The 112,964-nt window shown below is 71.3% G+C and carries 104 protein-coding genes, 1 tRNA gene and 1 pseudogene (1 of these 106 running past the window's edge); 40 read left to right on the plus strand and 66 right to left on the minus strand.

All coding sequences use genetic code 11. The annotated features are described in order from the left end of the window. The 5 genes from ACTVAJ_RS22215 to ACTVAJ_RS22235 form a co-directional block, all read left to right on the plus strand. The coding region (locus tag ACTVAJ_RS22215; RefSeq protein WP_470390158.1) for an ABC transporter permease subunit at positions 1 to 261 on the plus strand (261 nt) is incomplete at its 5' end. Between the two features lie 14 nt (positions 262 to 275). Continuing rightward, the gene (locus tag ACTVAJ_RS22220) at positions 276 to 1,394 is read left to right on the plus strand and encodes an ABC transporter substrate-binding protein (RefSeq protein ID WP_470390258.1); all 1,119 of its coding nucleotides are present in this window, start codon (positions 276 to 278) and stop codon (positions 1,392 to 1,394) included. Positions 1,395 to 1,425: 31 nt separating this feature from the next. Next, positions 1,426 to 2,523, plus strand: coding sequence for an LLM class flavin-dependent oxidoreductase (locus tag ACTVAJ_RS22225; RefSeq protein ID WP_470390159.1), 1,098 nt, complete (start codon positions 1,426 to 1,428; stop codon positions 2,521 to 2,523). Positions 2,524 to 3,041: 518 nt separating this feature from the next. After that, positions 3,042 to 4,151: an ABC transporter substrate-binding protein gene (locus ACTVAJ_RS22230; RefSeq protein WP_470390160.1), complete on the plus strand. Its 1,110-nt coding sequence runs from the start codon at positions 3,042 to 3,044 to the stop codon at positions 4,149 to 4,151. Positions 4,152 to 4,335: 184 nt separating this feature from the next. Further along, positions 4,336 to 5,841 carry a PucR family transcriptional regulator gene (locus tag ACTVAJ_RS22235; RefSeq protein ID WP_470390161.1) on the plus strand — a complete coding sequence of 502 codons (1,506 nt, stop codon included), beginning with the start codon at positions 4,336 to 4,338 and terminating at the stop codon, positions 5,839 to 5,841. A 118-nt stretch (positions 5,842 to 5,959) separates the two neighbouring features. Here ACTVAJ_RS22235 and ACTVAJ_RS22240 read toward each other — a convergent pair whose 3' ends face one another. After that, positions 5,960 to 6,259 (minus strand): helix-turn-helix domain-containing protein, encoded by a 300-nt coding sequence (locus ACTVAJ_RS22240; RefSeq protein ID WP_470390162.1) that lies wholly within the window; start codon positions 6,257 to 6,259, stop codon positions 5,960 to 5,962. Between the two features lie 315 nt (positions 6,260 to 6,574). Between ACTVAJ_RS22240 and ACTVAJ_RS22245 the strand changes: the two genes are divergently transcribed. Both ACTVAJ_RS22245 and ACTVAJ_RS22250 read left to right on the plus strand, forming a co-directional pair. Further along, positions 6,575 to 6,703, plus strand: coding sequence for a hypothetical protein (locus tag ACTVAJ_RS22245; protein WP_470390163.1), 129 nt, complete (start codon positions 6,575 to 6,577; stop codon positions 6,701 to 6,703). Beyond that, positions 6,700 to 8,217 (plus strand): sodium/proline symporter, encoded by a 1,518-nt coding sequence (locus ACTVAJ_RS22250; RefSeq protein ID WP_470390164.1) that lies wholly within the window; start codon positions 6,700 to 6,702, stop codon positions 8,215 to 8,217. The genes ACTVAJ_RS22245 and ACTVAJ_RS22250 overlap by 4 nt, the downstream gene beginning before the upstream one ends. Before the next feature lie 21 nt (positions 8,218 to 8,238). Here the strand turns inward: ACTVAJ_RS22250 and ACTVAJ_RS22255 are convergent, their stop codons facing one another. Continuing rightward, on the minus strand, positions 8,239 to 9,117 hold the full coding sequence (locus ACTVAJ_RS22255) for an alpha/beta fold hydrolase (protein ID WP_470390165.1): 879 nt from the start codon (positions 9,115 to 9,117) through the stop codon (positions 8,239 to 8,241). A gap of 747 nt (positions 9,118 to 9,864) precedes the next feature. Between ACTVAJ_RS22255 and nhaA the strand changes: the two genes are divergently transcribed. Continuing rightward, entirely contained in the window at positions 9,865 to 11,142 is a 1,278-nt protein-coding gene (gene nhaA, locus ACTVAJ_RS22260) for a Na+/H+ antiporter NhaA (protein ID WP_470390166.1), read from the plus strand. A gap of 122 nt (positions 11,143 to 11,264) precedes the next feature. Here the strand turns inward: nhaA and ACTVAJ_RS22265 are convergent, their stop codons facing one another. Then, entirely contained in the window at positions 11,265 to 11,837 is a 573-nt protein-coding gene (locus tag ACTVAJ_RS22265) for a GNAT family N-acetyltransferase (protein ID WP_470390167.1), read from the minus strand. Positions 11,838 to 11,887: 50 nt separating this feature from the next. Here ACTVAJ_RS22265 and ACTVAJ_RS22270 point away from each other — a divergent pair, with 50 nt between their 5' ends. Next, the gene (locus tag ACTVAJ_RS22270) at positions 11,888 to 12,487 is read left to right on the plus strand and encodes a TetR/AcrR family transcriptional regulator (protein WP_470390168.1); all 600 of its coding nucleotides are present in this window, start codon (positions 11,888 to 11,890) and stop codon (positions 12,485 to 12,487) included. 93 nt (positions 12,488 to 12,580) lie between these two features. Here ACTVAJ_RS22270 and ACTVAJ_RS22275 read toward each other — a convergent pair whose 3' ends face one another. From ACTVAJ_RS22275 to ACTVAJ_RS22300, 6 genes are all read right to left on the minus strand, one after another. Beyond that, positions 12,581 to 13,258 (minus strand): protein-L-isoaspartate O-methyltransferase family protein, encoded by a 678-nt coding sequence (locus ACTVAJ_RS22275; protein WP_470390169.1) that lies wholly within the window; start codon positions 13,256 to 13,258, stop codon positions 12,581 to 12,583. 200 nt (positions 13,259 to 13,458) lie between these two features. After that, on the minus strand, positions 13,459 to 14,544 hold the full coding sequence (locus tag ACTVAJ_RS22280; RefSeq protein WP_470390170.1) for a methyltransferase domain-containing protein: 1,086 nt from the start codon (positions 14,542 to 14,544) through the stop codon (positions 13,459 to 13,461). Next, positions 14,541 to 15,503 (minus strand): MvdC/MvdD family ATP grasp protein, encoded by a 963-nt coding sequence (locus ACTVAJ_RS22285; RefSeq protein ID WP_470390171.1) that lies wholly within the window; start codon positions 15,501 to 15,503, stop codon positions 14,541 to 14,543. The genes ACTVAJ_RS22280 and ACTVAJ_RS22285 overlap by 4 nt, the downstream gene beginning before the upstream one ends. Beyond that, complete coding sequence (locus ACTVAJ_RS22290) at positions 15,503 to 15,757, minus strand: hypothetical protein (protein ID WP_470390172.1); 255 nt, start codon at positions 15,755 to 15,757, stop codon at positions 15,503 to 15,505. Before ACTVAJ_RS22290 ends, ACTVAJ_RS22285 begins: the two co-directional genes overlap by 1 nt. Positions 15,758 to 16,000: 243 nt before the next feature. After that, on the minus strand, positions 16,001 to 16,204 hold the full coding sequence (locus tag ACTVAJ_RS22295; protein ID WP_470390173.1) for a hypothetical protein: 204 nt from the start codon (positions 16,202 to 16,204) through the stop codon (positions 16,001 to 16,003). A 4-nt stretch (positions 16,205 to 16,208) separates the two neighbouring features. Further along, positions 16,209 to 16,412, minus strand: coding sequence for a hypothetical protein (locus tag ACTVAJ_RS22300; RefSeq protein ID WP_470390174.1), 204 nt, complete (start codon positions 16,410 to 16,412; stop codon positions 16,209 to 16,211). Between the two features lie 77 nt (positions 16,413 to 16,489). Between ACTVAJ_RS22300 and ACTVAJ_RS22305 the strand changes: the two genes are divergently transcribed. Further along, positions 16,490 to 17,263 (plus strand): helix-turn-helix domain-containing protein, encoded by a 774-nt coding sequence (locus ACTVAJ_RS22305; RefSeq protein ID WP_470390175.1) that lies wholly within the window; start codon positions 16,490 to 16,492, stop codon positions 17,261 to 17,263. Next, positions 17,260 to 17,427, plus strand: coding sequence for a DUF397 domain-containing protein (locus tag ACTVAJ_RS22310; RefSeq protein ID WP_470390176.1), 168 nt, complete (start codon positions 17,260 to 17,262; stop codon positions 17,425 to 17,427). The genes ACTVAJ_RS22305 and ACTVAJ_RS22310 overlap by 4 nt, the downstream gene beginning before the upstream one ends. A 56-nt stretch (positions 17,428 to 17,483) precedes the next feature. Here the strand turns inward: ACTVAJ_RS22310 and ACTVAJ_RS22315 are convergent, their stop codons facing one another. From ACTVAJ_RS22315 to ACTVAJ_RS22355, 9 genes are all read right to left on the minus strand, one after another. After that, on the minus strand, positions 17,484 to 17,927 hold the full coding sequence (locus ACTVAJ_RS22315) for an ATP-binding protein (protein ID WP_470390177.1): 444 nt from the start codon (positions 17,925 to 17,927) through the stop codon (positions 17,484 to 17,486). After that, complete coding sequence (locus tag ACTVAJ_RS22320; RefSeq protein WP_470390178.1) at positions 17,924 to 18,337, minus strand: hypothetical protein; 414 nt, start codon at positions 18,335 to 18,337, stop codon at positions 17,924 to 17,926. Before ACTVAJ_RS22320 ends, ACTVAJ_RS22315 begins: the two co-directional genes overlap by 4 nt. Before the next feature lie 338 nt (positions 18,338 to 18,675). Beyond that, a complete protein-coding gene (gene atzF, locus ACTVAJ_RS22325; RefSeq protein ID WP_470390179.1) occupies positions 18,676 to 20,373 on the minus strand; it encodes an allophanate hydrolase in 1,698 nt (565 codons plus the stop codon). Continuing rightward, positions 20,373 to 23,993, minus strand: a complete 3,621-nt coding sequence (uca, locus tag ACTVAJ_RS22330) for an urea carboxylase (RefSeq protein WP_470390180.1) — start codon at positions 23,991 to 23,993, stop codon at positions 20,373 to 20,375. The genes atzF and uca overlap by 1 nt, the downstream gene beginning before the upstream one ends. 49 nt (positions 23,994 to 24,042) lie before the next feature. Beyond that, complete coding sequence (locus tag ACTVAJ_RS22335) at positions 24,043 to 24,768, minus strand: GntR family transcriptional regulator (RefSeq protein WP_470390181.1); 726 nt, start codon at positions 24,766 to 24,768, stop codon at positions 24,043 to 24,045. A 206-nt stretch (positions 24,769 to 24,974) separates the two neighbouring features. Next, complete coding sequence (locus ACTVAJ_RS22340) at positions 24,975 to 25,712, minus strand: hypothetical protein (RefSeq protein ID WP_470390182.1); 738 nt, start codon at positions 25,710 to 25,712, stop codon at positions 24,975 to 24,977. 196 nt (positions 25,713 to 25,908) lie between these two features. Next, positions 25,909 to 26,490, minus strand: coding sequence for a dihydrofolate reductase family protein (locus tag ACTVAJ_RS22345; RefSeq protein ID WP_470390183.1), 582 nt, complete (start codon positions 26,488 to 26,490; stop codon positions 25,909 to 25,911). Further along, positions 26,478 to 27,359 carry a metalloregulator ArsR/SmtB family transcription factor gene (locus tag ACTVAJ_RS22350; RefSeq protein WP_470390184.1) on the minus strand — a complete coding sequence of 294 codons (882 nt, stop codon included), beginning with the start codon at positions 27,357 to 27,359 and terminating at the stop codon, positions 26,478 to 26,480. Before ACTVAJ_RS22350 ends, ACTVAJ_RS22345 begins: the two co-directional genes overlap by 13 nt. A gap of 309 nt (positions 27,360 to 27,668) precedes the next feature. After that, the gene (locus tag ACTVAJ_RS22355) at positions 27,669 to 29,249 is read right to left on the minus strand and encodes an SLC13 family permease (protein ID WP_470390185.1); all 1,581 of its coding nucleotides are present in this window, start codon (positions 29,247 to 29,249) and stop codon (positions 27,669 to 27,671) included. Between the two features lie 278 nt (positions 29,250 to 29,527). Here ACTVAJ_RS22355 and ACTVAJ_RS22360 point away from each other — a divergent pair, with 278 nt between their 5' ends. Continuing rightward, the gene (locus ACTVAJ_RS22360) at positions 29,528 to 30,472 is read left to right on the plus strand and encodes a TAXI family TRAP transporter solute-binding subunit (protein ID WP_470390186.1); all 945 of its coding nucleotides are present in this window, start codon (positions 29,528 to 29,530) and stop codon (positions 30,470 to 30,472) included. 15 nt (positions 30,473 to 30,487) lie between these two features. On the opposite strand, the gene ACTVAJ_RS22365 is transcribed toward ACTVAJ_RS22360, so the two are convergent. From ACTVAJ_RS22365 to ACTVAJ_RS22375, 3 genes are all read right to left on the minus strand, one after another. Continuing rightward, entirely contained in the window at positions 30,488 to 31,894 is a 1,407-nt protein-coding gene (locus tag ACTVAJ_RS22365; protein ID WP_470390187.1) for a sensor histidine kinase, read from the minus strand. A 4-nt stretch (positions 31,895 to 31,898) separates the two neighbouring features. Further along, positions 31,899 to 32,567, minus strand: a complete 669-nt coding sequence (locus ACTVAJ_RS22370; RefSeq protein ID WP_470390188.1) for a response regulator — start codon at positions 32,565 to 32,567, stop codon at positions 31,899 to 31,901. A 246-nt stretch (positions 32,568 to 32,813) separates the two neighbouring features. Then, the gene (locus ACTVAJ_RS22375; RefSeq protein WP_470390189.1) at positions 32,814 to 33,593 is read right to left on the minus strand and encodes an NAD(P)H-dependent oxidoreductase; all 780 of its coding nucleotides are present in this window, start codon (positions 33,591 to 33,593) and stop codon (positions 32,814 to 32,816) included. A gap of 138 nt (positions 33,594 to 33,731) precedes the next feature. On the opposite strand from ACTVAJ_RS22375, the gene ACTVAJ_RS22380 reads away from it, so the two are divergent. Next, positions 33,732 to 34,580, plus strand: coding sequence for a helix-turn-helix transcriptional regulator (locus ACTVAJ_RS22380; RefSeq protein WP_470390190.1), 849 nt, complete (start codon positions 33,732 to 33,734; stop codon positions 34,578 to 34,580). 13 nt (positions 34,581 to 34,593) lie between these two features. On the opposite strand, the gene ACTVAJ_RS22385 is transcribed toward ACTVAJ_RS22380, so the two are convergent. From ACTVAJ_RS22385 to ACTVAJ_RS22405, 5 genes are all read right to left on the minus strand, one after another. Further along, positions 34,594 to 35,385, minus strand: coding sequence for an ABC transporter permease (locus ACTVAJ_RS22385; protein ID WP_470390191.1), 792 nt, complete (start codon positions 35,383 to 35,385; stop codon positions 34,594 to 34,596). Then, a complete protein-coding gene (locus ACTVAJ_RS22390) occupies positions 35,382 to 36,347 on the minus strand; it encodes an ATP-binding cassette domain-containing protein (protein ID WP_470390192.1) in 966 nt (321 codons plus the stop codon). The genes ACTVAJ_RS22385 and ACTVAJ_RS22390 overlap by 4 nt, the downstream gene beginning before the upstream one ends. A gap of 22 nt (positions 36,348 to 36,369) precedes the next feature. Further along, entirely contained in the window at positions 36,370 to 37,167 is a 798-nt protein-coding gene (locus tag ACTVAJ_RS22395; RefSeq protein WP_470390193.1) for a DUF4097 family beta strand repeat-containing protein, read from the minus strand. Positions 37,168 to 37,261: 94 nt separating this feature from the next. Further along, complete coding sequence (locus ACTVAJ_RS22400) at positions 37,262 to 37,807, minus strand: toxin-antitoxin system HicB family antitoxin (RefSeq protein WP_470390194.1); 546 nt, start codon at positions 37,805 to 37,807, stop codon at positions 37,262 to 37,264. Between the two features lie 180 nt (positions 37,808 to 37,987). Then, positions 37,988 to 38,413, minus strand: coding sequence for a CBS domain-containing protein (locus tag ACTVAJ_RS22405; RefSeq protein WP_470390195.1), 426 nt, complete (start codon positions 38,411 to 38,413; stop codon positions 37,988 to 37,990). Positions 38,414 to 39,013: 600 nt separating this feature from the next. Here ACTVAJ_RS22405 and ACTVAJ_RS22410 point away from each other — a divergent pair. The 3 genes from ACTVAJ_RS22410 (at position 39,014) to ACTVAJ_RS22420 (ending at position 40,467) form a co-directional block, all read left to right on the plus strand. Further along, the gene (locus ACTVAJ_RS22410; RefSeq protein WP_470390196.1) at positions 39,014 to 39,493 is read left to right on the plus strand and encodes a hypothetical protein; all 480 of its coding nucleotides are present in this window, start codon (positions 39,014 to 39,016) and stop codon (positions 39,491 to 39,493) included. 98 nt (positions 39,494 to 39,591) lie between these two features. Next, positions 39,592 to 39,963: a hypothetical protein gene (locus ACTVAJ_RS22415; RefSeq protein WP_470390197.1), complete on the plus strand. Its 372-nt coding sequence runs from the start codon at positions 39,592 to 39,594 to the stop codon at positions 39,961 to 39,963. A 156-nt stretch (positions 39,964 to 40,119) separates the two neighbouring features. After that, on the plus strand, positions 40,120 to 40,467 hold the full coding sequence (locus ACTVAJ_RS22420; RefSeq protein ID WP_470390198.1) for a VOC family protein: 348 nt from the start codon (positions 40,120 to 40,122) through the stop codon (positions 40,465 to 40,467). A 325-nt stretch (positions 40,468 to 40,792) separates the two neighbouring features. Here the strand turns inward: ACTVAJ_RS22420 and ACTVAJ_RS22425 are convergent, their stop codons facing one another. Then, a complete protein-coding gene (locus ACTVAJ_RS22425; protein WP_470390199.1) occupies positions 40,793 to 41,134 on the minus strand; it encodes a CU044_2847 family protein in 342 nt (113 codons plus the stop codon). A 217-nt stretch (positions 41,135 to 41,351) separates the two neighbouring features. On the opposite strand from ACTVAJ_RS22425, the gene ACTVAJ_RS22430 reads away from it, so the two are divergent. Then, positions 41,352 to 41,549, plus strand: a complete 198-nt coding sequence (locus ACTVAJ_RS22430) for a DUF397 domain-containing protein (RefSeq protein ID WP_470390200.1) — start codon at positions 41,352 to 41,354, stop codon at positions 41,547 to 41,549. Positions 41,550 to 41,579: 30 nt separating this feature from the next. On the opposite strand, the gene fxsT is transcribed toward ACTVAJ_RS22430, so the two are convergent. From fxsT to ACTVAJ_RS22460, 6 genes are all read right to left on the minus strand, one after another. Next, positions 41,580 to 46,169, minus strand: a complete 4,590-nt coding sequence (gene fxsT / locus ACTVAJ_RS22435) for an FxSxx-COOH system tetratricopeptide repeat protein (RefSeq protein WP_470390201.1) — start codon at positions 46,167 to 46,169, stop codon at positions 41,580 to 41,582. Beyond that, positions 46,166 to 47,329 carry an AAA family ATPase gene (locus ACTVAJ_RS22440; RefSeq protein WP_470390202.1) on the minus strand — a complete coding sequence of 388 codons (1,164 nt, stop codon included), beginning with the start codon at positions 47,327 to 47,329 and terminating at the stop codon, positions 46,166 to 46,168. The genes fxsT and ACTVAJ_RS22440 overlap by 4 nt, the downstream gene beginning before the upstream one ends. A gap of 29 nt (positions 47,330 to 47,358) precedes the next feature. Then, positions 47,359 to 48,813 carry a VMAP-C domain-containing protein gene (locus tag ACTVAJ_RS22445; protein WP_470390203.1) on the minus strand — a complete coding sequence of 485 codons (1,455 nt, stop codon included), beginning with the start codon at positions 48,811 to 48,813 and terminating at the stop codon, positions 47,359 to 47,361. Continuing rightward, positions 48,810 to 49,784, minus strand: coding sequence for a S1 family peptidase (locus tag ACTVAJ_RS22450; protein WP_470390204.1), 975 nt, complete (start codon positions 49,782 to 49,784; stop codon positions 48,810 to 48,812). Before ACTVAJ_RS22450 ends, ACTVAJ_RS22445 begins: the two co-directional genes overlap by 4 nt. 365 nt (positions 49,785 to 50,149) lie before the next feature. Next, positions 50,150 to 50,566 carry a DoxX family protein gene (locus ACTVAJ_RS22455; RefSeq protein WP_470390205.1) on the minus strand — a complete coding sequence of 139 codons (417 nt, stop codon included), beginning with the start codon at positions 50,564 to 50,566 and terminating at the stop codon, positions 50,150 to 50,152. Positions 50,567 to 50,767: 201 nt separating this feature from the next. Further along, positions 50,768 to 51,253, minus strand: a complete 486-nt coding sequence (locus tag ACTVAJ_RS22460; RefSeq protein ID WP_470390206.1) for a MarR family winged helix-turn-helix transcriptional regulator — start codon at positions 51,251 to 51,253, stop codon at positions 50,768 to 50,770. A 71-nt stretch (positions 51,254 to 51,324) separates the two neighbouring features. On the opposite strand from ACTVAJ_RS22460, the gene ACTVAJ_RS22465 reads away from it, so the two are divergent. Continuing rightward, positions 51,325 to 52,107 carry a dioxygenase family protein gene (locus ACTVAJ_RS22465; RefSeq protein WP_470390207.1) on the plus strand — a complete coding sequence of 261 codons (783 nt, stop codon included), beginning with the start codon at positions 51,325 to 51,327 and terminating at the stop codon, positions 52,105 to 52,107. A 67-nt stretch (positions 52,108 to 52,174) separates the two neighbouring features. Further along, positions 52,175 to 52,750, plus strand: coding sequence for an NADAR family protein (locus ACTVAJ_RS22470; protein WP_470390208.1), 576 nt, complete (start codon positions 52,175 to 52,177; stop codon positions 52,748 to 52,750). Positions 52,751 to 52,774: 24 nt separating this feature from the next. Here ACTVAJ_RS22470 and ACTVAJ_RS22475 read toward each other — a convergent pair whose 3' ends face one another. After that, positions 52,775 to 55,018, minus strand: a complete 2,244-nt coding sequence (locus ACTVAJ_RS22475; RefSeq protein ID WP_470390209.1) for a protein kinase domain-containing protein — start codon at positions 55,016 to 55,018, stop codon at positions 52,775 to 52,777. Between the two features lie 230 nt (positions 55,019 to 55,248). Here ACTVAJ_RS22475 and ACTVAJ_RS22480 point away from each other — a divergent pair, with 230 nt between their 5' ends. Together ACTVAJ_RS22480 and ACTVAJ_RS22485 are read left to right on the plus strand one after the other, a co-directional pair. Next, positions 55,249 to 55,989, plus strand: a complete 741-nt coding sequence (locus ACTVAJ_RS22480) for an SDR family NAD(P)-dependent oxidoreductase (RefSeq protein ID WP_470390210.1) — start codon at positions 55,249 to 55,251, stop codon at positions 55,987 to 55,989. 381 nt (positions 55,990 to 56,370) lie between these two features. After that, positions 56,371 to 56,613 carry a hypothetical protein gene (locus tag ACTVAJ_RS22485; RefSeq protein ID WP_470390211.1) on the plus strand — a complete coding sequence of 81 codons (243 nt, stop codon included), beginning with the start codon at positions 56,371 to 56,373 and terminating at the stop codon, positions 56,611 to 56,613. Between the two features lie 51 nt (positions 56,614 to 56,664). Here the strand turns inward: ACTVAJ_RS22485 and ACTVAJ_RS22490 are convergent, their stop codons facing one another. Beyond that, positions 56,665 to 57,429: an SDR family NAD(P)-dependent oxidoreductase gene (locus ACTVAJ_RS22490; protein WP_470390212.1), complete on the minus strand. Its 765-nt coding sequence runs from the start codon at positions 57,427 to 57,429 to the stop codon at positions 56,665 to 56,667. 125 nt (positions 57,430 to 57,554) lie between these two features. Here ACTVAJ_RS22490 and ACTVAJ_RS22495 point away from each other — a divergent pair, with 125 nt between their 5' ends. Next, a complete protein-coding gene (locus ACTVAJ_RS22495; protein WP_470390213.1) occupies positions 57,555 to 58,421 on the plus strand; it encodes a helix-turn-helix transcriptional regulator in 867 nt (288 codons plus the stop codon). Positions 58,422 to 58,504: 83 nt separating this feature from the next. Here ACTVAJ_RS22495 and ACTVAJ_RS22500 read toward each other — a convergent pair whose 3' ends face one another. After that, entirely contained in the window at positions 58,505 to 59,806 is a 1,302-nt protein-coding gene (locus tag ACTVAJ_RS22500; RefSeq protein ID WP_470390214.1) for a L,D-transpeptidase, read from the minus strand. A 321-nt stretch (positions 59,807 to 60,127) separates the two neighbouring features. On the opposite strand from ACTVAJ_RS22500, the gene ACTVAJ_RS22505 reads away from it, so the two are divergent. Both ACTVAJ_RS22505 and ACTVAJ_RS22510 read left to right on the plus strand, forming a co-directional pair. Beyond that, the gene (locus tag ACTVAJ_RS22505) at positions 60,128 to 60,451 is read left to right on the plus strand and encodes a DMT family transporter (protein ID WP_470390215.1); all 324 of its coding nucleotides are present in this window, start codon (positions 60,128 to 60,130) and stop codon (positions 60,449 to 60,451) included. A gap of 62 nt (positions 60,452 to 60,513) precedes the next feature. Next, entirely contained in the window at positions 60,514 to 61,125 is a 612-nt protein-coding gene (locus ACTVAJ_RS22510) for a TetR/AcrR family transcriptional regulator (RefSeq protein ID WP_470390216.1), read from the plus strand. Here ACTVAJ_RS22510 and ACTVAJ_RS22515 read toward each other — a convergent pair. Next, positions 61,061 to 61,897: a DUF6597 domain-containing transcriptional factor gene (locus ACTVAJ_RS22515; RefSeq protein ID WP_470390217.1), complete on the minus strand. Its 837-nt coding sequence runs from the start codon at positions 61,895 to 61,897 to the stop codon at positions 61,061 to 61,063. The genes ACTVAJ_RS22510 and ACTVAJ_RS22515 overlap by 65 nt on opposite strands. A 94-nt stretch (positions 61,898 to 61,991) precedes the next feature. Between ACTVAJ_RS22515 and ACTVAJ_RS22520 the strand changes: the two genes are divergently transcribed. Next, positions 61,992 to 62,543 carry a TIGR03086 family metal-binding protein gene (locus tag ACTVAJ_RS22520; protein ID WP_470390218.1) on the plus strand — a complete coding sequence of 184 codons (552 nt, stop codon included), beginning with the start codon at positions 61,992 to 61,994 and terminating at the stop codon, positions 62,541 to 62,543. A gap of 23 nt (positions 62,544 to 62,566) precedes the next feature. On the opposite strand, the gene ACTVAJ_RS22525 is transcribed toward ACTVAJ_RS22520, so the two are convergent. The 6 genes from ACTVAJ_RS22525 to ACTVAJ_RS22550 all read right to left on the minus strand — a co-directional run bounded on the left by ACTVAJ_RS22525 (position 62,567) and on the right by ACTVAJ_RS22550 (position 72,812). After that, positions 62,567 to 64,639, minus strand: coding sequence for an ABC1 kinase family protein (locus ACTVAJ_RS22525; RefSeq protein ID WP_470390219.1), 2,073 nt, complete (start codon positions 64,637 to 64,639; stop codon positions 62,567 to 62,569). A 301-nt stretch (positions 64,640 to 64,940) separates the two neighbouring features. Continuing rightward, positions 64,941 to 66,587 carry a D-alanyl-D-alanine carboxypeptidase/D-alanyl-D-alanine endopeptidase gene (dacB, locus tag ACTVAJ_RS22530; RefSeq protein ID WP_470390220.1) on the minus strand — a complete coding sequence of 549 codons (1,647 nt, stop codon included), beginning with the start codon at positions 66,585 to 66,587 and terminating at the stop codon, positions 64,941 to 64,943. A 332-nt stretch (positions 66,588 to 66,919) separates the two neighbouring features. Further along, the gene (locus ACTVAJ_RS22535) at positions 66,920 to 69,109 is read right to left on the minus strand and encodes an ABC transporter ATP-binding protein (protein WP_470390221.1); all 2,190 of its coding nucleotides are present in this window, start codon (positions 69,107 to 69,109) and stop codon (positions 66,920 to 66,922) included. Further along, positions 69,106 to 70,026, minus strand: coding sequence for an ABC transporter permease (locus ACTVAJ_RS22540; RefSeq protein WP_470390222.1), 921 nt, complete (start codon positions 70,024 to 70,026; stop codon positions 69,106 to 69,108). Before ACTVAJ_RS22540 ends, ACTVAJ_RS22535 begins: the two co-directional genes overlap by 4 nt. Further along, positions 70,019 to 71,029 carry an ABC transporter permease gene (locus ACTVAJ_RS22545; RefSeq protein ID WP_470390223.1) on the minus strand — a complete coding sequence of 337 codons (1,011 nt, stop codon included), beginning with the start codon at positions 71,027 to 71,029 and terminating at the stop codon, positions 70,019 to 70,021. The genes ACTVAJ_RS22540 and ACTVAJ_RS22545 overlap by 8 nt, the downstream gene beginning before the upstream one ends. A gap of 82 nt (positions 71,030 to 71,111) precedes the next feature. Then, the gene (locus tag ACTVAJ_RS22550) at positions 71,112 to 72,812 is read right to left on the minus strand and encodes an ABC transporter family substrate-binding protein (RefSeq protein WP_470390224.1); all 1,701 of its coding nucleotides are present in this window, start codon (positions 72,810 to 72,812) and stop codon (positions 71,112 to 71,114) included. A gap of 670 nt (positions 72,813 to 73,482) precedes the next feature. On the opposite strand from ACTVAJ_RS22550, the gene ACTVAJ_RS22555 reads away from it, so the two are divergent. Further along, positions 73,483 to 73,956, plus strand: coding sequence for a hypothetical protein (locus ACTVAJ_RS22555; protein WP_470390225.1), 474 nt, complete (start codon positions 73,483 to 73,485; stop codon positions 73,954 to 73,956). A 110-nt stretch (positions 73,957 to 74,066) separates the two neighbouring features. Continuing rightward, on the plus strand, positions 74,067 to 74,681 hold the full coding sequence (locus ACTVAJ_RS22560; RefSeq protein ID WP_470390226.1) for a rhomboid family intramembrane serine protease: 615 nt from the start codon (positions 74,067 to 74,069) through the stop codon (positions 74,679 to 74,681). Between the two features lie 138 nt (positions 74,682 to 74,819). Here ACTVAJ_RS22560 and ACTVAJ_RS22565 read toward each other — a convergent pair whose 3' ends face one another. The 4 genes from ACTVAJ_RS22565 to dcd form a co-directional block, all read right to left on the minus strand. After that, a complete protein-coding gene (locus tag ACTVAJ_RS22565) occupies positions 74,820 to 75,746 on the minus strand; it encodes a glycine betaine ABC transporter substrate-binding protein (RefSeq protein WP_470390227.1) in 927 nt (308 codons plus the stop codon). Positions 75,747 to 75,784: 38 nt separating this feature from the next. Beyond that, a complete protein-coding gene (locus ACTVAJ_RS22570; RefSeq protein ID WP_470390228.1) occupies positions 75,785 to 77,020 on the minus strand; it encodes an ABC transporter permease in 1,236 nt (411 codons plus the stop codon). After that, the gene (locus ACTVAJ_RS22575) at positions 77,017 to 78,012 is read right to left on the minus strand and encodes a quaternary amine ABC transporter ATP-binding protein (RefSeq protein ID WP_470390259.1); all 996 of its coding nucleotides are present in this window, start codon (positions 78,010 to 78,012) and stop codon (positions 77,017 to 77,019) included. Before ACTVAJ_RS22575 ends, ACTVAJ_RS22570 begins: the two co-directional genes overlap by 4 nt. A gap of 431 nt (positions 78,013 to 78,443) precedes the next feature. After that, entirely contained in the window at positions 78,444 to 79,034 is a 591-nt protein-coding gene (dcd, locus tag ACTVAJ_RS22580; RefSeq protein WP_470390229.1) for a dCTP deaminase, read from the minus strand. Positions 79,035 to 79,175: 141 nt separating this feature from the next. Here dcd and ACTVAJ_RS22585 point away from each other — a divergent pair. Next, a tRNA-Gly gene (locus ACTVAJ_RS22585) sits at positions 79,176 to 79,246 on the plus strand. A gap of 101 nt (positions 79,247 to 79,347) precedes the next feature. Here ACTVAJ_RS22585 and ACTVAJ_RS22590 read toward each other — a convergent pair. The 6 genes from ACTVAJ_RS22590 to ACTVAJ_RS22615 form a co-directional block, all read right to left on the minus strand. Continuing rightward, positions 79,348 to 80,508 carry a tyrosine-type recombinase/integrase gene (locus ACTVAJ_RS22590; RefSeq protein WP_470390230.1) on the minus strand — a complete coding sequence of 387 codons (1,161 nt, stop codon included), beginning with the start codon at positions 80,506 to 80,508 and terminating at the stop codon, positions 79,348 to 79,350. Further along, on the minus strand, positions 80,508 to 80,732 hold the full coding sequence (locus ACTVAJ_RS22595) for an excisionase family DNA-binding protein (protein ID WP_470390231.1): 225 nt from the start codon (positions 80,730 to 80,732) through the stop codon (positions 80,508 to 80,510). The genes ACTVAJ_RS22590 and ACTVAJ_RS22595 overlap by 1 nt, the downstream gene beginning before the upstream one ends. Next, entirely contained in the window at positions 80,732 to 82,411 is a 1,680-nt protein-coding gene (locus ACTVAJ_RS22600; protein WP_470390232.1) for a replication initiator, read from the minus strand. The genes ACTVAJ_RS22595 and ACTVAJ_RS22600 overlap by 1 nt, the downstream gene beginning before the upstream one ends. Before the next feature lie 471 nt (positions 82,412 to 82,882). Next, on the minus strand, positions 82,883 to 84,313 hold the full coding sequence (locus ACTVAJ_RS22605; RefSeq protein ID WP_470390233.1) for a cell division protein FtsK: 1,431 nt from the start codon (positions 84,311 to 84,313) through the stop codon (positions 82,883 to 82,885). Further along, positions 84,313 to 84,561, minus strand: coding sequence for a hypothetical protein (locus ACTVAJ_RS22610; protein WP_470390234.1), 249 nt, complete (start codon positions 84,559 to 84,561; stop codon positions 84,313 to 84,315). Before ACTVAJ_RS22610 ends, ACTVAJ_RS22605 begins: the two co-directional genes overlap by 1 nt. A gap of 94 nt (positions 84,562 to 84,655) precedes the next feature. Continuing rightward, complete coding sequence (locus ACTVAJ_RS22615) at positions 84,656 to 85,063, minus strand: plasmid replication, integration and excision activator (protein ID WP_470390260.1); 408 nt, start codon at positions 85,061 to 85,063, stop codon at positions 84,656 to 84,658. 288 nt (positions 85,064 to 85,351) lie between these two features. Between ACTVAJ_RS22615 and ACTVAJ_RS22620 the strand changes: the two genes are divergently transcribed. From ACTVAJ_RS22620 to ACTVAJ_RS22635, 4 genes and pseudogenes are all read left to right on the plus strand, one after another. After that, positions 85,352 to 86,089, plus strand: coding sequence for an XRE family transcriptional regulator (locus ACTVAJ_RS22620; RefSeq protein WP_470390235.1), 738 nt, complete (start codon positions 85,352 to 85,354; stop codon positions 86,087 to 86,089). Between the two features lie 16 nt (positions 86,090 to 86,105). Further along, positions 86,106 to 86,594, plus strand: coding sequence for a Clp protease N-terminal domain-containing protein (locus ACTVAJ_RS22625; RefSeq protein ID WP_470390236.1), 489 nt, complete (start codon positions 86,106 to 86,108; stop codon positions 86,592 to 86,594). 2 nt (positions 86,595 to 86,596) lie between these two features. Further along, positions 86,597 to 87,031: pseudogene (locus ACTVAJ_RS22630) on the plus strand (Clp protease N-terminal domain-containing protein); the annotation flags it as partial. 24 nt (positions 87,032 to 87,055) lie between these two features. After that, complete coding sequence (locus tag ACTVAJ_RS22635) at positions 87,056 to 87,529, plus strand: NUDIX hydrolase (protein WP_470390261.1); 474 nt, start codon at positions 87,056 to 87,058, stop codon at positions 87,527 to 87,529. A gap of 2 nt (positions 87,530 to 87,531) precedes the next feature. On the opposite strand, the gene ACTVAJ_RS22640 is transcribed toward ACTVAJ_RS22635, so the two are convergent. The 3 genes from ACTVAJ_RS22640 to ACTVAJ_RS22650 form a co-directional block, all read right to left on the minus strand. Beyond that, complete coding sequence (locus tag ACTVAJ_RS22640) at positions 87,532 to 87,999, minus strand: HD domain-containing protein (protein WP_470390237.1); 468 nt, start codon at positions 87,997 to 87,999, stop codon at positions 87,532 to 87,534. A 94-nt stretch (positions 88,000 to 88,093) separates the two neighbouring features. Further along, positions 88,094 to 88,579, minus strand: coding sequence for a GntR family transcriptional regulator (locus tag ACTVAJ_RS22645; protein ID WP_470390238.1), 486 nt, complete (start codon positions 88,577 to 88,579; stop codon positions 88,094 to 88,096). 212 nt (positions 88,580 to 88,791) lie between these two features. Beyond that, the gene (locus ACTVAJ_RS22650; RefSeq protein WP_470390239.1) at positions 88,792 to 89,070 is read right to left on the minus strand and encodes a hypothetical protein; all 279 of its coding nucleotides are present in this window, start codon (positions 89,068 to 89,070) and stop codon (positions 88,792 to 88,794) included. Positions 89,071 to 89,496: 426 nt separating this feature from the next. Here ACTVAJ_RS22650 and ACTVAJ_RS22655 point away from each other — a divergent pair, with 426 nt between their 5' ends. Continuing rightward, positions 89,497 to 90,231, plus strand: a complete 735-nt coding sequence (locus tag ACTVAJ_RS22655; protein ID WP_470390240.1) for a helix-turn-helix domain-containing protein — start codon at positions 89,497 to 89,499, stop codon at positions 90,229 to 90,231. A gap of 1,517 nt (positions 90,232 to 91,748) precedes the next feature. Here the strand turns inward: ACTVAJ_RS22655 and ACTVAJ_RS22660 are convergent. Together ACTVAJ_RS22660 and ACTVAJ_RS22665 are read right to left on the minus strand one after the other, a co-directional pair. Beyond that, positions 91,749 to 92,099, minus strand: a complete 351-nt coding sequence (locus tag ACTVAJ_RS22660; protein ID WP_470390241.1) for a MerR family transcriptional regulator — start codon at positions 92,097 to 92,099, stop codon at positions 91,749 to 91,751. A gap of 1,021 nt (positions 92,100 to 93,120) precedes the next feature. Continuing rightward, positions 93,121 to 93,768: an NAD(P)H oxidoreductase gene (locus ACTVAJ_RS22665; RefSeq protein WP_470390242.1), complete on the minus strand. Its 648-nt coding sequence runs from the start codon at positions 93,766 to 93,768 to the stop codon at positions 93,121 to 93,123. Between the two features lie 80 nt (positions 93,769 to 93,848). Between ACTVAJ_RS22665 and ACTVAJ_RS22670 the strand changes: the two genes are divergently transcribed. The 5 genes from ACTVAJ_RS22670 to ACTVAJ_RS22690 all read left to right on the plus strand — a co-directional run bounded on the left by ACTVAJ_RS22670 (position 93,849) and on the right by ACTVAJ_RS22690 (position 98,371). Continuing rightward, positions 93,849 to 94,694, plus strand: coding sequence for an AraC family transcriptional regulator (locus ACTVAJ_RS22670; protein WP_470390243.1), 846 nt, complete (start codon positions 93,849 to 93,851; stop codon positions 94,692 to 94,694). A 48-nt stretch (positions 94,695 to 94,742) separates the two neighbouring features. Next, on the plus strand, positions 94,743 to 95,315 hold the full coding sequence (locus ACTVAJ_RS22675) for a TetR/AcrR family transcriptional regulator (protein WP_470390244.1): 573 nt from the start codon (positions 94,743 to 94,745) through the stop codon (positions 95,313 to 95,315). Positions 95,316 to 95,384: 69 nt separating this feature from the next. Continuing rightward, positions 95,385 to 97,193, plus strand: a complete 1,809-nt coding sequence (locus ACTVAJ_RS22680) for an alpha/beta fold hydrolase (protein WP_470390245.1) — start codon at positions 95,385 to 95,387, stop codon at positions 97,191 to 97,193. Between the two features lie 91 nt (positions 97,194 to 97,284). Next, positions 97,285 to 98,049, plus strand: a complete 765-nt coding sequence (locus ACTVAJ_RS22685; RefSeq protein ID WP_470390246.1) for a hypothetical protein — start codon at positions 97,285 to 97,287, stop codon at positions 98,047 to 98,049. Between the two features lie 16 nt (positions 98,050 to 98,065). Further along, positions 98,066 to 98,371: a hypothetical protein gene (locus ACTVAJ_RS22690; RefSeq protein WP_470390247.1), complete on the plus strand. Its 306-nt coding sequence runs from the start codon at positions 98,066 to 98,068 to the stop codon at positions 98,369 to 98,371. A 15-nt stretch (positions 98,372 to 98,386) separates the two neighbouring features. On the opposite strand, the gene ACTVAJ_RS22695 is transcribed toward ACTVAJ_RS22690, so the two are convergent. Then, entirely contained in the window at positions 98,387 to 99,130 is a 744-nt protein-coding gene (locus tag ACTVAJ_RS22695; protein ID WP_470390248.1) for a spermidine synthase, read from the minus strand. Positions 99,131 to 99,300: 170 nt separating this feature from the next. On the opposite strand from ACTVAJ_RS22695, the gene pulA reads away from it, so the two are divergent. Continuing rightward, on the plus strand, positions 99,301 to 102,087 hold the full coding sequence (gene pulA / locus ACTVAJ_RS22700; protein WP_470390249.1) for a pullulanase-type alpha-1,6-glucosidase: 2,787 nt from the start codon (positions 99,301 to 99,303) through the stop codon (positions 102,085 to 102,087). Positions 102,088 to 102,154: 67 nt separating this feature from the next. On the opposite strand, the gene ACTVAJ_RS22705 is transcribed toward pulA, so the two are convergent. The 7 genes from ACTVAJ_RS22705 to ACTVAJ_RS22735 form a co-directional block, all read right to left on the minus strand. Then, entirely contained in the window at positions 102,155 to 103,543 is a 1,389-nt protein-coding gene (locus tag ACTVAJ_RS22705) for an MFS transporter (protein WP_470390250.1), read from the minus strand. A gap of 775 nt (positions 103,544 to 104,318) precedes the next feature. After that, the gene (locus ACTVAJ_RS22710) at positions 104,319 to 104,498 is read right to left on the minus strand and encodes a hypothetical protein (protein WP_470390251.1); all 180 of its coding nucleotides are present in this window, start codon (positions 104,496 to 104,498) and stop codon (positions 104,319 to 104,321) included. A gap of 130 nt (positions 104,499 to 104,628) precedes the next feature. Further along, positions 104,629 to 105,801, minus strand: coding sequence for a VWA domain-containing protein (locus tag ACTVAJ_RS22715; protein ID WP_470390252.1), 1,173 nt, complete (start codon positions 105,799 to 105,801; stop codon positions 104,629 to 104,631). Next, a complete protein-coding gene (locus ACTVAJ_RS22720; protein ID WP_470390253.1) occupies positions 105,798 to 108,170 on the minus strand; it encodes a DUF5682 family protein in 2,373 nt (790 codons plus the stop codon). The genes ACTVAJ_RS22715 and ACTVAJ_RS22720 overlap by 4 nt, the downstream gene beginning before the upstream one ends. Beyond that, positions 108,170 to 109,285, minus strand: a complete 1,116-nt coding sequence (locus ACTVAJ_RS22725; RefSeq protein ID WP_470390254.1) for an ATP-binding protein — start codon at positions 109,283 to 109,285, stop codon at positions 108,170 to 108,172. The genes ACTVAJ_RS22720 and ACTVAJ_RS22725 overlap by 1 nt, the downstream gene beginning before the upstream one ends. After that, entirely contained in the window at positions 109,286 to 110,806 is a 1,521-nt protein-coding gene (locus ACTVAJ_RS22730) for a DUF5691 domain-containing protein (protein ID WP_470390255.1), read from the minus strand. It abuts the gene before it with no gap. Next, positions 110,803 to 112,053, minus strand: coding sequence for an SWIM zinc finger family protein (locus tag ACTVAJ_RS22735; RefSeq protein ID WP_470390262.1), 1,251 nt, complete (start codon positions 112,051 to 112,053; stop codon positions 110,803 to 110,805). The genes ACTVAJ_RS22730 and ACTVAJ_RS22735 overlap by 4 nt, the downstream gene beginning before the upstream one ends. A gap of 476 nt (positions 112,054 to 112,529) precedes the next feature. Here ACTVAJ_RS22735 and ACTVAJ_RS22740 point away from each other — a divergent pair, with 476 nt between their 5' ends. Then, a protein-coding gene (locus ACTVAJ_RS22740; RefSeq protein ID WP_470390256.1) for a cytochrome P450 family protein crosses the window boundary here: on the plus strand, positions 112,530 to 112,964 show its start. 978 nt of this gene lie beyond the right edge of the window; 435 of the gene's 1,413 nt are visible here — the first part of the coding sequence; the start codon lies at positions 112,530 to 112,532; its stop codon lies off the right edge, out of view.

A 112,964-nucleotide genomic window follows, 5' to 3' on the forward strand; every position in this document is an offset into this window, starting at 1 on the left:
CTCCCCTACGCCCTGGCCGCGCTGCGCGTGGTCCTGCCCCTGTCCATCGTCGGCGCCGTGGTCGCGGAGTTCGTCGCGGCCGGGTCCTCCAGCGGGCTCGGCACGATGATCCGCAACGCGGCCGCCAACGCCCAGCTGCCGCACGTGTACGCGGCCGTGGCGTGCCTGGCGACGATGGGCGTGCTCATGCTCGCTTTGACCACCCTCCTCGAACGGCGACTCCTGTTCTGGCACGAGTCGCAACAGAGAAATCCCTCATGATCGGAGCTGTCCGCATGTCCACCCCCTTCGCCCCACCCCGGCCCCGGTACCTACGCGCAGCGGCCTCGGCACTGGCGGCATCGGCCGTCCTGCTGGTCTCGGCGTGCGGGGGGCAGGAGGACGACGCGGCACCCCGGGCCGCGAGCATCATCGACGACGAGCGGTGCGCGACCAACCAGGACGCGGGCACGATCACCTACGTCACCGGTTACCAGTACCAGGCCTCGGTGAGCATCCTGGAGGCCATCGCCGCCGACGCCCTGGGCTACTTCGACTCGGTCTGCCTCGACGTCGAGATCCAGCCCGGTACCGGTGACACGGTCGGCAACGCCCAGTTCGTCGCCGGGGGCACCGCCCAGTTCACCTCGCTGGGCAACGAGGCCGAGATCCTCCAGGCCAACACGAACGACATCGGCGTCCTCGGTATCGCCACCTACGGCCACGTGCCGATCGCGACGCTGATGACCGGCCCGGACGTCGAGGAGCTCGGCGACCTGGAGGGCAGCACCCTCGGCCACAAGGGCATGCTGCCCGCCCCCCTGGAGGCCATGCTGGTCGCCGACGGGGTGGACCTGGACGAGATCGAGCAGGTGGAGGTCGGCTACGACCCCAGTGTCCTGCCGCGCGACCAGGTGCAGGCGCTCACCGGCTTCCGCTCCAACGAGCCCTTCCTCCTGGAGGGCATGGGCGAGGAGTACCGGGAGTGGCTGCCGGAGAACTACGGCGTGGTCGGCTCGTTCGGCGTCATGGCGACCAGCCCCGAGTTCGCCGAGGAGAACCCGACCGTCGTCGAGGACTTCCTGCGGGCACTGTCGCGGGCCTTCGACCACTGCTCGCAGGAGGACAACGCCAGGGAGTGCGTCGAGTTCGCCGCCGAGCTGGACGGGACCGAGTACGACGTCGACCACAACCTGAACGTCTGGCAGTCCGAGAGTTCCCTGGCGTCCGGTACCACCAGGGACGGGTCCCCGGTCGGCTTCATCGACCTGGACTCCACCGAGGCCGAGGGCCAGACGCTCGTGGACGCCGGCCAGCTCGACGAGCTGCCGAACCTGGAGCCCCTGTTCGACCCCAGCTACCTCGAGGGCGTCCACACCAACGGAGAGGTGACCTGGCCCGCCGAGGGCCAGTGAGAGCACGGAAGTGACCAAGGAGTCTGAAGGAATGTCTGAAGCAGGCGCGTCAGCGCCCACGGAGTACGGTCTCTTCCTGCCGATCGGCAACGGCGGATGGATCATCTCCGAGACCGCCCCGCACCCCCAGGCGAGCTACGAGTACAACCGGCGCGCCGCCGTCCTGGCCGAGGAGCACGGCTTCGACTTCATCATGTCGATGGGCAAGTGGCGCGGTTACGACGGCGCCACGGACCACTGGGGGCGCACCCTGGAGTCCATGACCATGATGTCGGGGCTCGCGGAGGCGACGGAGCGGGTGAAGGTGTGGTCCACGGTCCACACGAACCTGTTCCACCCCGCCCTGACCGCGAAGATGTTCACCACCCTCCAGGAGATCAGCGGCGGCAGGGCCGGGCTGAACATCGTGGTCGGGTCCTACGTGGACGAGTTCGCGCAGATGGGCCTGTGGCGTGAGGAACTGTCGCACGCCGACCGGTACCGGTTCACCGAGGAGTGGACCACGCTGGTCAAACGGCTGTGGACCGAGGACTCGGTGACCTTCGACGGTGATTTCCACCGTCTGGAGGACTGCCGGTCGCGTCCGCACCCCGACCCGCTTCCGACGCTGATCAGCGCGGGCCGCTCCGAGACCGGGCTGAACTTCCAGGCCCGGCACTGCGACGGGTCCTTCCTGACCGCGTCGACCCTGGAGGGTCTGCGCGACGCCAGCCGCGACGTCCGGGAGCGGGCGGAGAAGCTGGGGCGGCGGATCAGGACCTACTCGATGCTGACCGTCGTCATGGACGAGACCGACGCGGCCGCCGAGGCACGCCGTCTGGAGTACGGACGCGGCGCGGACATCGACGCGATCGTCAACATGAAGCGCTCGTGGGGTCTGCCCGCCGACAAGGCGCTCTCCCTGACCGCCGAGAAGCCGGAGGACGAGGCGTTCCAGACGCCGTTCGTCGTCGGCTCGCCGGACACGGTGACGGAGCGGATCCAGGAGATCGTCGGGTTCGCCGAGCTGGACGGGCTGATGCTGATCTTCCCGGACTACCACGCGGACCTGGCGGCCTTCGGTGAGGCGGTCATGCCGCGCCTGCGCCCGGACACCGTCGCGACACCGGCCACGGCGACGGGCCGATGATCCGATCCTTCACCGCCTCCGTCCGGCGGTGAGGGGCCGGGGCCGTCGCCACCCCGCGACGGCCCCGGCCTACCCTCGACGGGAACGCACGACGAGTGACGAGCGCCACACAACCCTGGGTGATGGTCAGGCGAGAAGTCCCAGGTCGCCCTCGCACATAGTGAGCAGAGGCCCAAAGGCCTGATGCTATTGGGGTTTCAGTCCACTAGGGTCCAGTTTATGCGGCACATACCGCCCCCCGAAGGGGCACGGATCCTCGACTGATCCGACCCCGCACACCCCCTGATCGTCACCTTCCGCACGCAATCCGGCCACCGGCCGTGCCGCCCTTCCCGGCCCCGGTGTTCCGACTCCGCCCGCGAACCCGCGCCCCCTGGTCGACGCGAACCCCAGCCAACTACTCCACGCGACCAGACGAGCACACCACAGCCACGACCCCCCACGTCACCGAGCTCACCGTGCACCGTGAACGCCTCCGTCCCGGGGGCGCCTCCCCCGACACGAAGGAGTTTCCGGCCATGCCCACCACCACCCCCCGACACCCGCGGAGGCGATCCCGCCTCACGTCCGCGGCCGCGGTGTCCGCCCTGTTCCTGACCGCGGCGTGCACGACCGCGGAGGAACCCGAGGAGACCGGCTCGGCCTCCGTCGTCGACGACGAGCGGTGCGCGACCAACCGGGCCGCCGGGACGGTCACCTACATCACCGGCTACCGCTACCAGGCCTCGGTGAGCATCCTGGAGGCCATCGCCGCCGACGCCCTGGGTTACTTCGACTCGGTCTGCCTCGACGTCGAGATCGTGCCCGGCACCGGTGACACCTTCGGCAACGCCGCGACGGTCGACGCCGGCGACGCGGAGTTCACCTCGATGGGCAACGAGGGCGAGATCCTCCAGGCCCACGAACAGGGCACCGACGTCATCGGGGTCGCCACCTACGGCCACGTACCGATCGCGACACTGCTGACCGGGCCGGAGGTCGAGGAACTCGGCGACCTGGAGGGCGTCACCGTCGGGCACAAGGGCGCCCTGCCGCCGCCGATCGCGGCCATGCTGGTGTCGCAGGGCGTGGACCTGGAGTCGCTCGACCTGGTACAGGTCGGTTACGACCCCTCCATCCTGCCCGGGGGTGAGGTGGACGCGCTGACCGCCTACCGCTCCAACGAACCGTTCCTGCTGGACGCCATGAACGAGCGGTTCATCGAGTGGTTGCCGGGACAGTACGGCGTGGTGGGGTCGTTCGGTGTCATGGCGACCAGCCCCGAGTTCGCCGCGGAGAACCCGACCGTCGTCGAGGACTTCCTGCGGGCGCTGTCCTACGCCTTCGAGTACTGCCAGGACGACGTCCGCGGCTGCGTCGAGTTCGCGGCGGAGCTGGAGGAGGAGCAGGACTACGACGTCGAGCACAACCAGCGCATCTGGGAGTCCGAGTACGAGCTGGTCACCACCTACACGACGGACGGTGAACCGCTCGGGAGCATCGACCTCATCCGCACGGAGGACGAGGCGACCGTGCTGCTGGACAACGGTCAGCTGGAGGAGATCCCCGACCTGGAGCCGCTGTTCGAGCCCGTGTACCTGGAGTCGGTCCACCCCGCGGGCGAGGTGAGCTGGCCCCGGGGGGGATAGCGCCCCGAGGGGTCCGGCGCGTCCGGTCCGGGCGAGGTCCGCCCCACCTGGTACCGGTGTCCGTCGGCCGTGTGCTCCCGTGGGGAGGCGCCCCCGGGGTTCGGGCCACCGGCCCCGCGTACCCTGGCCGGAGGCACCGCGCCGGGGCGCGGCGCCGCACCGGACCAGCACCCGAGGTGGACACGTGAGCGGTACAGGCACGACGGTCAAGGCACTGATGGACGCCCTCGACGGGCCCGTCCACGGACTCGTCGCCGCCCCCCACGGTGTCGACGTCCCCGTGCGCGCCGTGGTCGTCGCCGACGGCACCACACCCGTCCCGCCCGGCGCGCTCGTGGTGTGCCCCTCCGGCGGGGAGACCGCCCTGGCCGCCGCTCTCCGGGCGCGCGAGTCAGGTGCCAGCGCCGTGGCCGTGCCCGGCGACCCCGTGGACGGACTGCGCGTACTCGACCTCGCCGTCCTGTCCGTGGACCCCGACGTGGGCCCGGAGGAGTTCGCCGCCCTGGCCCGCTCCGTCCTGGAGGCCCCCGACCCCGGGGCCCAGGACGGCGACCTGTACTCCCTGGCCCAGACCGTGGCCACCCTGACCGGCGGGGTGGTGAGCATCGAGGACACCGCCCACCGCGTGCTCGCCTACTCCACCTCCTCCGAGGGCGCCGACGTTCTGCGGCGGCAGACCATCCTCGGCCGCGGCTGCCCCGAGTCGTTCCTCGCCCACCTGCGCGCGTGGGGCGTCTACGAGCGGATCCGCGACGGCGAGGTGGTCGAGGTCGCCGAACGCCCCGACCTCGGTGCCGCCCGCCGCCTCGTGGTCGGCATCCGGGCGGGCGAACGCCTGCTCGGCTCGGTCTGGGTGCAAAAGGGCGAGCGTCCGCTCTCCCCCACCAGCCGGACGGTGCTGCTCGGCGCGGCCAGGATCGCCGCGGTGCACGTCATGCGCGCCCACAGCGGGGCCCGCGCCACCACCCGGGACACCGAGGAACTCGCGGTCGGGCTGCTCACCGGCGCCTTCGACACCGACGCCCTCGCCCGCCACCTGGGCGCCGACCCGACCACCCCCACGGCGGTGGTCGCGCTCGCCGTGCGCGCGCCCGAGGGCGAACTGACCTGGCGGCTGGACCAGGCCGCCGAGATCACCGCCGTGCACGCCGCCGCCTTCCGACGGGACGCGCTGGTCATCCCCGCCTGCGGTCTCGTCTACGTCCTGCTCCCCGCCCCGGGCGGACAGGCGCCGACGGGCTGGACGGGTGAACTGGTCGACGTGCTCCGCGAGAACCTGGGCACGCCCGTGCAGGGTGCCGTGGCCGGTGTCGCGCCGCGCATGCGCGGTGTGCCCGCGCTCAAGAAGGTCGGCAGCCGCATCCTGGAGGTCCTCGCCGACCGCCCCGACCACCGCACGGCCTCCTACGAGCAGACCCGCGCGTCGGTGGTCCTGCGTGAACTCCTCGACTCCCTCGCCGACCGGCCGGACCTGCGCGAGACCCGCCTGGACGGGCTCGACGAGGAGCAGCGCCGGACCCTGGGCGCCTACCTCGACGCCTTCGGCGACGTGGCCACCGCCGCGGCCGGACTCCACATCCACCCCAACACCCTCCGCCACCGCATCCGCCGCGTCGGCGAGATGACCGGGATCGACCTGGGCGACCCCGACCAGCGGCTTCTGGCCGCGATCAGCCTCCGGCTCGGTTGACTTCCTCCCGGCGCCTGGGCGGTGCCCTTGGCCGAGGCGGTCGTGTTCGCGGTGTTGGGCCCCTCCAGGACCACGGCCGCGTTCCTGGCGCACAACACCGACGCGGTCTGCGCGGAACTCACGGCCCAGGCGTTCGACTCCGACGCGTGGCCCGTCGGGGAAGCGGAAGGAGGGTTGCCGCCGGTTCCTGGCGCGCCCGTTGACGTGGAACGTGCCGTGGCCCCGGCAGACCCGGTCCAGGTCCCTCAACGTCTGCTGGAGGATGTGGGACGGGGCCGCCCCTCAGCCAGGTCTCTTCGGTCCTGGCTTGGGCGGGGTGGACGGCCCGGCGGCGCTGGTCCAGCGCGGTGTGCCACACCGCACGGCAGATGCCGCCGTACTCGGCGCGCTGCTCGGCCTGCTCGCCGGTAGGCGACAACCGGTACCGGAACCCGGTCAGCGTGGTGGGACCACCTCCCCTCGGTCCGGGCCAGGACCGTAGCGGTGGCCTGCGGCATTCCGGCGGGGACGGCCGTCCCCGCCCCGCAGAACAGGTTCCGTACCGCCAACCGGATCAAGGATCGGCTCCCGTCGCGTCTCCGCCAGATCACGGAGTGAGCGTCCGGGGCACCGCCGACCCCCGGATTGTCGGAAGCCACACCGATCCCCCGCACACGTCGTCCGTCCGCACAACCGTGGGGCGTGGATCACAGACCTAGGCTGCGGGAACCGTGCACACCGGGTGGAGCCCGGCGTGCGTGCACAGCCCCCGACCCGAAGGCAGCCGCCCATGATCCTCGTCCTCTTCGTCCTCCCCCTGCTGACCCTGGGCCTGGCCGTCCTGGGCCACGCGCTGACCCGCCCGCGGGGTGAGGCCTCGTGACCACGACAGCCGCCGAGGCCACGGCGCAGGCCGGGGCCGGTGTCATCTCCGCGTTCGTTCTCTACCTCGTCCTCCTCATCGGTATCGCGATCTGGGCGGCCCGGGCCTCCGCCAACTCGCTCGCCGGCTTCTTCCTCGGCGGGCGCGGCATGAAGCAGGTCGTCGTCGCCCTGAGCGCGGTGACGTCCGGGCGCAGCGCCTGGCTGCTGCTGGGGGTGACCGGCATGGCGTTCGTCCAGGGCGCCTCCGCGGTGTGGGCGGTCATCGGCTACACGCTGATGGAGCTCTTCCTGTTCCTGTTCGCCGCACCGCGCCTGCGCCGGTTCACCGGCAGGCGGGGCGACATCACACTCACCGACTACTTCAGCTCGCGGTTCGGCGGCGGTCGGCCCCTGCGCGTCCTGATCGTGACCGTGATCCTGCTGTTCATGACCGCCTACGTCTCCGCGCAGTTCTCCGCCGGGGGCAAGGCGTTCGAGGGCACCTTCGGCGTCGGCGGCATGACCGGCGTGTGGGTCACGATGGGGATCGTGCTCGTCTACACCGTCCTCGGCGGCTACGTCGCGGTGGCGTTCAGCGACGCCATGCAGGCCGTCCTCATGCTGTTCGGTCTGGTGCTGCTGCCGCTGGTGGCGGTCGCGGCCCTGGGCTGGGCACCGATGGTGGACACCCTCCAGGCACTCGACCCCGCCCTGCTCGACCCCTACTCCCTGGGTGTCGGCGGCCTGATCGGCCTGGTCGCGATCGGCCTGGGCTCACCCGGCAACCCGCACATCGTGGTCCGCTACATGTCCATCGACGACCCCCGCAACCTGCGCGGCGCCGCGGTGTGGGGCACGGTCTGGAACGTGGTCATGGGCTGGGGCGCGGTGTTCATCGGCCTCGCCGGACGCGCGCTCTACGGCGGTGTCGAGGCGCTGCCGAACGCCGACAGCGAGCAGTTGTTCCCGACCATGGCCACCGAGTACCTGCCGGGCTTCCTGGCGGGCCTGCTCATCGCCGCCGTGTTCGCGGCGATCATGTCCAGCGCCGACTCCCAGCTCCTGGTGGGCGCCTCCGGTGTGGTGCGCGACGTCTACGAGGGCATCATCCGCCGGGGACGGGAGGTCAACGGACTGGAGGCGATGTGGGTCAGCAGGATCGTCGTCCTGGCGATGTGCCTGCTCGCCGTGGGACTGCTGTACGTCCCCGGGGTGGACACGGTGGTGTTCTGGCTGGTCCTGTTCACCTGGGCCGGCCTGGGCGCCGCGTTCGGCCCGCCGCTCCTGCTGTCGCTGTACTGGAGGCGCATGACCGCGGCCGGTGCCGCCGCCGGGATCGTCACCGGCGCGGTGGCCACGGTGGCCTGGTACTACCTGCTCAAACCGGCCACCGGCGTGTACGAGCTGATCCCCGGCTTCCTGGCCGGGACGCTCGCCACGGTGCTGGTGAGCCTGGTGACGAAGCCTCCGGCGGACGCTGACGCCAGGTTGGCCGACATGGAGGAGGGGTCCCGGGTGGAGGAGCGCTCCTGACCCTGCGGCGGCCCGGACGCGTCAGTCGAACTCACGCAGGAGTTCGGCGACGCGTTCGGGCTGCTCGTGCAGGGCGAGGTGGCCGGCGCCCTCCATGACGCGCACGTCGGTGTCCAGCAGGCGGCGGGCGGGGCCGTGCAGCCGGGCCGGGGAGAAGAAGGTGTCGTCGGAGCCGGTGGCCACGGTCCTCGGGGTGTCCGACCACGGACGCAGGCACTCCATGGTCAGCGGACCGGGCGCGAGGCTGGTCCGGCAGTGCCGCGCGACCAGGGTCATCCACGGAGCCAGGGGGTGGATCCCCGCGCTGGTGTGGTCCGGTCCGCTCATGGCGTTGAGCAACCGGGTGCTCTTGCTGTCGCGGGGCCCGATCATCCACGGCAGGACCGCGCGCATCACCTCGGGGGTCAGTCCCGCCGCCGTGAGCCCCGCCGGGCAGACGAGCATCAGGGCCCGGGTCAGCGGCGAGGGTGTGGCGGCCAGGGCGACCGCCGCGCCGAGCGAGTGCCCCAGCACGATGACCGGCTCCTCGGTGATCTGGGGCAGGACCTCGTCGAACCAGGCCCCGTAGGCGGCCGTGCGCGGCGCCTTGGGCCGGACACCGCAGCTGAGACCGGGCTGGCCCGGAATGTCGACCGAGATCACCGGCCGGTCGCGCGAGAGTACGCGCAGCGGCCCGACGGAGCTGGCGGTGTTGAAGTTGGTGCCGTTGAGGACCACGACCGGGGTTCCCGTGCCCCCCGCCGCCCGGAAGGCCCGCGTGCTACCGAGCTCGGAGGAGACGGTGGGGAGCGGGACGAGCCCGGTCCACCGGGCGATCTCCTCCTCGCACCAGTCGCGCACGGTCCGCGCACCGGATTCGGATCGGTAGACGTGCGCACCACGCACGTGGGAGTCGAGCATCAGCCGCCTGGTTTCCAAGTAAGGGTGTTCAACGCCGACCAGTCTTCCCGGCACTCCACCTTCGGACTGTACGCGGGTGACGGGTGTCACGCCATACCCATCCCGTCCAGCTCCACCAGCTCGAACGCGTCGGCTCAGAAGACGGATCACAGCACAACTCCGGCGACTCATGGTAATCGTGAACCCCAGGTGACCATCGAACACCACCCGCCCCGATCGCCGACCCCGACACACGGGGCCCCTATGGGACGTGCGTCACATTTCTCGTGCTCGGAACACGAACATCAAAGCCGCCCTTTTCGGGTAGGAGTCCTGCAGCCGTCGGCCAACCCGGCCCGGCACACCCGCGGGGAGCACACGCCAGTGGTGGACATCACCAAGGGGGGCCTGGGGGGAACGCCCGATTCCTTGACATATGATGCGTGGTGCCTGTTATCACAGAACCTGATGACGTCCGCTGCGTAGGCACCGGAAACGATGCGGGGATCCGACTGGGCCAGCAACCAACCAACCCGTTGGTCCCGGTCACCGGCGGTGATCCCCACCGCCGCGGTCCGCTCCGTTCCCCGATGTCGTCGCGGTCGCCCGTGCGCCCACCGACAGAAGCGGCTCCGGGACGGACACATGCCCTCTGGGCTGGACATCTCCCCTCAGGTCCGTGAACATGGGCGGGGCGCCGAGCGCCTCAGGTGTGCCGGGAAGACTGGTCGGCGAGTCCCTGTCGAGTCACGTCCTGGAGAGTCGCACATGAGCATCGACCCGATCGAGCACCCCACTCCCTCGAGCCCACTGCTCAGCCGTTTCGCGGACACGCTCCGCAGCGACAGCGTCGGCGGCTTCATCCTCATCGGCGCGGCCCTCCTGGCCCTCCTGTGGATCAACTCGCCCTTCGGGGAGTCCTACGAGCACCTCCGCCAGATCCGTTTCGGACCCGAGTCGCTCCACCTGAACCTGACCCTGGAGACCTGGGCGGCCGACGGCCTCCTCGCCGTCTTCTTCTTCGTCGTCGGCAACGAACTCAAGCAGGAGTTCGTCAACGGCGAGCTACGCAACCCACGGCGCGCGGCGCTACCGATCGTCGCCGCCATCTGCGGCATGGTCGTCCCCGCCGCGATCTACGCCGGGATCAACCTCTCCACCCCGGAGACCATGTCGGGCTGGGGCATCCCGATGGCCACCGACATCGCCTTCGCCGTGGCGATCCTGGCCGTCGTCGGCCGCTGGCTCCCGACCCCGCTGCGCACCTTCCTGCTGACCCTGGCGATCGTGGACGACCTGGGCGCCGTCATCGTCATCGCCGTCTTCTACACCTCCGGCATCAACTTCGTCTCCCTGGGTCTGGCCGCGGTCGGCCTCGCCGTCTTCGGCTACCTCCAGCGCGGCAAGGGCCTGGCCGCCAAGCTCAACGCCTCGGTCATCCCCAACTGGCTCGTGTACGTCCCGCTGGCCGTGGTCATCTGGGTCCTCGTCCACGAGAGCGGTGTACACGCCACCATCGCCGGTGTGGCCATGGGTCTGCTCATGCGCACCACCAAGCACGAGGGTGAGCACCACGACCCGAGCCACGGCGTCGAGCAGATGCTGCGCCCCTGGTCCGCCGGTCTGGCGCTGCCCATCTTCGCCTTCTTCTCCGCCGGTGTGGTCTTCGACAGCATGGGCGCCGTGTTCACCGACCGCGCGGGGCTCGGCATCATCCTCGGCCTCGTGGTCGGCAAGGTCGTCGGTATCGTCGGCGGCTCCTGGGCGATGACCAGGCTGACCGCCGCCGAGCTGAACCCGAGCCTGAAGTGGATCGACCTCGTCGGCATGTCGCAGCTCGCGGGGATCGGCTTCACCGTCTCCCTGCTGATCACGGAGCTGTCCTTCGCCGACGCGCCCGAGCACCTCACCCACGCCAAGTCGGGCGTGCTCATCGCGTCGCTGATCGCGACCGTGCTCGCCGTGGTCATCCTGGGCGCCCGCAACCGGCACTACCGCAGGCAGGCCGCGATCTCCCCGCCGGAGGGGGCGGGCAAGAGCTCCTAGACGGCCGCCTCCCGGGCCCCTCGCCTCGCCTCGCGGCGGGGCGGGCACCCACGACGGACGACAGCGACGGCCCCCCGCACCGGACACCGGTTCCGGCGCGGGGGGCCGTCGGCCGTGCGGCCTCACCCCGTCGGGACCGCTCCCGACGGGCGCGTGGTGCGCCACTCACTGGCGAGGATCGCCCAGAGCTGCTTGTCGTGGCGGCTGCCGCCGTAGGGCCAGCACTCGCGCCGCACACCCTCCAGCGTCATGCCGAGCCGTTCGGCCACCGCGGAACTGCGCTTGTTGTCCGCCCGGCACTCCCACTCGGCGCGGTGCATCCCCCGGGTTGCGAACGCCCAGTCCAGCAGGACGCGGCACGCCTGTGTGACCAGGCCACGGCCCTCGACCTCCGGTTCCAGCCAGCAACCGATCTCGCATGAGCCCGAGGCCGCGTCGAAGTCCGCGAACAGCACGCCGCCGACCAGGACGCCGTCCAGCCAGATGCCGTAGAGGCGGGCCCGGTCCGCGGCCTGGTTCTCGGCGTACCGGCGCAGCGTGGCCCGCGCACCGTCGAGGTCGTCGGTGACGAACGTCGGCCCGACCCACGGCCGGATGTGCTCGCGGGCCCGGTCCATATGAGCGGCGAACTCCTCGGCGTGCCACGGCTCCAGGGGGCCGAGTCGGGCGTTGTCTCGGAGAGGGAGGGAGAACATGACGACCCCACATTCACATAACAGGCGTTACGGTTATGTACCGTAGCAGCATGCCACGTACCAAGGGGGACCACGAGGCCCGCCGCCGCGACGTCTCCGAGGCGGTCTGGCGGGTGCTGGCCGCGCACGGCTTCGGCGGACTGACCCTGCGCGCCGTCGCCGCGGAGCTCAACGCGACCACCGGCCTGCTCACCCACTACTTCCCCACCAAGCGCGACCTGGTGAACCACGCCCTCGACCTGCTCGATCGGCGCACCCAGGCGCGGCCCCGGCCCGTGGCCGGGCGCGGCCTGCCCGCCGTCAGGGCCGCGCTGCTCGACATCCTGCCGCTGACCCCCGAGGCCACCGACAGCAACCGGATCTGGGTGTCCTCCTGGGACGTCGCACTCGCCGACCCCGCATTGAGCGGCGACCACGCCGGGAGGTACGCGCGCAGCCGCGACAGGCTGCGCGACCTGGTCAGCGCGGCCCAGCGGCTCGGCGAACTGCCCCCCGGCGATCCGGCGCGCATCGCGGCCGGAGCCCAGTCCTTCGTGCTCGGCCTGGTGGTCCAGGCGCTGTTCGACCCCGCCGCGTTCCCGCCCGAACGGCAGGCCGAGCTGCTCGACGACTACCTGGCCGGACTGGCCGCCCCACCCGCCACGCGGTGATCGACGGCCTCGTGCCTGGAGGCGTGTTCCTCCCGTGCACGGCCCGCCAACCCGGGCAGAGGGCCGGAGCGGCTCGCAGGATCATGCCTCACGTCAGCGGCCAGCGGGGACCGTCCGGGCTCTGGACCACACCCATCGGTCCTCGGCGTGCACCGTCACGCGTGTGCGCGGCGTGTGACTCCGCGCGGGCATGAACACCCCCCACTCCGGCAGGATGCGGCCCTGGGCCCTGCCGTCGTCGCCCACTCGGAGCTTGAGCATCGCACCTCCGGTACCGCCCGCGATGTTCACCAGGACGAGCCCACCGGGTGCGACCTGGTCGATCCACGCCGGGGGGACGTGGGTGAAGGCCGTGGTGGAGATGATCCGATCGCAGGGAGCCCGGTCCGGACAGCCCTTGTGACCGTCGTACTCCGCGACGACCGGGTGATAGCCCGCCCGCGCGGGACGCTCGGTGGCGTCGGAGACCAGGTGCAGTGAGATGTCGATACTCGTCACGCGATCGGAGCCCGGGTATTCGCTCAGGATCGCGGCGTTGCATCCCGAGCCAACGCCGATCTCCAGGACTCGGGGCTTGCCATCCAACTCCAGTTCGGCGAGCATCCGGGCCATGAGACCGGGCACCGTGGACGAGCTGGTCCACCTGCCCTTCCCCGTGCCCTTGGGGAGGGCTTCAATGACCGGCTGCCCCTTCACCTCGATGATCAGCGTCTCGTCGGCGTAGACATGGGAGGACCACTCCTCGTGCTGGGCGGGAACGTCACTGCGCACGAGGCGGTACCGCGTGCCCTGGGGGTGTTGGCGTAGGTCGCGAAGGCGGGGACGAACGCCCCTCGGTCGACGCGGCGGAACACCTCAGCCAATGGCGAGCCGGACGCGAACACGCCCGCCTGCGCGAGTTGATCGGTGAGCACGGACGAGGGTGGGTGAACAGCGCCGGTCATACCTGCTCTCTCCAGTAAGTCAGGGCCTCAGACGAGGTTGAACGTGGTCCCCTCCGGGGTGACGGTGACACCGAAGTCTGTGACGTCGGGCTTGCCCGCGTCCACCCACCACGCGTAGGCGTCCTCCACCGGAGCCCACAGGTCCTGCGGTCCGGCCACGTCCACATCGGATCCGAACACGGCGGCCCAGGACCCATCCGGGGCCGAGACCACCGGTTCCACCCCCGGTGGAACCGACAGGTGGGGAGCACGCGTCCACAGAGCGAACCGGAACCCCGCCTCGGCCAGGACACCGGGGTCGATCCGACTCGGGCGGCGGTGGGCGTCCCGCGCATCCCGCGCGGCCAGGCCGAAGAACCCGGGTGGGGCGTCCACCCGAGTGCGGGCGGCCATGAACCCGCCGGGGTCATGCGTCCAGAACCGTCCCCGGGCAGTACCGTCCTCGGCGACGGTCAGGGTGACCAGACGACCGACGTCGGCCCAGGACGACGACCGCAGATCACAGATGATCCTCCCCCCGGAGCGGGTCTGGGCCACCCATGCGTACGGGATTCGTTCGACTGCGTGGGTCGCGATGATCCGGTCGTAGCGTGCCCCGGGCGCGTACCCGTCGCTGCTGTCGGCGACGGCCAACTCCGGGCGGTGACCGACGTGGGCGAGCCGCTCGCGTGCGGCTGTCACCAGGGTGGGGTCGAGGTCGACGCTGACCACGGCCTCATCCCCCACTCGAGCGCACAACAGGGCGGCGTTGTAGCCGGTGCCGGTACCCAGCTCCAGCACCCGGGAACCGTCGCCCACCTCCAACTCCTGGAGCATGGCGACCATGAGGGAGGGCCTGGTGGTGGATGAGGTCGGCACTTCCAGACCGGGATGTTCGGGGTGTGGCTGCTGCTGGGTGAGGAGGGGCTCATCCGAATAGACGCGCTCCAGCCAGTCGGGATCATCAGAGGTGACGCGGCGGATCGGATCGGCCGAGGTATCCAGGAAGGCGGGAACGAACGTGTGCCGGGGCGTGTCGGCGACGACGTCGCGCCACGGTGAACCCGGGTCGGTGACGGTCTCGGCCAGGGCGCGCGCCAACGGACGCCAGGACTCGGATGCCGTGTCGGTCATGTGCTGCCTCCGGTGAGTTCGTCGCAGATCAGGTCGGTCATGGGCGCGCCGGTCTCGGCCATCAACCACGCCCACTGTCCGGCCGGATTCACCTCGTAGAAGACGCATCGGCCGCCGGTGGTCACGGCGAAGTCGAACACCCCCGAGGACAGGCGCAGCGCGTTCAGGAGTGCCTGGGCGCGCCGGACCAGGTCAGGGTCCAACACGGTCCGCCCGTAGGCCAGGGCGTCGTAGCGGGCGCGGTAGTCGACGAACGCACGTCCGCCCTCGGTGTTCTTGATGGCCACAGCCTCGCATCCGGTGCGGGTGATGAGGGCGCGAACATCGCGATCAGCCCAGATCCGGCCCTGGAACTGGTGGGCGGTGGCCTCTACCCGCTCGTCGACCTGGTCCTCCTCGGTGGGGGTGGTGTAGATGAGTCGGGCCTGTCCGGCGTCGGACACCAGCTTGTGCATGAGTGGCTTGTACACGCCCGCGCCGCCTTGACGGGCAAGGAACGCGCTCGCGGACTCGGGGACGTTACCGACCCAGGTCGGCGGCAACTCCAGGCCTGCCCGGACGGCGGCGGCGTACTGGACGGGCTTGTATTCGGCGTCCGCCATCGCCGAGGGGTGCGACACCCAGTGCGCTCCGAGACTGGCGAGCACCCCGCCCAACCCGAAGCGGCCCTCGACGCGGGCGAAGCGTTGTTCGTCGGCGTTCATCGCCTCGGGCAGGTCGAAGGGCGGGCACCGGCGGTGGTAGACGGCGCCGATGTCGGACAGGTCCACCACCGTCTCCGGCAGGATCAGGCGCCCGTCCCACCCTGCGGGGGTCAGGCGGGCGTCCAGGTGTGCACGGGTGGGGAAGTCGGACAGGTCGAACACCACGGGACGGTGGCCGCGCCTGCGCAGCTCCTCGGTGACGTGGCGACCCTCGGAGTCATCGAGGGCCGCCAGGATCAGCACGGTGTCAGACATCAGTCGGTGTGCGTCTCGGTGACGGTGTCGGTGATGACCTTGCCATCCATGTTCTTCTGAGTGGGCACGGATACGACCTTGTTCTCGGTGGGCTTCTCGTGCCGCCCCGGAGGGATTACGTGACGGGGGATGACGGCCCGGTCCATGCCCCACGGTCGCTGTGCGGTGGGCTGGGCGTTGGAGAGGGGAGCGCGGCGTCCGGGCAGCCCGGTGGAGAACCGGTCCCGAGGGGCGACGAGAGGGGCGTGTTCCATGGGAATTCCTTCCGGTCTGGACATACGAATGCTTACCCGCTGTGTGGGATCGAGTTCGTGGTGTGCCCGGATACAGCCACCTTCCACTCCGACCGGTCCAACCGGACCGCTTCGGCGAGGAGGAGCACCGACTCCGAGTGACGTAGGCCGTGGACACGGATCAGCCGGTGGTAGGAGTTCGCCCAGCCGTCTCGGTGTCCGTCCACCAGCCACTCGGCCCGTCCGAGGTAGGAGGCGGACGGTTCACCGCACACCGCTCGGTCCCTTCCGGTCCACGGACACCCTTCGCTCGGCGGGCAACCGGTACCAGGTGCTACCGAGACGGACATGGACGTGTCCGGACTCAGGCGGGCGAATCTCGGTGACCACGCGCAGGTGCCCCGCGTGCATCAGCACGATGTCGTTGCGCCTGAGCCGGTCGGCTCGGCGGTTCTCCCACTGGGGCATGGCGCTACCTCCGGTGCTGTGCGGCGTGCAGGCGGGACCCGAGCAGCTCCACACGGGCGGCTCGGATGACGTCGTCGGGCCGACCGGTGTCGGGGTCGGTGTGCACGGCGACGAACCCGTCCTCGGCACGGGAGATCATCCATCCGGGATGGCGTCGGTGGAGGGCGGCGAGGGCGGTCTGTTCGGCGGCACGCTGATGCTCTTTCATGAGGCCCAGCTCACACCTCAGTAACGGTATGTCGCGACCCAATGACCCGCTCGTGCAAGCTTCGTAAAGTCCATGACATGGAGGGCAATGACTTTTGCACGGCGCTCACGACCTCACGCAATAACGCGGGCCTCAGCAAGGCCCAGTTGGCCCGAAGAATCCCTTGCTCTCCTGGCCTGATCACCAAGTGGGAGCAGGGAAAGCATCTACCTAGCTGGGATAACGTCGCACGGCTGGATGAGGTGTTGGGGGCCCGGAATCAGCTGGTGCACCTGTGGCAGGTGGCGATGACGGGGTCGTTGTTGAAGCCGTGGGAGGACTCCATCCCGGAACTGGAGCAGGGGTCCCACACCATCGAACTCGGTTCCCCCTGGGTGATACCCGGCTTGCTTCAGTGCCCGGCGTACATGGCGCTCATGCTGAGGGAAGGCCGCTTCCCGGAAACGGAGGTGGAGATCAAACGTGAGGTATCCACACGTAGCGGAAGGTACGGTGCGCTCGCCAAGAATGGGTCGCCGTGGGTGACAGCCGTGTTCCCGCTGGGGGCACTGGCCTGCCTACCCGACGATGTTCGTCGGGACCAGGTGGAGCACCTGTTGAAGCTGATCAGTGGCGGCCGGGTGGAGGCTCACCTGATCCCTGACCGAACCGTGATCGGCCTGGTCTCACCGATGTCCGTCTTCCGCCTTCGTGATGGGCGGGTGGTCACGGCCAGCGAGCACAACCGAGGGGTTGTCATCCACTCCGACCCCACGGGAGTGGAACGGATGACCACCCGGTTCACACGAGTGCTGGGCTCCGCCCTACCGCCCCGCGAATCCGTGGTGAAGATGAAGGAGATGATGGCGTGAACGACTGGCACAAATCGAGCTACAGCCCGAGCGGGTCTGAGTGTGTGGAGGTCCGCGAACACGAGTCCGGTGCCGACGTCCGCGACACCAAACACCGCGACCTGGGCTCCCTGGCCTTCGACACCGACCAGTGGGTCGCACTGCTCGCCAGCATCACCCGCTGACGCCCCAGGTGCCCCGTGGACGGACGCACGTCCACGGGGCACCGGTGTGTCCGGGGTCAGACCGGGTCGAGGTCGAACTCCGCCCAGACCTGGGTGGCGTAGCCCGACCACTCGGGGAAGGCGTGGAATCCCCACGCGGTGGCCAGGTTCTCGACCAGCAGCAGCCCGCGCTGCCCCTCGGCGGAGTCCCACTCGTCGGCGGTGCGCTCGGTGGGGATGCGGGGACTCCTAGGACCACCGGGGTCACTGACGGCCACCCGCAGGGTCCGCCCGTCCAGCAGGCACATCGTGCGGATGATCTCGCCGCCGGGGCGTGCGTACTTGGCGGAGTTGGCCGTGAGTTCGCTGGTGACGAGTTGGACGGTGTCCACCAGGTCCGGCTCGAACCCGACCAGGTCGCCTCCGAGGTCGGCCCTGACCCGGGCGAGTTCGGACAGCTCGCCCGCGTAGGAGCGGTAGGGCCAGTACAGGCCCGGCACGGTGATGTCGAGGGTGCTCACGCCATCACCGCCGGACGCCGCTGGTCCCGCTCCGCCCGCTGCCGCTGCCAGAGGCGGACCAGGGCGGCGAGTTCGTCGAACTCACCGGGCGTCGGCTCCAGGGGCGCGGCAAGCAGGTCACCCGGGGGAACGGGCGCGGCCTGCCTCGGGATCCAGCCGTGCAGGCGGGCGGTGGCCTCGGCCTGGACACGGTCGGGTTCGGGAGCGGGGACGCGCTCGGGGGAAGGCGCGGGAGGCGGAGCGGGAACGGGAGGCGCGGTGGCCTCGACCGGAGCGGGCGTGTAGGGGCGGACCCGGGTGGAACGGCGGCGGCGGACGGCGGGGGCCGCGTGACGGCCGCGCGCGGGGCTGAACAGCGCCTTCAGGTACATCCCGAGCAGGGCGAAGAAGGCCGCGCTATAATCGCGCATGCTGGCAATTCCTTTGCGTTAAAGGTGGATAGGTTGCTGGCCACGACCCCGGGCGGTGTTCAATCGTCGCGGGGTCTTCCGTGTATGGAGTTGGGTGTTCGGTAGAACAATAGGGGGTGGGGGGAGTGGTGGCGCACTTTTCTGTGAAGTTCTTCGGAGAAAGTTCGACCGGGAGCACATTGCCGCAGCTCAGGAGGCATTAATTAAGGTCGACACCCCCACCTCAATCACGCCAGAACAATCCCGTTCGCCCGAAATGAATAGCTTTGATGTGATGCCTCCGAACCGCAGCGAAAAGCCCCCGTCCGTCGCGCGACGAACGGGGGCCCACACGCGGCTCAGCCCTCCAGGGACTCCCGGTAGGCCAGCCACCCACCGTGGCGGCTGACGTCCTCCGCCCCCTCGACGGCGGCCGGGTCGCACCCGAACCCCACCACCGACCGGCCGTCGGCCAGGGTGACCGCCCCCAGTGTCATCGGCGCGGGCAGCGCGGCCAGGAAGGCCCCCAGCCCGGCCGGGGAGATCCGCCAGACCTCGCAGCGCACGGCCACCCCCGACGCGTTCACCCGCTGGAGGCCCGGCTTGGGCGGGGTCGTGGCCAGCGCGTACATCCGGTAGTCCGCGCTGGTCTCGGTCGCCTCGACGAACCGCGCCCTCAGGTCGGTGAGCTGGTGGTTGAGCGGCTGCCCGCGCAGGTGCGCGCCGAACACCGCCAGCTCCACGCCCGACTCCGGATACGCCTCCCCCGGCTCGTCACCGGTCAGCAGCGCCGCCAGGTCCAGACCCACCTGGTCGTCGAAGGCGTCGGAGATGAGACTCACCCCGAACCGGTGCCCGTCCGCCGTCCCGGCGGGCACGGCGACCGCCGCCATGTCCAGCAGGTTGACGAAGTTCGTGTACGTCCCCAGGCGCGAGTTCTCCCCGACCGGATCGGCCGCGACCTCCGCCAGGGTCGGGTGGCCGACGGTCGTGGGCAGCAGCAGCGCGTCGAACCCGGCGAGCAGCTCCCTGGCGGTCGACCGGTAGGCGGCCAGGCGGTGCTGGTCGGTGGCGAGCGCGTGCGCGGGCAGGTCGGCGGCGGCCAGGATGATCCCGGACACCGTGGGGTCGGCCGACTTTGGAGCACCGGACAAAAACTCGCCCACGGCGGCGTAGCGTTCGGCGACCAGCGCACCGTCGTACAGCAGCCTGGCCGCCTCCAGCAGGGGCGCCACGTCCACGGTCTCAAGCCCGACCCCCTTCTCCCGCAGGGTGCCGGCGGCGGAGTGGAAGGCGGCGCGCTCGGCGTCACTCAGCACCGCGAGCCCGTCTGCGGTCGGGACGGCCACCCGCGCGGGGTGGCGCGGGGCGAGGCGCACGTCGGCGGGCCAGTCCCGGCTGTACGGGTCGGCCGGGTCGGGCCCGGTCATCACCCGGAGCGCGGCCGTGCCGGTGGCCAGGTCGCGGGCGAACACGGTCACGCAGTCGTAGGGCTTGGCCGCCGGGACCACACCGGTCGCGGGGACGAGGCCGACCGTCGGCTTGATCCCCACGATCCCGTGCAGCGCGGCGGGCACCCGCCCGGATCCGGCCGTGTCGGTGCCCAGGGAGACGTCCGCGATCTCCAGCGCGACCGCGACCGCCGACCCCGAGCTGGAGCCGCCGGAGATCCGCTCCGGGTCGAAGGCGCCCCGTACCGCCCCGTACGGGCTGCGCGTACCGACCAGCCCGGTGGCGAACTGGTCCAGGTTGGTCTTGCCGAGCACGAGCGCGCCCGCGTCCACCAACCGCTGGACGGCGGTCGCGCTCACCTGCGGGGTGTGGGCGAACTCCGGGCAGGCCGCCGTGGTGGGCAGCCCCGCCACGTCGATGTTGTCCTTGACCGCGACGAGCGTCCCCGCGAGTGGCAGGTCCTCCCCCGTCGCGAGCCGGTCCTCGACCGCCTTCGCCTCCACGAGCAGGTCCTGCTCGGGCCGGAGGGTGATCCAGACCTCGGGCCGGTCGGCCCCGGCGATCCTCCGGTAGGCGGCGTGGACGCGGTCGGTGGGAGTGGGCATCAGGAGGCTCCTCCTTGGGTGATGACGGCCATGGCGCGGCCGGGGTCCAGGTGCTGCCCGGGCGCGACCAGGATGTCGGAGACCGTACCCGCGCGGGGCGCGCGGACCACGACCTCCAGCTTCATCGCCTCCAGCCGGACGACGGGCTGGCCCTCCTCGACCGTGTCTCCGGGGCGGACGTCGACCTTCCACACGGACGCGGACAGCGGGGACTCGACCAGGGCGGCGCCGGGCGGCAGGTCCGTGTGGCCGGGGTCGGCGGCGGGTTCGGGTTCGGGCCGGTCCTCGAACTCCCCGGCGGCCTCCCACCGCCGGCGTTCGGCCTCGAAGGCGGCGGCCTGGCGGTCGCGGAAGGCGGCGATGGAGTCCGCGTTGTCGGCGAGGAAACGCTCGTGGTCGGCGAGGACGAACTCCCCGTCGGCGATCTCCAGTTCGTGCCGTCCGGCGAGGAGGTCGGCCCGGATGTCGAGCAGCTCCTCGTGCCCGACCGGGTACCAGCTGACCCGGTCGAAGAACCGCAGCAGCCAGGGGGTGCCGGGCTCGAAGGGGCCGTACTGGCGCAGCCCGGACCAGATCGGCACCGTGCGGCCGATGAGCTGGTAGCCGCCGGGGCTCTCCATCCCGTACACGCACAGGTAGGCGCCGCCGATCCCGACCCCGGCCTCCGGGGTCCAGGTCCGCGCCGGGCTGTACTTGGTGGTGACGAGCCGGTGGCGCGGGTCGAGGGGAGTGGCGGCGGGCGCGCCGAGGTAGACGTCGCCCAGGCCCAGTACCAGGTAGGAGGCGTCGAAGACGGTGTCGCGCACGTCGTCGACCGAGTCGAGGCCGTTGATGCGGCGGATGAACTCGATGTTGTCGGGGTTCCAGGGCGCGTCGTCGCGCACACCGGTCGCGTAGCGGCTGATCGCCTCGTGGATGGACGGGTCGTCGAAGGACATCGGCAGGTGCAGGGTCCGGCTCGGCACCCGCAGCCGGGAGGTGGGCGGGAGCCTGCCCTCGATCTCCTGGAGCAGGTCGAGCAGGGTGCGCAGCGGCAGCACCCCGGGGTCGGTGTGCAGGTGCAGGGAGCGCACACCGGGTGTGGTGTCGACGATCCCGCGCGGGGCGGCCTCGTCGAGCGCGGCCATGAGGGCGTGGACGCGCATGCGCAGACCCAGGTCCAGCACCATCGGCCCGTACTCGACCAGCAGGTTGTCGTGCCCGCTGCGACGGTAGGTGACCTCGGGGGCGCCGTCGGCGGCGGGCAGGCGGGCGAGCACCCCGTCGTCGCCGTCGGATCCGGTCGCGCGCAGGAGCGGCGCGGCCGTGGGGACGGTGTGCAGCTTCTCGGCGGCGGCCTCGGTCACCGGGTGGAAGCGGACGGTGTCGCCCGGGCGGAGCTGGCCGACCTTCCACCGGGAGCCGGTGACGACGGTGACGGGGCAGACGAACCCGCCCAGGCTCGGGCCGTCGGGGCCCAGGAGCACCGGGGTGTCGCCGGAGAGGTTGACGGCGCCGACGGAGTAGGCGGTGTCGTGCACGTTGGACGGGTGCAGACCGGCCTGGCCGCCGTCGGGCCGGGCCCAGGTCTGTTTGGGGCCGGAGAGGCGGACGCCGTTGCGGGCGGACTGGGGGTGCACCCTCCAGGCGGTGGCGTAGAAGTCGGCCAGTCCCTCGCGGGTGAGGAACTCGGGGGCGGCGTGCGGCCCCTCGGAGACCTCGACGTCCCAGTGGGCGCGTCCGTCCGCGCCCGACTCGGTCGGAGCCGCGAAGTCGGGGCGTTCCTCCCGGGGGACGGGGCGCGGTGCCGGAGCCGGGGCGGCGGGCACCCCGGGGCGGAGCACGTCCCCGAGCCGCAGCGCGCGCCCGCTGTGGCCGCCGTACTCGCCGGCGGTGAAGGTGGCCGCGCTGCCGAGGTAGTCCGGCACATCAAGACCACCCCTGAACAGCACGTACGTGCGCATGCCCGGCCCGCGCGCGGCGCCGACGTCGAGCAGGCCGCCCGCCGGGACCGCCACCGGTTCCCACTGCGGGACCGGCGCGCCGTCGACGGTGACGTCAGCGGGGGCTCCGGTGACGCACACGGTCGCGGCGGCGCTGAACCGGAGCGCCGGGCCCTCGATCGTGCACTCCAGGCCGGGCGCCCCCTCGGGGTTGCCCACGGCGGTGTTGCCCAGTCGCAGGGACAGGTCGTCCATGGCCCCGGACGGCGGCACACCCACCTGCCAGTACCCGGTGCGGCCGGGCCAGTCCTGGACGGTGGTGAGGGTTCCGGCGCGCTCGACCTCGATCCGCGGCTCCGGGTCGCCGACGCCGCCGCAGGTGGCGGTGGTGTGGTCGACGGCACGGACGTCCGGGTGGTCGGTGAGGGCGCGCAGGAGCCCGAGGTTGGTCTGGAGGCCGTCGATCCGCACCTCGGCGAGGGCGCGGCCGAGCCGGTCGAGGGCGTCGGCGCGGTCCTGGCCACGGACGATGACCTTGGCGAGCATCGGATCGTAGTCGCTGGTGACGCGCTGGCCGGTCTCCACCCAGCCGTCGACGCGCACCCCCGCGGGGACCTCGACCCGGGTGAGCAGGCCGGAGCTGGGCCGGAAGTCGTGCGCGGGGTCCTCGGCGTACACGCGGGCCTCGACGGCGTGCCCGGTGCGGGCGGGGCCCTCGTCGGGCACGTCGGCGAGCACCTGCTCGCCCCGGGCCAGGCGCAGCATCCAGGCGACCAGGTCGACGCCGGTGACCTCCTCGGTGACCGGGTGCTCGACCTGGAGGCGGGTGTTGACCTCCAGGAAGGAGGCCTCGCCGCGCTCGACGTCGTAGACGAACTCCACCGTTCCCGCGCTGCGGTAGGACACACCGGCGCACAGGGCGCGGGCGGTGCGGTGGAGTTCGGCGCGCAGGGCGTCGGGCAGACCGGGGGCGGGCGCCTCCTCGACCACCTTCTGGTTGCGTCGCTGGAGCGAGCAGTCGCGGTCCCCGAGGGTGACGACGCGGCCGTGTCCGTCGCCGAAGACCTGGACCTCGATGTGGCGTGCGCGGGAGACGAAGCGCTCGACGAACACCCCTCCCCCACCGAAGTGGGTCTGCGCCATCCGGCTGACCTGGTCGAACGCGGAACGCAGCGCGGTCTGGTCGGCACAGGGGCGCAGGCCGATCCCGCCACCGCCGGAGGTCGACTTGAGGATGACCGGGTAGCCGATCCGCTCGGCGGCGGCGACGGCCGCGTCGGCGTCGGGGAGGGTGTCGCTGCCCGCGACCATCGGCAGACCGGCCGCGGCGGCGGCCTTGCGGGCGGTGTGCTTGTCGCCGAACTCCTCCAGGTGGCGCGGCTCGGGACCGACGAAGACGAGCCCCGCGTCCTCGACGGCGCGGGCGAAGGCGGCGCTCTCGGAGAGGAACCCGTAACCGGGGTGGACGGCTCCGGCCCCGGTGGCGGACGCGGCGGCCAGGACGCGGTCGATGTCGAGGTAGCTCTCGGCGGCGGGGGCCGGACCGAGGCGGACGGCCTCGTCGGCGAGCCGGGTGTGCGGCGCGCCCGCGTCGGCGTCGGAGTAGACGGCGACGGTGCGCAGGCCGAGCTCGCGGGCGGAGCGGATGATGCGGCAGGCGATCTCGCCGCGGTTGGCGACGAGCACGGAGTCGAACACGCTGGTTCTCCTTCTCTCCCGGGTCAGGACGCCAGGGGGAGGGTCGCGGTCACAAAATGTCGGAGTGGAGCGCCATCTGGGTCAGGGCGCGTTGGGCGCGTTCGAGGACGACCTCCATGGAGGCGCCCACGTGGTCGTGCATGGCGCGGTAGGCGCAGTCCAGTTCGCGGGCCGCGAGGTGCTCGACGATCTGGAGGTGCTCGGTGATGGTGGAGGTGATCCGGTCCTCGGTGAGGAAGTCGTACATGCGCACGCGGCGGATGCGCTGGTTGACGGAGACGAGGGACTCGGTGAGGGCGCGGTTGCCGGAGGCGCGGGAGAGGGCGGCGTGGTACTCCTCGTCGAGCAGGACGAAGGAGGGGTCCGGTTCGGGGGGATCGGCGCGCAGCTTCTCCCAGCGCTCGCGTTCGGCGGCGAGGACCTCGGGGTCGTGTGCGACCGCGGGGTCCTCTATGGCGCGGGCGATACCGCGCAGTTCGAGGGTGACCCGGAGTTCGTAGAGGTCGCGGAGCTCGGCGAGGTTGGGGACGGTGGCGTAGAAGCCGTTCTCGCGGCGTTCGACGAGGCCGTCGGAGTGCAGGCGGGCGAGGGCCTCGCGGACGGGGGTCCGGGAGACGCCGAAGTGCTCGGCGAGGCGGACCTCGCCCAGACGGGTGTGGGGGGCGATCCGGCCGCTCAGCACCTCCTCGCGCATGAGGGCGTAGACCCGGTCCCGGCGCGACGTGGCCGTGCCCCCGGTGTCCCCGCCGGGCCGTGTATACAGCGGTGTGTCCATGGGGCCCGACGGTAGGAAGGGCGTGTTTCGTCGGCCCTGTCACTCCGTGAAGCCTGCGTTTCCCCGTGTTACGCCGTGTTTCGCTCCTGGTGGGCGGGGTGGGGAGCGGTTTCGGGGGTGGGCGCGTCGACCAGGCCATCCTGACCGCTGCCGGAAGGTGCTCACCCGGCAGGGGTACGCCCGGCCGACGGCGGCCCCGGCCGCGGTCAGGCCGTCCCTGTGCCCCCGGCGGCCCGGGCGCGCCTGCGGGTGACGGACACCCGGTACCCGAGGGCCGTCAGCGCGGCCAGGGGGAGCCAGACGGCCACCACCGCCCAGAGGTTCTCCCCCAGTCCGCTGACCAGGACCGGGCAGACGAGTCCGATGAGGAACAGTGTGACGACCAGGCTCAGGGTGGCGCGCATCCCCTCGGTCGGCTCCGGGTCGGGGAGGCGGGACAGCCGCCAGAGGCACACGGCCACCGTGAGGAGGCCGGGCGGGGCGATGATCAGCGCGCCGATGAGGACCCGTGCGCGCATGTCGGCCGGGGCGTCCCGGGTCTGCTGCGTGTCGTCCCCGAACGCGATCTCGGTCAGCTCACCGCGCCAGACGGTTCCGGTGACCCGGTCGCCCTCCTCTAGCTGGTGGACGACGGGGCCCCGGTTGGCGTAGACGGACTCCCAGTGCACGCCGTTCGCGTCGGTCAGGACCGTGCTGTCCGCGTCGCCCCTGGCTCCGCGGCGCGACATGTGGACGTCGGAGACGGTGAGCTCCTGCGCCCACAGGCAGTCCGCGGGCTCGGACGGGGCGCTCGGGCAGCGCTCCGCCGCCCGGTAGGCCTCCAGGTCGACGGTGCCCTCCGGCGCGATCAGCACGACCGCGAGAACGGGGAGCGCGGCGGCGCAGAGACCGGCCAGCAGGGTGAGGAGGGTCGTGAAACCGTTGCGCAGGGGCCCGTGAGTCATATCCGCATGGTCCAGTCCGTGAGCATCGGCGGAGAACCGCCCGGTTCCTGTTCGGACGCGATCCCGCGCATCCGCGTTGCACGCCCCCGGGTGAGCGCGACCACACGGCCGACGCACACGGTCCCTCCCCGGACCCGGAACGGCCGTGCACGGTGGTCGCCGTGCACGGCCTGGGACGGAGGCCGGTCCCCCGCGGTCACCCGCCGGAGGGCGTGCCGTCCGGGGCGGGCCGGTAGCAGAGGCGGACCACGCCCGAGGGGAAGGTCGTGGCGGAGGTGAACTCCAGCCGGACGGGGCCGATGTCGTCGAAGATCCGCGGTCCGGTCGCCCACAGGTAGGGGCTGACGGTGAACCAGTACTCGTCGACCAGGCCGTGGGCGATGAGGTCGCGGGTCAGTGCACCGGCGGAGGGCACGATGAGGTTGCCGTCGTGCCCGTCCTTGAGCGCCCCCACGGCGTCGGCGAGGTCTCCGTCGAGCAGGGTGGCGTTCCACTCCAGCGGTGCGCTCAGCGTCCGGGACGCGACGTACTTGGGCATGCCGTTCATCCGGGCCGCGTACGCCTCGAACCCCGCAACGTCGGCGAGCTCGGGCCAGACCTTGGACAGCCCCTCGTAGGTCCTGCGCCCGAGCAGCATGGCGTCGGCCGCCTGCCACATCTCCAGCCCGGCCCGCACGCTGTCGGGGTCGGTGACCAGCCACCCGCCGTTCGACTCGGGTGCCGGTGCCTCGAAGGCACCGTTGACGGTCATGGCGGTGTTGACGATCAGTCGTCCCACGAGCTGCTCCTGTCGGTGCTGTCAGCGTTGTCAGTGCTGTCGGTGTCGTGCGCGTCCGCGGCGACGCGCGCCGCGAGCTGGTCGAGGCTCTGGCCGAAGCCGATCTCGATACCGGCGACGAAGTCGGCGGACTCGACCGTGCTGTCGGTGATCCGGTAGCCGACGTCGAGATCGGTCCCCGCCCCGGTGGGCCGAAGGGTGAGGTCGACGCGGGCGGTGAAGGCGGTGCCGCCGTCCGGCAGCAGGGGCGAGAGCCGGTAGACGAGGCGCTCACCGGGTGCCGCCTCCTCGACGACCCCCTCCGCGCGCCCGACGACCGGCTCGGAACCGTCGGTGTCCTCGGCGTCCCGGTACTCCTGGAGGATCCGTCCGCCCGGTCGCGCCTCGAAGACGAGTTCGGAGACGCACAGACTCTCGGGTGTCCACCACCGGGCGAGCAGGGACGCCTCGGTGAGGTGGCGCCAGACCGTCTCCGGGTCTCCCGCCAGGGAGCGGAGGAACCCGAACGATCGGCCGTCGGCCCACCCCGCCCCCTCCCGGGCCGCGAGCCGCTCGGTGTCCATGCTGAGTCCGTAGCGCTCGTAGGCGGCCTGGGGCCCGTCGGCCCGCTCCGCAGTGTCGGCGAGCCGCCCGAGGACCGCGGCCAGATCCCGCAGCGGGCCCGGCCGAAGCGCGTAGACGCGGCGCTGGCCGGAGCGCTGGGAGGTGACGACTCCGGCGCGTTCCAGGGTCTGCAGGTGTTTGGTGGTCTGCGGCTGGCGCGCCCCGGCGAGCCGGGCGAGGACGCCGACCGGCCGGGGCCGCTCGGCCAACAGGTGTACGAGCCGCCACCGGGCCGGGTCGGCCAGTGCGGCGAGGGGTTCGTCCATGGACAGAAGTATTCTCCATGGCGAATATTCGTGTCAAGGAATATCTTGGATCTGTTCGGGTGTGCCCCGGGAGAGCCGGGATCCCGCCCGCCCGTGTCGCACGCCCCGACCGAGCGCACACGCGAGGGGGCCGTGCACGGTGGTCGCCGTGCACGGCCCCCGGAGGGATGGGGCGGGCGGCCCGGACGGCCCGGGAGAGGGAGTCTGGGAGCACCGCCGGACCGGTCCGCCCCTCGGGTCGGGCTCTGTCCCGGCGGACCTCGGTGGTCCGGTGGGGCGGGCCACCGCGGGACGCGTACCCGACCCCGTCTAGAGCGGGATCCCCAGCGCCCACCCGGCGAGCGCGTACATCCCGAGCAGGATCACGAACAGCGCCGCGAGGTTGAGGAACACTCCGCCGCGCATCATCTGGTTGATGTTCACGTAGCCCGAACCGAAGGCGATCGCGTTGGGCGGCGTGGCGACGGGCAGCATGAAGGCCATCGACGCGGCCATGACCGCCGGGACCACCAGGACGAGGACGTCGACGTCGAGCCCGGCGGCGACACCACCGAGGACCGGAAGGAACGTGGACGTGGTGGCGGTGTTGCTGGTCAGCTCGGTGAGCAGGAGCACGATCGCGGTGACGCACAGGACGAGCACCCAGATCGGCACCCCGCCGAGCGCGGAGACCTGACCGCCGATCCACGCGCTCAGCCCGGAGGCGGTGAACTGGCCGGAGATCGCGATGCCGCCGCCGAACAGCAGCAGGATGCCCCACGGCAGCTTGACCGCGGTGTCCCAGTCCAGCAGGCGGGTGGTGCGGTCGGCCGGGATGAGGAAGAGCGCGACGGCGACGGCCATGGCGACCACCGGGTCGGTGACGCTGCCGAGCCAGGGCAGCGCGCCGCCGACGGTCTCGCTGTCGGCCAGCATCGGCACGAAGATCCAGGACAGCGCGGCCGTGACGAACACGGCCAGGACCAGCTTCTCCGGCCGCGAGATCGGACCCATCTCGCGCAGCTCCGCGCGGATCAGCTCCTGCGCGCCCTCCACCCGCCTGATTCCGGGGCGGAAGATGAGGCGGGCCAGCAGGACCCAGGCGAGGAGGAGGAAGGCCGCGGCGATCGGGACGCCGACGATCATCCACTGGCCGAAGCCGATGGTGATGTCGTGGAACTCGCCCAGGTAGGCGACCATGAGCACGTTGGGCGGGGTGCCGATGAGCGTGGCCACGGAGCCGATCGAGGCGGCGTAGGCGATGCCGAGCATGAGCGCGGTCGCGAAGTTGGCGTCGGTCCTGCCGCCCCTGAACTGGGTGATCAGCGCGACGACCGACAGGCCGACGGGCAGCATCATCACGGTCGTGGCGGTGTTGGAGACCCACATCGAGATGAAGGCGGTCGCCACCATGAACCCGCCGATGAGGCCGACGGTGTTGGACCCGACCTTGGACACGATGGTCAGCGCGATCCGCTTGTGCAGGTTCCACCGCTGCATGGCCAGGGCCAGCATGAACCCGCCCATGAACAGGAAGATGGTCGGCGAGCCGTAGGACGGCGCGACGTCGCCCACGGCCGTGCCGTCGACCAGGATCGGGAAGGCCACCAGGGGGACCAGCGAGGTCGCGGGGATCGGGATGGCCTCCGTGGCCCACCAGACCGCGATGAACACGGTGACGGCCGCGACCGTGCGGCCGTTGACGGCGAGGTCGCCCATGCCCCCGCCGTCGGGCAGCGGCATCGGCATGTCCGGCAGCAGGAAGTAGACCAGCAGGCCGAGCACGGGCCCCAGGACCAGGCCGATCCTGCGCGGGAGCGGGTTGACCTCCCGGCTGCCGCTGGCGCGGTCCTTGTCCTCGGGGACCGGCGCCGTGTCGCGCCCCTCGACCCCGGTCGAGTCGGTTGCCATGGTGTTCCTCCTGTGCGGGTGGGGGGAGTGGCTGTCGGTGCTGTGCACCCGCCGGGCGAAACCCTGGACGACGACCCTGTTGCCCGGAGGTTTCCCCGATATGAAGCGGACGTTGTGTAGTGATGGTGCTCACGCTGGTATGTGACCGGCAATCCACAGGGGGAAGAGTTGGGATTCCCCTGACATTGCGCGACCCCGGGCAATGGATCCTCCACACCGAGTGACGGAGGTCGCCGTGACCCTCCCCGGGCGGTTCCCGCTCCGTCTAGGCTGCGGATATGCGAGCGAGGGGACCGGACCGGCGGAGTGTGCTGGTCGGCGCTGCGGCCGCCGTGGTCGGCGGGCTCACCTCGTGCGGGCGCGGGGGCGTTCCGGAGCTCCCGGAGCTGGTGATCGCGACCGGGCCGCCCGGCGCGGTCTACCGGGAGATCGGTGCCGAGCTCGCGCGGGTCCTGGGCGAACGGATGCCGGAGACCGACGTCAGGTCCGTGGAGAGCGGCGCCTCCCTGGACAACCTGCGGCTGCTCGCCGCCGGTGACGCCCAGCTGGGGCTGGCCAGCCTCGACCTGGTCACGGCGGCCGAGGTGACCGAGGACGAGGACCTGTCGGCGATCGGCCGCGTCTACGACAGCTTCCTGCACCTGGTGGTCATGGCCGACTCGCCGGTACGGGAACTCGCCGACCTGGAGGGGCTGCGGGTGTCGCTGGGTGCGCCCGACTCCGGCACCGAGTTCACGACCACGCGGCTCGCCGACGCCACCGGGCTGAGCATGGAGACCGTCCTGCTGAACCAGGCCGACTCCGCCGACCTGCTCAGCGACGGGGAACTCGACGCGATGCTCTCGCTGACCGGCCTGCCCACCCCCGCGATCGCGAGCCTGGCGCTGCGCCGGACCGTGCGCCTGGTCGACCTGGGCGGCGCCGCCGACGTCCTGGCCGAGACCTACCCCGAGGCGTACTTCCCCGCCTCCATCCCGGCCACCACCTACGAGGGCGTACCGACGACCCGGACCCTGTCCATCCCGAACCTGCTGCTGTGCCGGAACGACCTCGACGACGACCTGGCCTACCTGGTCGCCGACACCCTCTTCACCCGCGCCTCCCGGCTGGCGGCCACCCGGCCGGAGGCGGCCCAGATCAACGTGCGGACGGGGATCTCCACCGGGGACGTCCCCCTCCACCCGGGGGCCGAGCGCTGGTACCGCGACAACAAGCCGATCTGAGGGAGGGCCCCGGCCCTACTCCGGGGGCGGGGCCGCGGGAAGCACCAGCACCGCGCCGAAGCCCGGCCGCTCCCCCTCCGGCAGCCCCTCCTCCAGCAGGAGTTCCCCGCCCGACTCCCGGACCAGGTCGGCGATGATGGCCAGCCCCATCCCGGTGCCCTCCACGTTCTGGTGCCGGGAGGAGCGCCAGAACCGGTCCACCGCGGACCCGCGCTCCTCCTCCGGCAGCCCGACGCCGTCGTCGAACACCCCGATCCGGACCCGGTCGCCGCCCGCGGTCGGCTCCGCGCGCACCTCGATGCGCGTCCCGCCGGACAGCCGGAAGGCGTTGCTGACCAGTTCGTCGAGGATGCTGCCGAGTCCGCCCGCGGGGACCTGCGCCCAGACCCCCTCCGGCACGTCCGTGGCCAGGGCGAACCCGCGTGTCTCGCACAGCGCCCGCCACCGGTCGACGCGGGTGCCCAGGACCTCGGCGACCTCGACCGCCTCCGTGCCCGTGATGCTCTCCAACCGGGTGGCGGCGAGCAGCGAGTTGAGCATGCGGTGCATGTGGGTGGCCTCGTCGATCGCGATCTCGTGCGCCTCCCGCGCCTCCGGGCCGCCCAGGTGCGGCGCCAGGTTCTCCACCGCCAGCCGCAGGCTCGCCAGGGGGTTGCGCAACTGGTGGGAGGCCTCCGAGACGAAGGCGCGCTGCCGGTCCAGGGCGCGCCGCACGACCTCCACCATCGTGTTGAACGACTCGGTGAGCCGCCGCAGCTCGGGCGGTCCGCCCTCGGCGTCCACGTGGACCGCCAGGTCCCCCGAGGCCACGGCGGTGGTGGCGGCATCCAGTCGGCGGATCGGGCGCAGCACCCAGCGGGACAGCGGGAGCGCGGCGGTGACCAGCAGTGCCAGCGGCACCACGCTGGCCAGGGCCAGCCAGCCCCACGCGGTGAGCACGTCCGAGGCCAGCCGGTCCGTCGGGGCCACCAGGACGACCACCCCGACGACCTCGCTGTCGCGGCCGATGGGTTCGGCGACGACCAGCGGCTCGTCGGTCCACGGCCAGACGGCGGCGGGCGGCTCGGGACGTGCCCCCGCCATGGCGGCGGTGATGCCCGACCGCGTGGTGACGCCCGCGACCACGCCCGTCAGCCGTTCGGTGCCCCCCGACCCGCCGACCACCTGCCCGTCGGGGGCGACCAGGGCGGCGGGGACCCCGTACAGGTCCTCGTAGCGGGCCATCTCCCGGGTGAGGGCGTCGAGCCGGTCGGTCTCCAGCGCCGTGCGCGCCAGGGCGGCGAACCGGCCCGCGTCGGCGAGGAGATCGACGTACACCTCCTGGGTGCGCTGCTGGGCGATCACCCCGCCGATCGGTACCGCGACCGCCGCGACCAGGACGAACGCGGCCGGGAGCAGGATGGCGAGCAGGCGGCGGAGCACGACGTCACGCCTGGTCGAGCAGGTAGCCGACGCCCCGTACGGTACGGATGCGCACCGACGAGCCGAGCTTGGCGCGCAGGGAGGCGACGTGCGTGTCGAGGGTGCGGGACGAGGCCTCCCAGGACGCGCCCCAGACCTGGTCGAGGATCTGGTCGCGGGCGACCACCGACGGGGAGCGCGCGGCCAGGAGGGCGAGGAGGTCGAACTCCTTGCGGGTGAGCCGGAGGGGTCGGTCCCCCATCCGGGCCTGGCGGGCGCCCGGGTCCAGGGTGAGCGGGCCGACGGTCACCGACGGTTCGGCGTCGACGGCCTCGGCCCGGGCGGTCCGGGTACGGCGGAGGACCGCGTCGATGCGGGCGAGGAGTTCGGCGACGCCGAAGGGTTTGACCACGTAGTCGTCGGCGCCCGCGCGCAGGCCGCGGACCCGGTCGCGCTCCTCGCCCCGGGCGGTCACGGCGATGATGGCCGTCTGCGGGCGTTCCCGGAGGTGGCGCAGGAGGTCGATGCCGTCGAGGTCGGGGAGGCCGAGGTCGAGCAGGACGACGTCGGCGGGCGGGGCGGCCAGGGCGCGCTCGGCCGTGGCGACGCGCTGGACGTCGAAGGAGGCCGATCGCAGCGCCGTGACCAGTCCGCGTGCGACCCGGTCGTCGTCCTCCACCACGAGTATGCGCATGTCCTGGATGTTAGGCGGTGATGGCGCGGCGGTGTCCGACGCCCGGGGCCGCGTGGTGTCCGAAGCGGCCCGCCCGGACGCGGAGGGTGCGGACGGACCGGCCGGTCCCGACGGCCTCGTCCACCGCCGTGCGCGGCACCCGGAACCGGGGACTCGGCCGCCCCTCCCTCCCCGGCACCGGGTGCTCCGCCCTCCCGCGCCCCTCAGGCGGGGTGGCCGGTACCGCGGCCGCCCGTCGTCGCGGCACTAACCGCGCACGTGCAGCCCGAAGCCGGTACGGCCCTCGGGCTCCAGCCCCTCCCTCAGGTGCAGCGAGGGGATCTCGTAGTCGCCGAAGTTCTGCCGCCGGAACGCGATCGGCTCGGTCGACTCCAGGGTGAGCAGGCGATGCTCCCAGGCCTTGGCGGCGTCCGGGTACTCCTCGGCGGTCATCCGGTCGGTGCCGTGCAGCACGAACGGCGGCAGCACCTCGATGCCCGGGTAGTAGAGGATGCCGTGCTGGAACGGGAACAGCAGGTCATCGATGGGGCCGTTGATCCCGCGGGCGGAGTAGTGCGACTCCGGGCCGCCGGTGGTCACCGACAACAGCGCCCTCCGTCCCGCCAGGGTGCCCTCGCCGAAGCGCTCGCCGTACTTGGTGTCGCTGTGCTCACCGACGCCGTAGGCGAAGTGGTAGGTGAACACCCGGTCCACCCACCCCTTGAGGATCGCGGGCATCGTGTACCACCACAGCGGGAACTGGAAGATGACCGTGTCGGCCCAGAGCAGCTTCTCCTGCTCGGCGCGGACGTCCGGGGTGAGCGTCCCGGTGTCGAAGGCCCGGCCCGAGTCCAGGGCGACCTTCAGCGGACGTGAGGCCTCGGGTCCGTAGTCCGCGGCGTCCACCACCGCCTTCCAGTCCATCGCGTACAGATCGCTCACCCGCACCTCGTGCCCGGCGGCCTCCAGGGTGGACACCGCGAGGTTCTTCAGCGAACCGTTGAGCGACTCCGGCTCCGGGTGGGCGTAGACGATCAGCGTCTTCATGGGAACTCCTTCGGTTCGGATGCCTCCGATCCTGCGCCCCGCGCAGCCCGGCGTTCAGGGGCGCCCCTTCCGTCGGACGGGTCTTCCTGGTAACGCCAGGACCACCCTCACCGGCGCCGCCCGGCCCATACTGGGGGCATGGACGATCTCGCGGGCTTCCTGCGGACACGGCGTTCCCGCGTCGACCCGGCGGCCGTCGGCATCCCCGCCGACAGCCGCCGCCGGGTCGAGGGGCTGCGCCGCGAGGAGGTCGCGCACCTGTCCGGGGTCAGCGTCGACTACTACGTACGCCTGGAGCAGGGCCGCGCGACCCAGCCCTCCGAGCAGGTCCTCGACGCACTCGCCCGCGTCTTCGGCCTCGACGAGACCGAACGCGGGCACCTCCACCGGCTCGCGCGCCAGCGCCGCCGCGCGAAGGCGCCGGGCGGGCGGGTCCGGCCGGAGCTGCTGCGCATCCTCGACCTGGTCTCCGACGCACCCGCGCTGATCATGAACCACCGTCTGGACGTGCTGGCGGGCAACCGCCTGGCCGCACTCCTGTACGGCCGGCCGATGCCGGGCCTGAACACCGCCCGGCACATCTTCCTCGAGGAGGCCGAGCGCGGACTGTACGCGGACTGGGAGACCTGCACCCTCGACGTGGTCGGGCACCTGCGGCTGGCCACCGGAAAGTATCCCGGGGACCCCCGCCTGGCCTCGCTCATCGGCGAGCTGGCGATGGGCAGTGAACGCTTCCGCCGCCTCTGGGCCCGCGCGGACGTGCGCGCCCGCACACACGGACGCAAGGCGTACCGGCACCCGCTGATCGGACCGCTGGAGCTGCACCAGGAGAACTTCGCGCTACCTGACGGGTCGGGCATGGAGCTGCTGGTGCTGTCCGCGGCCCCCGGCAGCCCGGCCGAAGCCGGGCTGCTCCTGCTCGCGGGCCTGGGCGCGGACGGCGCTGACGCGCGCCCCGCCGAGGAGAACACCCGGGTCCGCGAGTGACGGTCCGGGACGGTCAGGCCGCCGGGTCGCGGTTGTAGAGCCTCCTGGCCCAGAGGTAGGAGACCAGGGCGATGCCGGCGCACCAGGCGAGAGCGACGACCCCGTGCTCACCGACCCCCGTGCCCGTCAGCAGCCCGCGCAGGGTCTCGATGACGGGTGTGAACGGCTGGTACTCGGCGAACCAGCGCAGACCGGCCGGCAGCGTCTCGGTCGGTACGAAGCCGCTGCCGAGGAAGGGCAGGAAGACCAGCGGCATGGGCAGGTTGCTCGCGGTCTCGACGGACCCGGAGACCAGGCCCAGCGCCACCGACAGCCACGTGAGGGCGAACGAGACGGTCACCAGCAGGCCGACAGCGGCCAGCCACTCCCCCGGGCCCGCGCCGGGCCGGAACCCGATGAGCAGCGCCACCGCGGTGACCAGGGCCGTGTTCAGCAGCGCCTGGATCAGACTCCCGACGACGTGCCCGGTCAGGACCGACACCCGGGCGATGTCCATGGTGCGGAACCGGGCGACGACGCCCTCGGTCATGTCCATGGCCACCGAGATGGCCGTCCCCTGGGCCGTGCTCACCACCGTGATCAGGATGATCGCGGGCGCGATGTAGTCGAGGTAGTCGGCCCGGCCGACGGCGGCACCGCCCGCTCCCGGGCCCATGGCACCGCCGAAGACGTACACGAACAGCAGGAGGAAGAAGATCGGCATCCCGGCCAGGATCAGTGTCATGGACGGGTAGCGCAGCATGTGCCGCAGCTGGCGGGCCACCATCGTGGCGGAGTCGCCGACGGTGTGGGTGAGGGCGGTCATCGGGTCGCCTTCCGTGCGTTGTCGTCCGTGCTCCGGTGGCCCGTGAGGGCGAGAAAGACGTCGTCGAGGTCCGGGGTGTGCACCGACAGCTCCTCGGGGGTGATCGACGCGCTGTCGAGGCGGTCCAGGAGTTCGCGCAGCGAGGCGACCCCGCTCCCGCCGGGGACGTCGAGCGCCAGCGCGTCCGGGTCGGCCTCGCCGCCCAGGGCACGGGCCGCCGACTCCAGTGCCTCGGCCTCGGTGAAGCGCAGGCGCACGTGGCCGCCGGGGATCCGCCGCTTGAGTTCGGCGGAGGTGCCCTCGGCCACGATCGTGCCGTGGTCCAGGACCGCGATCCGGTCGGCGAGCTGGTCGGCCTCCTCCAGGTACTGGGTGGTGAGGAAGACCGTGACGCCGTCGGCGACGAGTTCGCGGATGATCTGCCACATGTCCCGGCGGCTGCGCGGGTCCAGGCCGGTGGTCGGCTCGTCGAGGAAGATCAGCCGCGGCTCGCCCACCAGGGTCATCGCCAGGTCGAGTCGGCGGCGCATGCCCCCGGAGTAGGTGGAGGCGGGCTTGCCCGCGGCGTCGACCAGGTCGAACCGCTCCAGGAGCCCGGTCACGCGGCGGCGGGCGGCGGCACCGCGCAGGCGGTTCAGCCTCGCCATGAGCATCAGGTTCTCGCGCCCGGTGAGCAGGCCGTCCACCGCGGAGTACTGACCGGTGACGCCGATCGCGGCACGCACCGCGTCGGGTTCCTCGGCCAGGTCGTGTCCGAGGACCCGGGCCCGGCCGCCGTCGGCGCCGATCAGGGTGGACAGGATCTTGACGATGGTGGTCTTGCCCGCACCGTTGGGGCCGAGCAGCGAGAAGATCGTTCCCGCGGTGATCTCCAGGTCGACGCCGTCCAGCACGGTGTGGTCACCGTAGGACTTGCGCAGGCCCGCGACCGTGACGGCCGCGTGGGGGGTGTGCCGGTTCATGTTCGGTCCCGTCTGTCTCGGTTCAGACCCGGTGGATGGTGATGTCGCCGTGGATGCTGCGGGCGCGGACCTCGACGGTCTCCTCGGTGGGGTCGGGGTCGGCGGCGGCCTCCAGGGAGCTGCGCACGACGCCCTTCCGGGACACCGCGTCCAGCCAGGCCGCGGTCCCCTCGCGGACGCCGATCTCCAGTTCGCCGTAGCAGGTCTCCGCGTCGACGCCGCCGCCGCTCACCCGGCCGAGCCGGATGCTGCCGTGGCTGGTGCGCGCCGTGACGGAGGCCGGGGTCCGGTCGGCGGTGATGTCACCGTGCGCGGAGTTGGCCCGCAGCTCCCCGGTCACCGTGCCGAGGGTGAGGGCTCCGCCGGTGGACGTGACGACGGCGGAGCCGCCGACCTCCCCCGCCCGGATCCAGCCGTACCCCGTGGTGAGTTCGGCGTCGCCGGTGACCAGGTCCACGGCGATGTTGCCGTTGGAGAGGGCGACCTCGGCCGCGCCCAGGCGCCCCTCGCAGCGGACGGTGCCGAAGCTGCCCGTGGTCTGGAGGCGCGAGTCCGCGGGCAGTTCGACGGTGATGTCGACCATGCCCTTGCGTCCGATCATCCGGCCCAGCCCCGTGGGCTGGGGGTCCCGCACGTCGAGGCGTCCGCCCGCGTAGGCGACCTCGACGTTCTCCGCGGCCCGCACGTCGGCGTCCTTCTCCGCGTCACGCGGACGGACCTCGACGACGGTCTCGGTGCGGTCCCCGGCGTTGATCTGGACGGATCCGGCGACCAGGGTGATGGCGGCGGTGATCGGTTCGGGGGTGTCGAAAACGGGCACGGCTGTCTCCCTGAGGGGGCGGTGGTGGGCGTCTCCGCTGGTGGGAGACGTGGTGGTGGAGGTGTGCTGGTGGAGGTTGTGCGACCGGGTCCGGTCAGCGGACCCAGCCGGTGTAGCCGCGGCCGACCTGGCGAGCCCGGCTGTCGGACCGGCGCCTGCCGCCGTCGACCGCCGTTCCCACGGCCCGGACGAGCCAGGCGTTGACCGACACCCCCTCGGCTCGGGCCGCCTCTTCGACCTGCGACTTGAGGCGGTCGGGCAGGCGGAGGGTGATCCGCGAGGTGCCCCCGTCCTCGGTCTCGGCCCGGGGCGGCCCCGCGGACGTGCGACCGTCCTCACCGACGTCACCCTGGTAGGTCGGCGACATCGCGAGGCCGTCCTCGTCAGCGCCCTCGAAATCGGGTGACGTCACGATGAAGTCAGGCTGACGCCCGCGCAGTCGGATCTCGACCGACCCGGGGGCGAGGTCCCGCGTGATCTCGTCCGCGGCGGCGGAGAGGGCCTCCAGCAGAGTCAACTGCGCCGCTGATTCCAGCGCCGCGCTGAGGCGCTCGGCGATGATCCGGGTGTCCTCACCTCCGGCCTCGGCAGCCACCAGGAGCTGGCGGCGGAGTTCGTCGACATACGGCATCAAATCCATGACGTCATGGTGACATCACTTATGACGTCAAGTCAAGCGTCGCCGGGGCGAGAGCCACTCCATCGACCCGGCTTCCCGCCCCGGACACCACCGACGCCATGGGGGAGGGCCCCCGCCCCCCGTGGCGGACAGGTGTGTCCGCGGGGAGACCGGAGGCCCTCGGAGGTGTCGACGCGACGCTCAGGCGTAGACGCGCCCGACGAACTCGGCGATCTTGTCGTCCGTCAGGTGGTGCGACAGGTCGGCCTCGCTGATCATGCCGACCAGCCTCTTGTTCTCGTCGACGACGGGCAGACGGCGGATCTGGTGCGACTCCATCTCCCGAAGGATCTCGTCGACACCGGCCCCGGTGGAGACCCAGCGGGGCGTGCCCTTACACAGCTCCCCGGCGGTCACCTGCGCGGGGTCGTGGCCGCGGGCGATGCACTCGAGGACGATGTCGCGGTCGGTGATGATGCCGCACATGCGCTCGTCGGGGCTGCTGGGGTCGGCGATCGGGATCACACCCACGTCCAGCTCGCGCATCAACTGGGCGACCCGGTCCAGGGTCTCGGTGGCGGGAACCCACCGGACTCCCGTGTGCATGATGTCGGCGGCGGTGGTCATCGTGGTTCTCCTGTCGGTTTCGGGGACGTGGGTGACCCGTCGGTCGCGCGCGAACCCGCCCGAGCGGCGACGCTCCGGGCTGTCCGTCGGTGCCGCGCGCTTGGCCCCGGATCGGGGACGGGCCCGCGGATCTTCGCGACAAAGGCGTGACCAGCACGAACACCGTCCCCCCAGCCATCCCCGATCAGGGGCGGGGTCATGCCCGGGCAAGGGAACCGGTGGCGAAGAATTGGGGGGTTCGTGGTGGTAAGCCCTCCGTCCCAAGAACCCCAAAAAGTATGCGCAGGACACAGGAGGCGCACACGGCGCGGATCAGCTCGCGCATGCGCGAATTTCCCACGCAACCGGAGAGTCCACTATCCGTGATTTTCCCACCACACACGTTTTTGTTCTCACTCGGATACATAATCACCCCGAACCCCGCCCTTACGGACGTCCGCGACTCACCGTTTTTCTCGGTCAAGGCAGGAAAAATCAGCAAATCCCTGCGGCCGAAACACGCACGGCCTAGTCTCGTGGAATCCGCAGAGGCCGTTGTGCGGCTGAACCGTCCGACCGCGGGCTGGCACCTGTCGTCCCGCTCTCCCCTAAGGAGCCGTCGTGCTCTCCATCGACCAGCAGATGCGGGAGATGCTCCAGACCCCCGGAGTCCGCAGCGTCTGCCTCGTCGACTGGCGAGGAGGAGACACCGTGTCCCGTGTCGGCGAGAAGGACCGGCCCGCGGAGTCGGCGTCGATCCTCCGAGCCCTCCACACCGGCCCCCTGTGCACCGCCGAGGCAGTGGAGGACGTGGTCGTCACCGACGGCGACCACCATCTGCTGCTCGCCGTTCTGAAGGGCTCTGACCTCTGTGTGCAAGTACGGATGGAGCGGGAACGAGGGAACCTCGCCTTCGCACTGCGACGACTGCGCGGACTGGCGAGCACGGCCCCCGTGCCGCCGCCCCGGCGGGGCTCCGGCCGGGGCCGCCCCGTGGCACGCCCCGCCGTCGCGGTGGACCGTGCGCTACTCGAACGCGTACTGCGAGGGCTTCACACCCTGTCGGTCGACCGTCCGCGGACGGAACCGGTGATCGCGTGACGGGCCGCCGTTTTCCACTACGGCGGGTTCCTGCCGTGCGCCGCTGGCTCACCCAGCGGCCGACGCTGCGTCGGACCAACCCCAGGAGAGAGAAGGACATGGCGAACATCGAAACCGGGCTGAAGGAAATGATGGCGATCGAGGGCGCCCTCGGGGCCGCCGTCGTCGACTACGGCAGCGGCATGGCCCTGGGCACGCTCAGCGCGACGAGCGCCCTGGACCTCAACATCGCCGCGGCGGGCAACACGGAGGTGGTCAGGGCCAAGATGAGGACGATGGAGCAGCTCAACCTCAACGAGGCGATCGAGGACATCCTCATCACCCTGTCCAGCCAGTACCACATCATCCGTCCCCTCACCGGCCGCAACGGGCAGGGGCTGTTCCTCTACCTGGCGTTGGACCGCACCCGGGGCAACCTGGCCCTGGCCCGCCACAAACTCAAGAGCATCGAGACGACGCTGGAGATCTGAGTACGGAACCGGACGTGCGAGCGGGTGGGGAGGCGCGCCCCACCCGCTCGCGCCATGTCAGGCGACCTTCCCGTGGACCGACCCCGACGGGTGTGCCCCACCACGCCTCGGGAAGGATCGGGGGGACCCGCTCACACCCGTCGACAGGAGCCTCCGTTGTCAGTCCGTCGCGTCGTACCCGACATCCAGTCCGCGTCCATGGAGGAGAGCCGGGACTTCTACGGCCTCCTGGGGCTTGAGGAGGTCATGAACCTGGGCTGGGTCGTGAACCTCGCCTCGCCCACCAACCCCACGGCACAGGTCATCCTCATGAGCCGCGACGAGACCGCGCCCGTCACACCGGACATGAGCATCGAGGTGGACGACGTGGACGCGGTGTACGCGGCCGTGGTGGACAGCGGCGCGGAGATCGTGCACCCCCTACAGGACGAGGAGTGGGGGGTACGCCGGTTCTTCGTCCGCGACCCGAACGGCCGGGTGGTCAACGTCGTGAACCACCGCTGACCCGACGCGCCGCCGCGCCGCGGCTCTGCGCCCCCTGTTCCCGGGCCACGACCGCCTCCGGTCAGTCGACCCGGCCTCTCCGGCGGCCGCCCTGGAGACGGTCACCGACCGGGGCCTGCCGGCTACGGGCCGATCGGTGCGCCCTGCCGGGGCACCCGGAGTTCTCGGGCGGCGTCCGGTGGATCTTCCTGTACGAGATCGGCCGACGCCGGATCACGGCGGGCCCCTCGCCTCGATCGGGTGCCCCGCCGCAGCCGTACGCTCGGACGACTGCCCCGACCGCTGAGGAGCGCCGACACACGGTTCGGGTGCGGACGAGAACGGCTCAGCCCTGTTGCTGCTCTTCTTCCTCGGGGCGTTCGTAGCCCCACTGCATCTGGACGTGCAGATTTCCCTCCACGGACGACTTGGCGATGATCGCTCCGGCCTCCGCGGTGAGTTTCACTCCGAAGGTCACTTTGATGACGTCGGGCTTCAGGGAGTTTCCCAGTTCGTCGAGTGTCACCGAAACGGCTTTGCGTACGGTGGAGAGTTTCTCCGTGAACGTCTGGGTGGCGTCCTCGATCTCCCTACCTCCGCTGACCAGCACACTGTCGTCGCGGCCGTCATCGACCTCCACGACGACGGAGTCACCGTCGTCCACACTGAAACGCACGAGTCGCGACACTTAATGCACCTCTCGGGGGGAGCAGCCACCGTGACCACATGATCGGTAGCTGAGTGGGCATGTACAAGTGAGTCCGAACGTTATCAGAAAACATAAGCGACCGACCGAGCTTTCCGGACTGCGCGGGAAACAGGAGCGACCAATGATGGAACTGGGAGAATCGAGGGCGTCTCGTGCATAGAAAAGACCAGGGAAGACGGCACCACCGGAGGGACAGGTGAGGGGGCTCGGCCGGGAGCCGGGCACGTGGCACGTCTCCAGTTTCAGCCAGAACGGGGGGAGCACCTGCGTGGAGGCCGTGCTGTGGGACGGGGGCCGCGTCGGTGTGCGCGACTCCACCCACGGTGACCTGGCCGTGCTCGCCTTCCCTCCGGAGCAGTGGGTCGTGCTGACCCGGTTGGCCCACGGAGTCTGAACGGCGGTGCGGACGGTCCGCACCGCTTGGTCACATCTGCGTCAGGAAGATGTCGGCGTCACCCCGCACCGTCTGCCGGATGCTCAGTGTCGCCGGGTGGTCCGCGCCCATGACGTCCCGGTAGGCGGCCTCCAGCGCGTCGAACTCCTCCGCGACGTCCTCACCCTGCGTCCTGCGGTCCACCAGCAGGTTCCGGCGGGCGACGAGCGTGAGCGGATGGCGCTCACCCAGCTCCGCCCGGCAGTCCGCGACCGTCATCTCGTCGCGCTCGCGCGCCCCGACGACGTCCCCGGTGAGGAAGTGGTCGTTGGCGACGTCGACCCGGCACGCCAACGTGCTCGGATGGTGCGCGCCGAGCCGCTCGTGCAACAGCGTGTGGGCCCGCTCGTCCATGTCCCGGGCCTCCGCGGCCCGTCCCAGGCGGCGCAGGATGATCCCCCGGTTGACCGTGGCCGCCACGACGTGCGGGTGCTCCTCGCCGAGCAGCTTGACGTAGCGCTCACCGGACGCCTCGGCCAGTTCCAGTGCCTCGTCGTACCGGTTCACGGCGCTCAGGCACAGGGTGTGGATGAGCGCCGCGTACAGGGTGTCGCTGCTGTCCACGCCCAGCTTGGCCAGGAACCGCTGCCAGGTGCGCTCGGACAGGGCGAAGGCACCGTCGTGGTCGCCGATCCGCCGCCGCATCACGGCCAGCACCGACTCGTTGGACAGCGTCCCGGCGTCGTCCGCTCCGAAGACCTCCGCGCACCGCTGTACCGCCTCGGTCTGGATCCGCTCCGCCTCGCGGTAGTGGCCCAGCTCCATCATCGCCTCGGCGTACCCGTTGGAGGTGCCGATCATGTTCGGGTGGTCCGGTCCCAGAACCGACTCCGTCCGGTCCAGCACGTCGCGGTAGCGGTCGACCGACGCCCTGGGGTCGCCGCTGAGCAGGAGGCTGTAGCCCAGGTTGTGCGCCATCTCCAGGGTCAGCGGGTCGTCCTCGCTGAACATACGCACCCGGCCGCGGTAGATGTCGGCCGTCTCCCGGAGGGAGTCGGTGAACCGGCCCATGGTGCGCAGGTTGCGCACGTGCTCGCGCTCGGCCTCCAACGCCTCGGGGGACTGCTCGCCGTGCGTCTCGCGCAGGGTGACCAGGGTGGACTCGCACAGTTCGTGCGCCTCCACCAGCTTGCCCTCCTCGCGCATGACCTTGGAGATCTGGAGTGCCATGTGCAGGGTGTTGCGGTGCTCCTCGCCCAGGGTCCGCCGCCACCACTCGTAGGCCGTCCTGGCCAGCTGCCCGGCCTCCCCGACCTCACCGGCGGGGACCGCGTTCCGGACGAGCTGGATCACGAGGTTGCGCACCCACGGGTCCTCGCAGTTCCACGCCTCCGACGCCCACACGTGCGGCACCAGCCGGGCGTACCGGCGGTGGGCGGCGACGGAGTCGTCCTGGGGGTCGTTGCGGCCCAGGAGCTGGTGGGCGCAGTGGCGCATCACCTCGCGCTCCTCGTCGCTCATGGGCGCCTGGACCGCGCGCTGGACCAGGCGGTGCAACGAGATGGTGTTGCTGCGGTGGGAGATGTGCGCGAGGCTGTTGCGCCCGATGTCGCGGATGGCCATCCCCAGCCGCGCGGGCTCCTCCAGCGCCTGGCGGAGCTCGGGCGGCGCGTCGATCTGCCGGGCGAAGTTGAACAGCGACCTCGGGATCGGCGCGGTGGCCAGGAACGAGCACAGCTGGAGGAGCTGGAGCGCGGCCGGGTTGGTGGTCGCGAGCCGGTCGAGCGAGACGTTCCACGCGGCGGCGACCGGGACCGGGTAGTCCGGGTCCACCGGGGACAGGAGCTGGATCATCTCGGTGGACTTGTCGGCGAACTGCCGCAGGTACTCCTCGGTGTCCATACCGCTCTCGTGCAGCCACACCGCCGCCTGGTTCAGGGCCAGCGGCAGGTCGCCGAGCTCCTCGGCCAACCGGTCGGCCTCGTCCTCGGTCAGCGAGGTCGGACCGCGGCGTTTGAGCAGCTCGATGCTCTCAACGCGGGTGAACTCCCGCACGGACAGGAAGGTGTCGCCTCCCCTGCGCGTCCAACTGCTGTCCCGTGAAGTGATGATCACGTGCCCCTCGCCCCCGACCGGAAGGTACTGCTCCAACTCCTCCCGGGACTGCGCGTTGTCGAAGACCAGCAGCCAGCGGCCGAAGGGCACACCCCGCCGCAGCGCCTCCAGGACGTCCTGGATGACGTGCTCGCTGCCCGCGCCGGCGCTGTCGAGGCCGAACCTGGCCGCCAGCGAGGCGAAGGCGTCGCGCAGCTGGTTGCCGTGGCCCGCCAGGAACCAGCAGATCAGGTCGTAGTCCTCGGCGTACCGGTACAGGTACTCCTTGGCGAGCTCGGTCTTGCCGACCCCCGACATGCCGTTGAGCGCGGTGATGACCTGTCGCTGGTCCTTGACCAGCTGTGATCTCAGCGCGGACAGCAGTTCCTCGCGTCCGGTGAAGGCGGTGTTCCTCCGGGGAACCTGCACCCAGACCGCGTTCAGCGGCCGACCCCGCGAGCGTCCACCGGTGGCGGAGGGTGAGCTGAAAGAATCGTCCATCATTCCCCCACTCGACGGGATTACGGACATACCGTTTTTGTCGACCGATGGGTCGGAACTGTGTGCAGGGTTCCGTGTTTCCCCTGTGCTGTTCTTGGTCGCGTGCGTAGATCCGGGACCCTGCGGTGATTGTAGACCAGGGCCCTCCGGAAGGGCGACCCCCGACGGGCCCGGTTCACGCGGTTCACCGGGCGCGGAAAGGGCGTCGGCGTACATGTCGATCGAACTCGCGTAATTGCGGTACAGGGAGATACTGTCCATCGCGGGTTTCATCGAATTGACCCAGTGATGGGACGCGTCGGAGACCTCGGCGGGTCCCTCCACGCGCTGGCCCCGGAGCATCCGGCCGAGATCGCCGAACCACGGGTCCACCTGGCCCAGGCGCTGGGCGGCCAGGGCCAGCATCCGGCGGATGTCGGGCACCCGACCGCCCAGCGACAGCAGCGCCTCCCGCACACCCTCGCGGAACTCCCAGCGCGTCCCCTCACCGTCGGCCCGCTCCGGACCCCCGCCCCGGGTGACCAGGCCGCTGAAGAAGACCTCCGTCAGTTCCGAGGGCGTGGGACCGCCGAAGACGTCCTCGCACACCGCGCCCACCATGCGCGGAACGAGCGGCACGGCGGCCAGGGCCACCGCGAGTTCGAACGCGTCGCGGGTGGCGGTCTGGTGGAACCGGCGCACGGCGCGGACCGCGTCGAACCCGCGTCCGCCGTCGGGAACGGCACCCGCCGGGGGCCCGCCCCCGGGGCCGGAGGCTCCGCCGCCGGACGCCCCGGAGCTCACCGCCCGCGGCGGCACGGCCGTCCCCTCGGCCTCCGCGCCCCCGTCCGGGCGGTCCTCCTCCGCCGGGAGCTCCGCCGCGTGGACCCACAGGCGGCCGCGGTCGCGTCCCGTCACGAAGGACGCCCAGGCGTGGACGGCGTCCGGCCGGAGCGGCAGCACGGGGACGACCGTCCCGGAGCGCGGCGGGTCCTCCTCCTCGTCGACTCGGGTGATCACCCGTTCACGCACGTAGGCGGTGTTGGGCGGTCCGGTTTCGGCGCGCCCGGACAGACTCAGCTCCATGGGGGTCGTGCGCAGCGAGCCGCGCCGCCACAGCTGGGGGCGCAACAGGTGCAGGACCGCGACGGTCCCGGTCCCGGCGACCCCGGCGAGCCACCCCTGGAACGCGCGGTCCCGCCAGGCCACGCCGAGTCCGTCGGTGAGCACCAGGACGATCCGCGTGCCCGTCCTCGGCGGCGACGGGAGCCGACGGGAACCGCCCCCGGTGTCCCCGAGGACGGGCGCACCGCCGTGGCCGGAGTCGAAGCGCAGCTCCCGCACCGACCGGAAGACCCCGCTGCCTTGGGCCAACCGGGAGAAGTCCGCCGCCACCCCGCGCTGGAACAGCATGGTGACGCCGTCGTCCACGAGCAGGACCAGGTCGACCGCGCGCCGCGACCGCGCGTGCAGTTCGGGGACGATCGGGACCGTGTTCCGGTCCCGGTCCCCCTCGGGCCAGTGGAGGGTCTCCAGCAGGGCACGGGCGTAGTTGCGCGCGGTGCCCTCCACGTCGAGGCGGTCCGGCGGCCCCTGGGGCAGCTTGAGGTTGAAGGGTCTGAGGGCCGCGAGGAGCTCCTGCCGGTCCTCCAGTACCGCCTCGACCGCGTCGAGCGGTGGCCCGGGTTCGCGCGGACCGCCCTCCGCGTCGTCGTCGGGGAGGTGGACGGTGTCGACCGGTGTTCCCGGCGGTGGCCGCGACGGCGTTCCGGACACCTGGGACGCCGGACTTGCGGACACCCCGGGTGCGGGGTCCCGGGTTCTCCCGCCCGTCTCGGGGGGCTCCGGAACCGCTCCGGTCGGCACCGTTCGGGACGGGTCCCGGTCCGACCGGTCCTCCCCGGGCGGCTCCCTGCGGCGGGTGTCGACCCGGTTCCGGCGCAGCGCGGCGAGGTAGACCGCGTCCGCCAGGTCCGTCGCGCTGACGCCGACCGCCTCGGCCCACGGGTCGGGACGGTCGCCAGATCGGCTGGGACCGCTGCTCCCGTGTTCCGCCCGGGCGCTCATCCCGGGGTTTCCGTGAGCCGGTGCCACAGCAGTTCGGAGAAGTGCTCCACGTGCTCCTGACCGGGCGCCGCGCCCGCACCGTCCACCGCCCCGAGCAGGTGGACGGCGTTGAGCAGCTGGTCAACGGAGAGCCGGTGACCGTCGGCGGTCCGGCGCAGGAACTCGGTGACCAGCGCGCGCGTCCCCGTCGGCATGGCGCCGTCGAAGTGCCCGGCGACCATCGACACCAGCTCCTCCTCGTCCGGCAGCTCCATGTACACCGGGATGCAGCGGCGCAGGAAGGCGGGTGGGAGGTCGCGGTCGCTGTTACAGGTCACGACGGTGATCGGGAACGCCGAGCACAGGACCTCGCCGCGCGTGACCCGGACGGTCCGGTCGGGGTCGTCGGTGCCCACCTCGATCGCCCCGGCGACCCCGGCCAGCCTGGCGAGTTCGGGAACGCGGTACCCCCCGTTCTCGAAGAGGTCGAGCAGGTCGCCCGCGAGGTCGAAGTCACCGAGGTCGAAGTCGTCCACCAGCAGCACGCGCGGCAGCTCGGCGGGGAGGAAGGCGGTGCCCAGGGGGCCGAGGGTGAGGTAGCGGCCGATGGATTCGGCGCTGCTGCGCAGGTGGGCCTCGACCGGGTCGGCGTCGGTCCCCCCGCCGTAGCGGCGGTCCACCCTCCCGAGGGCTCGACGGCGGGCGCCCTCCACGTTGAGGTCGTGGATCTGCGTGAGGGGGTCGTAGGAGTAGAGCCCCTCGGCGGCGGTGGACCTGCTGTTGACCGCCCAGCGCAGCACCCGGCCCAACCCGAGTTCACGGGAGATCTGGTGCGCCAGGCTCGACTTGCCCACCCCGGGCGGACCGACGAGCAGGAGGGGTCGCCTCAGCAGGATCGCGGCGTTGACCCTGTCCAGCAGCCGACGGCGGCGGGCACCCATCGGAACCGCCCGGATCCGGCCCCGGCCGAGCACCCGGGCGGAGTCCCCGTCCCCGGGCGGGTCTCCCGGCGGCGGGGCGCCGGGGGCGGGAGCGCCCCCGTAGGCGCGCCACGGCGGGGGCGGCGGCAGCTGGGCCGTCAGGTCGAGGTGGGGGCGGGGCTGGCCGGTGCCATGGAAGATCCACCACTCCGGTACCGTCCGCGCGGAGTCGGCTGGCCCTGTTCCGGGAGGTGTCGTCATGGAATGCCCTTCGAGCCGCGCCCAGGGGGCTATTGGATGCTGTCGGTGGACATCTGCGGAGGGGGTTCCGGCAGGACCGGAAAGGGATCGTGGTAGATGACGGCGATCTCGAGACTGCCCTCGATGTACCCGCTCTCACTCGGTGACACGCGTCCGGAGCGAGAGCTGTGGAGAACTTCGGGGAGTGCGCGGATTTCCTCCGAGGTCACGGTCACCTCCCGTCCCACACGAACCGGATTCAGCCATGATCCGATTCCCGGACCGAATTCCGCGGATCTCCAGACCACAACCGGGACCCCAAGCGTAATCGCCGACCAGACCTGTGTATACCAACGACTCAGACGGGAGGGAACGGACAGAACGATCACCCGGTCGTCCTGGAGCCGTTCGGGAAGGGGTTCTTCGTCCATTCCCCGGTCGTGGAACTCGTCGAGCGCGAGCGCCTCACCGCTCGACTCCAACCGCCGCCACCTGTTGACGCACGTGCCCCACACGTCACGGTCCGCCCGGTCCGGGAGCAACTCCTCCGCCCGGTACACCACCTCCGCGCGGGCACCCAGCGCAAGACCGCCGGAGCGGGCGCACTGCCAGGTATCGGCCTGGAGGCGGTCGAGCAGGGGCAGCGGCGCGACCAGTTCGACCCGCCTGCCGGCGTGGTGCGCCACCCGGGGGTCGGCCTCCATACGGCTGAGCAGTGCGCCGATCCGCTCCCCGATCGAGGCCGGGTCGGCGTCGGCGTGCAGGTCGTGGTCGCAGAACTCCGGTTCCTCGCCTCGGCGCTGGCTGAGGACGGTCCAGTACTCCAGTTCGTAGCGGTCGCGCCGCGTGCCCTGCCCGACGCGTACGACCAGCCGGGCCGGGCGTTCCGGCGCGGGCGGCGCCCCGGGGGTCTCCGGAGGGCGCAGGCCCCGGCCCCAGTCCTCCAGCAGGCCCGTGTCGAGCGTCCTCAGATGGCGGGCGACCTCCGCGCAGAACAGGAGGACCGGCGGCTCCCCGTCCGGCGGGGCGGGACGCTCGGCGAGGTCCATGAGGGCGTCCCAGGCCGTGGCCGGCTCGGGGGTGTCGACCCGGAAGGTGGGTGGCCGGACGCGCTCGAAGACCGCCTCGACCTTGTCGAAGAGGACGCGGGACAGCTCGGCCCGCACCGTGCCCACGTCCCGGACGTCGCGGACCTCGACGTGCTGGGCGAGCAGGGAGTACTCCTCCTCGTCGAGGAGGGGGCGGGCCGCGTCCGCGGCAGCCCGGGCGCTCCGGCCGCGGTCCTCCAGGTGGAGGACCCAGCGCAGCAGGCAGCCGACGCACTCCCGGTCCCGGCAGAGCTGGACGAGTCTGCGGGCGAAGGCGGAGGGCGCCCCGGACGCGTCCGTGTCCCGGCGGACGGCGCCGGGCAGGTACCGCAGGAGCTGCTCCCGGTGCTCCGGGGAGTAGACGTGTTCGACGTCGCACAGCGCGAGAGCCAACCGCTCGACGTCCCGCGCGGTCACCCGGAGCCCCGCTCCAGCAGCGGAGCCGCGGCATCGCGGACGCGCCGCATGGACGCGCTGCCCTCCTCCCAGCCGTCCAACTGGTCGAGGAGTTCGGCGAGGAGGTCGAACTCGTGGTGGGCCAGGTGGACGAGTGAGGTGGCGAAGGTGCGCGGGTCCTGGTCGAGGCGCACCCGCACCCGCAGCCGCCGGTCGAGCTCCCGGTGGAAGGACCTGCGCTGGTCGGGGGAGACCAGGGTGTCCAGGTCGGACATGGCGAGGCCGGTCGCGGTGACCGCCCGGCGCACGGCGCCGTCGGCCGGGGCCCGGCGGGGGGACGGGGACCGGTCCGTGGCGGGGGCCGCGGGGGCCGCCCGGTCCGCCTCCCACACCGGGCGGATCTCCGTCATGGGAATCATCCAGCCCAGCCTGCCTTCGGTGGCCGCCTCACACACGATGCCCACAAGGGCGTCCGTCCTCTCCTCTCGGACACCGCCGCCGCTGAAACCCCGGGTGAAGACGGCTCCCGTACCGGGGTCGGTGTCGATCTGGACGTACTCGGGGCGGCTGCCGCCCGATCCGGCGACGCTCCCGTTGACCCACCGGCCGGAGGGCGACTGGGCGAAGCCGACGACGCGGACGCGGTCGCCCACCCGCGGTGGACCGGCGAGGGCCGCGGGGCGGGCCGGAGCGGGGCGGTCCAGACGCAGGACGGCCGCGTCCCAGGGTCTCGTGTCGCGCCACCACCAACCGTCCGGCAGGACCTCGGCCGTGGCGGTCCAGCCGTCGGCGCCACGGGGGGCGTCCACGCGCACGCGGCTGCCCGGGCCCGCATCGCCGACGGCGGCGCGGACGACGTGGGCGCACGTGACCACGTGGTGGGAGGTGACCAGTACCGCCGCCCCGTGGAGGGCGGAACCGTTCCGGTCGGTGACACGCAGCTGCCAGTCGGCGGAATTCTGGTACGACGGGTATGTGGCCAGGTGGGACAAGCAGGCTCCCGTTCGGCACAGGGGAGGAAAAGGGGGACGGAGGTCCTTTCCACCCGGCTGTCGACGTGGATTTCACCTGATTCTACCTACCGACCCTAAAACCCCACAATACACAAATCCTTATAGCGCCTGGCCTGAATGGTGAATTGAGTAGAGAAGTGCCCCGGCCCACCCGTTTCCGACCGGGGTGCCGCGACGTCGGCCGCGAAGTCCATCACTCCTGGTCACGGGAAGAGTGCCCGGCGCAGGGGAGCCTCCGCACACGACGACGGAGCCCGCCGGAGGGGGTGGGGACTCCCGCGTCCCCGACCTTCCAGGAGGCTCCGTCACACGTCGGCCCGCCGTCCCGGCGACCCGGCCGCGGCCTACTCCCGGCGACCGCGACGGCCCCACGGCATGACCCGGTCCAGGGCGAAGCGCCCGCCGGAGAACCCGAGCGCGAGCGCCGCCGCGCCGAGCACCACGACCAGCTCGAACTCGCTGAGGGCCTGACCGGCGTGGGCGAAGACGTAGGCGCCGACCATCTGGAGGGCCAGGGCGATCCCCGCGAGGGACAGCGCGAACCCGACGATCAGCGCGATCCCTCCGCCGACCTCGACGAGTCCGCCGACGACCGCGGCGACCTCGGGCATGGGGACACCGACCATCCCGAAGAACTCGGCCGTGGCGCCGGGGTCGGACAGCTTGGGCAGACCGTGGTAGACGAACACACCGCCGACGACGAGCCTGGCCAGGAGGCTCGTGAAGTCGCCGACTCTCAACGGGGATGACTGCTCGTTCATGGGCGTTCCTGCTTTCGTGAGCGGGCACTCCGGAGGTGGGCACCCCGGAGCGGTCGCTTGAGACTACAACCTTTTCCCATACAAATACATACACCTTCGTGGCCATTTGACCACGTGCGGTAACGGGATCCGGGTAGACCAAGCCGACGTCAGCCCTGTTCGGAAGGGGGGAGGGGACGAACCACCCCCCTCCCCGCACCCCTACGAACCCGGGTAACGAGGCTCCTCACCCCCGGGATCGAGGGCGCCCAGCATCGCCTCCGAGATCTCCCCGAGCTGGACGACCTGGTCGGGCGAGAGCGTGTCGAAGAGCACCCTGCGCACCTCCTCCACGTGCCCCGGCGCCGCCTCCCGCAGCACCCCCGCCCCCTCGGGGGTGAGGGAGACGATCGTCGTGCGCCGGTCCCCCGGGCGCTTGAACCGGCGCACGAGCCCGTCCCCCTCCAGGCGGGCCACCGCGTGGGAGAGCCGGCTCGGCGAGGAGCGCAGGATCCTGGCCAGCTCCGTCATCGTCAGCGAGCGGTCCGGGGCCTCGGAGAGCATGGCGAGCGCCTGGTAGTAGGCGTGGGGCAGCCCGGAGTCCCTCCTGAGCTGGCGATCCAGGGCACCGTCCAGCAGGTGGACGGCCATCAGGAAGGTTCGCCAGGTCCGCTGCTCACCCTCGTCGAGCCACCTCGTGTCGGCCACCGCTCCCCCGGAATACTTGAGAGTTCAACTATGTTCTGGACACCAGATGGATCCCACGATCGGAGGACCCCGTGTCGACCACGCGCATGCCGACCCTGTACCTGAGCCATGGAGCGCCGCCGCTGGCCGACGACGACCGGTGGACGCGGGAACTCGCCGACTGGTCTGGTGGTCTGGCCCGCCCCAGGGCCGTTCTCGTGGTGTCCGCCCACTGGGAGGACGCCCCGCTCACCGTCGGCGCCACGGCGGACGACGTGCCGCTGACCTACGACTTCTGGGGCTTCCCGCAACGCTACTACGAGGTCACCTATCCCTCTCCCGGAGCTCCGTGGCTCGCCGAACGGGTCCGGTCGCTCGTCACCGGTCCGGGTGGGAGCGTCCGCCAGGCCCCCGCCCGAGGGCTCGACCACGGGGCCTACGTCCCCCTCAAGGAGATGTACCCGGAGGCCGACGTCCCGGTCCTCCAGGTGTCCATGCCGACACTCGACCCGGACGAACTGCTCACCCTCGGGCGCCGCCTCGCACCCCTGCGCGACGAGGGCGTCCTCATCGTCGGCAGCGGGTTCACCACCCACAACCTGCGCGAGATGTCCCGCCGGACCCACGGGGAACCGCCGTCCTGGTCGGCGGAGTTCGACGACTGGGTGCACCGGGCGGTGGCCGACCACGACGTCGACGCCCTCCTGGACTTCCAGAGCAAGGCCCCGGCCGCCGCGCTCGCCCACCCCCGCAGCGACCACTTCGCACCGCTGTTCGTCGCCCTGGGCGCCAGTCTGGACGACCACGAGCGGTCGACGTCCACGGTGGACGGCTTCTGGCACGGGCTGGCCAAGCGCTCCTTCCAGTTCGACTGACGGGCGGGGTGCCGCGGGCCACAAACCCGGTGTCCGGGTGTCGGCGGCCTCTGCGACGATGCGGTACATGACGGACACCAGGAGCCCGGCCGACGCACGTTCGGTGAACGAGCTGACCACGGCCGCGGGACGCCCGAAGTACCTGCACTTCTGGGGCCACCGGCCGCCCGCGTCGGGAGGTGTCTCGGCGAACTGCCTGTCGCAGTGGTGGCCCGCCGGCTTCACCGTGGACGGGATCGCCTACACCACGGCCGAGCACTACATGATGGCGGGTAAGGCACGGCTGTTCGACGACGGGGAGGCCGCCGAGCGCATCGTCGCGGCGGGCCACCCCGGGGAGGCCAAGAGGCTCGGCCGCCAGGTCCGCGGGTTCGAGCAGGCGGCCTGGGAGGCCGCCCGGTTCGGGATCGTGGTGGACGGCAACGTCGCCAAGTTCGGACAGAACCCGGACCTGCGGTCGTTCCTGCTCGGCACCGGGAACCGGGTCCTGGTGGAGGCCAGCCCCCGGGACCGGGTGTGGGGGATCGGCCTGGGCGCCCGGGACGGGAACGCCGAGCGGCCCGAGCGCTGGCGCGGGCTCAACCTCCTGGGCTTCGCCCTCATGGAGGCCCGGGCCCGGTTGGCGGCGGGCGCGGGGAGCTGACCCCCGCCCCGTCTCCGGGAGCCGTCAGGCGGAGCCGATCCGGGCCACGCTCTCCCCGAGGTCCCGGCTGACCTGCGGGCCCAGCGGGGTGTACCCGACACTCTCGGCGACCTGCGCGCCGTCCTCGGTGAGCGCGTAGGTCCAGAAGTCGCGCAGCGCGGCGCCCGCCCCGCCGTCGTAGCCGCACTCGAAGGCGAACACGTGGCTGATCCGCATGATCGGGTAGGCGTCGTTCCAGGCCGTCGGCAGTTCGGCGATCCCGTCGGTGCCCAGCACCAACTGCTCGGTCGCCGCGCGCGTGCTCTCGGCGGTGGGGCTGACCGGGATACCGTCCGCGTTCAGGACCGGCACGGTCAGCAGACCCGCCTCGTCGGTGGAGGCGGCGTTGACGAAGCCGATGTTGCCCTCGTCCGCCAGGAGCGTCTGGGCGACGCCCTCGTCACCCACGGCGGCGAGGGCGGTAGGACCCCAGTCCACGACCTGCCCGGCGACGCCGTGGCGCTCCCGCCACGTGTCGCCGTACTCGGCCATGAACTCGCTGAAGACCCTCGCGGTGGAGGCGGTGGCGTCGTGGCGGACCGGGACGATCTCCAGGTCGGGGAATGCGTCGGCGGGCGGTTCCGTGACGTCGTCGTAGGCGGGGAGGTCCCGGTAGTTGGTCGCCTCCCCGGTGTAGACCGCCTCCAGTTGGTGCGCGTTGAGCTCGACCCCGCCGACCTGCGGGTCCGCCGTGACGACGGCCACGGCACCGGTCACCACGGGGAACTGCACGACCGGGCAGCCGCGGGCGTCCTCGGCCTCCCGGCGCTGGGCGTCGGTGAGACCGAAGTCCGAGACACCGAAGTCCGTCTCGCCCTCGACGAACAAGGTCGCACCGCCCTGTGAACCGACGGAGTCGTAGGAGACCGAGACACCCGACTGCCGATTCTCCGTGTACTCCTCCGCCCATGTCCGGACCGCCGCGTCGGCGAAGGAGGAGCCGGCGCCCGCGATCCCACCGGACAGCGTGCCCGGAGCGGCGGGTTCGACGGCCGGGGCGGCGTCCCCGGCGAACTCCGGATCCGGGTCGGCGGCGACCCCGGCGGAGAGGCGCTCGGCGGCGTACAGACCGAACGCGCCGAGGACCGAGAGCGACAGGGCTCCCGCGCCCAGGACGAGGGGGATCCCCCAGCGGCGGGGGCGCCTCCCGTCCTCGCGCGACGGAGGCGGCGGGGGTGGCACCGGCGACCCCGGCTCCGCCGTGAGCGGGGTCCACCGCGGCGTGGGCGGGCCGACCTGCGGAGCGTACGGGCTGGGGGGCGGCGCGGGGACGGGCGCGAAGGTCGGCGCGGTCGCCCCGGACACCGCCTCCGCGTCCCCGGTGTCCGGCTCCCAGAGGTCGCGGATGAGTCCGGCGACGATGGTGGTGTCGTCGTCCCCGGGACCGTCCGGGACCGGACCGGCGACGCGGTGCACGAGTTCCGCCGCCGGGGGCCTGCGTCCGGGGTCCTTGTCCAGGGCCTGGACCACCGGGCCCGCGAGCTCCTCGGGCAACCCGTCCAGGTCGGGTTCCTCACTGAGGATGCGGTACATGAGCGTCTCCGCCCCTCCGCCGCCGAACGGCGGGCGCCCCGTGGCGGCGAAGGCGACCATGGCGCCCCACGCGAAGACGTCGGCCTCGGGCCCGCTGACGCCCCGGTAGCGCTCCGGGCTCAGCCAGGCCGGGGAGCCCACCAGGCCGCCGGTCCGGGTCAGACCGGTCTCGTCGACCGCCCGGGCGATCCCGAAGTCGAGCACCTTGGGGCCGTCGGGGGCGAGGATGACGTTGGACGGCTTGAGGTCGCGGTGCAGGACCCCGGACGCGTGGATCGCGGCGACGGCCTCGGCCATACCCGCCGCGAGCACCCGGGCGCGGGGCGGCGGCAGCGCCCCGCCCCGGCGGACGCGGTCGCCCAGAGTGGGTCCGGGCAGGTAGGCGGTGGCGTACCAGGGCCGGCCCGCGCTCGTGTCGTGGGCGAGGACGGGGGCGATGCAGCGGGCCCGGACCCGGCGCATCAGCTCGATCTCGCTGGCGAAGCGGGCCCGGAACTCGGGGTCGTTCGCGTATTCGGACCGCACGACCTTGATCGCCACCCAGGCCCCGCGGGGGTCGGTCGCCGCCAGGACCACGCCCATCCCGCCCGCGCCGAGCCTGCCGTGGACGGTGAACGGCCCGATCGCCCGGGGATCGGCGGGCTGGAGCGGGGTCGGACCGGGCGGTCCGGACGGCGGATGGGGCGGGCGGGTCATGGAAGTCCTCGGGGTTGGGGCCTCCACCCCGCGGTACGGCGTCGGTCGCGTCCCGCGGGAGGAAATCGGTCACGCGGTTGGGACGCCTCGCGGGCCCCGACCGTTCACGCTCGCCAGCGGTCCGGAAACCGGCCGCCTCGGTCCCGGGGCCCGGGAGCCGCTCCGCGCACCAAACGAGACGGCCGTTTTCCGCCAGCGGAGAACCGGAGCCGGGAACCAGACTGGCGCCCATGAACGCACTGGAGAACAGGACCGCGCTGGTGACCGGCGGCAGCAGGGGGATCGGAGCGGCGAGCGCCGTCCGCCTCGCCGAGGCGGGCGCGGACGTCGCCCTCACCTACGTCCGGGACGAGGAGGCCGCCCACGGTGTCGTGGCGGCCATCGAGAAGACCGGGCGACGGGCCGTGGCCCTCAGGGCGGACAACGCCGACGCCGACGCCGTGGTCGCGGCGGTGGAGCGCGCCGTGGAGACCTTCGGCCGCCTGGACGTACTCGTCAACAACGCGGCCCTGTTCACCGTCGGTCCGACCGAGGACGTGACCGCCGAGGAGATCGACCGGGTCCTGGCGACCAACGTGCGGGGCACCCTGGTGGCCACCCGGGCGGCCCTGCGCCACATGGGTGCGGGAGCCAGCGTGGTCACCGTCGGCAGCAACGTGGTCGACCACGTCCCCTTCCCCGGGCTGACGCTGTACGCGACCAGCAAGGCAGCCCTCGTCGGCATGACGCGGGGGCTGGCGCGTGAGGTGGGCCCGCGGGGGATCACCGTCACCATGGTCAACCCGGGCCCCGTGGACACCGACACCAACCCCGCCGACGGCCCCAACGCCGACGGCATCCGCTCCCTGGTCCCCCTCGGCCGGTTCGCGCGTCCGGAGGAGATCGCCGACACGGTGGTCCATCTGGCGGGCCCCGGAGGGCGGTACGTGACGGGTTCGGCGATCGACGTGAACGGGGGCATCAACGCGTGACCACGGATCACGGCACACGGCCCGCAAAAAGAAAGACGAACACTGATTTCGCATAAGTGACTTAGCACCCGTTTCTCCCCCTCGGCGGCTATGAGGGGGAGAATTCGCCTGGGGTAAACCCTCCGTTTGGCTCCGGGCGCGATGCCACAGGAGTAGAGTCCGGGAACGCGGACAGTACGGTGCCCCGGCACCCGCGCCCGTTCCCCGGAGCACTCCGGGTCTCGGCATTCTCGCCGCCACCCTTCAGCGATTCCCGTGGCCACCGGTCGACAGCGTGGTCACGCGCCCCGGGAAACTGGTCCACCACGCGCGCACGGCGCGCCGCGTTCGTTCCGGGAAACGCCGTCCTCACATTGACGCGACCAGATCCAGGGGATTCCCATGGCCTATTACCGCATCCACCTCAACGACGGCTCCTCCCGCACCCTCCAGGCGGTGCGCATGCGCACCGACGCGCACTGCATCTACCTGGAGGAGCGCGCGGCCGGCGCGTGGCGCGAGGTGTTCACCAACCCGCTCACCGAGATCGACCGCGTCCAGCGCCGCTTCACCGAGAACGACGGCACCTGGACATGGCTCAACGAGCGGATGCCCGCGCCCATCGGCGGTGTGCGCGCCTGGTGAGCCGCGGGCCGCGCACGAGGGGGCGGGCCGACCGGTGACCCGAGCCCGCCCCTACCAGGGCAGGACGCCGTAGCTCTCCGGATCAGGCTCCGCCGCCCGGTGCCCCCACAGCACACCGGAGGGCCCCTCGTCCGGCAGGGTCGCCAGGTGCAGGCTCACCCGTGCCCCCTGCTCGGCGGTACGGGTGCCGCTGTGCCCGTTGAGATCGGTGGCGCAGTACCCGGGGTTGGCGGCGTTGACCTTGATCGGGGTGTCCCGGAGCGCCTTGGCGTACAGCGCGGTCACCATGTTGACGGCGGACTTGGACAGCGGGTAGCCAGGCGTGACGGGCATGGCGGAGAAGGGGCCGCCGGGATCGGTCATCGTGGCGACGGACCCGATCTCGCTGGACACGTTCACCACCCGCGCGGCGGCCGAGGCACGCAGCAGCGGGAGGAAGGCGTCGGTGACCCCGACGACCGCGACCACGTTCACCTCCAGCATCCGGCGCACCGCAGCCAGGTCGGTGTCGCCGAACGCGCCCCAGCCCTCGGCGATCCCCGCGTTGTTCACCAGAACGTCCAAGCGCCCGTAGGCCTTCTCGACCCGCGCGACCGCGGCCGCGACACTCTCCGGGTCAGTGACGTCCAGCCGTACCGCGTGGGCGTCGAGGCCCTCGCCCCGGAGTACGCTCTGGGCCTCGGCACCGAGCTCGGCGTCCCTGGCGCCGACCAGTACCGTCATCCCCTCCAGCCCGAGCAGCCGCGCGGTCTGGAGACCGATCCCCCTGTTCGCCCCGGTCACCAGGGCCACCTTCGTGTCATGTGTGTCGGTCATGGACCCATCGTCGAACCCGTGCGCGGCGGACGGGAGGGACCCGGTGATGGTGGTACGGGTCGTACCACCCGCAGCGGCGCGGCATGGGGCAGTCTGGTGCCCCCAGATCCCGAGGAGGCACGGCCGTGGTGAACCGCCGCGAACTCGCCGCGTTCCTGCGCGCCAGGCGCGCCCGGACCGTCCCCCGCGACGTCGGGCTGCCCGACACCGGGCGCAGGCGCACCCCCGGTCTGCGGCGGCAGGAGGTCGCCCAGCTCGCCGGGATGTCGGTCGAGTACTACATCCGCCTCGAACAGGCACGCGGGTCCAACCCGTCGCCACAGGTCCTGGCGGCGCTCGCCCGTGCTCTGATGCTGGACACGGACGAGCGCGCCTACCTGTTCCGGGTGGCCGGGGCCCCTCCACCGGAGATCCGGGTGCCGGACCGGGAGGTGCCGACCGCCGTGCGCCATCTGATCGCCCACCTGACCACGACCCCCGCCTACGTGATCAACGCCGGGTACGACGTGCTCGCACGGAACGAACTGGCGGTGCACTTCCTCGGCGGAGCGCCTGAGGACGGAACCCGGCACAACGTGATCGAGTGGATGTTCCAGGGGGCGGAGGACGACCCGCACTGGGCGGACCCGGACATGGAGGACTTCGCGCGCCAGTCGGTGGCCGACCTGCGCGCCGCCTACGCCCGGTACCCGGGTGATCCGAACATCGCAGCGATGGTGACGACCCTGCTCGGGACCTCTCCCCGGTTCGCGCGGATGTGGGAGGCCCATGACGTCCGGGAGCGGCGCGGTCATCGCAAGCGCGTGCACCATCCGGTCGTGGGTCCGCTGGAGTTCGACTGCCAGGTGCTCTTCGTCTCCGACACCGACCAGCGCCTGATCACGTACTGTCCGGAGCCCGGTTCGCCCACAGAGGCGGCGATGCTGCGGCTGCGGTCCACGCCGCCCCCGCCCGCGGTCAGGCCACCGTCCGCCGACGGCACGGTCGGGTAGGGGCGCCGAACGGACGAGGGGCGCCGGGAACCCGCGGCGGGTTCCCGGCGCCCCTGTCGGCGCCTGTGGGCGGAGGGTTCCGGTTACAGGCCCTCACCGTGGGGTGAGCCGGAGGTCCCGGAGCCGTCGGTGGCCTGCTCACCGGTCAGGCTGGCGTCCAGCCACTCGTCCCAGGACATCTGGAAGAAGCCCCAGCCGTTGTTCCACTCCAGCTCGCGGTCGGTACCGGTGGTCTCCATGACGTCACCCATGAGCGTGTTCTCGAAGACCCACCGGGCGTCGTCCATCCGCAGGTTGGTGCAGCCGTGGGAGGTGTTGGCGGAGCCGATGTTGCCGTTGTAGGAGGCCTCGTGGAGGAACTCGCCGCTGTTGGAGGTGCGGACGGCGTACCGGACGTCCACCAGGTAGGAGTCCGGGGAGTCCGCGGGGATGCCGACCGTCGTCGAGTCCATGGTCAGCTGCTCGTAGCGCTCCATGAGCACGTGGGTGCCGCTGGTGGTGGTGTACATCCGCTGGGAGCCGTCGCCGTTGCTGACCGGGATGACCCGGTCCTCCTCACCGTCGATGTTGACGGTCAGCTCGTGGTCGGGCACGTGCATGGTCATGATCAGCTCGCGGCCGACCTCGAAGTCGATCTGGTAGTTGCGGATGCCGTAGACGCCGTCGGAGGCCTCGACACCGGCCAGGTGGAGGTCGACGGTCACGTTCTGGTGGGCGTCCCAGTACTCCTCGGGCCGGAAGACGGCCATCTGGTCCGACACCCAGTTCCAGGCGCCCGCGATCTCCTGGTCCGCGGTCACCTCCATGGAGTTCTCGACCTGTTCCTTGTTGGTGACGGGCAGGTCGAAGTTGATCACCACGGGCATGCCGACGCCGACCGTGTCACCGCTCTGGGGGTAGTTGGAGGCCAGTTCCAGGCGCTGGCCGGGGGTGGCGTCGAGCGTGGTGAAGGTGTGGGAGAGCTCGGTCTCCTCACCGGCCGCGTTCGCGGCGGTGGCCGTGACGACGACCTCGGAGCCGGGGCGCAGGTTCCAGTCGCTGACCCACTCGGTCTCGCCCTCGTTGAGGGTTCCGGTCATCTCGTAGAGGGAGGGGTCCTCCGCGCCCTCGCCCCCGGCCGAGGCCTCGTTGACCATCACCTGGTCGACCTGGACGTCGGTGATGACGCCGCCCTCGGCGGTCACGCGGACCGGGGAGTTCGGAGCGACCTCGGAGCCGCCGTCCTCGGGGGTGATCGACAGAGCCGCCGGGTCTGCGTCGATCGCGGTCTCCCCGCCGCTCTGGGGCTCGGCGTCACCGGACGTACAGGCAGTGGCCGCGAGCGCCAGCGCCATCAGTCCGATGCCGAACCGACGCGTCACCGCCGGGGTGGTGTTGCCCGTCACGTCTGGACCTCCATCTTGAACGCTGAGTGCCTGCCGGGTGCCTGACGCACGCCTTCGACAGTTGAGACGCGCGAACGCCGAAAAAGTTCGGAACTTCCGCGGATCGGTATAGAGAGGTGATCACCGGGCGCGTGGGGCAAAGGCACCGGAACAGCCGACGATACATCCCGGGGCAGGAGTCCGACCCTCCGGTCCCGAGATTACGGTCATCCGAGACCCCACACGCACACAGACCGATCACACCGGGGAATACCTGAGCGAACGCGCAGGTTTCTGCGTACAATCTGGAGCACTCGATCAGGTTTCTCCGAAGGGGGTCCCATGCCGTGGATCTGGCTGTTCGGCGCGATCATCGCCGAAGTCGCCGCGACGACGTCGCTGAAGCTCTCCGAGGGGTTCACCCGGCTCGTCCCCTCGGTGATCGTGGCTGTCGGATACGTCACGGCCTTCGCCATGCTCTCCCAGGCGCTGAGCCGGGGCATGGCGCTCGGCGTGGCCTACGGAGTGTGGGCGGCCGCGGGCATCGCCCTGGTCGCCGTGATCGGAGCGATGTTCCTCGGAGAGTCCCTCACCTGGATTCAGGTGGGCGGTATCGCCCTGGTCATCGGCGGTGTCATGGCGCTGGAGATGGGCGGCTCCCACTAGGAGGCGCCCGCGGGGAGACGGGCGGCCCCGGCAGCGACGGGAACGGCGGAACACCACGGACAATGGAACACGTGAGCGAGACCGAGCACATCACCGACGGCCGACGGCGCAAGGGCGAACAGCGCCGGCGGCTCCTCCTGGACGCCACGATGCGGATCATCGAACGCGAGGGCGTGGCCGCCGTCAGCCAGCGCCGGGTCGCGGCCGAGGCGGAGGTGCCGCCGAGCGCGGTCACCTACTACTACGCGGCGGTGGACGACCTCCTGGTGGACGCCCTCACCCGGGTCAACGACACCTACGTGGCCGCGATCGCCGCGCTGCCCGACGACCCCCACGGTGCCCTGCGCGGGTTCGCCGCCCTGGTGGCCACGGGATCGGACGCCGACCGGGCGCACATGATGGCCGAGTGCGAACTCTTCCTCATCGCCGCCAGGCGGCCGTCCATGCGTGCGCAGATCGAGCGCTGGAACCAGGCCGTGGACTCCTTCCTCGCGCCCTACCTGACCGACCCGGTGGCCAGGGCGGGGGCGGCCGCCGCCGTCGACGGCCTGATGCTGCGCGGTTGCACCGCCGACCCGGCGCCGAAGGTGGACGAGGTGTACGCGGTGCTCAGCCGCCTGGTGCCCGCCGACGCCGCCCCAGAGCGGCGTACCGCCCCGGAGGCATCCCGATGACGGAGGTGAACTCGCGGGTCAGGTGGGACTGGTCGCTGTAGCCCAGTTCCGCGGCGAGCCCGCCCCAGTCCGGCCGCTCACCCGACCGGGCGCGCTCGGCCGCCTCGTAGAGCCGGTAGCGGCGGATCACCGTCTTGGGCGGGAGGCCCACGTGGTCGGCGAACCGGCGCTGCAGGAGGCGGACACCGATCCCCTCGCGCACCGCCAGATCGGACACGCTCACCGCCGACGGGTCGGCGGCCAGCCGGTCCACGAGGTCGGCGGTGTCCTCGGCGGGGTGGCGCCGACCGGGGAGCCGCGCGGCCAGGAGGCCGTCCACCCACGCGACCAGGGGCGCCGGACCGTCGTGGGCGGGAACGTCGGCGTCGAAGAGTTCCGACCAGGGCAGCGCGGCGTCCGTGATCGCGGCCATGGAACGGCCGAGGAGGGGCCGGAAGCCGGCGGGGCGGAACATGACGCCCAGAGCCCAGCCGACCCCCTCCAACCGGCGCGGGACCACACGCGTGGCGGGCCCGTGCACCACGGCGCTCCCGTCGTGGAACACGATGTTGACCACGGGGTGCGGCAGGACCCGTTGGGTGTACGGCGCCCGTCCGGCCAGGTCCCACGCGGCCACCCAGTAGCGGTCCACGAAACGGGAGACGGGCGCCGAGGGCGCGTGCCGGTCGAGCCGGAAGCGGCCCAGGCCGGTCTCCGGATCGAGGATGCCCCGCGCGTCCCGTTCCACGGGCCGCGGGCCCGACCGTCCGGTGTCGGCTGCTCGGTCACCCATATTCGAACACCTGTCTGTCGTGTTTGTTCAAGACCGCGGAGGCCGCCCGGAGCAGACTGGGCACCACCGACGACTCCTGGGAGAGGGATCCGCCATGAGTGACACCGCCAAGCGCTACGACCGGCTGTCCACCGCGTTCGCCGCCGCCGTCGCGGCCGTTCCCGAGGACGGCTGGTCGGCCCCCACACCCTGTCCGGGCTGGACCGCGCGCGACCTCGTCCGCCACGTCGTGGACACCCAGGGCATGTTCCTCGGCCTGGTGGGCCGCGGGCTCGGGGACATCCCCTCGGTGGACGACGGTCCGGCCGCCGCCTGGGAGGCCGCCCGGACGGTGGTCCTGCGCGACCTGCACGACCCCGGGCGCGCCGCCGCCGAGTTCGACGGCCTCTTCGGCAGGACCACGTTCGCCGAGGCGGTCGACCGGTTCCTGGCGTTCGACCTCGTGATCCACCGCTGGGACCTGTGCCGCGCGACCGGACAGGACGAGCGCATGGACCCGGAGGATCTGGACTGGGCCCGCGAGGCCGCCGACGGCTTCGGGGCGAACCTGCGCCGCGAGGGCGTGTGCGGCCCCGAGCTGACCCCGCCCGAGGACGCCGACGACCAGACCCGCCTGCTCGCCCACCTCGGCCGCCGCGCCTGGTGAACCCCCTGCCCCGCGCCGCACGGTCAGCCGTCCGTCCCGCGGCGCGCGGCACCGACCTTGGCCATCCCGACCAGCAGGCGCAGGATCATCAGCCCCGACGCGGCCAGCAGCGCCCAGGCCGCGATGTTGAGCACCTGGACGCGCGTGGGGAGCTGCGCCCACACCACGTCGGGGCCCTCGGTGACGTTGAACAGCCCCACCGACATCAACCCGGTGGCGAAGGTCAGGGCGGTGAGCACCACACGCTGGGTCACCGCCCGGAACAGGGCGCGGTCCGCCGGGTGGGCGAACAGGCGCACCCGGACGGTGAACCTGCCCTTGTGCAGTTGGTCGGTGACCCGGTCCAGTCTCCGGGGCAGGCGGCGGAGCGTGGGCATGAGCGCGGCCAGCTCCGCCATCGCCGCGTCACGGATGTTGCCTCCGGTCAGAGCATCCGCCATGTGCTCCTCAGCGAACCTGCGCGCCTCGGTGACGGTGTCGAACCCCGGAGAGAGGTGCACCAGTGTGCCCTCCAGCGTGGCCAGGGCCCGGAACACCGCCGCCAGCTCCGGCGGCAGGGAGAGGCCGAACCGGGTGACGATGAGCATCAGCTCGGTGAACATGCGCATGCTGGCGGCCGCGCCGCCCTGCAGGTACCGGGCCATGAACTGGCCCAGGGCCCGGCGCAGGCGCTCCTCGTCCACCTCGGAGGGGTCGTCGACCACGTCGAGCAGGGTGTCGGTGAGCAGGACCGCGTCGGTGCGGTCGAGGGCCAGGAGCATCATGCGCAGGGCCTCGCGGGTCTGCCCGTCCAGGCGGCCCACGGAGCCGTAGTCCAGCAGCCCCACGCCGCCGTCGTCGAGCAGCAGGATGTTGCCCGGATGCGGGTCGGCGTGGAAGATGCCGCCGAGCATCACCTGTTCCAGCAGGCAGTCCAGCAGCACCCGGGCGAGGCGGCCGCCGTCGGCCCCGTCCAGGTCGGCCCCGCCCAGAGGCGTTCCGTGCAGGCGCTCCATGACCAGGACCCGGCGCGTGGTGTAGGCCTCGTGCACGGTGGGGATACGCACCGGCGAACCGGCGGTGGCCTCGGCGACGGCGGCGATGTTGGCCGCCTCCACCTCGAAGTCCAGTTCCTCCAACAGCGCCTCGGCGAACCCCTCCGCCAGGTCCACCACACCGATGGCCGGGCCCCAGTCGGTTCCCCGGTGGAACCTGCGCGCCAGTCGGCGGATGATGTCGAGGTCGCGGTGGACGACCGGCCCCACGCCGGGGCGCTGCACCTTGACCACCACCTCCTCCCCGTCCGCCAGGCGGGCCAGGTGCGCCTGGGCGATGGAGGCGGCGGCGAGCGGTTCGGCGGAGAAGTCCGCGAAGACCTCGGCCAGGGGGCGGCCCAGCGAACCCTCGACACACTCGCGGACCCGGTCGAACGGTACGGGGGCGACCTCGCTGTGCAGGCGGCCCAGTTCCTCGACGAACACCGGGGGCAGCAGGTCGCGACGGGTGGCCATCACCTGCCCGAGCTTGACGAACACCACCCCGGCCTCCTCCATGGACCGGGCGAGCGAGCGGGCAAGACGACGCTGGGTGGAGGCGTCCCCACCGCCGTCCCGGGGGCGGGTGACGTACCCCCACAGCCCGTGTCTGGCCAGGATCCACACGATCCGGCGGTAGCGGCCGATCCGCTTGGACCAGAGCACGACCGCGCGCGCGGCGGCCACCGGACGCAGTCGCGTGCCCTGCGGCAGGGCGAGTTCGATGGCGACGAAGACGAGCAGCGCCGCGGCCGCCATGGACAGCGCCATCAGGGCGACGAAGCCCGGGCCCAGGGGCTCCTGGTAGGGGTCGAAGTCCGGTGAGTCGGGCACGGTTCCGAAGTAGAGGAGCACGCCGACGACGCCGCCGAGCATCATCCCGACCGCTCCGGCGAACACGAGTCGCGGCGCGTTGAAGGGAACACCCATCATCCGGCTCGCCAGGACGCCCAGTCCCAGCAGCAGGAGGACGAAGAAGACCGGCGACAGGATCTGCCCCAGCCACGCCGTACCGTCCGCGACCGCCGAGCCCAGCAGGGCGGCCGACGCGTGCACGGGGAGCTCCTGGAGGCGGCTGAACATGACCACGGACCCTTCCGGGGCGTCATGACGGGTGCGCCCTTGCGCGGGCACGCACGTCAGCGGGGAGGCGAGAACGGTGTGGCGCCGTGCATCCCGGGATGGCGGGTGCTGGAGGAGGGGACGCCTGGCACCGAGTCTGCCACTTTCGTCCCCGCGGCGGGCGATCGCGTCCACAGGCTGTGGACAACCCATCGCGCCCGCCCCCGACGAGAGCGGGGCGCGCCCCGAAGGAGCGCGCCCCGCCACGTCGACCGTCGGCCCATCGGCCCATCGGCCCGCCGGCCCGCAGACCGTCAGCGGGTCAGCAGGTCAGCTCCCACGAGCACTCCAGCTCGCCGCTGCCCTGGCGCTGGGCGGACCCCCGCTGGGAGAAGGTCGTCACCGGGGCCTCGTGGCCCAGGTACTCGGCGATCCGGATCGCGATCCCGTCCTGCACGTGGTACGGCGCCCAGCCCGAGTGACCGTTGTTGATCACGCTGAACACCAGGTCACGGCCGTCGGGGCCGGTGACGTACCCGGACAGCGCGCTGACCCCCGACATCGTGCCGGTCTTGGCCTGGACGACGCCGTCCGCGGCGGTGCCGCCCATCCGGTTGGTGAGCGTGCCGCCGACCCACGGGTCGGGGTCGCCCGCCACCGGGATCGCCGCCCGCCACGTGTCGAACCAGGAGGCGTCCCGGACCCGCGTGTACAGGTCGGTGACGGCGTCGGCGGTGGCCCGGTCGGTCCGCGACAGGCCGGAGCCGTCGTTGAGGACGAGGTCGCCGGTGTTCACGCCGAGCCCGGCCACGGCCTCCTCGACCCCGGCCAGGCCGGCCGGCCACGACCCCTCGTCGGCGACCTCGCGGCCGATGCTCTTCACGAGCATCTCCGTGTGGCCGTTGTTGCTGAACTTCAGCAGCGGGACCAGCAGTTCGCCCAGCTGGTCGGACTCGTGGTCGGCCAGCACCTCGGCGTCCGACCGGTCCTGCGGGGTCCGGCCCAGGGTCACGTCGCCCCGGACGCTGACCCCGTACCGCTCCAGCGACTCCCGGAAGACGTGTCCGGCCAGGGCCGCGGGCTCGTCGACCGTGCGCAGCCGCACCACCGGCTCGGCGTCCTCGGGCAGCGAGCCGGTCACGGTGATGGTGTTGGTGCCCGTGGGACGGTCGATGACCACGGAGCCGCTCTCCCCGGCCGCCACGGTGACGGCCTGGTTGTCCAGCTCCATGTAGCCCTCGGCGGCGCCCAGGTCCACGTCGACCGCCTCGCCCTCCCCCGCCGGGGCGACCACGACCTCCGTGACCCCGGTGTCGAGGCGTTCCCCGTGGGCGACGGTCAGCGCGGAGATCTGCGCGTTGTAGGCGTACGGCTCGTCCGAGGGCCACCAGTCGTTCACCAGGCGCTCGTCGTCGAACCAGGTGTCGTCGGCGACCAGGTCGCCGCGCACGGTCCGCACGCCGGAGTCGGCGACCTCCCGCGCCATGGCGTCCAGGTCGTCCGCGGTCAGCGAGGGGTCGCCGCCGCCGACCAGGAACAGGTCCGAGACGGAGGAGCCGCCCCGGCCGATCCGGTCCTCGACCACCACGTCCGTCGTGAACGTGTGGTCGGTGCCCAGGATCTCCAGTCCGGCGGCGGTGGTGAACAGCTTCATGTTGGAGGCCGGGAGCAGCGGCGCGCCGCCGTCGCGCGCGTAGAGCCGCTCACCGGTCTCCGGGTCGACGACGACCACACCGCTGGTCGCGCCCTCCAGGGCGGGGTCCTCCAGCAGGGCGTCGATGTCGGCGCGCAGGTCCGCGAGCCGCTCCTGCTCGTCGACGGCGTCGGCGAACGCGGACGGGGCGGTGAACGGAGCGAAGGCGACCAGGGGGACCGCCGCCATCGCGGCCGCGGCCATCCGCGTCCCGCGGCCGGAGCCGCGGAGGCGACCACGTGTGGGGCGTGGATCGCTGGGGGTTTCGAGGGTCATGGATCTCCTCACGAGATCATCGGTCTTCTACTGCGCCACGGGAATGGCGCCACGAACGTAGCCGACGGTGCGCCCGCCGGACCACGGACTCGCCCGAGGGGGAGGAACACGAGGAGAGCGATGCCACGGTCGTCCCCGTGCGCTCCGGCCCAGGCGTGCCCACCGGTCCGATGCCGGACGCCCCGGTTTCGTTCGCGCCGTCCTCCCCCCGCCCCGGAGAAGCCCCCGCCCGGTGCGGCCGACGGCCCGCACGCCGACGTGACGGCGGGCCGGGCGGCCGCGGCGCGGGGTCGCGCCGGGCGCCCGGCCCGCCGGGGTCCGGGAAACCGGGGTCAGATCAGCTCGACCACCTCCGAGTAGTGGCAGGCGTCGCGGTGGCCGGACCCCCGCTCCTCCAGTTCCGGGGCCTCCTCCACACAGCGGACCTGCTCCTGGTCGGAGAGTTCGCCCGCGAACTTCGGGCACCGCGTCCGGAACCGGCAGCCCGACGGCGGGTCGGCCGGGCTGGGGACGTCACCGGTCACGATGATCCGCTCCCGGGTGCGCTCCTTGACCGGGTCCGGCAGGGGGATGGCGGAGATGAGCGCCTGTGTGTAGGGGTGCGCGGGCGCACCGAACAGCTGGTCGGTGGTACCGGTCTCCACGATCCGGCCGAGGTACATCACGGCCACCCGGTCGGCGATGTGCCTGACCACCGACAGGTCGTGCGAGACGAACAGGTAGGACAGGCCCAGCTCCGCCTGGAGGTCCTCCAGCAGGTTGATCACCCCGGCCTGGATCGACACGTCCAGGGCCGAGACCGGTTCGTCCAGGACCAGCACCCGGGGGTTGAGCGCCAGGGCGCGGGCGACACCGATGCGCTGGCGCTGGCCGCCGGAGAACTCGTGCGGGTACCGGGACCCGTGCTCCGGGTCGAGTCCCACCAGTTCCAGCAGCTCGCCGACGCGCCGCCGGGCCGAGCCGTTGCCCTCGCGGTGGATGCGCAGCGGCTCGGCGATGATGTCCGCCACCGTCATACGCGGGTCCAGCGAGGCGAACGGGTCCTGGAAGACCAGCTGGAGGTCGCGCCGCAGCGGACGCATCTGGCGCGGGGTGAGCTCGTGCAGGGGCTGGCCCTGGTAGTGCACCTCCCCCGACGTCCGCCGGATCAGCTGGAGCAGCAGCCGGGCGGTGGTCGACTTGCCGCACCCGGACTCACCGACCAGGGCCAGCGTCTCCCTCTCCCGCAGTTCCAGGGAGATCCCGGACACCGCCTGCACCTCACCGATCTTCCGCCTGAGCAGGCCCTTCGACCGGATGGGGAAGTTCTTCACCAGATCGGTGACGGTGAGGATGGACTCCCCGCCCGCCGGGGCGGGCACCGCGTCCTCCCCCGCCGCGTCCCCGCCGGCGGACCCCTTCGCGCCGTCCTCCGCCGGCGCCTCCTCCTCCGCGGGCCGGAACAGGTCCGCGGGGCTGGACTCGCCCAGCTCGGCGCTGAAGTGGCACGCGGCGGAGTGCGTCGCGGGGCGGGCCGTGTCGGTGGAGACCCGTTCACCGTGCTCGTCGATCCCGAGCAGGAGCGGCTCCTCCTCGTGGCACACCTGCCGCGCCATGGGACAGCGCGGAGCGAAGGAGCACCCCGGGGGCATGGCCCTGAGGGACGGCGGCGTCCCGGTGATCGGGGTCAGGCGCTCGCGCCGGTCCGCGTCCAGCCGAGGCAGGGAGCCCAGCAGGCCGAGGGCGTAGGGCATCCGCGGCCGGTAGAACACCTCCTCCACGGGGCCCGACTCCACGATGCGGCCGCCGTACATCACGGCGACCCGGTCGACGTTCCCGGCCACCACGCCCAGGTCGTGGGTGATGAGCACGAGCGCCGCGCCGGTCTCCCGCCGCGCGGCGTTCAACGCCTCCAGGACCTGGGCCTGGACGGTGACGTCCAGCGCGGTGGTCGGCTCGTCGGCGATGATGACGTCGGGGTCGTTGGCCATCGCGATCGCGATCACCACGCGCTGGCGCATACCCCCCGACAGTTCGTGCGGGTACTGCTTCAGCCGCTGCTCCGGGTGGGGGATGCCCACCAGCTCCAACAGCTCCAGGGCGCGCTCCATCGCCTTGGCCCTGCCCACGCTCCGGTGCGCGAGCACGGCCTCGGCGATCTGGTAGCCGACGGTGTAGACGGGGTTGAGCGAGGTCAGCGGGTCCTGGAAGATCATCGCGATCTTCTCCCCGCGCACCTTGCTGATCTGCGCGTCCGTCAGCCCGACGATCTCCCGGCCCAGCAGCCGCGCCGAACCGCTCACCCGCGCGTTGCGGGGCAGCAGGCCCATGATCGCCATGGACGTCACCGACTTGCCCGACCCGGACTCGCCGACGATCCCCAGCGCCTCCCCCGCGCGCAGCACGTAGGAGACCTCGCGCACCGCACGCAGCGGCCCGTCGTCGGACTCGAAGGTCACGCTGAGGTCGTCGACCTCCAGCACCACGTCGTCGCGGTCCACGGTGCCTTCCTTCCCAGTGTTGGTCGCGTCCGTCGCGGTCATCGGCGCTCCATGGTCTGTCGCGGGTCCAGGGCGTCGCGGAGCCCGTCACCGATGAAGTTGATCGTCAGGCAGATGACCACCAGCAGGACGCCCGGCGGGTAGAAGAGCCAGGGGCGGGTGGAGGCGGCCGTGCGGGCGTCGCCGATCATCTGGCCGAGGGAGATGTCGGGGAGCTGGATGCCGAAGCTGAGGAAGGACATCCCCGCCTCCAGCAGGATCGCCACGGCCACCAGGAGGGTGGCGGCGACGATGATCGGTCCTGCCGCGTTGGGCAGCAGGTGCCGCACGATGATCCAGCCCGGCGACGCGCCCGCCGCCCTGGCCGCCTCCACGAACTCCTGCTCCCGCAGGGACAGCACCACGCCGCGGACGACACGGGCGATCTGCGCCCAGGAGAACGCGGCGATGATGAGCGCCACCGCCCACCACGTGGTGCCCCCGCGCACGCTTCCGGCGATCGCGGCGACCATGACCAGCAGCGGGACGATCATGAACACGTCGACGATCCGCATCATCAGCGCGTCGGTCCGACCCCCGTAGAACCCGGCGGTCGCGCCCCACAGGGAGCCGACCACCGTGCCGAGGATCGACACGGTGAACGCCACCTTGAGGGTCTGCTGGGCGCCGCGCATGAGCTGTCCGAGCACGTCGTGCCCGGCCGTGGTGGTGCCCAGCGGGTGGTCGGCGCCCGGCGGCACGCTGGGCGGGATCTCCCGGTGGACGAGGTGGTCCCAGGTCCACAGGTAGGGGCCGAGGAAGGCGAAGAGCGTGATCACGACCAGCACGCCCAGGCTGATCATGGCGGGGCGGTGCCGGAGGAACCGCCGCGTGATCATCTGCAGCTGGGTGCGTTCGACGCCGCCCACCCCGTCGGCGGCGGTCTTCCGGGCCGTGCCCGGCGCCCTGTTCTCACTCATAGCGGATCCTCGGGTCGAGCACGCCGTACAGCAGGTCGGCGATGAGGTTGGCCAGGATGACGGTGGTGCCGCTGAGCATCAGCCACGCCATGAGCGCGAAGGAGTCGTTGGCCTCCACCGCCTGGATGAAGAACTCGCCGAGCCCCCGCCACTGGAAGACCCGCTCGGTCAGGACGGTGCCGTCGATGATGGCCGCCATGCCGACGGCCACGACCGTCGTCAGGGGGATCAGTGCGGTGCGCAGGGCGTGCCGCCGGACGACGACGCGGTTGGGCAGCCCCTTGGCGCGCGCCAGGCGCACGTAGTCGCTGTTGAGCACCTCCAGCATGGAGGTGCGCTGGTACCGGCTCCACGACGCGAAGCTGGTCAGCATGAGCACGAGGGTCGGCAGTGTCATGTACGCGAGGGCGTTGGTGAACAGGCCCCACGGGGAGAGCCCCTGCGCCTGGTAGGTGCCGTCGCCGACCGTGGCGAAGAACTGGGTGCCGACGAGTTCGTTGAACGACACCCCGGCCTGCTGGACGATCCCGGCGAACCAGAAGGTCGGCATGGCCAGGGCGAGGAAGCCGACGAAGGTGAGGGTGTAGTCGAGCTTGGAGTACTGCCGCATGGCGCTGACCACGCCGGTCAGGACGGCCAGGCCGATGGCGAAGACGGTCGCCGCGCCCACCAGCCGCAGGGTGACCCCGAGGCGTTCGGCGATGTTGGCGCCGATGTCGTAGGTGGCGCTCTGCGTCGAGGGGCCGAACTTCCCCTGGAGCAGGCCGATGTCGCCGTTGCCGCCGATGCCGGTCATCCAGAGCCAGTAGCGCTCGGGTATGGACCGGTCGAGGTAGAGGCGTTCCGCCTGGAGCTGGATGACCTCCGGGTCCGGGGGCGGCTGCATGACGCGCAGATCGGCCAGGGGGTCGCCGGAGAGGTCGATCAGGGCGAAGGTGAGGATGGACGCCAGGAGGAGGACGGGGATCGCGCCCAGCACGCGCCGCACCGTGTAAACGAGCATGGTGTGTGATCCTTCAGGGTGGACGAGGACCGGCCCGGGCGGGAAGGGTGTTCCCTGCCCGGGCCCGGAGACCTGGGCCGAGCTACTCGGCCAGGCTCCACTCACCGATGTTGTAGGTGGCGCGGAAACTGGAGTAGAGGTTGTCCTCGACGCCCGCGACCCGGTCGCTGGCGAAGAAGTAGTTCGGGTCGGCGAGGAGGGGGAGGACGTAGGCCTCCTCGACGAGGATCTCCATGGCCTCGTTGGCGTACCCGGCGGCCTCGTCCTGGTTGGCCGCCGAACCCGCGTCCGCCACGAGCTCGTCGATGTCCTCGTTGGAGAGGCGGCCGAAGTTGCTGCCGCTCTCGCTGTGCCAGAACTGCTCGGGGTTGCTGGCGAAGTAGGGGGAGCCGCTCCAGCCGAACTCCACGATGTCGTAGTCCTGGCCGCCGAGCATCTCACCGAGGTTGTCGGTCATCTCGATGGTGGTGTCGACGCCGATCTCGGCCAGGTGGGCCTGGACCAGCTGGACGGAGTTGTTGCGGATGACGGTGTCGGTGGTGCGCAGGCGGAACGGGCCGACCTGCTCGCCGTCGAGCATGAGGGTGTCGCCGTCGAGCTCGTACCCGGCCTCCTCCAGGATCTCCAGAGCGGCGTCGGTGTCGCCGCCGCCCTGGCCGGTGGGGGTGACGTGGTCGACGAAGTACTCGCTGCCGTTGCCGAAGATGTGGTTGTTCTTCAGCTCGTACTCGGGGTAGGCCTGCCCGTAGGTGCGGCTGGCGATGTCGTCGCGGTCGATCGCGGTGAAGATGGCGCGGCGCAGCTCGACGTCCGAGAGCCACTCGTTCTCGGTGTTGAGGTCGATGTGCTCCCAGGTGCTGCCTTCGCCGATGGTGAGCGTGGCGTTGGGGACGCCCTCCAGTTCGGCGACGACGTCCTCGCTGAACTGGGCGGGGTTGGCCCCGTCGATCTCGCCGTTGTTGAAGGCGTTGACGAAGGTGCCCTCGTCGGTGTTGAACGGCATGATGATGCGGTCCAGCTGGACGGGCTCACCCCACCACTCGGCGTTGGGCTCCTTGACGACCTGGTTCTCCAGGTCGCCGTCGACGATCATCCACGGGCCGCCGGACCACTCGGGGCGGGTCTCGTGCAGCCAGGTGTAGAACTCGCCGAGCTGGTCGGGGTCGTCCACGTCCCAGCCGTTCTCCTCGGCCAGGTGGGAGGGGTAGAAGCCGCCGCCCGGGCTGTCGGAGTCGAACTGGCTCATCCACTCGGGGTCGGAGAGCCCCTCCTTGAGGGTGATGGTGATGGTCTTGCCGTCGACCTCCATGGTGTCGATCATGTCGGCGTTGGTGGTGCCCCGGGAGTCGCAGGTGGTGCAGTAGCCCTCGTCCGGGGAGGCCGACATCATGGCGGTGACGCGCAGGTCCTCACCGGTCATCGGCGTGCCGTCGCTCCACACGGCGTCCTCGTGCAGGGTGAAGCTGTACTGGTACGGCCCCTCGTCGAGGTCGTCGTTGATGACCGCGGGCTCCTCGGCGAGGATGTCCATGTTGTACGCGTAGCTGCCGTCGGGCTGCCAGATGCCGGTGTTGGGCACCACCCCGGAGAGCATCTGGAGCGTGTAGACGCTGCCGCCCGCGGCACTCGTGCTCGCCCACGCGGCCGGGAGGCTGTTGATCACCCATGTGACCTCCCTTTCCCCCTCGGCCGGACCGCTTCCGCCACCGGAACAGGCCGTCAACACCATCATCGCGGAGGCGCCCGCCGCGGCCAGCGCGAGCGTTTTCCTTCGTTTGTGCATCAGTTACACCCTTGATCGCTAATACGAGCCGAACACACAGCGTCGGAACACATGACGCATACCCCGCCGAAGTTAGGCGATTAGTCGTTCAGAAGACCATTAGGCGAAATGTCTGTATAGCCCCACTGCCGGATTCGTGACCCATCCGCAACCCGTTCGCTGCCGTTGCCGAGAGTGGTCGACACGGGACCTCAACACGGCGGTAACACGCCATGCGGATCCACGTGTGGGCAGGTCAGAGCCTGATCGACGGAGTTACCCAGCGAAGTTGGATTCGGACATGCCAAAAATGCACAGAGCATCGCGGAGAGTGGCCGAGAAAATCGCACCTGAGGTCAACAGTGTTGATCTTCGCAGCCCCCCTCAAGTCACACGCACAACAAAGTGGACATACGACACGAAAGCACTCACATAACACAGGAAATCCTCACCGTCGAGCACGCCTCCCACTGGCCGCAAGAAGGGAGAGTGGAAAGTCCGCTCATCGGAAGATCCCACGACAAACGGACAAAAGAAACAAAAAGCACAATAATTCCAACAGTCACAGATGAGCAGTCCGTACCGTGAAGTGGGGTGTCCGAAACCGCAGTGCGCAGGGGCGGGGAGCCGATAGGCTGCGATCGGCGACCGCCGTCACCCCGTGCAGTACCCAGCGAGAGAGGCATCTGCCGTGTCCGAAACCGTCCGGATGGTCTGCCCGGCAGGCCGCAAGCGCGTGGAGTTGACGGCCGGTTACCTCCTCGTGGCGCTGGCCGCCGCCACCGTGGTCGTCGAACCCGGGCACTGGGCCACCGTCACCCTCGGGATCCTCCTCGCCCTCATGGGCGCCGCGCTGGCCGTCCACGGCCACCTCATCAAGGTGCCCGTCCTGGAGGTCTCCGACGACGAGTTCCGCTACGTGCGGGGCCGCTACACCGTGAGCGTGCCGTTCCAGGACATCGGTTCCTACCACGTGCTCCCCGGCCGGATCCGCTCCCTGGCCCTCTACGACACCGCGGGCCGGCCCAAGCGCTTCCCCTCGCTGCACAGCCGCCGCACCGCCCGCACCCACCTCCCGCTGACCGGGATGACCAGGCCCGCCAAGGTCGAGTCCTTCATGGCGGTCGCCGGTATCCCGCCCCGCGAGCGCTCCCTGACCTCCTGAGGCTCGACGTGTGCGGCGGTCCCCTGGTCCCTCTGGCACAGGTGGCCTCAGCCGCACCACACACCCCACGGACATACCGCCTCAAGGGCGCGTGATCTACCCTCGGTGGGGTGAAGCAGTCCAGAATCACCGCCATCCTGACCGTAGCGGGGATGCTCGCGACCATGTGGGTCTTCGAGATCCTCGACAGCTTCCTGTACAGCGGGGGGCTCGACCGGGAGTTCGGCCTGCGCGCCTGGACGTTCTCCGAACCCTGGACCGTGCTCACCGCACCGTTCATGCACGGCAACCTCGCGCACCTCATCGGCAACTCGCTGCCGTTCCTGGTCCTGGGGTCCCTGGTCGCCTTCAGCGGTCTGGGCCGGTTCCTCCTGACCACACTGATCGTGGCCCTGGTGAGCGGGATCGGCGTGTGGCTGTTCAGCCAGCCCCTCTCCCTCACCGTCGGCGCCAGCGGGCTCGTCTTCGGCTACTTCGGCTACACCGTCCTGCGCGGGGTCATCGAGCGCAAGACCATCGACATCGTGATCATGATCTGCGTGGTCCTCTTCTACGGGACGATGATCTGGGGGGTCCTGCCCCAGCACCCCGGCGTCTCGTGGCAGGCCCACCTGTTCGGGTTCGTCGGCGGCCTGCTCTCCGCCTACCTGCTCCCCCGGCGGGAGCGCCGCGACCAGGCCAACCAGTGGAAGCCCGGCGCCCAGGGCGGCTACTACGCGCCCTGAGCCGCACCGGCAGCGCACACGCGGACGGGCCGCCTCCCCCTGAGGGGAGACGGCCCGCGGGTGTTCCTCACGGCCCCACCGCCCCGGCACGGGGCTCGGGGCGGCGGATCCGGGACGCCGTGCGGCGCCGGGAGCCGGCTAGAACTCCAGGCCCTCCGCGTCGTCGCCCAGGGTGCGCTCCAGCGCCTCGGGGTTCTCCGACAGCCAGACGCGCGCGCCCTCCATCGGGTCGTCCTGGTGCTCCTCCAGCGTCAGGTACTCCAGGTCGCCGAGCTCCTCGTCGGACAGCTGGAACGCCTCGATCCAGGCCGCCACCTCGGGGAAGTCCTCGCTGAAGCCGTCACGGCCGACCGCGTGGATGCTCTCCGCGTCACCCATCAGACCCTCGGGGTCCTCCAGGTCCTTCAGGTCGTACTGCGCGTAGGCGATGTGCGGACGCCACAGCGTGACGACGATCGGCTCCTCCTCCTGGTAGGCGGAGTCCAGCTCGGCCAGCATCGCGGACGTGGAGGACTCGATCAGCTCGAGGTCGTCCAGACCGTAGCCGGGCATGGCCTCTTCCTTGGTGACGCGCACCAGGCCGGAGCCGGACTCGATGCCGACGATGCGGTTGTCGAGCTCCTCGGCGATGCCGGGGAGGTCCTCGATGCTGTTGACGTCCTCCATGTAGGCGGGGACGGTCAGCGTCAGGCGCGCGTTGTCGTACCAGGAGCCGAGGTCCTCCAGTTGGTCCCCGTAGTCCTCCCAGTAGTCGGCGTGCGTCACCGGGAGCCAGGTGTCCAGGAAGACGTCGACGTCGCCGTTGGCCGTGCCCTGGTACATCGGGGCCACGTCCAGTTCGGTGACCGTGACGTCATAGCCCTTCTCCTCCAGGATCACCTGCCACAGGTTGGTGACGGCGATGTCCTCCTCCCACGGGATGAGGGCGATGTTGATCTCACCGCCGCCCGAGCCCTGCTCCTCGGTCTCGTCGCCGGTCAGATCCTCACCGCCGCCGCCACAGGCGGTCAGCAGGAGTGCGCTGCTCAGGCCCACGGCCGTGAGCGATGCCAGACGCGCGTTCATAACGTGCCCTTCCTTCCCTCGGTACTTCTGTCGGTCTGTCACGAGCGCGCGCGCTGGGCGCGCGCCTGCGGGGTGTTGTGCGTGATCGCGGCCGTCAGGCGGTCGAGGAAGATCGCCAGGACGACCACGGCGACACCGGCCTCGAAGCCCAGCGGGCCGTCGTTGCGGGAGATGCCCTGGTAGACCTGGTTGCCCAGGCCGCCCGCGCCGACCATGCCCGCGATGACGACCATGGAGAGGCTGAGCATGATGACCTGGTTGACACCGGCCATGATCGTGGGCAGGGCGAGCGGGACCTGGATCCCGGTCAGGATCTTGTGGCTGGGCGCGCCGAAGGACTCACCGGCCTCCACCAGCTCCTTGTCGACCTGGCGGATGCCCAGTTCCGTGAGGCGCACCCCGGGCGGCATGGCGAAGACGATGGTCGCGATCACGCCGGGAACGGAACCGATCGAGAAGAAGAAGATCGCCGGGATGAGGTAGACGAAGGCGGGCATCGTCTGCATCAGGTCCAGGACCGGCTTGACGATCTTGCTGGCCGTGTCGTTGTAGGCCGCCAGGATCCCGATCGGGATCGCGATGACCACCGCGATGAGGCTGGCGATGAGGACCAGGCCGAGGGTGTCCATGGCGTTGGCCCACTGACCGACCGACGCCACCACGAACAGCGACACCAGGGCGAACACGCCCATCTTCCAACCCGCCACGGAGAACGCGAGCAGGCTGAGCAGCAGGAGCATCAGCAGGGCGCGGGGCTCGGTGACCACCATCGGCAGGAGGAACCAGCCGAGCAGGACGGCCGCGAGCCAGCCGCCGGCCACCGTGCCTGTGCGTGCCCGGGTCCCCCGGTCCATCATCCCGAGCACCGTCACGGAGATCAGGAACAGCAGGGAGACCACGAAGTAGCCGTCGGCGTACTCGCCGGTCACGTCGATCAGCCACACGATCGGCCCGGGCGGAAGGACCCTGTTGATGAACAGGTCACCGACCCCGAGCTGGGCCTGGAGGATGTAGAGGACCGAGACCACGCCCACGACGGCCGTCAGGGGCTGCCTGCGGGTCCGGAGCAGGGGGGCGGCGATGAGCGCGGCGGCGATGAAGGCCAGCTGACCCGCACCCGGGGAGACGAAGAACCCGGAGAGGGCGTCCACGGCCCAGTCCACGAAGTCGGCGATGGCGTCGAAGACCGGGGCGAAGTTGCCCTTGAGCCACTCGTTGAGGGCCTCGAAGCCGTCGCCGAGGGGGATGCTCGGAGGGAAGTCGACGGGGTTCACGCGTTCTCCTTCCCGACCGCGAGGGCGGCGAGCACGGAGCCGCGCGACACCGTCCCGAGCGCCCGGCCGTCGTCACCGACCACGCGGAGGTGGTCGGAGGTGGTCATGCTGCCGTACAGGTCCGCGATGGGCGTGTCCGCCGCGACCTCGGGCAGGGACGCGTCGTCGGGCGCGTCGGGGTCGATCGCCTCCGTGGCGGTGAGGACCCGGGTGCGGTCGACGTCCTCGATGAAGCGCTCCACGTAGTCGTTGGCCGGGGTGCTGAGGATCTCCTGGGCGGTGCCGACCTGGGCGACGCGACCGTCGCGCAGCACGCAGATCCGGTCACCGAGGCGCATGGCCTCGTTGAGGTCGTGCGTGATGAAGATGATCGTCTTGCCCAGGCTCTCCTGGAGTTCGAGGAGCTGGGTCTGCATGTCGCGGCGGATCAGCGGGTCCAGGGCGCTGAACGCCTCGTCCATGAGGATGATGTCGGTGTCGGCGGCGAGGGCGCGGGCCAGGCCCACGCGCTGCTGCATCCCGCCGGAGAGCTGGTGGGGGAGCTTGTCCTCCCAGCCGCCGAGGCCGACCAGTTCGAGGGTCTCCTGGGCCTTCCGGTCGCGTTCGGCCCGGGGGACGCCGCGCAGCTCCAGGCCGTAGGCGGCGTTCTCGCGGACCGTGCGGTGCGGAAGGAGCGCGAAGTGCTGGAAGACCATGCTGATCTTCTCTCCGCGCAGCTTCAGGAGGGCCTTCTTGTTGAGGGCGGAGATGTTGACGCCGTCGACCTCCACGGTGCCCGAGGTGGGCTCCAGGAGGCCGTTGAGCATGCGGATCAGGGTGGACTTCCCGGATCCGGACAGGCCCATGACGACGAAGATCTCGCCGGGCTTGACCTCGAACGAGACGTCGATGACGGCCGCGGTCACGTCGAGGTCGGCGATGGTGTCACGGTGGCTGCCGTCGGAGAGCCGCTCGACCGCGGCCCCTGCCTGCCTGCCGAACACCTTGTACAGGTTGTCTGCGCGTACTGCTGACACGGTCTCCTCTACGGGGCTGTTCCACCGCGAGCCCCGACAAGGCCTACTGCCTCTTCGCCGCCCGCGGTTACCTCAGGCGGCGGGTCGGCGCAGAGCCCCCGCGTGCGCACCCCGAGGACCGGGGCGAGACCGCCACCTGGTGTCACGTCGGGGCGCCACCTTACCGAGATGTACACCGGCGGTTTAGTTGGAATGTCACCAGCAAGTAACAGGTTTAACCTGGGTAAAAGCGGTACACCGACTTATAGCGGTGGTTCCAGGCACCACAAGAGGGCCGAGTGTGATCTACACCACACGACATTTCATGGTGATATGGGTCACATCGGCAAACCGGGCACATTCATCCACGGAACGTGGTCAACCCTGACCATACCGTCAGCATCCCCGGCGAGGGTGGCCGCTTCCGGTCAGTCGGATCCGGTGGGGATCGGGGTGCGGCTGAAGTTCTGGTGGGAGCGCGAGGGCGTCGGACCGCGCTGGCCCTGGTAGCGGGAGCCGTACCGGGCGGAGCCATAGGGGTGTTCGGCGGCGGAGGAGAGCCGGAACATGCACAGCTGGCCGATCTTCATACCCGGGTAGAGCTTGATCGGCAGGGTGGCGACGTTGGACAGCTCCAGGGTGACGTGCCCGGAGAAACCGGGGTCGATGAACCCGGCCGTGGAGTGCGTGAGCAGCCCGAGGCGGCCCAGGGAGCTCTTGCCCTCCAGTCGACTGGCGATGTCGTCGGGAAGGGAGACGACCTCGTAGGTGGAGGCCAGCACGAACTCGCCCGGATGGAGGACGAACGCCTCGTCACCGTCGGTCTCGACCAGCCGGGTGAGGTCCGGCTGCTCGACCGAGGGGTCGATGTGGGGGTACTTGTGGTTCTCGAACACACGGAAGTACCGGTCCAGCCGGACGTCGATGCTGGAGGGTTGGACGAGACCGGGGTCGAAGGGGTCGATCCTGACCCGCCCGGCGTCGATTTCGGACCTGAGATCGCGATCGGAGAGCAGCACGCTCCGAACCTACCGCCTGGGAGAACACGGCGCGGGCGACCCCGCGCGGCACCCCGGTCCGGCGCCGAGTTGCCCACGGACCCCGGAGTTGGGCTAGGATAACGTTCATTGCCAGCCGGTGGTGATCACCGGTGGGACAGCGCGGATGTAGTTCAATGGTAGAACTTCAGCTTCCCAAGCTGATAACGCGGGTTCGATTCCCGTCATCCGCTCAGAACAGTGTTAGGCCAGGTCATTCGGGGTTTTCCGAACACCTGGCCTAACTGCTTCCTAGGGCTCCACACCGCCCGTGTGCCCGCTACGTGCCCGATGCTCAGACTCGGGCACCGACGAGGGGCGGGTCTTCGTCGTCATCGTCACCGCCGTCCTTGCGAGCCTTGCGCAGTTCCTCGGCGGCCCTCTCCCCCAACAGGTCCGCCAACTCCTGAGCGCGCTCATCACGAGCGTGGAGGTAGATCATCGCCGCCCGGGGGCTGGAGTGGCCCATCCGGTTCATCAGCTCCCGCAGGGACGCCCCCGCTTCCGCCGCGTAGGTGTTGCCCGTGTGCCGGAGATCGTGGAGGTGAACGTCCTCCAGGCCCACCGCGTCGCAGGCGTCCGCCCAGTACTTCGTGAAGTTGCTCCGCCGTAGCTGGTTGCCCTTGACCCCGACGAACACGAACCCGTTCGGCCCCGGAGCGGCATAGGTCTCCAGGTGGTGACGTAGGTCAGTGATGATGAGTTCCGGGAGCCGCACCGTACGCACACCCGCCTTGGATTTGGGCTTGCCCTTCTCCAGGGCGCCGATGTCGTAGACGGTCTCCCGCACGGTCACGGTCCGCTTGCCCAGGTCGAGGTGACGACGGCGAAGACCGGCCAACTCGCCCCATCGCAGACTGCCGAACGTCGCGAGGAGGACCAGTGCCCGGTACCGCGGCTTGATGGCGTCGGCCAACTTGAACACCTCAGGCACCGACAGCACCGGGCGTTCCTCGCTGTCCTCCTGGCCCGCGCCCTCGATCTGACACGGGTTCTCGCGGAGGAGCTTGTCCCGCACGGCGGTGTTGAGGATCGTCCGCATGAGCCGGTACGCCTTGGGAACCTGCCCCCTCCCCTTCTTCCGCCGGAGGCGAGACGCCCGCCACTTGCGGATATCGGCCTCCTGGATGTCCTTCAACCGCATGTTGCCGAACGTGGGGTTCAGGTGGAGGCGGAGGAGGTCCTCGTAGGTCCGTCGGCTCTTGGGGGTCAGCTCGCGTTCGTCCACGCACTCAGCCGCATACTCGGCGAAGAGCTCAGTGCCCGCGTTCGGGTCCCACCACCCGTCACGGTTGATCTCGGCTTCCTTCAGGGTCAGCCAGCGGTCCGCCTCCTTCTTCGTCGCGAAGGTGTGCGGGGCCGGATGGTCGACGCCGTCAGGACCGGGATAGCGAACCTGGTAGCGCCCCGAACTGAGCTTGCGGATACGGCCGAACCGTCGCTTCTTCGCAGCCATTACGCGGCCCTCCTCAGGTGGGGTCGCAGCGGTTCCACGACACCAGCGGCGATGAACTCTTCGAGCGCGTTCTCGGGGATGCGCACGTGCCGACCGATGCGGACGAAGGTGATGCGCCGTTCCTCGATCAGGCGACGGGGGTAGCGCTCAGAGGTATTGAGGCGTTCGGCCGCTTGCGCCACGGTCAGCAGACGGCCGGTCGGACGGGTCTTGGTGGTCGCCATCAGGCAGCCCTTTCCGTTGCCGAACGTTCGGGGGTACGTGCCGCGTCGAGTTGGGCGCGGCGTTTGAGGGATTCGCCTACCGCGCGGAGTAGTCGACGTTCGCGAGGAGCCACGTCCGGATCGGTGGGGCTAGCCAGTTCCCAGGCGAACCGGCCGGAGTTGACCGAGGTCAGCATGGGTGGACGGGGGTCGTTCTCGTCCTCCTGGCCCTCGTTGTTCGGGTCGATCCCGAGAGCGTTGAGCACCCAGGCCAGCCGGTCCGCCTTGTGGTCGGCGAGGGTCTTGCCCGACCACTTCCGGGAGACGAGCACGCGGCGTCCGGCGTAGCCGAGGTGTTCGCGGCGATGCGCTTTGGACCGGCAGAACCCGGGGCGGAGCCCCGCCTTGGGCTGGTCGGGTTGGATGCCGTAGCGGAGCCAGTTCGCGCACCGGGGCGAGCACGGTTCGAACCGCAACGCGTCCAAGAGCCGGTCCACGTGCTGTTCCTGCGTGAGGGATTCGACCTCGTGACACTCGGCGATGTCCTTCGTCAGGTACTTCGCCAGGTACCGGACACACCGGTCAGCGTCCGCCGAACCAGCCACGACCCCCTTGGCGTCCACCTGGCGACCGAACCGCACCACGTGATGAGGCTCCGCGTCCGGATCCTCGTCCAGGACGTCCAGCGCCTCGTCCCACGTCGGCAGGAGTTCACCCGTGGTCGGGTCGAGGTAGGTTCCGGCTTCCTCGTCCCACACCGGCAGGTGGTCACCCTCGAAGCAAACGGTGTCGGCGTTGGGCCACCACACCTGGTGATAGGTCGCGGCGGCGATCTGACGCAGCTCGGCCCGCGGAATCGTCCCCCTGGTGGCCATGTGCAGATGCGGAGCCAACCGCCGTTGCGGTTCCACGGCCGCGAAGTACTGCACATCGAACCCGGCCACCCGTCGCAGGTTCTGCACGAACCGATCGACCAGCTTGGAGAAGTGCAGCGCGTCCCGAGCCGCCCGCCGGTAGTCATACGTCGCCGGGTCGACGGGGGTCCCGTCCGACTTCACCCGCCCGTAGGAGTCGAGGGTGAGGGTGATGAACAGCGACGGACGGAACGTCCGGCCGGTGTTGGGGTCGGTGTAGGCCCGCCCGACCGTCTTCCTGGTCATGGGTCGCTTGGGAAGGTCCGGGACGTCCTGTCGCCGCTTGGTGGAGCGGACCCGACGCGACCCCGAGGACGAGCCAGCCGAGCGGATCACCGAACCTCGCAGCCCGGAGGCGGTGATTTCCTCGTCCAGGTCCGAAATCGCAGCGTCCAGGCGAGCCAGGTCCTCAGTCGAGGCGTCCCCGGAATCGGCCAGTCGTTCCCGTTCGGCGGTGACCACGGCCCGCTGTTCCACCCAGCCCCGTTGCACCTCCGAGGGCGGGTCAGGTTCCACCACCGGTTCGGCGGCGAGGTGCCAGCCCTCCTCACACTGGGTCCGCCGCAGGGATCGTTTCCGCTTGGCGCAGGCGGGGCAGTGGGATTCGAGGGTGGACCCGCAGGGGACGTCGATGATCTCGGTGGCACCGGTAGTGATGTCGGTGCGTCGAAGGGAGACCGGGCGGATGCACACCCCGTGGTCGGCGGCCACCTGTTCGGCCACCTCACGGGCCAGGGGTTGCGCCAGACGTTCGGCCCGGGTCGACTTACCGGTAGGAGTCGGCATCAACCCACCCCCACAACCACAGAGCGGGAGACCCCCACCGCATGGAACCCAAGCCGCCGTCCCTGTGGCACCTGGCGATCAGCTTGGTCATCACCACAGTCGGAATCGTCTTGATCGTGGTTGGCCCAGTGACGCCGGGGACCTTCAGCGCTTGGTGGATGACCCTCGTATGGTTGGCGAACGTGGTGCTGTGGGTCATCGTCTACGTGGATCACCGCGTTCGCTCCCGGGCGCATCAGAGGACCTCATCCACAGACGAGGAGCCCACTCCATGAGTGCTGGACCCCCGGGCCGCTGGCAGACGGTCTTCTGCGGATTCATGGCCGTTATGGGTCTGCCAGTGGTGGTGCTGGTGTGGTTCGTGGAGGATCGCTTTTCCTGGATCGCGTTCCTCGGGACCATAGGTTGGGCCCTGATGCTTGCCGAGGACCTCAAGCAGCGTCGCCGACGACAACATGAAACCGATGCCCATCACGACGCCTCACCCCCCAATGAAGGGTCCACCCCGTAGGCGCTGGTCATCGCAGTGATGTCGTCGTCGGACACGTACGCCGCCCGCACCCGCACGGGTGCCGGTGAGCCCTCCATACGGACGTAGCCCACCCCGGGAAGGCCAGGGTCGATCAGATGCGCATCCGCGCCACGGTCACGGGCGCCCTCGCCGAGGATCATGTCGACCTGGGACGCCTCGTCCAGCCGCAGGGCGACCTTGTCCGGGAACAGGTTGCGCAGGTTCATCACCTCTTTGCGGGGATCCTGGAGAGCGGCCAGGACCGTGAACCCGACCGAACGCCCCTGTGACGTCAGGGTGGCTATGGCGTTCTCCGCGCGGCGGCGAACATCCCGATCAGGGTGGTAGGCGGTCAGGAACGCCACCTCGTCCAGCACCATCAACACGAACGGATCCGTGTCCGTAGGGACATGCGAACGCTGGCGACCGGCGTACCGTCGAGCACGGTCCTGCATCTGGCTCACAGCCAGTTCGAGGACGGCCACCGCGGATTCGCCGTCGTCGGCGTACCGGGCGAACAGGCCCCGGCCGTAGGACAGCTCCATCCGCTTGGGATCAATCGCCCACACCTGCGCGATCCCCTCAGCCACGGCCGGAAGCGTTGCGCGAATGGCGGACCAGATCACCGACCCCTTCCCCGACCCAGTCACCCCCGCCACCAGGACATGCGTTCCGTGCAGGCGAAGCCGCCACTGCGACCCGTCTTCGGTGACGCCGACCGGCAGCGCAGACAGATCCACCGCATCCAGGTTCGGGATGTCGAGGGCGTCGAGGGGTTCGGCCAACGTGTCGTGTCGGGGGAACTCCAGGGTGATCCGCCGAGGCCCCTCCACCACCACACGGCAGGACGGGGCACCGAACCCGTGCGCCAGCTCGGCCACGCGGGTTTCGAAGTCGGCCGGGGCGGTTCCGGCCACGAGGGTCACCCGGACTCGGTCGGCCCAGGAGGTGCACACCACCCGCCGGATCCGGGGCAGGTAGCGGCGTTCCTGGTAGGACTCGGCCAGGCCGGAGATCACCAGGACCGGTTGCCAGTGCCGGCGGTAGACCACCACGTACCGCCACCACGCCAGCAACCGGAGGGTGACGCAGACCCGGAATGAGTTCGGCCGGATGCGCCACCACACCGCCGAGGCCACCGTGGCGGTTGCCCACAGCACGGCCAGGCCCAGCCAGCCGAACCACCACCACGCCGCAGCAGAGGAGACCAGGGAGCCGACCATGACGGGGAACCGGAACGGCAACGTCACCAGGAACCGCACCAGCCGCCACACCCACGAGGCCAGCACGATGATCCCCGGCGTTTCCACGATCGGAGTCGTCCACCGCACCCCCTGAGCCGGAGACGGCAGAGTCGGGGAGGTCTGGGTGGCACCCACCTTGGGCGGCATCAGAACTCACCGTCCATCTCGGCCTCGATCCGGGCCAGGATCCGGTCACGGTCAGCACGGGCACGAGCGGCGAACCGGGCCGCGTCCGGGTTGCCGCGATCGGCCAGCAGGGCGAACACGCGGGCCTTGAAGTCGAAGAACTCGGCGCGTTCGGCGTCCGTGGAGGGTGGGGAGTCCACCGCGTCCAGGAACAGCCGGACCAGCTCAGTGCCGGTCAGAGTGGACAGGTCAGGTCCATTATCGGACATACTGAGGACACCTCTTCTGAGATTTCGCAGTCGCAGGAGGGATTCAGGGGCGGCTAGGTGTTGGAGCACCAGGCCGCCCCGCTTCATGCACGCCTCAGGCGGCGTCCTTGGTCTGAGAGCGACGACCACCAACGGCAGCGCCGGGAGCTTTCACCCCGCGAGCCCGCAGCGAGTACGCCACCCGGGGGCGACGACCGTTGTCGTCCACGTAAGGCATCACAGCCATCGCTTCGAACTCGATCGGGCGGAACGGCAGCCCCGGGACCTCGTCCGGCAGCGTCGGGCACACCTCGGCGGCCACCTTGACCTTCACCGACTTGGCCTTGCCCCGCGCTTCGGGGTCGGCGTCGATCACATCCACCGCCCACAACGGCAACCCCGACTCCTTGTCCAACTGCGGACGCTTGGTCTCGAAGTCCGTGATCGCCTCCACCCCCAGAGCGAAGGCCCCGTGCGGAAACACGGTTCCGAACTCCACCGGCAACGCACCCTGAATAGCCATATCGACAGCCCTCTTCTCGTCGTTCGCACAGGTCAGGACTCTTTTCAGCGATCGCCAGAGGATCACTCAACCCAACTTCGATACATGTATAGCATGTATCGATACTCGCGGCCAGCGGTAGACGAAGCAAGTTGGGGAAGTCCGTCGAATCCGCTGGTACCGGGGGTTCCGGCGACAGTGACAACGATCCCTTGAGGTGGCGGGACGAGATCACTACATGGCTGGACGTGTTCGGGACGTCTCGATAATGTGAGCGCGTCCCTAGACATCCTGCGAACCCCGGGGTACATGCCGAACGAGAGGTTGCGAGCCGCGCTTCTTCAGCGTGGCGTCACACCGGCCGACGTGGCCGAAGTGGTCGGCGTTGACGCGAAGAGCGTTGAGCGCTGGATCACGCAGAACCGCATGCCCTACCGGCGGCACCGTTACGCGGCCGCGGCCTACCTCGGAGTCGAGGAGACCTACATCTGGCCCGAGGCTCTGAGCCCGGAGCAGAGCAAGGCGGCATCGCAGAGCGAGATCATCGAGATCTACCCCCATCGGTGGAGCGTCCCGACGGACCTGTGGAAGCGCCTCTTCGAGGGCGCCCAAGAGGAGATCTCAGTCCTGGTCTTCAGCGGGTTCTTCCTGGCCGACGACCCGAGCATGCTCAAGCTCCTGGCGGACAAAGCTCGCTCAGGCGCCCGTGTGCGGATTCTCCTGGGTGACCCCGAGAGTGAAGCCGTAGCACAGCGCGGGAAGGACGAGGGCTTGGACGAGCTCATGGCCGCCAAGATCCGCAACGTCATCCTGATGCACAAGCCGGTACGCGCCGTCGAGGGCGCTGAGTATCGCTTGCACGGGACGACCCTGTACAACTCGTTGTACCGCGCCGACGACCAACTCTTGGTGAACACCCACGTCTACGGCGCTCCGGCAGCCCAGGCGCCGGTCTTCCATCTCCGCAAGATTCCCGGCGGTGGGATGATGAGCACCTACATGGAGAGCTACGAGAAGGTCTGGGACGGGGCGACCCCCCTCGACTGATGCGAGACTGAGGGGCATGTTCGAACGGTTCACCGACCAAGCACGAGATGCAGTCGTGCAGGCGCAGAGCGAAGCGGTTGCACTCAAGCACAGACGTATCGGCAGCGGGCACCTGCTATTGGGGCTGGCCCTGGAAGGCAACGGCCTCGCGGCCAGCACGTTGGCATCTCTCGGACTGGGCTACGAGGCCACTCGGACAGAAGTGGCCCGTCTTGGCGGACGAAAGAGTTGGACCCTCAGGTACCACCGACGATTCGACCCCGAGGCCAGGAATGCCTTGGAGGGATCGCTTTACGCCGCCATAGGGCGAGAGCACAACTTCATCGGGACAGAACACATACTTCTCGGACTGTTGCGCAAAGAACACAACGTGGCATCCCACGTCCTCCAGAACCTCGGCATTCCTCCCGAAGACGTTGTTCAGTACGTACACCGAACCTTGGACGACCTCGCGAAGTACAGTCATGATCAGGCCTCCACACTCCGCCTGATGCGAGAGCAGTAGCCATGTTCGAGAGATACACACCACAGGCCCGGCAGGTGGTCGGCCTAGCCGAGCACGGAGCAAAGACCCTCAAGCACACCTACATCGGGACCGAACACTTGCTTCTCGGCATTATTGCGGAACACGAGGGCATTGCCGCTCACACCCTGAAGTTCTTCAACGTCGACTACGAGTCGGTTCGAGCGAAAGTAGCCAAGACCGGCGAGCGAAAAATCTGGTTCCGGCCGAAACACCTGCCCTTCCATCCGGATGCCAAGACCGCATTGGTGGGAGCCCTCCACGCAGCGACTTATCGGGATCACAACGCCATAGGTACGGAGCATCTGCTTTCCGGACTTTTGCACGATCAGAGCAACACGGCATCGTCCATGATCGAAAGCCTCGGCGGTTCCCCTGCGCAGGTCTCTCAGCACATCAACCGCGCTCTGAACTACGTGACGCATTCAGTTGAGGAAAGGCATATGGGTAAGCGGATCGACTACTACGACGACCCCGAGGCACCGACCGCGAACAGTCTCGTCCCCTCGGTGAACGTCTTCGTCGTCAACGAGCGTGACGAGATTCTGATGATCCGTCGCACCGACAACGACAACTGGGCGGTTCCCGGGGGAGCCATCGACCTGGGCGAGTCGGTTCCCCAAGCCGCGGTGCGGGAGACCCTCGAAGAGACCGGGGTCACCTGCGAGATCACCGGAACCGTCGGGATCTACAGCGATCCGAAGCACATCATCTACTACACGAGCGACGGCGAGGCCCGTCAGGAATTCTCCATCGTGTTCACCGCCCGCCCCGTCTCGGGTGAGCCGAGGCCCAGCAGCGAGTCCAAGGAAGTCGTCTGGGTTCCCCGGGCGAAGTTGGCGACGTACACGATGGACCGGTCCATGCGGCTACGTGTGGACCACTTCCTCAGCGGTGGACCGATGCACATCGGGTGATCTCAGCGAGCGTTGGCCAAACGCTGTTCCACGACCCGCACCGCCGACGTCAGCGTCGGTGAGGAACGGGTGATCGCACGATGCACGAGGTGGTCAGGGGCGTAGCGCTCCAGAATCTCCGACAACCGGCGTTCGACCGGTAGATGGGTGCCGTCCGGCCCCGTGGTCATGTCCGAGTAGGTGAGCGCTTCCAGCAGATCTTGCCGAGGGTGCGCGAACTCGCCTTCGAGCACACCCGGCATGCCGCGTTCCTCAGCTTCCACCACGGCCCCGGAGTGGTAGGCGACCAGGGAGCACAACTCGTGCTCAGCTTTCTGGACGTCCCGGAGGTAGCGAGCACCGTCGAGGGGATGGAAGCCGGTCGTCGCCAGGTCCGGTGAGTACCCGATGTCGTGCAGCCAGGCCGAGGCTTCGAGGAGATCCGCGTCCTCCCCGAGAACCCCGTTCAGGGAGCGGGCCTGTTCCGCCACGCCCTGTGTGTGCGCCCAGCGCCGGGGCAACGGTCGTTCGAGCAACTCTCGCGCGAGATCCCGCGCCCAGTGAACATGTCCCACATGTGCCAGGCTAACCCGCGGCCGTGTCCGGGCCTTTGACGAACCGGCCCTTACCGTGCACGGCGACCACGAGCCCGGTTCCCTCCAGCTCGGAGAGGGCCTGTCGTGCCGTCCCTCGTGACACGTCGTACTCGCGAACAAGCGCGGCCTCACTGGGCAGAGCGTCACCGGGAGCGAGTTCACCTCTGGTGATCCGGTCCCGCAGCTCAGCGGCGATCCGCCGATACTGGGCAGGAGGCGCAGAGCCCGGTTCCGTACTTTGGCGTTCTTCCTCGGTGCACACGACGCGACCTGTCCCGGGAAGAGCCTTGATCATCCGATCCGTTTCCAGCAGGGCCAGGGCGCGGCGGACAGTCGTGCGAGAGACGCCAAACTCGTCTCCGAGCGCGGCCTCGGAGGGAACCGCGTCCCCGGGCGCGAGGTCCCCAGTAGTGATGCGGGAGCGCAGGGCCTCCGCGATCTGGTAGTAGGTCCCCCAAGGGGTACGCGGACTCAAGCAGATTCCTCCGAGACAAGATGCAGACCTGAGTGATGAAGTTGAACAGCGCTGCACAACTGCACACCAGTATGGGACGAGAAGCATGTAGACGCCCGCCGGTGATGACCGGGCCAGGTTGGCCCTCCCCCCGATCACCACCAGGCGGACGCCCCAACCGCAGTACCGAAGCTGGTTACGGACGAACCCGAGCGTCGGCCCGCGGCCGGTCCTCACCCCTCCGGAGGACCGTCTTCGGCACCCCCGATGCGACGGCCGCCCTGGGCGATCCGCGCGGGAAGCAGGTCCGCGTTCCCGATCCCGTTGGGGGGATGCTCAAGCTGGTTGGCGAACACCTCCACGTTCTCCTCGATGAGCGTGGGAGCGTGCGTCGCGTCAGCGTTCGTGGTGGTGGCCACCCACAGACGTCCGTGACGCCGGATGGACCACTGGTCGCCGTAGTGGGCTTCGAGCAGTCGAAGCAGGATGTCCGGCCCGGTTTTCGCGCTCACGCCGCCATCGCCTCCGTCCGTGAGATCTCGAAAAGGACTTCCAGACCGATCCGCGTCCGGTCGACGAGGCGAGCAGCACGCAGCCTCTCCGCGTGGAGCACGTAGGGCCGGGCCACACGTACCAGGGGAGCGACCGCGTATACGGACGGCGGCGGTGTGAAGGGAAGCCCCGTGCACGGCGTGGCTCTGGGGACTCGGTTCGTGGAGGATGCTCGTTTCCGGACGTACGCGAACGGGTTCCGCATGTTCCGCCCCTACTCGGTCGGGTCAGACACCTGGGAGTCCGAGGGACTCGCAGGAGCCTTCGTTACGTGGGAAACGATGCTCTGAGTAGGCGGACATGTGTACCACGTATCGGACAAGTTGAGGGACGTCTAGGGACGTCTTCTGTTATCGTCGGGGTCCCGTACCCCGGAGGGCACCGACGTGAACACTGCACTGCGGAAGGCACTGGCCGCGTCCCGACTCACCGAAACCGACGTGGCCGCACGTCTCGGCGTCGACCCCAAGACCGTGCGCCGATGGCTCTCCGGCCAACGGCCCTACCCCCGCCACCGCTGGGCGGTCGCCGATCTTCTCCAGGTGGACGAGGAAGAGCTATGGCCGCAGGGGGCTCCGGAGCCGGAGGAGGACCCTCCCCTCTTCGAGCACGCCTACCGCGTGTTCGCCCACCGCTGGCAGGTGCCGCGGGAAGCGTGGTGCGCCCTCTTCGCCGAGGCGAAGCAGGAAATCGGCATCCTCGTCTACAGCGGTCTCTTCCTCTCTGACGACGCGGGCATGCTGGAGCTCCTAGCCGCGAGAGCCCGTGACGGCGTGAGCGTCCGGATCCTGCTCGGAGATCCTGATTCCCCAGAGGTCAGGCAGCGCGGGGAGGACGAGGAGATCGGAGACGCCTTGGCCGCCAGGGCGAGGAACGCACTTGCCCTCTTCCGCCCCCTCCTGGGCGTCGAAGGCGTCGAGGTCAGGACTCATTCGACAATCCTGTACAACTCCGTCTACCTGACGGAAAAGCGGCTTCTGGTCAACCAGCACATCTATGGCCTTCCTGCGGCGAAGTCGCCCGTGGTCGAGATCAACCGGACCCTGTCCCCAGACATGGCCGAGACATACGCACGGAGCTTCACGCTGGCGTGGGAGGGAGCGCAACCCGTCGCGTCATAGGTCCACTGGCCTCGTTGCCGAATTGTGCTGTATGGGATCAAGGCGACGGCGCGAGCGCCGTCGCGGCGGCTCGCCGCCCGGCTCGGGCTGCGGGCTGCCGCCCGGTCCCGAGCCACGCGGCGGCCGGAGGAAGGCGGAGCGCCGGGGTTGATCCGACAGGACCGGTTCCGGCACCGGGTGGCCCGGGGTGGTTGCTGGCGTGTTCGGATCCCGAGGCACCCGATAGCGCGACTCGGACTGTCTGAGGTGACCGACTCCGGCGCTATCGGGCACCTCGGCCCGAAACCGTGGTGACCCGCCGCCGGGGTTGCTGTATCGGGCTTCCAGATCCATCGAGTTCAAAGAATCTGGCCGCGATGTGTGAACCACCCCGTGCGAACCCCCGGGCGGAACACGTTCTCGCACGTTGAGGTGTGGGCTCGACTTCCGTCTCAGTCTTCACGTCGCGTGCTTAACGATCAAAACGGAATTCACCAACCATAATGCCTCCGAAGTGTGCACTATCGTCGTTCTTGCTCCGAGAGGCAGTGGATAGCCCACGAGAGGAGCCAGTCATGGAAGTCATGTCCGGTCTTATGAAAGGGATCCAGTGTTTCGACTGTTCGCCCTCATCCTGGTGGCTTCCCTGGTCGCCGCCCTCCGTGTCATCCTTGCCCGCGAATCAGGTGAAGGGTGGAGTCGCGCGCTCGCCGAGGGCCTCGTCTTGTTCCTTGCCGCAGTAGCGGCGTTCTCTACTGCGTTCGTGTTCGTCTCCTGACACTCTCTGGCGGTCGTGCGGCCGGGTTTACCTCCTAACCGCCATCACGCACAATGGGTGTGCCCGTTGCTTGCCCGTCAGGGAGTCGGCAGAGGGGGACTCACGGTCATTCAGGCGGCGATCGCCCGTTGCATCCCAGGTCAGAGGTTCGCAGATCAGCCGTATTCCGTGACCTCGAATTCCCAAGCTGATAACGCGGGTTCGATTCCCGTCATCCGCTCGGCATCAAAGACGGCCCCTGACGTGCGCTAACGCTTCGCACGCCAGGGGCCGTCTTCGTGTTGGGGGTGCACCAGCGGGTGCACGGGACCGGGATCGGGCCGGTGGGTGTGCTCCACCTGTCCCGTCATACACACCCCGCGCCCACCGGCCTGAGGGCCGCGCCCGGCCCGGCGCCCGCGCGGCTTGGGGGTCTCGCCGATCCCGGAAACGACGATGGCCCGCCCCCACGCAGAACGCGTCGGTGCGGGCCATCGGTGTTGATGTCACGGGGTCAGAACCGCTACCCGTGCCTGGGAACCCCCGGCACGGCGGCGCCCCAGGCGTCCATCTCCGCGCGCGGCCGCCGGTTCCCGGACGGGCATCACCTGTGGCCCAGGCACGGCCCAGCCCCGACACCAGGTGGATCCAGGAGTCGCTGTCGAGCCGCTGTGGCGACGTGGAGAATGACCCGGTTCCTGCGAGGCTGCGTCGAGGGCAAGATGACCCCTGTGCAGCCGTGACAGGCCTCGATCTCCCCGAAGTCGGGGGCGGTGCGCGCTCAGGCCCGGTCGTCGTCGGTCTTGTCGGGGGCCTGTTCCCGACCGGTGGCGCGCAGCTCCGCGTTGATCCGGTGGGCCTCCTCCAGCTGGTCCTCCAGAACGATGATCCTGCACGCGGACTCGATGGGTGTGCCCTGGTCCACGAGTTCGCGTGCCCGGGCGGCGAGCCTGAGCTGGTAGCGGGAGTAGCGGCGGTGCCCGCCCTCCGAGCGCAGGGGCTCGATCAGTTTGGCCTGGCCCAGGGCGCGCAGGAAGGCCGGCGTGGCGCCGATCATCTCCGCCGCGCTGCCCACGGTGTAGGCGGGGTAGTCGTCATCGTCGAACCGGTCACCGGTTTCGGGACGGGACAAGTGCGTGTCTTCCTTCTTGTGAACGCACGTCGAGGGCCCCAACGCCGAACGGCGCTGGGGCCCGAGAGTTCAATACCACCTACCGGCCGTTGCCGGTCTTCCGCTTCCCGAGGTCAAGCCGGTACGGGATCGCGGGGATCGCGGTTGTGTGACCGTGGACCACCCTCTTCCAGAACAGGGCCCTGCGGTACCCGAGCGGGATTCCCACCTCGCCCGGGCGATCCTGATGGCATCTGCTCCTCTCGTTCTCACTTCGTGCACTACTTCTTCGGCTGCGGCCCTGGCGGCTCGACCGGCGCTGTTGAAGCGCGCGCCGGTCGAGCCCTGCCGCGTCCTTCTTCTTCCTGCGACGGTCTCCCCCGTGCGGGCGGGAGGCCGGTCCTGCGGTACTGCTGGACCTTCTGTACTGCTGTCCTACCGGCTCCCGGTGTCTTCAAGCACGTGCACACCGTCGAGCCGTCCTGCTCCACTTCCTGCACGGTGTCCCCTGTTCGAGCGGAACACCGGTACTGCGGTACTGCCGGCCCGCAGCGCCGTACAACCAAGCGCGCCGGTCGGGCCGTCCTGCTCTCCACCGGCGTATCCGGTGGCCCAGCCGTGGATCTCTTCGGCTACGACAGGAAATTTAGCAGCACGGGGAAGCCATGTCTACTCTCACCGCTGCAAGTTTCCGAGCCTTGTCGAGGAAGGCTTCCTGGAGTCCCGAGATCGTTCGGCTACCGTCCGACTGGACCTCCAGCACCTCCCACGGCAGGGCCGCGGAGAGTCGGCCGACGTGCGAAACCCCCCGCTTCGCCTCCATTCCGTCCGCACCCCTGGCCGGATGCCGCCCATCGCCGGTTCGTGCTCCGCAACTCCGTTGTGACGCGACACCAGGCGGCATCACCCAGCACCAGACAACACCGGCAATCGGATTTAGTGACATGAAAAGGTACAAAGTGACACGTGTCTGCACGAATCACGCGGACTTCGAATCCGATGACGGCGGCGGGGTCCTAGTGCAGCCCCTGCAGGCCCCCCGTCACCCGGCGACGAGTTCGTCGACCGCCGTGTCGGCGACGGCGAGGAGGTCACGGTGGTGGCGTTCGCGCACCTCCCCGGTGAGCTCCTGCCCCTCGCTGTCGAACAGGACCGCCGTGCGGACGTCGGTGATCCCGCAGAACTCGGAGATCCCCCGGCGCAGCGCACCGTCGAGCAGCCCCGTGACGAGGTCGGCGTTCGGGTCCCGTTCGGGGAGCCCGGCCAGGCCCACCCACAGCATCCGCTTCTGGGCCATGCGGGACTCCCTGCGCCCGTAGGCCAGACCGTAGTTCCACACCCGGTCGAACCAGCCCTTCAGCAGCGCCGGGGGGCCGAACCACCACACGGGGAAGACGGGGACGATGACCTCCGCGGCGCGGACGCGGCGGAAGTGGGCGTGCACCTCCTCGGAGTAGGTCCTGTCGCGGTCCGTGTAGTCGGGTTCGTCGGCCACGCGGTTGCGGGGGTCGAACCCCTCGGCGTGCAGGTCCAGCAGATCGACGCGGTACCCGGCGGACGCGAGCCGGTCCGCGGCGCGCCTGGCCACGGACGCGGTCAGGGAGTCGGAGCGGTGGTGGGCGAACACCACGAGCGCGGTGCGTTCGTCATCGCGCACGGGGGTGCCGGTCTCAGGGCTCTCGTGGTTCATGCCCCCAGTACAGAACAGAAACTCTGGACGATCCATGGCTCAGAATCCGTATTTTCTTTGTGTTCGTCTACACTGCCGCCATGGACCCCTTGAGTGACATGCTGAGCGGCATCCGCGCGCGGGGAGCGTCCCTGTGCGAGACGTCGCTCGGCCCCCCGTGGACGATCCACCTCACCGACGGCGCGTCACTGAGCATGGTCACGGTGCTCGACGGCACCGCCTCGGTCCTCCCGGCCGACGGCCCCTCCCTCAGGCTGGGCCCGGGCGACACCGCGCTGGTGCGCGGACCCGCGCCGCTGCGGTTGACGGACGGCTCCGTGGACCGCACCAGTCTCGTCGTGGGCTCCTACCAGTCCGCGCGGGGCCGCCACGACCGGCTGCTGGCCACCCTGCCGCCCGCCCTGGTGCACCGGGAGGAGGCCGACGACGTCCTGTGGCTCGCGTCGGCGCGGGACGCCCTGGCCCGCCGGGACCGGCCGGGCGGGCAGGCCCTGGTCGACCGCGCCCTGGACATGGGGTTGGTCTGCACGCTGAACTGCTGGTTCGAGCGGGAGGGCGCGGCCGCCCCCGCCTGGTACCGGGGGACCATGGACCCCGTGACCGGGCCCGCGCTCGACGCCGTCCACCGGAACCCGCGGGAGCCGTGGACGGTCGGGGCGCTGGCGGCCAGGGCGCGGGTGTCGCGGGCGCACTTCGCCAAACGCTTCACCGAGGTCATGGGCCAGGCACCGTTGAGTTACCTCACCGAGTGGCGCATGTACACCGCCGAGGGGCTGCTGGCGGAGTCGGACGCGGGTGTGGGCCGGGTGGCCGACGCCGTCGGGTACTCCGACGCGGCCGCGTTCAGCACGGCCTTCAAACGGAGGCGGGGGATGAGCCCGCGGGAGTTCCGCGCACGGAGCGCGGGCGCCGCGCGGGACGCGTGAGGCTCCGCCGATTGGCAAAAATATGCAGATCGGTCTAGTCTGGCGTCCATGGGAACCAAGGGAGCGGCCACGCGGGCACGGCTCGTGGACGGCGCGCGCGAACTGCTGGAGGCGCACGGGTACTCCGGCACCGGACTCAACCAGGTGCTGGCCGCCAGCGGGACCCCGCGCGGCTCCCTCTACTTCCACTTCCCCGGCGGCAAGGACGAACTCGTCGCGGCGGCCCTGGAGGCGGCGGGCTCGGAGGTCGGGGCGCTGCTGCGCGAGATGTCCGAGGAGGCGCCCGACACGGTCGGCCTCGTCCTGGCGCTGATCGACCACTTCACCGCCCGGATGGAGGGGTCGGACTTCACCAAGGGCTGCCCGCTCGCCGCCACGGCGCTGGACGTCTCGGCCGCCGACGGCGCCGTGCACGCGGTCTGCCGGGACGTCTACTCGTCCTGGCAGGGGGTGCTGGCGGACCGCCTGGCAGCGGACGGGCGCGACCGGGCGGGGGCGGACGCGGACGCCTGGTCGGTGCTGTCCGTCGTGGAGGGCGCGCTCCTCCTGGCCCGCGCGACCCACAGCCGCGCACCGCTCGACGCGGCCCGCGGAACGGTCACCCGGATCCTCGGCGCGTAGGAGGGGCCCGAGCACCGGGGTTCCCTCATGCCTCAAAAATATGTAGACAGGTCTACTTAAGGAGTCGTCATGTCAGCAGCCCGGACACCCGGCACCCTCGTCCTCGGAGCGACCGGCCTCATCGGCCGGCACCTGGTGGCCGAACTCCTCCGGGACGGGCGGTCCGTCGCCGCCGCGACCCGGGGCGGCCCCCGTGAGGAGGAGCTCCTGTCGTGGCTGCGCGAGCGCGGACTCCCCGCCGACCGGCTGACCACCGTCCGGGTCGACGCCACCCGTCCCGGACTCGGCCTGGGCGCGGACGACGCGCGGACCCTGGAATCCGTCCGCGACGTCCACAACTGCGCCGCCGTGTACCGCTTCGGTATGGACCGCGAGGAGGCCAGGACCGCCAACGTCGACAGCGCCCTGCACGTCCTCACCTGGGCCGCGCGCCTTTCCGGACTGCGGCGCGTCGTCCATGTCACCGGCTACCGCGCGGGCGCACCGGGCCCGGCCGCGACGGACACGGACCGGCTCTACCGCGAACTCGGCGCCTACGAGGCGTCCAAGATCGAGGCCGACGCCGCCGTCCGGGACCTGGCGGAACGCGAGGGCCTGCCGCTGACCGTCGTCAACCCCGCGACGGTGATCGGCGACTCGGTGACGGGCGAGTCCGGCCAGTACATCGGCCTCGCCGAGACCGTCCGCGACCTGTGGCTCGGTCGGCTGCCGCTCGCCCCGGGCAACGCGGCGACCTTCGTCCCCGTGGTGACCGCCGACCACCTCGCCCGCTTCCTCGCCGCGGTCCCCGCACACGACTCCGGAGGCGTCCGCGCCCACTGGGTCCTCGACGAGTCCACCCCCAACCTGGGCGAACTCCTGCACGGCCTCGCCCGCCACCTGGGGGTGCGCCCGCCGCGCGGCTCCGTGCCCGTCGGGCTGCTACGCCGCCTGCCGCGCGCGCTCACCCGGACCGAGCCCGAGACGCTCACCTTCCTCAGCGGGGACCGCTACGACACCGCGTCCGCCAACGCGCTCGCGGCGGCCGCCGGTCTGGCCCACCCGCCGGTGTGGACCTCGCTCACCCGCTGGGCGGACCGGCTGGTCTCCGAGGGCTTCGGAACGCTGCCCGACGGAGTCCACGGAGGGTTGCGTCCGGTCGCCGGAACCCGCACCTACCTCACCGGGGACCGGGTGTCCCCGTCCTACGTCCTGCTGCACGGCCTGCCCCTGGACGGCGAGTCCTGGCGTCCGGTGGCGGACCTGCTCGACGCCCCCGTCCTCGTCCCCGACCTGCCGGGGCTGGGGCGCTCCGGCCCCTCCCCCGTTCCCGACGCGGTGTGGCTCGGGGAACTGCTCGGCCCGGTGGTGACCAGGCCGGTCCTGGTCGGCCACTCGGCCGGGTGCGCGCCCCTGGTGCGGTACGCCAGCGCCCACCCCGAGCGGGTCGGCGGCCTCGTCCTGGTCGCCCCCGCCTTCCTCCAGGACCGGCCCCTACGCCCCGAGCACACGCGCCCCCTGGTCCGAGCGGCCCTGCCCCGCCTGTCGGCCGAGCGGCTGCGCCGGATGACCGGCGTCGGTGAGGGCCGCGACGACCTGGACCGTGCCGTGGCCAGCGCGGTGCTCGGCCTGCGCCGACCCGGGGCGGCCGCCCGCGTGGCGCGCGCGCTGTCCAAGGGGCGGCGCGCGGCCTCCCGGGCGGAGCTGCGCGCGCTGCTCGCCTCCTGCCCCGTTCCGGTGACGGTGGTCGCGGGCGAGCACGACCCCGTCGGGGCGGTGGACCCCGGGCACCGGACGGTCCGGGTCCCGGGCGCCGGGCACCACCCCCATCTGGTCGACCCGCGGGCGGTCGCCGAGGCGGTCGCCGGGGCCGGAACCGGCCGCACGGCGGTGGGCTGAGGAGCCCGCCCGAGTTGTACGATCGTTGCTGCACTACCCCCGCCCCGGTGGCCCGCGGCGGGGACCACGGCGACCGCGGAAACGGACGGGCATGGACGCTGAGGCAACCCAGGTGATGACCAGGACCGGTCAGTTCACGACCACGACCGTCAGCTGGGAGACCCCCGTACGCAGCAGGCTCGCCGCCGCGATCGACCGTCTCTCCGGCCCGCTGGCCGAACTGGTCGAGCGCGACGCCAACGAGGGCGACACCCGCATGCTCGTGGCCGACGTCCTCAGCGTCGGCATGAACTACAGCAAGTACCAGGACCTGACCACCGAGTACCGCACGGGCGGCGAGTCGGTCGACTACGCGATCGTCCTCGAGGAGAAGCTCTTCGCGCCCGTCGAGGTGAAGGGCTGCGGGCAGGACCTGGACGTCCGCAACATCCAGACGGCCCGCAGGGTGGCCGCCGAGCACGGGGCCGAGTGGGTCGTGCTGACCAACGGACGGCTGTGGAAGGCCTACCACCTGCGCCCCGAGGAGGGCGGAGAGTCGACCCGCCCCGTCCTGGTCGTCGACGTCGACCTCATGGACGCCGGCTCCCACGACCGCAGCATCGACGCCCTGTTCCACCTCACCCACGAGGCGGTCGAGCACGGGCGGCTGGAGACGCTGCGCACGTGGAACGAGGCGCTGGAGGCGGCACCGCTCGCGGCGGCCCTGCGGTCGGAGTCCGTGGTCGCGGCGGTCCGCGAGGAGGTCCGCCGCCGGACCGGGCACCCCGGGCACCACGGCGACGCCGACCAGGTCCTGCGTGCGCTGACCGAGGACGTCATCGCCCGGGGGCTGCTGCCCGAGGACGGCGGGGAGTAGCGGGAACGGCCCCGGCGTGAGCGACGACGCCCCCGGCACGGGCGACGACGTCACGCTCCGTCTCACCCGCGACCAGGCGCTGGTGCTCTCCGACTGGCTGGACCGGATGGAGGGCACCGCCGCGTTCGCGCGGGTGGTGGACGACCCCGCGGTGCGGAGCGCGCTGCACCGGATCTCCGGCGCCCTCGACAGGGGGTTGCCCGCGACCTTCGCGCCCGACTACACCGAGCGCCTGCGGGCCGCGCGCGAGCGCCTGGTCGGGGAGCTGGGTGCGGAGTTCGTCCGCGAGACGGGCGGGGAGCCCGACGCCCCCGAAGCCTGACCCCGCCCGGGACGGTCAGGCCGTACGGTCCGGACGCGTGCCCAGGTAGACCGTGTTGGTCGACGGCTGGTCGAGGTAGGGGTTGGGGAAGGCGACCACCTCGGCGCGCACCCGGTCCAGAACCGCGCCGAGGACCTCCAGGTAGGCCTGGTCGGGCGGATCGTCGGACCACAGCGCGAAGACTCCGCCGGGGCGCAGGTGTTCGGCGAGTCGGCGGGTCCCCTCGACCGTGTAGAACGCCGCGTGCGCGGGGGACAGGACGTGGCGCGGCGAGTGGTCGATGTCGACGACGACCGCGTCGAACACACGGCCGGGCTCGTCGGGCAGCAGGCCCCCGGGCGAGGCGACCGCCGCGAAGAAGTCGCCGTGCTCCAGACGGCAGCGGGGGTCGGTGGACAGGTTGCCCGCCGCCGGGACCAGGCCCTTCTCATGCCAGTCGACGACCGCCGCCAGGGCCTCGACGACGGTCAGCGAGCGCACCCCGGGGTCGTCCAGCACGGTCGCGGCGGTGTATCCCAGACCGAGCCCGCCGACGACCACGTCGAACCCGTCCTCCCCGCCCCCGGCCCGCAGCTCGGCGAGGGCGAGCCGCGCCATCTCCTCCTCCGCCGCGGTGAACAGGCTCGACATGAGGAACTCGTCGTCGAGCCGGATCTCGTGGACGTCGGTGCCCGCCGCGGGGTCCCAACGGCGGCGCAGGCTGATCTCACCCATCGGGGTGGGGCACCAGCCGAGCTCCTCGATCCTCGGTTTCGCCACCGGTACTCCTGACATGCGAGGAAGCGGGTCCACCGGTGACCCTACGGCACGACGGGTCTCCGCACGGAAATTTGCAAACTTGCGGAAATTTTCTGGAAACTCTTGCAGTCCGGGTCCGGTCTCATTACCGTTCCGGTGACCGCCCCCCGGCGAGAGGACCGGCCTCCCCCATGAGATCCCCGTGGTTCCGGACACACGCTCCCGACCGCCAGGACCACCCACGACCAGCGCGGACGATCGCCTCCGGACTGGTCGCGCTGCTGGTGGCCCTCCCACTGCTCTCCACCGCCCCCGGATCAGCCGCGACGACGGAACCCGTCGGAACGGACCTCGACACCCAGCGCGCGCACTGGATCGGGACGGACACCCTGGTCTGGCCCGGTGACCCCGACCCCGACCGCACCTACTCCCTGGTGTCCTCCCGGGGCGCCGACCTGGACGTCTCGGGCGGCTCACTCGACGGCTCCGACATCACCGTGGAGCTGAGCGCTGACCCCGACGGCCTGACCGAGGCCCAACGCGCCGCCTGGCCGCACCTCGCGGACCTGTCCGTCCTCGTCCCGGACCGCGTCGTCGAACCCCAGCTGCGCAGGGCCCTGACCGGCCAACTCGCCGTCGTCGAGCAGGACGGCGACGGCCGGGTCACCGCCGCGACCGGCGTCCAGATCCCCGGGGTCCTCGACGACCTGTACGCGGACGCCGCCGACGCCGACCTCGGCACCGTCTGGGATGACCGCGGCCGCCCCACCGTCTCCGTGTGGGCACCCACCGCGCAGTCGGTCGGCCTGGAGCTGTACGAGGACTCCGCCACCGACGCGTCCCGCTCCGTCCCGATGCGACTGGACCGGCGTACGGGCGTGTGGTCCGTCACCGGCCAGGAGGACTGGAAGGGCCGCTACTACACGTTCGACGTGCGCGTCTTCGCCCCCACCACAGGACGTGTGGAGGACAACCGGGTGACCGACCCCTACAGCGTCTCGCTGGCCACCGACTCCGCCCGGACCCACCTGGTCGACCTCGACGACCCCGCCCTCGCTCCGGAGGGGTGGGACGACCGGGCCAAGCCCGGGGCCGTGCCCGTGAACGAGGCGGTCGTCTACGAACTCCACGTGCGCGACCACTCCGTCAGCGACCCGACCGTGCCCGGGGAACTGCGCGGAACCTTCGGAGCCTTCGCCGAACGGGACTCCGAGGGGATGCGGGACCTCGCCGCGCTCGCCGCGGACGGCCTCGACTACGTGCACCTGCTGCCCGCCTACGACATCGGTTCGGTCCCCGAGGACCCCGCCGACCGGACCGAACCCGACTGCGACCCGGCCTCGTTCGCGCCCGACTCCCCCGAACAGCAGGCGTGCGTCGGCGACACGCGCGGCGGCGACTCGTTCAACTGGGGCTACGACCCCGTCCACTACACGGTGCCCGAGGGCTCGTACGCGACCGACCCCGACGGCTCCGCCCGGGTCACCGAGTTCCGTTCCATGGTGGGCGGGCTCAACGACGCGGGGCTGCGCGTGGTGATGGACGTGGTGTACAACCACACCTACGCGGCCGGGCAGGACGGGCGCTCGGTGCTCGACCGGATCGTGCCCGGCTACTACCACCGGCTCCTGGCGGACGGCTCGGTGGCCACCTCCACCTGCTGCCCCAACACGGCCCCGGAACACCTGATGATGGGGCGGCTGGTCGTGGACTCGGTGACCACGTGGGCCCGCGAGTACCGCGTGGACGGCTTCCGGTTCGACCTCATGGGCCACCACCCGAAGCAGAACATGCTGGACGTGCGCGAGGCGCTGGACGCGCTCACCCCGGAGGAGGACGGGGTCGACGGCTCCGAGATCATCCTGTACGGGGAGGGCTGGAACTTCGGCGAGGTCGCCGACGACGCCCGGTTCGAGCAGGCCACGCAGACCAACATGGCCGGGACCGGGATCGGGACCTTCAACGACCGGCTGCGCGACGGTGTGCGCGGCGGCGTCCCCTTCGACGCGGACCCGCGGGTGCAGGGCTTCGGCAGCGGGCTGTACACCGACCCGAACGCCTCCCCCGCCAACGGCACGGCGGACCAGCAGCGCGCCCGGCTGCTCGGCTACCACGACCTGGTCAGGGTCGGGCTGACCGGCAACCTCCGCGACTACCGGTTCACGTCCTCCTCGGGCCGGGAGGTGACCGGTGGGGAGGTCGACTACAACGGGGCACCGGCGGGCTACACGCTCGCCCCCGGCGAGGCGGTGACCTACGTCGACGCGCACGACAACGAGACCCTGTACGACGCGCTCGCCTACAAGCTGCCCCCGGACACCCCGATGGAGGACCGGGTGCGCATGCAGTCGCTGTCCCTGGCCACGGCTCTGCTCGGGCAGGGCACGGCGTTCGTGCACGCGGGTTCGGAACGGCTGCGCTCGAAGTCGCTGGACCGCAACTCCTACGACTCCGGGGACTGGTTCAACCGGTTCGACCGGGACTGCGAGCGGGGCAACAACTTCGGGGTGGGCCTGCCCCCGGCGTGGGACAACGAGGACAAGTGGCGCTACGCCGAGCCGCTCCTGGCCGACCCGGACCTGGTCGCGGACTGCGCGGCGGTGGAGGCCAGCCGCGAGCGGTTCGGCGAGCTGCTGCGGATCCGCTCCTCGACGCCCGCCTTCTCCCTGGGCACGGCCGAGGAGATCCAGGCGCGGCTGACCTTCCCGACCAGCGGCGCGGACGAGACCCCGGGCGTCATCACGATGCACGTGGACACCGCGGGGCTCGACGGTGAGTGGGAGTCGGTGACGGTCGTGTTCAACGCGGGCGTGGAGACCGCCGAAGAGGGCGTGGCCGCCCTGGTCGGCGCGGACGTCGGTCTGCACCCGGTACAGGCGGACTCCACGGACGCGGTGGTGCGCGGGTCGGCCTTCGACCCGGCGACGGGCACGCTGACGGTGCCGCCCCGCACCGTCGCCGTGTTCGTCGAGGACTGACACGACCCGACCGCCCGCCACCCGTCGAGGGGCGGCGGGCGGTCCCGTGTACACGCGGGCGAGGGTGTCAGTCGACCCCGGCGGGGCTCCCCTCGGCCTCCGCCACCCGGCGGCCGAGGACGGCGACCACCGCGACGGCCACGACGGCGCACCCGCCCAGGACCAGTCCCACGACGTGGAACGCGTCGGTGAAGGCCGCGCCCGACAGACTCCCGCCGGTGAGGACCGCCAGCACGGCGCCCGCACCCGCCAGGGAGACCGTCTCCAGGGTGAGCCTGGAGGCGTTGAACACCCCCGCCGCGGTCCCCGCCCGTTCGGCGGGCACCGTGCCCAGCGCCAGGCCGTCGATGAGGCCGTTGGTGAGGCCCACCCCGGATCCGATCAGAAGGAACGGCAGGAGGAGACGCGGGGGTGTGGCGTCCGGTCCCAGCGTCGTGAGCGTGAAGGCGCCGACCGCGACCAGTGCCAGCGCCCCGGTCACGACCGCCGTGTGCGGAAGGCGCGCGGCCAGTTCGGCACCGGCGGTGGGCAGGACCAGCGTGGGCACCGTGAGCATCAGCAGCCACAGGCCCGCCTGGGCGGGCCCCAGGCCGACCACCGCGATGAGGTAGGAGGGCAGGTACACCAGCAGCGGGACGAGCACCACCATGAAGGTGGCCGCGGCCAGTGCGTAGGCCACGAACCGGCGGTTGGCCAGGACGGCGACGTCGACGAGCGGGTCCCGTCGTCCGCGCTCGACCAGGGCGAACACGGCGAACAGCAGGAACGACACCGCGAGGGCCGCCACCATCAGGACGGGTCCGCGCCCGGGTCCCTCCACCAGCGCGGTGATCAGGGTGAGCAGAGCCGCCGTGAACAGCGCACCGCCGAGCAGGTCGACACGGCGGCCGGTCCCCCGGACCGGGGGGAGCAGGGGTACGAGCAACAGGACCGCGCCGGCGACCACGGCGGGGGCGGCGAACGCGGAGCGCCAGTCGAGGGTGTCGATGAGCAGACCCGCGACCGCCGGGCCGAAGGCGGTGCCCGCCCCGGCGACCGTGCCGAGGAGGCCGAACGCGCGGGCGCGCGCGGGCCCCTCGAACACGGCCGTCAGGATCGCGGCCCCTCCGGCGACGACCGCCGCGGCCCCGACACCGCCCAGGGTGCGCAGGACGACGAGGGTGACGATGTCCTGGACCAGCAGGATCGACAGGCCGCTGACGCAGAAGAGGACGACACCGAGGGTGTAGACCCTCCGGCGGCCGATCGCGTCGGCGACGGAGCCCGCGGACACCAGGAAGGCGGCGAAGCAGGCGTTGTAGGCGTTGACGACCCACTGCGCCGCGGCCAGCCCGCCGCCGAACTCCGCCTGGATGGCGGGCAGGGCGGCGGAGGCGCCGGTGATGGACAGCGGGAGGACGAAGATGGACGTGAGGACGGCGACGAGGACGAGAGCGTCGCGTTTTCGGGCAGGCAAGGAAGGTGCTCCAGGAGTCGGGATCAGAGCCGGGCAGCATGAGGAACCGCACCGGCGTGGAACGCGGAAACGGCTGGGATTGCTGTGGGCTTCGGCCGCCGGAAGGGCGCGCGATGGGGGAATCGCCCTAGGCGGCCTGATCCTTCGACTCGGGCACGGAGGAAGGGTAGCGGGCGCGCTCGGTGCGGTGCCACCGGTTTTCCGCGTCCGTCACCCCGTGGCGCGCTTCCTACCGCGCGGAACGCCCCGGGAGCCGGGTTATCCGGAACGCACCCGTTTCCCGCCTGTTCGTGCGCGCCTCCGAGGCGTCCGCGCGGTTCTCGTGAGAAACCCCATGGAACACTCCTGGCGAAAATGCCATAATGCCTTTCGGTCGGCCCGTACCGACCAGGAGAAGAACGGAATCCGCAACGCCTCGTCATCGGCGGCACGCGTGGTGGGGACGGCCTCCCGGCCCGCGCCGGACCGCCGCCGCACTCCGGTTCCGCGCACACGCGGACGGCGGTTCGCACCGATGGCGGCTCCGGATCCCGCACGTGGTCCGGCTGCGACCCCCCAGCAGCCGGGCCACCCTCCTCGGTGCTGCGGGACGGCCCGGGGCCGCGGCCGCCGGACCGGCCGGGATGCCGTTTCCCCGGCTATCGGAGATCGACGACCAGCGCGCATTCGGCGCGGAGGGATGTCGGACCGGGCTCCGGAACCGCACACCCTCCGGTCACCTTTCTCGGCCCGGACCCCCGGGACCGCGCGCCCTCCGGCAGCCTTTCCCCGGCGATCACACGCGCACCATGACAAGGACCCCGCAGGACCAGTCGAGCAGCGGCAGGCGCGCCCAGCCCGGCCGCGACCCCAGGTCCCGGACCGGCTCCTCGCACGACATGGTGAAGCCGAGCGCCTCGGTGTCGGGCCCGATCGCGTCCAGGACCGCCGGACGGTCGGATGCGGTGACGGTCACCTGCCTGCTCCCCACTCGTCGAAGGACGTCGCGGCCAGGCCACGGAAGGGCGCGGCGACAGGCCATGGCTTTCCTCCCGCCTGTGGACGAGCGCGGGGCGGGGCCGCCCCGCGACCCCGCCCCGCGCACGTCACACGTCCTGCTGCTTGTCCACCCAGGCGGTGAGCGGCTGGCCCTGGATGGCCGCGGCCATCAGTTCCGGGAACATGTCCGGCGTGCACGCGAACGCGGGCACGTCCATCTCCGCGAGCGCCGCCGCGTTCTCCCGGTCGTAGAAGGGCGCGCCCTCGTCGGACAGGGCGAGCAGCACCACGACCTGTGTCCCGGCCGCCTTCATCGCGGCCACCCGCTTGAGCATCTCCGCCCGGACGCCGCCCTCGTACAGGTCGCTGATCAGCACGAACACCGAGTCGTTCGGCTTGGTGATCAGCTCCTGGCAGTAGCGAATAGCCTTGTTGATGTGCGTACCGCCGCCCAACTGCGTCCCGAACAGCACCTCCACCGGGTCGGTCAGCTGCTCGGTCAGGTCCACCACGGCGGTGTCGAAGACCACGAGCGACGTCCTCAGCGCGCTCATCGACGCCAGCACCGCGCCGAACACGCTCGCGTAGACCACGGAGGCCGCCATCGACCCGCTCTGGTCGATCGCCAGCACGACCTCCTTCTGCACGCCCCGGCTCCGCCGCCCGTACCCGACCAGGGTCTGCGGCACGATCGTGTTGTGCTCGGGCAGGTAGTGGGCGAGGTTCCGGCGGATGGTGGCGTTCCAGTCGATGTCGGACACCCGGCGCGGCCGGTGGGTGCGCGCCGACCGGTCGATCGCGCCCCGCACCACCGACGTCGTCTTCTGCGCGACCCTGCGCTCCAGGTCCTCCACGACCTTGCGCACCACGGCGCGGGCCGACTCCCGGGCCTCGTCCGGCATCACCCGGTTCAGCGACAGCAGCGTCCCCACCAGGTGCACGTCCGGTTCGACGGCCTCCATCATCTCCGGCTCCAGCAGGAGCTGGTGCAGTCCCAGCCGGTCCATGGCGTCCTGCTGCATGACCTGGACGACCGAGGTCGGGAAGTACTCCCGGATGTCGCCGAGCCACCGCGCCACCTGGGGCGCCGAGCCGCCGAGACCAGCACCGCGTTCGGAGGTGAGCGCGCCCGCCCCCGTGCCGCGGCCCCGGTCGGACCGGTTGTACAGGGCCTCCAGGGCACCGTCCATGCCCTGGTCGCCCGTGCTCAGCCCGGCGCACCGGGCCTCCCTGCCGAGCACCAGCCGCCATCGGCGCTCGCGTTCGTCCACGGTGTTCACGACCCGCTCCTTCCGTTGGTGAGGATGGCCGCGACGGCGGCCAGCGCCGGGGCGGCCCGTTCGGCGTCCACGGGCCTGCGGTCGGCGGCCGGTGGCCGCTCGCCGCCGCCCCCGATCCGCGCGGCGGCCTCGCCGATCTCCCTGCGTTCGGGGCCGTCGAACGCCCCGAAGGTGCGCCGCAGCAGCGGCAGGACCGATGTGAACCGCTCCTCGGGCAACCCCAGCAGCCAGGTGTCGATCAGCCTGAGCAGCCGGTCGTCGTGCACCAGGATGAGCCCGCTCCCCTGGAGGAAGCCCTCCAGCCAGGCGGCGGCCTCGGCGGGTTCGGTCCCCGGCGACATCGCCAGTCCGAGACGGCGGCGCAGCTCCCCGGCCTCCAGCAGCGAGGCGTCCAGGAGCATCCGGTTGACCCGTCCGGCGATCCGGCCCGGCAGCGACTCGCGTGCGGCGAGCGCGACCAGCGTCTGCGTCCACACCCGCTCACCCTCGCCGCCGAGCAGCGCGGCGGCGGTGTGGGTCGCGTCGATCCGCCGGACGAACTCCGCCGCCGCGTCGTCGTCCAGTCCGCGCACGGCCGGGACGAGCCCGACGCACACCCTGCGCAGGATCTGTTCGGCAACCGCCCGCAGATGCGTGTCGTCGGTGCCGCGCACGTCCCCGTACCGCGCCGACCGCGCCAGCGGCGGCAGCGCCTCCATCAGGTGCGTGACGTCGCTGTCGGTCGCGGCCCGGTCCGTGAGCAGGGACAGCACCTCGGGCAGGGCGTCACCGAGTTCGGCGAACAGGCACTGCTCGGTGAGCGAGGTCAGCGTGGGCAGCGTCGCGTCCCGGGCCGTGTCCACGACCCTGGCCGTCGCCGCCGACTCCACCGTGGTCCCCCACTGGCTGGCCTCGATGAGCGCGACGTCCATGTCCGGTTCCCACCGGATCCGCCACGACTCGTTGAACGTCCCCTTCCGCCCGCGGTCGGGTGTGCGCGGCTCTCCCCACCCGACCCCGAGCAGCCGCAGCCGGTGCAGCAGCACCCCGCGTTCGCGCTGGCTGTCCTTGCGCAGGTCCAGGTCGAGGTCGCGGTCGAACGGCTCGGGCTTGAGCCGCAGCCGCTTCTGCGCCGCCATCAGGTCGCGCTGCAACGGCACCATCGGGGTCGACGGGGGCACCGACCCCATGCGCTCGCCGACCGACATCCTCCCGTGGACCAGCGCCGCCCGGGTCGGCTCGCCCTCGCACAGCACGGCGGTGAGCGCCTCGGACATCTCGTCGAGCCCGGCGAGCGGCCGTCCGCGCAGGACGGCGAGGCTCTCGGCCAGCCGCACCCCCTCGATGACGTGCGACGACGACACGTGCTGCCCCTCCTCGCGGAGCAGCCGGGCGGCGTCGGCCAGCCACCGGTGCACCGGCCGGTCGGGGGCGGTGAACAGGTGGTGGTACCAGCCGGGGGCGGTCACCCCGGCGCCGTAACCGCTGGCGGCGGCCAGGCGGCCGTGCGTCCACGGCACCCAGGTGGCGGTGACCTTCGCCTTGGGCAGGCCCCTGAGCAGGGCGGTGTCGTCCTTGACCGGGTGGTCGGCGACGTCGCGCAGTGCGGGCGCGTGCCAGGCGCCGCACACGACGGCCACGCGTTCGTGCCCCTGTCTCAGGACGGTGCGCAGGGTCTGGCGCATGTACGCCTCACGGCGCGCGTCCCGGTCGTCCTCCGGCCCGGCCTCGGCGCGGACGGCGGCCATGGCGTCGGCGATCGCGGGGAACGGGGAGGGCTCTCCGTCGCGGCGCTGCTCGACGACGTCGTCCCACCAGCGTTCGGCGTCGTCGTACCCGGCGGCCTCGGCGAGCACCCCGAGCGGGTCGACCCGGACGCGCTCGTCCCCGGCCGCCGACGGACCGGTGGACGCGTCCTCCTCACCCTCGGGCGGGCCGTCGGCGCCCCGGTCCCCGTCGGCCGCGCGCTCCCCCTCCTGCTCGGCCCGCGCCTCGGCACGGGCGACCCGCTCGGCGAGCGTGTGGGCGGCGGGCAGGTCGCAGAAGCGCACCGGGACGTCCGCGGAGACCGCGTACCGCAGCGCCTCCCACTCCGGGGAGAAGCTCGCGAACGGCCAGAACGCCCACCCCTCCCGGGAGGCCGAGGGGGTCGGGGAGGCCGACGCGGAGCCGCCCCTGGGCGCGTCGTTCACGTAAGCCAGCAGGGCCACGGGCGGCTCCAGCTCCCCCACCAGGTGCGTGAGCGCGTCCGCCTCCGGCGGCCCCTCGATCAGCACCGCGTCGGGCTTGATCTCCTCCAGGGCCGCCCGGACGGCCCGGGCCGACCCCGGGCCGTGGTGCCGCACGCCCAGGACGTGCAGCCCGCTCGTGTCCAGTCGGGCTCGGGCCATCAGGCGCCCACCTCGCGGCACGCCTTGTAGAACTCGCCCCACCCGTCGCGTGCGCGCGCGACGGTCTCCAGGTACTCGCGCCAGACGACGCCGTCGGACACCCGGTCCTGGACGACGGCGCCCTGGATCCCGGCCGCGACGTCCGCCGGACGCAGCTGACCGTCGCCGAAGTGCGCGGCCAGCGCGATGCCGTTGGTGATCACCGAGATGGCCTCGGCTGTGCTGAGGGTGCCGCTGGGGGACTTGAGCTTGGTCCCGTTGTCCTCGGTCACCCCCGAGCGCAGCTCGCGGAAGACCGTGACCACGCGCTGGATCTCGGTGAGGCTGGTCGGCACCTCCGGCAGGTCGAGCGCCCGGCCCAGCTGCTCCACGCGCTGGGTGACGATGCGGATCTCGTCCTCCACGCTGTCCGGGACCGGCAGCACCACCGTGTTGAAGCGGCGGCGCAGCGCGCTGGACAGGTCGTTGACGCCGCGGTCGCGGTCGTTGGCGGTCGCGATGATGTTGAACCCGCGCTGTGCCTGGACCTCGATCCCCAGTTCGGCCACGGGCAGCGACTTCTCCGACAGCACGGTGATCAGGCCGTCCTGTACGTCGGAGGGCATGCGGGTGAGCTCCTCGATGCGCCCGATCGACCCGCGCGCCATCGCCGTCATCACCGGGCTGGGCACGAGTGCCGCCTCGGACGGCCCCTCGGCGAGCAGCCGCGCGTAGTTCCACCCGTACCGGACCGCCTCCTCGGAGGTGCCCGCGGTGCCCTGCACCAGGAGGGTGGAGTCACCGGCGATCGCCGCGGCCAGGTGCTCGGACAGCCACGTCTTGGCCGTACCGGGCACACCGATGAGCAGCAGCGCGCGGTCGGTGGCCAGGGTGGCCACGGCGACCTCCACGACGCGGCGCGACCCGATGTACTTGGGCGTGATCTCCGTTCCGTCCTCCAGTGTGGCGCCCAGCAGGTACCGGGTGACGGCCCAGGGGGAGAGCTTCCAGCCGGGCGGACGCTGGCGGTCGTCGTTCTTGGCCAGCGCCTCCAGTTCCGCGGCGTAGGTCTGTTCGGCGTGGGGGCGCAGTGCCTGCGACGCGTCGGTGCTGATGGAGGGGGTGCTGCTGGTCAACTAGAGCTCCTTGTGCATGTCGAGACGGAAGCGGAGGAGTTCCCTCAGGCGGAGGAAGGCGTCGGCCTCGGCGCCGTCGCGCGGCGGGGCCTCGGGAAGGTCGGCGAGGTGTTCGGGCGGTACGAACCCGGCCGCCAGGTGGCAGAGGTGGCGGTAGGCGGTCGCGTTGCGGCCCTTACCGGCCGCCGGGGCGCTGACCCGTTCGAGGACCAGCCGGGACAGGTCCCGGTTCCAGGGGGCGGCGACCGCCTGCGCCAGGTGGGAGAGGTCGGCCTCACGGGTGCGGTCGCGGACGGCGTCCAGGACCACCGCGCAGCGCTCCTCGACGGGGAGCGGGCTGAGGAGGACCTCCAGCTGGACCACCCTGCGCCGCCGCGCGTTGTCGGCGGTCTGCTCGGCCAGGCGCGTGCCGAGGGACCGGAGCACGGCGCGGGCCCACCCGGGGTCGGACTGGAGCCCGATCGCGTTGACGAACGCGTCCCGCAGCCGTGGTTCACGGGACTGCTCGGTCAGGGCGAGGACCCCGTCCGGGGTGGTGTCGAACAGGTCGGTCCACGCGTCCAGGGGGGCGTGGGTGATCAGGGCCCAGGTCCGCTCGAAGATCTCGCCGGTGCTCTGGGGTCCGTCGGGGACGGCGAGCGCCAGGTCGCGGAGGACGCCGGTGTGGTCGGCCCCGATGCCGTCGACGACCAGCTCGCCCCGGTCGCCGACGTGCGCGCGTTCACGGACGTACCGCCGCAGCCGGTCGGCGTGGGCGCTGCCGGGAAGCCGGGTGAGCAGGGACAGCGCCAGGCCGCGGACGTTGGCGGCCCGGTCGTCCAGGACGGTGTCCAGGAAACCGGCGTCCCCGGGGACCGGCCCGGCGGAGAACGTGTCGAGCAGGCGGCGGCGCGTCTCGGCCGTGCCCAGTGAGCCCCACACCTGCTCCAGGCGCCCGCGGGCGGCGTCCGGGTCGGCGGCGCGCAGGACGGCCAGGGCGCGGCGCCGTTCCGCCCGGGTGCCGTCCGTCCACTCCTCCTCGGCGAAGGCGTCCCCGGGCAGTGCCTCGGCGGCCACGTACTCCCACTCCGGTCGCAACCCGGCCAGCCACCGGCCCCGGGTTCCGACGGCGGCGGCGACGGCGGGGCGCAGCTGGCTGTCCCGCTCACCGCGGGCGAGCAGGGCGGGGATGGCGGCGCGGTGCACCTCGCGTCCACCGGCGGCGACCAGCTCCAGCCACTCGGGGAGCAGTTCGGGCCGGTGGGCCAGGATCAGCGAGAGCCGGTGCGCGGCCGCGGCGCCGATGCGCGGGGACTCCGGTGCGGGGTCCGGCGCGACGGGCTCCGCGGTCCCGGGCGTGTATCCGGCGGTCCGCCGCACCGTGGCCAGGGCGGCGCGGTCCAGCAGGGCCTGGGCGCCCTCGGCGGCGGGGGTCCGGGGGAGGTCGGGGGTGTCGGGAACGGCGCGACGGGCGGTGCCCACGAGCGCGGTGGAGACCAGGCGGTCCCAGGAGTCGGCTGGGGCCAGGGGGTCCGGTGTCACAGTGGGTTGGCCTTTCCGTCCGTGTCCCACACGGTCAGGGGGGTGAGTCCGTCGCGGGGCGACCACTCGGCGACCACGGTGGCGGGATGGCCGCCCGTGATGGCGAGGAGGTTCCAGGGGGAGCCGCCGTCCAGGGGGAGCGCGGTGCCGGTGGGGTCGACCAGGTGCCATCCGCCGTCGCGGGCGGGGGCCGCCCGGTCCAGGACCACGGGCCAGGTGTCCCGCCAGGGGTCGACGGCGAGCGCCGCGGCGAAGGCGTCGAGCGCCTCGACCACCGTTGCGCCCTGCGGCGGGGGCGCGGCGCGGGTGTCGCCGTCGGCCGCGGGGACCACACGCTGGCCGTCCGGGTAGAAGGCGAGTTCCGTGGTCACCTCGGTTCCGACGCGGAAGGGCGTCCGCGGTGTCTCCCCCGAGCGCGCGAAGCTCAGCGACAGGGCGAGGCGGCCGGTGCGGATCCCGCGCAACCAGACACGGCGGGCGGTCATGTCGCCCTCGGCGGTGGTGGTGTCCCTCGACCCCAGGACGGTCCAGGTGTCGCGGACGCGTTCCCCGTCCGCCAGGACCTCGTCCGCCTTGGTGGTGATACCGACCCGGGCGCGGACCACCCCGCGCGTGCGTTCGTCCAGGCCGTCCCCGGCACGGTGGGCGCCGACCAGCAGGTGGATCATGCTGAGGCGCTCCAGCAGGACCCCGGGCCAGTCGGCCGCCCGGACGGCGCCCGGCAGTTCGGCGACGGCGGAGGCCGCGCCGCCCGCCTTGGCGTCCACCAGGCGCTTGGCCATCCGGTCCCAGTGGTCGTAGCGGTGCTTGGGCGCCTCCGCGAGCCCGCCGTCGATCTGGTCGTCGAGCCAGAGGCGGAGCTCGTCCATGCCGCCCGCGACGGCCTTCTCCCGCTCCCTGAGTGTGGCCTCCACCCGCTTGGGGTCGGCGGGTCTGGCCGCCCTCTCCACCGCCTTGGCCCTGCGCGCGGCACGCCCGCCCAGCCAGGCGGAGACCCACTCGGGGTGCTCGTCGCGTACGTCCACGCCCCCCTGCGACCACAGGGCGAGCAGGCCGAGCACGTGCTTACAGGGGATCTTGCGGCTGGGGCAGCTGCACTTGTAGGCGGGCCCTCCCTCACCGTCCAGGTGTGCGGCGGCGAGGTAGGGCTTGGCGCCGCTCCCCTTGCACTCGCCCCACACCGCGGAGACGGCTCCGGAGGGGTCGGTGATCACTCCGCTCTGTGGCCAGGAACCAGGCTTGGCCACCTTGAGCGCCGCCTTGCGTGACGGGGGATCCGGGGCCAGCGCCCAGACGTCGTCGGTACTCCATCGATCGCTCACGTGGACGACGCTACGGCTGGGCACCGACAGTCCGGGGCGGGGCGGCCCCGGCCGCGCCGGGCGGCACCGGAGGCCCGGGAAACGGCGGAAAAGGAATACGTCGGCGGACATGCCAGAATTCCCGCACCGCAGCCCACCGAACCGGGAAAACCCGGGCCAGCTTTTTCCGAATGCTGTTGAGAAAGGACCCGAATCCCCTCTAGAATTCCACGACCAGGGCGGACATCCCCGTTTTCCGCCGTGCACGGGACACCCGCCGGAGAAGAGGCGAGGCACCCGGACGGCCGCGCCCCGACCCCCGGTCGGGCCCGCCCAGCCCCTTCCCCTCCCGTCACCGCGACGACGTGTCTTCTCCTCGAAGGGAGGGAGGCGGCCCCGGCACGCCCGGGGCCGCGCACCCGATGACGACCATCCGAACCGACGGCGGCGACCCTCCCCAGGAGCCCCCCGCACACTGCCCGCACCAGCTCGCCCGGCTGCACGGACCCCTGCCCGACAGCGGGCTCGACGGGCTCTGGGAGAGGCTGCGGGAGCGCCACGGCGCGGTCGCCCCAGCGGAACTGGAGGACGGTGTCCGCGTGTGGGTCCTGCTGGGCTACCACGAGAACCTCACGGTCCTGCGGAACCAGCGGCTGTTCTCCAGGGACACCCGCCGCTGGCGCGAGGTGGTCGAGGGCCGCGTCGACCTGGCCACCTCCCGTCCCACGCTCTCCTGGCGGCCCAACGCCCTGTACACCGACGGCCCCGCCCACACCAGGCTGCGCACCCCCATCGTGGACGCCCTCGCCAGGGTGGACCTGGCCGCGACCGAGCGGATGGTCCGCCGGATCGCCGAC

This window comes from Nocardiopsis sp. KDC1DS13DA1, from assembly GCF_055632325.1.

Bases quoted from the DNA above. Each gene is read 5' to 3' on its own strand.
- ACTVAJ_RS22665 (WP_470390242.1), bottom strand. From the start codon at position 93,768: ATGAACCACGAGAGCCCTGAGACCGGCACCCCCGTGCGCGATGACGAA.
- ACTVAJ_RS22360 (WP_470390186.1), top strand. From the start codon at position 29,528: ATGCGAGCGAGGGGACCGGACCGGCGGAGTGTGCTGGTCGGCGCTGCG.
- ACTVAJ_RS22505 (WP_470390215.1), top strand. From the start codon at position 60,128: ATGCCGTGGATCTGGCTGTTCGGCGCGATCATCGCCGAAGTCGCCGCG.
- ACTVAJ_RS22225 (WP_470390159.1), top strand. From the start codon at position 1,426: ATGTCTGAAGCAGGCGCGTCAGCGCCCACGGAGTACGGTCTCTTCCTG.
- ACTVAJ_RS22535 (WP_470390221.1), bottom strand. From the start codon at position 69,109: ATGACCGCGACGGACGCGACCAACACTGGGAAGGAAGGCACCGTGGAC.
- ACTVAJ_RS22520 (WP_470390218.1), top strand. From the start codon at position 61,992: ATGAGTGACACCGCCAAGCGCTACGACCGGCTGTCCACCGCGTTCGCC.
- ACTVAJ_RS22305 (WP_470390175.1), top strand. From the start codon at position 16,490: ATGGAGGGCAATGACTTTTGCACGGCGCTCACGACCTCACGCAATAAC.
- ACTVAJ_RS22470 (WP_470390208.1), top strand. From the start codon at position 52,175: ATGACGGACACCAGGAGCCCGGCCGACGCACGTTCGGTGAACGAGCTG.
- ACTVAJ_RS22285 (WP_470390171.1), bottom strand. From the start codon at position 15,503: ATGTCTGACACCGTGCTGATCCTGGCGGCCCTCGATGACTCCGAGGGT.
- ACTVAJ_RS22400 (WP_470390194.1), bottom strand. From the start codon at position 37,807: ATGGATTTGATGCCGTATGTCGACGAACTCCGCCGCCAGCTCCTGGTG.
- ACTVAJ_RS22230 (WP_470390160.1), top strand. From the start codon at position 3,042: ATGCCCACCACCACCCCCCGACACCCGCGGAGGCGATCCCGCCTCACG.
- ACTVAJ_RS22415 (WP_470390197.1), top strand. From the start codon at position 39,592: ATGGCGAACATCGAAACCGGGCTGAAGGAAATGATGGCGATCGAGGGC.
- ACTVAJ_RS22590 (WP_470390230.1), bottom strand. From the start codon at position 80,508: ATGGCTGCGAAGAAGCGACGGTTCGGCCGTATCCGCAAGCTCAGTTCG.
- ACTVAJ_RS22605 (WP_470390233.1), bottom strand. From the start codon at position 84,313: ATGCCGCCCAAGGTGGGTGCCACCCAGACCTCCCCGACTCTGCCGTCT.
- ACTVAJ_RS22685 (WP_470390246.1), top strand. From the start codon at position 97,285: ATGGACGCTGAGGCAACCCAGGTGATGACCAGGACCGGTCAGTTCACG.
- ACTVAJ_RS22550 (WP_470390224.1), bottom strand. From the start codon at position 72,812: ATGCACAAACGAAGGAAAACGCTCGCGCTGGCCGCGGCGGGCGCCTCC.
- atzF (WP_470390179.1), bottom strand. From the start codon at position 20,373: ATGCCCACTCCCACCGACCGCGTCCACGCCGCCTACCGGAGGATCGCC.
- ACTVAJ_RS22280 (WP_470390170.1), bottom strand. From the start codon at position 14,544: ATGACCGACACGGCATCCGAGTCCTGGCGTCCGTTGGCGCGCGCCCTG.
- pulA (WP_470390249.1), top strand. From the start codon at position 99,301: ATGAGATCCCCGTGGTTCCGGACACACGCTCCCGACCGCCAGGACCAC.
- ACTVAJ_RS22675 (WP_470390244.1), top strand. From the start codon at position 94,743: ATGGGAACCAAGGGAGCGGCCACGCGGGCACGGCTCGTGGACGGCGCG.
- ACTVAJ_RS22320 (WP_470390178.1), bottom strand. From the start codon at position 18,337: ATGCGCGATTATAGCGCGGCCTTCTTCGCCCTGCTCGGGATGTACCTG.
- ACTVAJ_RS22405 (WP_470390195.1), bottom strand. From the start codon at position 38,413: ATGACCACCGCCGCCGACATCATGCACACGGGAGTCCGGTGGGTTCCC.
- ACTVAJ_RS22680 (WP_470390245.1), top strand. From the start codon at position 95,385: ATGTCAGCAGCCCGGACACCCGGCACCCTCGTCCTCGGAGCGACCGGC.
- ACTVAJ_RS22440 (WP_470390202.1), bottom strand. From the start codon at position 47,329: ATGACGACACCTCCCGGAACAGGGCCAGCCGACTCCGCGCGGACGGTA.
- ACTVAJ_RS22480 (WP_470390210.1), top strand. From the start codon at position 55,249: ATGAACGCACTGGAGAACAGGACCGCGCTGGTGACCGGCGGCAGCAGG.
- ACTVAJ_RS22670 (WP_470390243.1), top strand. From the start codon at position 93,849: ATGGACCCCTTGAGTGACATGCTGAGCGGCATCCGCGCGCGGGGAGCG.
- ACTVAJ_RS22525 (WP_470390219.1), bottom strand. From the start codon at position 64,639: ATGTTCAGCCGCCTCCAGGAGCTCCCCGTGCACGCGTCGGCCGCCCTG.
- ACTVAJ_RS22335 (WP_470390181.1), bottom strand. From the start codon at position 24,768: ATGGACACACCGCTGTATACACGGCCCGGCGGGGACACCGGGGGCACG.
- ACTVAJ_RS22485 (WP_470390211.1), top strand. From the start codon at position 56,371: ATGGCCTATTACCGCATCCACCTCAACGACGGCTCCTCCCGCACCCTC.
- ACTVAJ_RS22625 (WP_470390236.1), top strand. From the start codon at position 86,106: ATGTTCGAACGGTTCACCGACCAAGCACGAGATGCAGTCGTGCAGGCG.
- ACTVAJ_RS22265 (WP_470390167.1), bottom strand. From the start codon at position 11,837: ATGTTCTCCCTCCCTCTCCGAGACAACGCCCGACTCGGCCCCCTGGAG.
- ACTVAJ_RS22490 (WP_470390212.1), bottom strand. From the start codon at position 57,429: ATGACCGACACACATGACACGAAGGTGGCCCTGGTGACCGGGGCGAAC.
- ACTVAJ_RS22385 (WP_470390191.1), bottom strand. From the start codon at position 35,385: ATGACCGCCCTCACCCACACCGTCGGCGACTCCGCCACGATGGTGGCC.
- ACTVAJ_RS22620 (WP_470390235.1), top strand. From the start codon at position 85,352: ATGCCGAACGAGAGGTTGCGAGCCGCGCTTCTTCAGCGTGGCGTCACA.
- ACTVAJ_RS22635 (WP_470390261.1), top strand. From the start codon at position 87,056: ATGGGTAAGCGGATCGACTACTACGACGACCCCGAGGCACCGACCGCG.
- ACTVAJ_RS22475 (WP_470390209.1), bottom strand. From the start codon at position 55,018: ATGACCCGCCCGCCCCATCCGCCGTCCGGACCGCCCGGTCCGACCCCG.
- dacB (WP_470390220.1), bottom strand. From the start codon at position 66,587: ATGACCCTCGAAACCCCCAGCGATCCACGCCCCACACGTGGTCGCCTC.
- ACTVAJ_RS22355 (WP_470390185.1), bottom strand. From the start codon at position 29,249: ATGGCAACCGACTCGACCGGGGTCGAGGGGCGCGACACGGCGCCGGTC.
- ACTVAJ_RS22270 (WP_470390168.1), top strand. From the start codon at position 11,888: ATGCCACGTACCAAGGGGGACCACGAGGCCCGCCGCCGCGACGTCTCC.
- ACTVAJ_RS22595 (WP_470390231.1), bottom strand. From the start codon at position 80,732: ATGGCGACCACCAAGACCCGTCCGACCGGCCGTCTGCTGACCGTGGCG.
- ACTVAJ_RS22290 (WP_470390172.1), bottom strand. From the start codon at position 15,757: ATGGAACACGCCCCTCTCGTCGCCCCTCGGGACCGGTTCTCCACCGGG.
- ACTVAJ_RS22300 (WP_470390174.1), bottom strand. From the start codon at position 16,412: ATGAAAGAGCATCAGCGTGCCGCCGAACAGACCGCCCTCGCCGCCCTC.
- ACTVAJ_RS22515 (WP_470390217.1), bottom strand. From the start codon at position 61,897: ATGGGTGACCGAGCAGCCGACACCGGACGGTCGGGCCCGCGGCCCGTG.
- ACTVAJ_RS22350 (WP_470390184.1), bottom strand. From the start codon at position 27,359: ATGGACGAACCCCTCGCCGCACTGGCCGACCCGGCCCGGTGGCGGCTC.
- ACTVAJ_RS22220 (WP_470390258.1), top strand. From the start codon at position 276: ATGTCCACCCCCTTCGCCCCACCCCGGCCCCGGTACCTACGCGCAGCG.
- ACTVAJ_RS22565 (WP_470390227.1), bottom strand. From the start codon at position 75,746: ATGAACGCGCGTCTGGCATCGCTCACGGCCGTGGGCCTGAGCAGCGCA.
- ACTVAJ_RS22720 (WP_470390253.1), bottom strand. From the start codon at position 108,170: ATGGCCCGAGCCCGACTGGACACGAGCGGGCTGCACGTCCTGGGCGTG.
- ACTVAJ_RS22370 (WP_470390188.1), bottom strand. From the start codon at position 32,567: ATGCGCATACTCGTGGTGGAGGACGACGACCGGGTCGCACGCGGACTG.
- ACTVAJ_RS22455 (WP_470390205.1), bottom strand. From the start codon at position 50,566: ATGAACGAGCAGTCATCCCCGTTGAGAGTCGGCGACTTCACGAGCCTC.
- ACTVAJ_RS22390 (WP_470390192.1), bottom strand. From the start codon at position 36,347: ATGAACCGGCACACCCCCCACGCGGCCGTCACGGTCGCGGGCCTGCGC.
- ACTVAJ_RS22295 (WP_470390173.1), bottom strand. From the start codon at position 16,204: ATGCCCCAGTGGGAGAACCGCCGAGCCGACCGGCTCAGGCGCAACGAC.
- ACTVAJ_RS22545 (WP_470390223.1), bottom strand. From the start codon at position 71,029: ATGCTCGTTTACACGGTGCGGCGCGTGCTGGGCGCGATCCCCGTCCTC.
- ACTVAJ_RS22540 (WP_470390222.1), bottom strand. From the start codon at position 70,026: ATGAGTGAGAACAGGGCGCCGGGCACGGCCCGGAAGACCGCCGCCGAC.
- nhaA (WP_470390166.1), top strand. From the start codon at position 9,865: ATGAGCATCGACCCGATCGAGCACCCCACTCCCTCGAGCCCACTGCTC.
- ACTVAJ_RS22380 (WP_470390190.1), top strand. From the start codon at position 33,732: ATGGACGATCTCGCGGGCTTCCTGCGGACACGGCGTTCCCGCGTCGAC.
- ACTVAJ_RS22610 (WP_470390234.1), bottom strand. From the start codon at position 84,561: ATGTCCGATAATGGACCTGACCTGTCCACTCTGACCGGCACTGAGCTG.
- fxsT (WP_470390201.1), bottom strand. From the start codon at position 46,169: ATGAGCGCCCGGGCGGAACACGGGAGCAGCGGTCCCAGCCGATCTGGC.
- ACTVAJ_RS22510 (WP_470390216.1), top strand. From the start codon at position 60,514: ATGGAACACGTGAGCGAGACCGAGCACATCACCGACGGCCGACGGCGC.
- ACTVAJ_RS22615 (WP_470390260.1), bottom strand. From the start codon at position 85,063: ATGGCTATTCAGGGTGCGTTGCCGGTGGAGTTCGGAACCGTGTTTCCG.
- ACTVAJ_RS22375 (WP_470390189.1), bottom strand. From the start codon at position 33,593: ATGAAGACGCTGATCGTCTACGCCCACCCGGAGCCGGAGTCGCTCAAC.
- ACTVAJ_RS22340 (WP_470390182.1), bottom strand. From the start codon at position 25,712: ATGACTCACGGGCCCCTGCGCAACGGTTTCACGACCCTCCTCACCCTG.
- ACTVAJ_RS22600 (WP_470390232.1), bottom strand. From the start codon at position 82,411: ATGCCGACTCCTACCGGTAAGTCGACCCGGGCCGAACGTCTGGCGCAA.
- ACTVAJ_RS22255 (WP_470390165.1), bottom strand. From the start codon at position 9,117: ATGCTCGACTCCCACGTGCGTGGTGCGCACGTCTACCGATCCGAATCC.